This is a genomic window from Streptomyces sp. NRRL F-5126, assembly GCF_000721265.1.
Classification (GTDB): Bacteria; Actinomycetota; Actinomycetes; order Streptomycetales; family Streptomycetaceae; genus Streptomyces.
The window spans coordinates 112817-228159 of sequence record NZ_JOFZ01000012.1 but is presented as its reverse complement, the minus strand read 5'-3'; the positions used below and the strand labels follow the sequence as shown (position 1 = coordinate 228159).

General features: G+C 72.5%; 95 protein-coding genes, 1 tRNA gene and 2 pseudogenes (1 of these 98 cut by a window edge). 73 read left to right on the top strand and 25 right to left on the bottom strand.

Annotated features, from left to right (window positions below):
- Positions 1–107 precede the first annotated feature (107 nt).
- The 6 genes from ftsZ to IH48_RS0125810 all read left to right on the top strand — a co-directional run bounded on the left by ftsZ (position 108) and on the right by IH48_RS0125810 (position 5243).
- Positions 108–1331 (top strand): cell division protein FtsZ, encoded by a 1224-nt coding sequence (gene ftsZ / locus IH48_RS0125835; RefSeq protein WP_030909367.1) that lies wholly within the window; start codon positions 108–110, stop codon positions 1329–1331.
- A complete protein-coding gene (gene pgeF, locus IH48_RS0125830; RefSeq protein ID WP_030909365.1) occupies positions 1331–2062 on the top strand; it encodes a peptidoglycan editing factor PgeF in 732 nt (243 codons plus the stop codon). The genes ftsZ and pgeF overlap by 1 nt, the downstream gene beginning before the upstream one ends.
- Positions 2063–2066: 4 nt before the next feature.
- Positions 2067–2786, top strand: coding sequence for a YggS family pyridoxal phosphate-dependent enzyme (locus tag IH48_RS0125825; protein WP_030909362.1), 720 nt, complete (start codon positions 2067–2069; stop codon positions 2784–2786).
- A 121-nt stretch (positions 2787–2907) separates the two neighbouring features.
- Positions 2908–3522 carry a cell division protein SepF gene (locus IH48_RS0125820; protein ID WP_030909359.1) on the top strand — a complete coding sequence of 205 codons (615 nt, stop codon included), beginning with the start codon at positions 2908–2910 and terminating at the stop codon, positions 3520–3522.
- Positions 3523–3592: 70 nt separating this feature from the next.
- Complete coding sequence (locus IH48_RS0125815; protein ID WP_030909356.1) at positions 3593–3883, top strand: YggT family protein; 291 nt, start codon at positions 3593–3595, stop codon at positions 3881–3883.
- 55 nt (positions 3884–3938) lie between these two features.
- The gene (locus IH48_RS0125810; protein ID WP_030909353.1) at positions 3939–5243 is read left to right on the top strand and encodes a DivIVA domain-containing protein; all 1305 of its coding nucleotides are present in this window, start codon (positions 3939–3941) and stop codon (positions 5241–5243) included.
- A gap of 204 nt (positions 5244–5447) precedes the next feature.
- Here IH48_RS0125810 and ileS read toward each other — a convergent pair whose 3' ends face one another.
- Positions 5448–8612, bottom strand: coding sequence for an isoleucine--tRNA ligase (gene ileS, locus IH48_RS0125805; protein ID WP_030909351.1), 3165 nt, complete (start codon positions 8610–8612; stop codon positions 5448–5450).
- Between the two features lie 574 nt (positions 8613–9186).
- Here ileS and IH48_RS35265 point away from each other — a divergent pair.
- From IH48_RS35265 to IH48_RS0125780, 5 genes are all read left to right on the top strand, one after another.
- Positions 9187–10677 (top strand): histone H1-like repetitive region-containing protein, encoded by a 1491-nt coding sequence (locus tag IH48_RS35265; protein WP_078850030.1) that lies wholly within the window; start codon positions 9187–9189, stop codon positions 10675–10677.
- A gap of 97 nt (positions 10678–10774) precedes the next feature.
- Positions 10775–11338 carry a signal peptidase II gene (gene lspA, locus IH48_RS0125795; RefSeq protein ID WP_030909346.1) on the top strand — a complete coding sequence of 188 codons (564 nt, stop codon included), beginning with the start codon at positions 10775–10777 and terminating at the stop codon, positions 11336–11338.
- Positions 11339–11369: 31 nt separating this feature from the next.
- Positions 11370–12308, top strand: coding sequence for an RluA family pseudouridine synthase (locus IH48_RS0125790; protein ID WP_030909344.1), 939 nt, complete (start codon positions 11370–11372; stop codon positions 12306–12308).
- Positions 12305–12781, top strand: coding sequence for a GNAT family N-acetyltransferase (locus IH48_RS0125785; RefSeq protein ID WP_030909340.1), 477 nt, complete (start codon positions 12305–12307; stop codon positions 12779–12781). The genes IH48_RS0125790 and IH48_RS0125785 overlap by 4 nt, the downstream gene beginning before the upstream one ends.
- Before the next feature lie 182 nt (positions 12782–12963).
- Positions 12964–14550 (top strand): Na+/H+ antiporter, encoded by a 1587-nt coding sequence (locus IH48_RS0125780; protein WP_030909338.1) that lies wholly within the window; start codon positions 12964–12966, stop codon positions 14548–14550.
- 30 nt (positions 14551–14580) lie between these two features.
- Here the strand turns inward: IH48_RS0125780 and IH48_RS0125775 are convergent, their stop codons facing one another.
- The gene (locus tag IH48_RS0125775) at positions 14581–15714 is read right to left on the bottom strand and encodes a mechanosensitive ion channel family protein (protein ID WP_051840578.1); all 1134 of its coding nucleotides are present in this window, start codon (positions 15712–15714) and stop codon (positions 14581–14583) included.
- A 59-nt stretch (positions 15715–15773) separates the two neighbouring features.
- Here IH48_RS0125775 and IH48_RS0125770 point away from each other — a divergent pair, with 59 nt between their 5' ends.
- Positions 15774–16376: a dienelactone hydrolase family protein gene (locus IH48_RS0125770; RefSeq protein WP_051840577.1), complete on the top strand. Its 603-nt coding sequence runs from the start codon at positions 15774–15776 to the stop codon at positions 16374–16376.
- A 35-nt stretch (positions 16377–16411) separates the two neighbouring features.
- Here the strand turns inward: IH48_RS0125770 and IH48_RS0125765 are convergent, their stop codons facing one another.
- From IH48_RS0125765 to IH48_RS36365, 4 genes are all read right to left on the bottom strand, one after another.
- Positions 16412–17227: a thioredoxin domain-containing protein gene (locus IH48_RS0125765; protein WP_030909330.1), complete on the bottom strand. Its 816-nt coding sequence runs from the start codon at positions 17225–17227 to the stop codon at positions 16412–16414.
- Between the two features lie 56 nt (positions 17228–17283).
- Positions 17284–17994 (bottom strand): hypothetical protein, encoded by a 711-nt coding sequence (locus tag IH48_RS0125760; protein WP_030909327.1) that lies wholly within the window; start codon positions 17992–17994, stop codon positions 17284–17286.
- Positions 17995–18063: 69 nt separating this feature from the next.
- Entirely contained in the window at positions 18064–19398 is a 1335-nt protein-coding gene (locus tag IH48_RS0125755; RefSeq protein WP_030909324.1) for a DUF2252 domain-containing protein, read from the bottom strand.
- A 504-nt stretch (positions 19399–19902) separates the two neighbouring features.
- On the bottom strand, positions 19903–20073 hold the full coding sequence (locus IH48_RS36365; RefSeq protein ID WP_158710352.1) for a hypothetical protein: 171 nt from the start codon (positions 20071–20073) through the stop codon (positions 19903–19905).
- A 235-nt stretch (positions 20074–20308) separates the two neighbouring features.
- Here IH48_RS36365 and IH48_RS0125745 point away from each other — a divergent pair, with 235 nt between their 5' ends.
- From IH48_RS0125745 to IH48_RS0125730, 4 genes are all read left to right on the top strand, one after another.
- On the top strand, positions 20309–21550 hold the full coding sequence (locus tag IH48_RS0125745; RefSeq protein WP_030909321.1) for an NYN domain-containing protein: 1242 nt from the start codon (positions 20309–20311) through the stop codon (positions 21548–21550).
- Positions 21551–21625: 75 nt separating this feature from the next.
- Positions 21626–22597 carry an ABC transporter ATP-binding protein gene (locus IH48_RS0125740; RefSeq protein ID WP_030909319.1) on the top strand — a complete coding sequence of 324 codons (972 nt, stop codon included), beginning with the start codon at positions 21626–21628 and terminating at the stop codon, positions 22595–22597.
- A gap of 91 nt (positions 22598–22688) precedes the next feature.
- Positions 22689–23489: an ABC transporter permease gene (locus IH48_RS0125735; protein WP_107059383.1), complete on the top strand. Its 801-nt coding sequence runs from the start codon at positions 22689–22691 to the stop codon at positions 23487–23489.
- A 90-nt stretch (positions 23490–23579) separates the two neighbouring features.
- Complete coding sequence (locus IH48_RS0125730; RefSeq protein ID WP_037843250.1) at positions 23580–24215, top strand: DUF2567 domain-containing protein; 636 nt, start codon at positions 23580–23582, stop codon at positions 24213–24215.
- Between the two features lie 579 nt (positions 24216–24794).
- Here the strand turns inward: IH48_RS0125730 and ybaK are convergent.
- From ybaK to IH48_RS0125715, 3 genes are read right to left on the bottom strand one after another with little or no spacing between them, the layout of a single operon-like run.
- Positions 24795–25292, bottom strand: coding sequence for a Cys-tRNA(Pro) deacylase (gene ybaK, locus IH48_RS0125725; RefSeq protein ID WP_030909311.1), 498 nt, complete (start codon positions 25290–25292; stop codon positions 24795–24797).
- Between the two features lie 21 nt (positions 25293–25313).
- Positions 25314–26054, bottom strand: coding sequence for an LON peptidase substrate-binding domain-containing protein (locus IH48_RS0125720; RefSeq protein WP_030909309.1), 741 nt, complete (start codon positions 26052–26054; stop codon positions 25314–25316).
- A gap of 11 nt (positions 26055–26065) precedes the next feature.
- Positions 26066–27088 (bottom strand): hypothetical protein, encoded by a 1023-nt coding sequence (locus IH48_RS0125715; protein WP_030909306.1) that lies wholly within the window; start codon positions 27086–27088, stop codon positions 26066–26068.
- A 249-nt stretch (positions 27089–27337) separates the two neighbouring features.
- Between IH48_RS0125715 and hisD the strand changes: the two genes are divergently transcribed.
- Genes hisD through hisF form a run of 8 tightly spaced genes read left to right on the top strand, consistent with a single transcriptional unit; the run spans position 27338 to position 33119 of the window.
- Complete coding sequence (hisD, locus tag IH48_RS0125710; RefSeq protein ID WP_030909304.1) at positions 27338–28669, top strand: histidinol dehydrogenase; 1332 nt, start codon at positions 27338–27340, stop codon at positions 28667–28669.
- 38 nt (positions 28670–28707) lie between these two features.
- Positions 28708–29805 (top strand): histidinol-phosphate transaminase, encoded by a 1098-nt coding sequence (locus tag IH48_RS0125705; RefSeq protein WP_030909301.1) that lies wholly within the window; start codon positions 28708–28710, stop codon positions 29803–29805.
- Positions 29802–30395 carry an imidazoleglycerol-phosphate dehydratase HisB gene (gene hisB, locus IH48_RS0125700; protein WP_030909298.1) on the top strand — a complete coding sequence of 198 codons (594 nt, stop codon included), beginning with the start codon at positions 29802–29804 and terminating at the stop codon, positions 30393–30395. The genes IH48_RS0125705 and hisB overlap by 4 nt, the downstream gene beginning before the upstream one ends.
- Position 30396: 1 nt before the next feature.
- Complete coding sequence (locus tag IH48_RS36680; RefSeq protein ID WP_030909295.1) at positions 30397–30564, top strand: hypothetical protein; 168 nt, start codon at positions 30397–30399, stop codon at positions 30562–30564.
- Entirely contained in the window at positions 30561–31196 is a 636-nt protein-coding gene (hisH, locus tag IH48_RS0125690) for an imidazole glycerol phosphate synthase subunit HisH (protein WP_030909292.1), read from the top strand. Before IH48_RS36680 ends, hisH begins: the two co-directional genes overlap by 4 nt.
- The gene (priA, locus tag IH48_RS0125685) at positions 31196–31945 is read left to right on the top strand and encodes a bifunctional 1-(5-phosphoribosyl)-5-((5-phosphoribosylamino)methylideneamino)imidazole-4-carboxamide isomerase/phosphoribosylanthranilate isomerase PriA (RefSeq protein ID WP_030909289.1); all 750 of its coding nucleotides are present in this window, start codon (positions 31196–31198) and stop codon (positions 31943–31945) included. The genes hisH and priA overlap by 1 nt, the downstream gene beginning before the upstream one ends.
- Positions 31942–32367, top strand: a complete 426-nt coding sequence (locus tag IH48_RS0125680; protein WP_030909285.1) for a Rid family hydrolase — start codon at positions 31942–31944, stop codon at positions 32365–32367. Before priA ends, IH48_RS0125680 begins: the two co-directional genes overlap by 4 nt.
- Positions 32364–33119: an imidazole glycerol phosphate synthase subunit HisF gene (hisF, locus tag IH48_RS0125675; protein ID WP_030909282.1), complete on the top strand. Its 756-nt coding sequence runs from the start codon at positions 32364–32366 to the stop codon at positions 33117–33119. The genes IH48_RS0125680 and hisF overlap by 4 nt, the downstream gene beginning before the upstream one ends.
- Before the next feature lie 206 nt (positions 33120–33325).
- On the opposite strand, the gene IH48_RS0125670 is transcribed toward hisF, so the two are convergent.
- A complete protein-coding gene (locus IH48_RS0125670) occupies positions 33326–33958 on the bottom strand; it encodes a TIGR03085 family metal-binding protein (protein WP_030909279.1) in 633 nt (210 codons plus the stop codon).
- Between the two features lie 76 nt (positions 33959–34034).
- Here IH48_RS0125670 and hisI point away from each other — a divergent pair, with 76 nt between their 5' ends.
- The 15 genes and pseudogenes from hisI (at position 34035) to IH48_RS0125600 (ending at position 52140) form a co-directional block, all read left to right on the top strand.
- Complete coding sequence (gene hisI, locus IH48_RS0125665) at positions 34035–34415, top strand: phosphoribosyl-AMP cyclohydrolase (protein ID WP_030909276.1); 381 nt, start codon at positions 34035–34037, stop codon at positions 34413–34415.
- Between the two features lie 11 nt (positions 34416–34426).
- Positions 34427–35950 (top strand): anthranilate synthase component I, encoded by a 1524-nt coding sequence (locus IH48_RS0125660; protein ID WP_030909273.1) that lies wholly within the window; start codon positions 34427–34429, stop codon positions 35948–35950.
- Positions 35951–35983: 33 nt separating this feature from the next.
- A complete protein-coding gene (locus IH48_RS0125655; protein WP_030909270.1) occupies positions 35984–36643 on the top strand; it encodes a TIGR02234 family membrane protein in 660 nt (219 codons plus the stop codon).
- A gap of 182 nt (positions 36644–36825) precedes the next feature.
- Positions 36826–37074: pseudogene (locus IH48_RS0125650) on the top strand (HGxxPAAW family protein); the annotation flags it as partial.
- 185 nt (positions 37075–37259) lie between these two features.
- Positions 37260–37685, top strand: coding sequence for a DUF2752 domain-containing protein (locus IH48_RS0125645; RefSeq protein ID WP_234434384.1), 426 nt, complete (start codon positions 37260–37262; stop codon positions 37683–37685).
- A gap of 130 nt (positions 37686–37815) precedes the next feature.
- On the top strand, positions 37816–38625 hold the full coding sequence (trpC, locus tag IH48_RS0125640) for an indole-3-glycerol phosphate synthase TrpC (RefSeq protein ID WP_030909261.1): 810 nt from the start codon (positions 37816–37818) through the stop codon (positions 38623–38625).
- Positions 38626–38634: 9 nt separating this feature from the next.
- Positions 38635–38874, top strand: coding sequence for a tryptophan biosynthesis modulator TrpM (gene trpM / locus IH48_RS37520; protein WP_078850026.1), 240 nt, complete (start codon positions 38635–38637; stop codon positions 38872–38874).
- A 55-nt stretch (positions 38875–38929) separates the two neighbouring features.
- Positions 38930–40279 (top strand): tryptophan synthase subunit beta, encoded by a 1350-nt coding sequence (gene trpB / locus IH48_RS0125635; protein WP_051840575.1) that lies wholly within the window; start codon positions 38930–38932, stop codon positions 40277–40279.
- Positions 40276–41115, top strand: a complete 840-nt coding sequence (gene trpA, locus IH48_RS0125630) for a tryptophan synthase subunit alpha (RefSeq protein WP_030909257.1) — start codon at positions 40276–40278, stop codon at positions 41113–41115. Before trpB ends, trpA begins: the two co-directional genes overlap by 4 nt.
- A gap of 149 nt (positions 41116–41264) precedes the next feature.
- Positions 41265–42083 carry a DsbA family protein gene (locus IH48_RS0125625; RefSeq protein ID WP_030909254.1) on the top strand — a complete coding sequence of 273 codons (819 nt, stop codon included), beginning with the start codon at positions 41265–41267 and terminating at the stop codon, positions 42081–42083.
- A gap of 111 nt (positions 42084–42194) precedes the next feature.
- The gene (gene lgt / locus IH48_RS0125620; protein WP_030909251.1) at positions 42195–43166 is read left to right on the top strand and encodes a prolipoprotein diacylglyceryl transferase; all 972 of its coding nucleotides are present in this window, start codon (positions 42195–42197) and stop codon (positions 43164–43166) included.
- Between the two features lie 847 nt (positions 43167–44013).
- On the top strand, positions 44014–44742 hold the full coding sequence (locus tag IH48_RS0125615; protein WP_030909248.1) for a VIT1/CCC1 transporter family protein: 729 nt from the start codon (positions 44014–44016) through the stop codon (positions 44740–44742).
- Between the two features lie 402 nt (positions 44743–45144).
- The gene (gene gltB / locus IH48_RS0125610) at positions 45145–49704 is read left to right on the top strand and encodes a glutamate synthase large subunit (RefSeq protein WP_030909246.1); all 4560 of its coding nucleotides are present in this window, start codon (positions 45145–45147) and stop codon (positions 49702–49704) included.
- Positions 49697–51157, top strand: coding sequence for a glutamate synthase subunit beta (locus IH48_RS0125605; RefSeq protein ID WP_030909244.1), 1461 nt, complete (start codon positions 49697–49699; stop codon positions 51155–51157). The genes gltB and IH48_RS0125605 overlap by 8 nt, the downstream gene beginning before the upstream one ends.
- Positions 51158–51393: 236 nt before the next feature.
- On the top strand, positions 51394–52140 hold the full coding sequence (locus IH48_RS0125600; RefSeq protein WP_030909243.1) for a vWA domain-containing protein: 747 nt from the start codon (positions 51394–51396) through the stop codon (positions 52138–52140).
- A gap of 244 nt (positions 52141–52384) precedes the next feature.
- Here the strand turns inward: IH48_RS0125600 and IH48_RS36360 are convergent, their stop codons facing one another.
- The 3 genes from IH48_RS36360 to IH48_RS0125585 are packed head-to-tail and all read right to left on the bottom strand — an operon-like array spanning position 52385 to position 55031.
- Positions 52385–52630, bottom strand: coding sequence for a hypothetical protein (locus tag IH48_RS36360; protein ID WP_158710351.1), 246 nt, complete (start codon positions 52628–52630; stop codon positions 52385–52387).
- A complete protein-coding gene (locus IH48_RS37415; RefSeq protein WP_037843245.1) occupies positions 52627–54111 on the bottom strand; it encodes an ankyrin repeat domain-containing protein in 1485 nt (494 codons plus the stop codon). Before IH48_RS37415 ends, IH48_RS36360 begins: the two co-directional genes overlap by 4 nt.
- A 26-nt stretch (positions 54112–54137) precedes the next feature.
- Positions 54138–55031, bottom strand: coding sequence for a hypothetical protein (locus IH48_RS0125585; protein WP_030909240.1), 894 nt, complete (start codon positions 55029–55031; stop codon positions 54138–54140).
- Between the two features lie 189 nt (positions 55032–55220).
- Here IH48_RS0125585 and pepN point away from each other — a divergent pair, with 189 nt between their 5' ends.
- From pepN to pyk, 4 genes are all read left to right on the top strand, one after another.
- Positions 55221–57728: an aminopeptidase N gene (gene pepN, locus IH48_RS0125580; RefSeq protein ID WP_030909239.1), complete on the top strand. Its 2508-nt coding sequence runs from the start codon at positions 55221–55223 to the stop codon at positions 57726–57728.
- Between the two features lie 209 nt (positions 57729–57937).
- Positions 57938–59392, top strand: coding sequence for a pyridoxal phosphate-dependent decarboxylase family protein (locus IH48_RS0125575; RefSeq protein WP_051840573.1), 1455 nt, complete (start codon positions 57938–57940; stop codon positions 59390–59392).
- Entirely contained in the window at positions 59389–60828 is a 1440-nt protein-coding gene (locus IH48_RS0125570) for a lysine N(6)-hydroxylase/L-ornithine N(5)-oxygenase family protein (protein WP_037843242.1), read from the top strand. The genes IH48_RS0125575 and IH48_RS0125570 overlap by 4 nt, the downstream gene beginning before the upstream one ends.
- A gap of 170 nt (positions 60829–60998) precedes the next feature.
- Complete coding sequence (pyk, locus tag IH48_RS0125565) at positions 60999–62435, top strand: pyruvate kinase (RefSeq protein WP_030909236.1); 1437 nt, start codon at positions 60999–61001, stop codon at positions 62433–62435.
- Between the two features lie 14 nt (positions 62436–62449).
- On the opposite strand, the gene IH48_RS0125560 is transcribed toward pyk, so the two are convergent.
- Positions 62450–63391 (bottom strand): helix-turn-helix domain-containing protein, encoded by a 942-nt coding sequence (locus IH48_RS0125560; protein WP_078850025.1) that lies wholly within the window; start codon positions 63389–63391, stop codon positions 62450–62452.
- A gap of 85 nt (positions 63392–63476) precedes the next feature.
- Positions 63477–63559, bottom strand: a tRNA-Leu gene (locus IH48_RS0125555).
- Positions 63560–63652: 93 nt separating this feature from the next.
- Between IH48_RS0125555 and IH48_RS0125550 the strand changes: the two genes are divergently transcribed.
- Positions 63653–64297, top strand: coding sequence for an ANTAR domain-containing response regulator (locus IH48_RS0125550; protein ID WP_030909234.1), 645 nt, complete (start codon positions 63653–63655; stop codon positions 64295–64297).
- A gap of 41 nt (positions 64298–64338) precedes the next feature.
- On the opposite strand, the gene IH48_RS0125545 is transcribed toward IH48_RS0125550, so the two are convergent.
- Both IH48_RS0125545 and IH48_RS0125540 read right to left on the bottom strand, forming a co-directional pair.
- A complete protein-coding gene (locus tag IH48_RS0125545) occupies positions 64339–64851 on the bottom strand; it encodes a hotdog fold thioesterase (protein WP_051840572.1) in 513 nt (170 codons plus the stop codon).
- A gap of 62 nt (positions 64852–64913) precedes the next feature.
- Entirely contained in the window at positions 64914–67247 is a 2334-nt protein-coding gene (locus tag IH48_RS0125540) for an FdhF/YdeP family oxidoreductase (protein WP_051840570.1), read from the bottom strand.
- A gap of 205 nt (positions 67248–67452) precedes the next feature.
- Here IH48_RS0125540 and polA point away from each other — a divergent pair, with 205 nt between their 5' ends.
- Together polA and IH48_RS0125530 are read left to right on the top strand one after the other, a co-directional pair.
- A complete protein-coding gene (gene polA, locus IH48_RS0125535; protein WP_030909231.1) occupies positions 67453–70164 on the top strand; it encodes a DNA polymerase I in 2712 nt (903 codons plus the stop codon).
- Between the two features lie 195 nt (positions 70165–70359).
- On the top strand, positions 70360–72144 hold the full coding sequence (locus tag IH48_RS0125530) for a lytic transglycosylase domain-containing protein (protein ID WP_030909228.1): 1785 nt from the start codon (positions 70360–70362) through the stop codon (positions 72142–72144).
- A gap of 334 nt (positions 72145–72478) precedes the next feature.
- Here the strand turns inward: IH48_RS0125530 and hrpB are convergent, their stop codons facing one another.
- Entirely contained in the window at positions 72479–75055 is a 2577-nt protein-coding gene (hrpB, locus tag IH48_RS0125525; protein ID WP_030909226.1) for an ATP-dependent helicase HrpB, read from the bottom strand.
- A 3-nt stretch (positions 75056–75058) separates the two neighbouring features.
- A complete protein-coding gene (locus tag IH48_RS0125520) occupies positions 75059–75898 on the bottom strand; it encodes a class I SAM-dependent methyltransferase (protein WP_030909223.1) in 840 nt (279 codons plus the stop codon).
- Positions 75899–76323: 425 nt separating this feature from the next.
- Here IH48_RS0125520 and rpsA point away from each other — a divergent pair, with 425 nt between their 5' ends.
- From rpsA to coaE, 3 genes are all read left to right on the top strand, one after another.
- Positions 76324–77835, top strand: coding sequence for a 30S ribosomal protein S1 (gene rpsA / locus IH48_RS0125515; protein WP_030909219.1), 1512 nt, complete (start codon positions 76324–76326; stop codon positions 77833–77835).
- A 197-nt stretch (positions 77836–78032) separates the two neighbouring features.
- Positions 78033–78977 carry a PAC2 family protein gene (locus IH48_RS0125510; RefSeq protein WP_199810003.1) on the top strand — a complete coding sequence of 315 codons (945 nt, stop codon included), beginning with the start codon at positions 78033–78035 and terminating at the stop codon, positions 78975–78977.
- 51 nt (positions 78978–79028) lie between these two features.
- Positions 79029–79643 (top strand): dephospho-CoA kinase, encoded by a 615-nt coding sequence (coaE, locus tag IH48_RS0125505; RefSeq protein WP_030909213.1) that lies wholly within the window; start codon positions 79029–79031, stop codon positions 79641–79643.
- Positions 79644–79687: 44 nt separating this feature from the next.
- Here coaE and IH48_RS0125500 read toward each other — a convergent pair whose 3' ends face one another.
- Complete coding sequence (locus IH48_RS0125500) at positions 79688–79987, bottom strand: DUF6343 family protein (RefSeq protein WP_030909210.1); 300 nt, start codon at positions 79985–79987, stop codon at positions 79688–79690.
- 89 nt (positions 79988–80076) lie between these two features.
- On the opposite strand from IH48_RS0125500, the gene IH48_RS0125495 reads away from it, so the two are divergent.
- On the top strand, positions 80077–81030 hold the full coding sequence (locus IH48_RS0125495; RefSeq protein ID WP_234434383.1) for an acyltransferase domain-containing protein: 954 nt from the start codon (positions 80077–80079) through the stop codon (positions 81028–81030).
- 22 nt (positions 81031–81052) lie between these two features.
- On the opposite strand, the gene IH48_RS0125490 is transcribed toward IH48_RS0125495, so the two are convergent.
- Positions 81053–81394, bottom strand: a complete 342-nt coding sequence (locus tag IH48_RS0125490; protein WP_030909205.1) for a hypothetical protein — start codon at positions 81392–81394, stop codon at positions 81053–81055.
- Between the two features lie 223 nt (positions 81395–81617).
- Here IH48_RS0125490 and IH48_RS33585 point away from each other — a divergent pair, with 223 nt between their 5' ends.
- From IH48_RS33585 to IH48_RS0125470, 4 genes are all read left to right on the top strand, one after another.
- Positions 81618–82670, top strand: a complete 1053-nt coding sequence (locus IH48_RS33585; protein ID WP_078850023.1) for a slipin family protein — start codon at positions 81618–81620, stop codon at positions 82668–82670.
- Between the two features lie 150 nt (positions 82671–82820).
- Complete coding sequence (locus IH48_RS0125480) at positions 82821–85748, top strand: DEAD/DEAH box helicase (protein WP_030909199.1); 2928 nt, start codon at positions 82821–82823, stop codon at positions 85746–85748.
- Positions 85745–86998 carry an SWIM zinc finger family protein gene (locus tag IH48_RS0125475; RefSeq protein WP_030909196.1) on the top strand — a complete coding sequence of 418 codons (1254 nt, stop codon included), beginning with the start codon at positions 85745–85747 and terminating at the stop codon, positions 86996–86998. The genes IH48_RS0125480 and IH48_RS0125475 overlap by 4 nt, the downstream gene beginning before the upstream one ends.
- A gap of 67 nt (positions 86999–87065) precedes the next feature.
- Entirely contained in the window at positions 87066–87482 is a 417-nt protein-coding gene (locus IH48_RS0125470) for a hypothetical protein (RefSeq protein ID WP_051840568.1), read from the top strand.
- 5 nt (positions 87483–87487) lie between these two features.
- Here IH48_RS0125470 and IH48_RS0125465 read toward each other — a convergent pair whose 3' ends face one another.
- Positions 87488–88696 carry a pyridoxal phosphate-dependent aminotransferase gene (locus IH48_RS0125465; RefSeq protein ID WP_030909188.1) on the bottom strand — a complete coding sequence of 403 codons (1209 nt, stop codon included), beginning with the start codon at positions 88694–88696 and terminating at the stop codon, positions 87488–87490.
- Positions 88697–88781: 85 nt separating this feature from the next.
- Between IH48_RS0125465 and IH48_RS0125460 the strand changes: the two genes are divergently transcribed.
- Positions 88782–89435 (top strand): winged helix-turn-helix transcriptional regulator, encoded by a 654-nt coding sequence (locus IH48_RS0125460; RefSeq protein ID WP_030909186.1) that lies wholly within the window; start codon positions 88782–88784, stop codon positions 89433–89435.
- Between the two features lie 52 nt (positions 89436–89487).
- Positions 89488–90129: a uridine kinase gene (locus IH48_RS0125455; RefSeq protein WP_030909183.1), complete on the top strand. Its 642-nt coding sequence runs from the start codon at positions 89488–89490 to the stop codon at positions 90127–90129.
- A gap of 46 nt (positions 90130–90175) precedes the next feature.
- Here IH48_RS0125455 and fdhA read toward each other — a convergent pair whose 3' ends face one another.
- A complete protein-coding gene (fdhA, locus tag IH48_RS0125450) occupies positions 90176–91405 on the bottom strand; it encodes a formaldehyde dehydrogenase, glutathione-independent (protein WP_030909180.1) in 1230 nt (409 codons plus the stop codon).
- Between the two features lie 423 nt (positions 91406–91828).
- Between fdhA and IH48_RS0125445 the strand changes: the two genes are divergently transcribed.
- The 4 genes from IH48_RS0125445 to IH48_RS0125430 all read left to right on the top strand — a co-directional run bounded on the left by IH48_RS0125445 (position 91829) and on the right by IH48_RS0125430 (position 97022).
- Complete coding sequence (locus IH48_RS0125445) at positions 91829–92734, top strand: MHYT domain-containing protein (RefSeq protein WP_051840566.1); 906 nt, start codon at positions 91829–91831, stop codon at positions 92732–92734.
- An 84-nt stretch (positions 92735–92818) separates the two neighbouring features.
- Positions 92819–94954, top strand: coding sequence for an excinuclease ABC subunit UvrB (gene uvrB / locus IH48_RS0125440; protein ID WP_030909175.1), 2136 nt, complete (start codon positions 92819–92821; stop codon positions 94952–94954).
- A gap of 117 nt (positions 94955–95071) precedes the next feature.
- Positions 95072–95701: a TerD family protein gene (locus tag IH48_RS0125435; RefSeq protein WP_051840564.1), complete on the top strand. Its 630-nt coding sequence runs from the start codon at positions 95072–95074 to the stop codon at positions 95699–95701.
- Between the two features lie 322 nt (positions 95702–96023).
- Positions 96024–97022 carry a TerC family protein gene (locus IH48_RS0125430; RefSeq protein ID WP_030909169.1) on the top strand — a complete coding sequence of 333 codons (999 nt, stop codon included), beginning with the start codon at positions 96024–96026 and terminating at the stop codon, positions 97020–97022.
- Between the two features lie 8 nt (positions 97023–97030).
- Here IH48_RS0125430 and IH48_RS0125425 read toward each other — a convergent pair whose 3' ends face one another.
- Positions 97031–98110, bottom strand: coding sequence for a S66 family peptidase (locus IH48_RS0125425; RefSeq protein WP_051840562.1), 1080 nt, complete (start codon positions 98108–98110; stop codon positions 97031–97033).
- A gap of 89 nt (positions 98111–98199) precedes the next feature.
- Between IH48_RS0125425 and IH48_RS0125420 the strand changes: the two genes are divergently transcribed.
- Positions 98200–99195, top strand: a complete 996-nt coding sequence (locus IH48_RS0125420) for a cytochrome c oxidase assembly protein (protein ID WP_030909163.1) — start codon at positions 98200–98202, stop codon at positions 99193–99195.
- A gap of 341 nt (positions 99196–99536) precedes the next feature.
- On the opposite strand, the gene uvrA is transcribed toward IH48_RS0125420, so the two are convergent.
- On the bottom strand, positions 99537–102566 hold the full coding sequence (uvrA, locus tag IH48_RS0125415) for an excinuclease ABC subunit UvrA (RefSeq protein WP_030909160.1): 3030 nt from the start codon (positions 102564–102566) through the stop codon (positions 99537–99539).
- A 263-nt stretch (positions 102567–102829) separates the two neighbouring features.
- Between uvrA and IH48_RS0125410 the strand changes: the two genes are divergently transcribed.
- The 12 genes and pseudogenes from IH48_RS0125410 to pgi form a co-directional block, all read left to right on the top strand.
- Positions 102830–103486 (top strand): MBL fold metallo-hydrolase, encoded by a 657-nt coding sequence (locus tag IH48_RS0125410; RefSeq protein ID WP_030909157.1) that lies wholly within the window; start codon positions 102830–102832, stop codon positions 103484–103486.
- Positions 103487–103595: 109 nt separating this feature from the next.
- Positions 103596–104018, top strand: a pseudogene (locus tag IH48_RS0125405) (Rieske (2Fe-2S) protein); the annotation flags it as partial.
- A 117-nt stretch (positions 104019–104135) separates the two neighbouring features.
- A complete protein-coding gene (gene uvrC, locus IH48_RS35255; protein WP_078850020.1) occupies positions 104136–106799 on the top strand; it encodes an excinuclease ABC subunit UvrC in 2664 nt (887 codons plus the stop codon).
- On the top strand, positions 106792–107832 hold the full coding sequence (gene rapZ / locus IH48_RS0125395; RefSeq protein WP_199810001.1) for an RNase adapter RapZ: 1041 nt from the start codon (positions 106792–106794) through the stop codon (positions 107830–107832). Before uvrC ends, rapZ begins: the two co-directional genes overlap by 8 nt.
- Positions 107829–108863, top strand: a complete 1035-nt coding sequence (locus IH48_RS0125390; RefSeq protein WP_030909145.1) for a gluconeogenesis factor YvcK family protein — start codon at positions 107829–107831, stop codon at positions 108861–108863. The genes rapZ and IH48_RS0125390 overlap by 4 nt, the downstream gene beginning before the upstream one ends.
- Positions 108854–109843, top strand: a complete 990-nt coding sequence (whiA, locus tag IH48_RS0125385; RefSeq protein WP_030909142.1) for a DNA-binding protein WhiA — start codon at positions 108854–108856, stop codon at positions 109841–109843. The genes IH48_RS0125390 and whiA overlap by 10 nt, the downstream gene beginning before the upstream one ends.
- Positions 109844–110002: 159 nt before the next feature.
- On the top strand, positions 110003–111007 hold the full coding sequence (gene gap, locus IH48_RS0125380) for a type I glyceraldehyde-3-phosphate dehydrogenase (RefSeq protein ID WP_030909139.1): 1005 nt from the start codon (positions 110003–110005) through the stop codon (positions 111005–111007).
- A 98-nt stretch (positions 111008–111105) separates the two neighbouring features.
- Positions 111106–112323, top strand: coding sequence for a phosphoglycerate kinase (locus IH48_RS0125375; protein ID WP_030909136.1), 1218 nt, complete (start codon positions 111106–111108; stop codon positions 112321–112323).
- A gap of 46 nt (positions 112324–112369) precedes the next feature.
- The gene (gene tpiA / locus IH48_RS0125370) at positions 112370–113125 is read left to right on the top strand and encodes a triose-phosphate isomerase (protein WP_030909133.1); all 756 of its coding nucleotides are present in this window, start codon (positions 112370–112372) and stop codon (positions 113123–113125) included.
- A 177-nt stretch (positions 113126–113302) separates the two neighbouring features.
- Positions 113303–113539 (top strand): preprotein translocase subunit SecG, encoded by a 237-nt coding sequence (secG, locus tag IH48_RS0125365; RefSeq protein WP_030909130.1) that lies wholly within the window; start codon positions 113303–113305, stop codon positions 113537–113539.
- Positions 113540–113734: 195 nt separating this feature from the next.
- Positions 113735–114070, top strand: a complete 336-nt coding sequence (locus tag IH48_RS0125360; RefSeq protein WP_003976875.1) for an RNA polymerase-binding protein RbpA — start codon at positions 113735–113737, stop codon at positions 114068–114070.
- Between the two features lie 146 nt (positions 114071–114216).
- Positions 114217–115343, top strand: partial view of a glucose-6-phosphate isomerase gene (pgi, locus tag IH48_RS0125355; RefSeq protein ID WP_030909124.1) — the 5' portion only. 535 nt of this gene lie beyond the right edge of the window; 1127 of the gene's 1662 nt are visible here — the first part of the coding sequence; its start codon is at positions 114217–114219; the stop codon falls past the right edge of the window.

The window sequence follows — 115343 nt, the reverse complement described above, 5'->3', positions numbered from 1 at the left end:
GTTAGGGTTCGGGTCGGCGATTCGGACCGTCCCAATCGGCATCAGTCGTCGCGCGGCGGAAAGGTAGCAGCGCGGCGGCACGCAACCCGAGGCGAGAGGCCTTCGACGTGGCAGCACCGCAGAACTACCTCGCAGTCATCAAGGTCATCGGTGTCGGCGGCGGTGGTGTCAATGCCATCAACCGAATGATCGAGGTCGGTCTCAAGGGTGTCGAGTTCATCGCGATCAACACCGATGCGCAAGCCCTGTTGATGAGCGACGCCGACGTCAAGCTCGACGTCGGCCGCGAACTGACCCGAGGCCTCGGCGCCGGCGCCAACCCGGCGGTCGGCCGCAAGGCGGCCGAGGACCACCGGGAGGAGATCGAGGAGGTCCTCAAGGGGGCCGACATGGTCTTCGTCACGGCCGGCGAAGGCGGTGGCACAGGCACCGGCGGCGCACCGGTCGTCGCCAACATCGCGCGCTCGCTCGGCGCCCTCACGATCGGCGTGGTGACGCGCCCGTTCACGTTCGAGGGACGCCGCCGCGCCAACCAGGCGGAGGACGGCATCGCCGAACTCCGCGAAGAGGTCGACACCCTCATCGTCATCCCCAACGACCGCCTGCTGTCCATCTCGGACCGCCAGGTCAGCGTGCTCGACGCGTTCAAGTCGGCCGACCAGGTCCTGCTCTCCGGTGTCCAGGGGATCACCGACCTGATCACCACGCCCGGCCTGATCAACCTGGACTTCGCCGACGTGAAGTCCGTGATGTCCGAGGCCGGCTCGGCGCTCATGGGCATCGGCTCGGCGCGCGGCGACGACCGGGCGGTGGCCGCGGCGGAGATGGCGATCTCCTCGCCGCTGCTCGAAGCGTCCATCGACGGCGCGCGCGGCGTGCTGCTGTCCATCTCGGGCGGCAGCGACCTCGGCCTGTTCGAGATCAACGAAGCGGCCCAACTCGTCAGCGAGGCCGCGCACCCCGAGGCGAACATCATCTTCGGCGCGGTCATCGACGACGCGCTCGGCGACGAGGTCAGGGTCACCGTCATCGCGGCCGGCTTCGACGGCGGGCAGCCGCCGACGCGGCGCGAGTCGGCGCTCGGCTCGTCGAACGCGAAGCGTGACGAGCAGCCCGGCGCCTCCCGTTCGCTGGACGGCGGCCGTCCGGTCTCGGGCGGACTCGGCACCGTACCGGCCCCCGAGGAGCCCGGCGCGGCCACGGCCGAGCCCGCCGTCCCGGTCGCCGAGAAGCCGCTGCCGCCGGTCTCCACCCCGCACGTTCCGCCGACGCGCCCGCCCTACCAGGACGGCTCGGCCGAGGAACTGGACGTCCCGGACTTCCTGAAGTGATACGGAACGACCTCGCGACAACGGGCGGCGCCCACTTCGCCTTCACCGACCGGTGGGGCGGGGTGAGCGCCGCTCCGTACGAGGAGCGCAACCTCGGCGGCGCGGTCGGCGACCGCGCCGCGGACGTCCTGGCCAACCGGAAGCTGACCGCCGAGGCGCTCGGCATCGACGCGGGCCGCGTGGTCTGGATGAACCAGGTGCACGGCCACGACGTGGCGGTCGTCGCCGCCCCGTGGGAAACGGACGCGGACATCCCGCAGGTGGACGCGCTCGTCACCGCCGAACGCGGGCTCGCGCTCGCCGTGCTCACCGCCGACTGCGTCCCGGTGCTGCTCGCCGATCCGGCGGCCGGGATCGTCGCGGCGGCGCACGCGGGACGCCCCGGCCTCGTCGCCGGTGTGGTACCCGCCGCCGTCGCGGCCATGACCGAACTCGGCGCGGACCCGGCGCGCATCACCGCACGCACCGGGCCCGCCGTCTGCGGGCGGTGCTACGAGGTGCCCGGCGAGATGCGCGAAGAGGTCAGCGCCGCAGTGCCAGAGGCGTACGCGGAGACGAGCTGGTCCACCCCCGCCGTCGACGTCGCCGCCGGCGTCCACGCGCAACTCGCCCGGCTCGGCGTGCGTGACCTGCACCGTTCACCCGTCTGCACCCGGGAGTCGGCGGACCACTTCTCGTACCGCCGCGACCGCACCACCGGTCGGCTCGCCGGCTACGTCTGGCTGGGCTGACCACATGAGCGATCGCAAGGCCGAACTGTCCCGCAATCTCGACGCCGTTCGGGGCCGCATCACCGCCGCGTGCGAGGCCGCGGGGAGGGAGCCCGGCGAGGTCAGCCTCGTCGTGGTCACCAAGACATACCCCGCGCAAGACGTCCGCATGCTCCACGAACTCGGCGTCCGCGACGTGGCGGAGAACCGCGACCAGGAGGCGGGCCCCAAGGCCGCCGCGTGCGCGGACCTGTCACTGAACTGGCACTTCGTGGGACAGTTGCAGACGAACAAGGCGAGATCCGTGCTCGGTTACGCCGACGAGGTCCAGTCGGTCGACCGTACGCGCCTCGCCGCCGCGCTCTCCACGGCCGCGGTGCGCCGCGGCCGCGAGGTCGGCTGCCTCATCCAGGTCGCACTGGACGCGGAGTCCGGCGAGCGCGGCGCGAGGGGCGGCGTCGCCCCCGGCGGCGTCGGCGGGTTGGCCGACGCCGTGGCCGGGGCCGAAGGGCTGCGGCTCGACGGGCTGATGACCGTCGCGCCACTCGCGGGACCGTACGCGGGACGGCAACGGGCGGCGTTCGAGCGGCTGATGGAAATCTCATCCCGCCTGCGCGCCGACCATCCTGCTGCGACCATGGTCTCGGCGGGGATGAGCGCGGACCTCGAAGAGGCTGTACAGGCGGGTGCGACACATGTACGCGTCGGTACGGCGGTACTCGGAGACCGACCCCGGCTCGGGTAACGTCGCGAAGCAAGTCGGACCAGAGTAGAAAATATGGTCATTTCCGCTGAAAGGCGGCTAGGCCGAGTGGATCGCGGACACTTGGTGACGAGGATCCACCACAGAGCGGAGGAACCGGAGCATGGCCGGCGCGATGCGCAAGATGGCGGTGTACCTCGGCCTCGTGGAGGACGATGGGTACGACGGCAGGGGCTTCGACCCCGACGACGACTTCGAACCCGAGCCCGAACCCGAGCGGGAGCACCGGCGCCAGCCCGTGCACCAGATCGAGCGTGAGGAACCCGTGCGGGTCCCGGGCCCGCCCCCGCAGCGTGAGCGGGAACGCGAACCGGTGTCACTGGCGGCGGAAAGCGGACGACCCGCGCGAATCGCCCCCGTGGCATCCATCACACCTGAACGCCCGAGTCTGGAGAAGAACGCACCGGTGATCATGCCCAAGGTCGTGTCGGAGCGGGAGCCCTACCGCATCACCACGCTGCACCCCCGGACCTACAACGAGGCCCGTACCATCGGGGAACACTTCCGTGAAGGCACCCCGGTGATCATGAACTTGACCGAGATGGACGACACCGACGCGAAGCGACTTGTCGACTTTGCCGCGGGTTTGGTCTTCGGTCTCCATGGCAGCATTGAACGTGTGACCCAGAAGGTGTTCCTGCTGTCTCCTGCTAACGTCGATGTCACGGCGGAGGACAAGGCCCGCATCGCAGAGGGCGGATTCTTCAACCAGAGCTGAGAACACGACACCGGGTACGACACCGGCCGCACGGCCGGACCGAGTGAGTCAGGGGAGAGGGACGCGCGGGATGGGCGTTGCGCTGCAGGTGATCTACATCGCTCTGATGTGCTTCCTCATCGTGCTGATCTTCCGGTTGGTCATGGACTACGTCTTCCAGTTCGCACGTTCATGGCAACCCGGGAAGGCGATGGTGGTCGTACTCGAGGCCACTTACACTGTCACCGATCCACCGCTCAAGGTTCTGCGGCGGTTCATTCCGCCGCTGCGTCTGGGGGGCGTGGCACTCGACCTGTCCTTCTTCGTTCTGATGATCATCGTTTACATCCTGATTTCCGTCGTAGGCGGGTTCGCGGGATGAGTGTGGACGATACGGTCTTGCCGACTGCCGACGACTACGTAGAGGTGAAGAAGAGATGCCGCTGACCCCCGAGGACGTGCGGAACAAGCAGTTCACGACCGTCCGCCTCCGAGAAGGCTATGACGAGGACGAGGTCGATGCCTTTCTCGACGAGGTCGAGGCCGAACTGACTCGCCTGCTCCGCGAGAACGAGGATCTGCGCGCCAAGCTGGCCGCCGCCACGCGAGCGGCCGCGCAGAACCAGCAACAGCAGGGCATGCGCAAGGCCCCCGAGCCGCAGGACAGGCAGGGGCAGAACGGCCCGCAGGGCCCAGGCGGACCAGGCGGTCCCGTCCCTGCGGCCATATCCGGACCTCCCGCACAGCAGCAGCCCCCGCAAATGGGGCCACCGCAGCTGCCCGCGGGTCCCAGTGCGCACGGCCCGCAGGGTCCCGGTGGCCCGCAGGGTCCCGGCGGTCCTCAGGGCCCCGGTGGTCCGCAGGGTCACGGCCCGCAGGGTCCCGGCGGGCCGCAGGGCCAGCACGGTCCCGGCCCCATGCAGGGCGGCCCGATGCAGGGTGGCCCTGGCATGCAGGGCGGTCCCATGCAGGGTGGCCCCGGCCAGCTGCAGCAGCAGATGGGTGGCCCCATGGGCGGACCCGGCGGTCCGATGGGCGGCCCCATGGGCGGTCCCGGCCAGATGGGCCCGGGCCCGATGGGCCACGGCCCGCAGCTCGGCCAGCCCGGTGGACCCCACGGTGACGGCGCCGCGCGTGTACTCTCCCTCGCCCAGCAGACCGCCGACCAGGCGATCGCCGAGGCGCGGTCCGAGGCCAACAAGATCGTCGGCGAGGCGCGCAGCCGCGCCGAGGGCCTGGAGCGGGACGCCCGCGCCAAGGCGGACGCGCTTGAGCGGGACGCGCAGGAGAAGCACCGCGTCGCGATGGGCTCGCTCGAGTCGGCCCGCGCCACGCTGGAACGCAAGGTCGAGGACCTTCGAGGCTTCGAACGCGAGTACCGCACGAGGCTGAAGTCGTACCTGGAGAGCCAGCTGCGCCAGCTGGAGACGCAGGCCGACGACTCGCTGGCCCCGCCGCGTACCCCCTCGTCCGCCCCGTCGCTCCCGCCGTCGCCCTCCATGGCGTCGGCAGGCGCGAGCTCGATCGGGCACTCGATGAACGGCAGCCCCTCGATGAACGGCAGCCCCTCGATGGGCGGCGGTCACGGCGGCCCGTCCTCGGGCCCGTCGTACGGCGGCCAGCAGCAGATGTCGCCCGCGATGACACAGCCCATGGCACCGGTGCGGCCGCAGGCTCCGCAGCCGATGCAGCAGGCGCCGTCGCCGATGCGCGGTTTCCTGATCGACGAGGACGACAACTGAGCGGGCGCGCGCCGATGCGGCGCGTGTGAGCGAACGTCCGCCGTCGGCAGGCAGGACGCAGGGCCGGGCCCGGGTCTTACGAGACCCGGGCCCGGCCCTTTCCGCGTGTCCGATCGCCGCGGACGCACTCGCCGTCCGCGGCGAATCAGGGCCGGCCGCCCCCGTCGTCCCACGAGGGGAGCAGGGCGGCGGCCGGCCTTGGTGTCACGCCTTGCGCAGGTGGAACGTGAGGCCGAGGCCCTCGTCCGTGAACGGCGACCCGTACGTGCCGTCCGGGCCGCCCTCCGCGAAGTCCGTCGCCAGCACCTCGTCGGAGATCAGCTTCGCGTGCCTGGTCAGAGCCGCCCGCGCCTCATCCGATGTCGTCACCCAGCGCAGGGCGATACGGTCCGCCACGTCGAGGCCGCTGTTCTTGCGTGCCTCCTGGATCAGCCGGATCGCGTCCCTCGCCAGGCCCGCGAGGCGCAGCTCGGGGCTGATCTCCAGGTCGAGCGCGACGGTGGCACCCGAGTCGGACGCCACCGACCACCCCTCGCGCGGGGTCTCCGTGATGATCACCTCGTCCGGCGCCAGCGAGACGCTCTCGCCCTCGACGTCCACCGACGCCGTGCCCTCGCGCAGCGCGCGCGACAGCTGTGCCGCGTCCGCCGCCGCGACGGCCTTCGCCACCTCCTGGACGCGCTTGCCGAACCGCTTGCCGAGCGCACGGAAGTTCGCCTTCGCGGTCGTCTCCACCAGCGAGCCGCCCACCTCGGAAAGCGACGCGAGCGACGACACGTTCAGCTCGTCCGTGATCTGCTCGCGCAGGCCCTCGGGCAGCGCCTCGAACCCGGCGGCCGCGATCAGCGCGCGCGACAGCGGCTGGCGCGTCTTCACGCCCGACTCGGCGCGCGTCGCACGGCCCAGCTCGACCAGCCGCCGCACCAGCGCCATCTGCCGCGACAACTCCGGGTCGACCGCCGACGGGTCGGCCTCGGGCCAGCTCGCCAGGTGCACCGACTCCGGCGCGTCCGGCGTCACGGGGACGACCAGGTCCTGCCACACCCGCTCGGTGATGAACGGCGTCAGCGGCGCCATCAGGCGCGTCACCGTCTCCAGCACTTCGTGCAGCGTGCGCAGCGCCGCCTTGTCGCCCTGCCAGAAGCGGCGGCGGGAGCGGCGCACGTACCAGTTCGACAGGTCGTCGACGAACGCGGACAGCAACTTGCCCGTGCGCTGCGTGTCGTACGCCTCCATCGCCCGCGTCGCCTCGGCGACCAGCGCGTGCGCCTCGCCCAGCAGCCACCGGTCGAGCAGCGGCCGGTCGGCGGGCAGCGAGTCGGCCGCGGACGGGGCCCACCCCGACGTGCGCGCGTACAGCGCCTGGAAGGCCACCGTGTTCCAGTACGTCAGCAGCGTCTTGCGGACGACTTCCTGGATCGTGTTGTGCCCGACACGGCGCGCGGCCCACGGCGACCCGCCCGCCGCCATGAACCAGCGCACCGCGTCGGCGCCGTGCTGGTCCATCAGCGGGATCGGTTCGAGGATGTTGCCCAGGTGCTTGGACATCTTCCTGCCGTCCTCGGCGAGGATGTGCCCCAGGCAGACCACGTTCTCGTACGACGACTGGTCGAAGACGAGCGTGCCGATGGCCATCAGCGTGTAGAACCACCCGCGCGTCTGGTCGATCGCCTCGCTGATGAACTGCGCCGGGTAGCGCCGCTCGAACAGCTCCTTGTTCTTGTACGGGTAGCCGTACTGGGCGAACGGCATCGAGCCCGAGTCGTACCAGGCGTCGATCACCTCGTCCACGCGCGTCGCCGTCTCACCGCACTGCGGGCAGGCGAAGGTGACCGCGTCGATGAACGGGCGGTGCGGGTCGAGTTCGGACTGGTCGGTGCCCGTGAGCTCGGTGAGCTCCGCGCGCGAGCCGACGCACGTGAGGTGGCCCTCCTCGCCCGCGCAGCGCCAGATCGGCAGCGGGGTGCCCCAGTAGCGCTTGCGGGACAGCGCCCAGTCGACGTTGTTGTCCAGCCAGTCGCCGTACCGGCCGTGCTTGACCGACTCGGGGAACCAGTTGGTCTTCTCGTTCTCCTCGATCAGCCGGTCCTTCACAGCCGTCGTACGGATGTACCAGGACGGCTGCGCGTAGTAGAGCAGCGCGGTGTGGCAGCGCCAGCAGTGCGGGTAGCTGTGCTCGTACGGCAGGTGCCTCAGCAGCAGGCCGCGCGCGCGCAGGTCCTCCGTCAGCGCCTCGTCGGCCTTCTTGAAGAAGACGCCGCCGACGAGCGGCACGTCCGGCGCGAAGGTGCCGTCGGGGCGTACGGGGTTCACCACGGGCAGCCCGTAGGCGCGGCCGACCAGGAGGTCCTCCTCACCGAAGGCGGGGGACTGGTGGACGAGGCCGGTGCCGTCCCCTGTGGTGACGTACTCGGCGTTGACGACGAAGTGCGCGGGGACACCGGCGGGGAACTCCACCAGGTCGAAGGGGCGGTCGTACGTCCACCGCTCCATCTCCTTGCCGGTGAACGACGTGCCCGTGGCCTCCCATCCTTCGCCCAGCGCCTCGGCCAGCAGCGGCTCGGCCACCACCAGCTTCTCGGTCCCGTCCGTCGCGACGACGTACCGCACGTCGGGATGAGCCGCGACGGCCGTGTTCGACACGAGCGTCCAGGGCGTGGTCGTCCACACCAGCATCGACGCCTCGCCGGCGAGCGGCCCCGACGTCAGCGGGAAGCGCACGTAGACGGACGGGTCGACGACCGTCTCGTACCCCTGCGCCAGCTCGTGGTCCGACAGGCCCGTCTCGTCCTTGGGGCACCACGGAGCGACGCGGTAGTCCTGCACGAGCAGGCCCTTGCCGAAGATCTGCTTGAGCGACCACCAGACGGAGTCGACGTACTCGGGACTCATCGTCCAGTACGCGTTGTCCATGTCGAGCCAGTAGCCCATGCGGTTCGTGAGCTCGGCGAAGGCGTCCGTGTGCCGGGTCACCGAGGCGCGGCACCTGTCGTTGAACGCGGCGATGCCGTAGGCCTCGATGTCCTTCTTGCCCTCGAAGCCCAGCTCCTTCTCGACGGCGAGCTCGACCGGCAGGCCGTGGCAGTCCCAGCCCGCCTTGCGCGGCACGTGGTAGCCGCGCATGGTGCGAAAGCGCGGGAAGACGTCCTTGAAGACGCGTGCCTCGATGTGGTGCGCGCCCGGCATGCCGTTGGCGGTCGGCGGGCCCTCGTTGAACACCCACTCGGGGCGGCCCTCGGTCCGCTCCATGGACTTGGCGAAGATCCTGGACTCGCGCCAGAAGTCGAGCACGGCGTGCTCGAGCGCGGGCAGGTCGACCTGCGCCGGCACCTGGTGGTACTGCGGCGAGGGCGGGGTCAATGCGGTCATCGGGCGCTTCCTCCGGCGGACTGCGGCATCTCCGTCCGGAGGGACGAGAGCGCTCGGCTCCCGCGGTACCACCCTCCTTGGCGCCGGGCACGCGCGTGCCCGGGCCCCCTCGTTGGGGTCGCGCTGCCGGGTCTAGTCACCCGCCGCGGTGCCACGGGCTTTCTTCCGGCGGCTCAGGGGTGATCCTTCGCACCGCGCTCTGCCCCCGGGCTCGCACCGTCCCCGGGTCGCTCCTGGCCGCTCTCGGGCTACTCGTCCCCATCCACGCCTCTCGCTGGCCCCAGTGTACGGTCCGCGCCGGCCGGCGCAGTACCGCTTTTGCCTGGCGCCCGGCCACCAGGCGCGTGTGACCCCAATGGCCACATGCGGACGGGCGGGTCCCGTGGCGGCTGCCCGGCGCCTGATGGGCCGGATTACCCGGCGGAGAGCTGGGCACAACGGATGCAGGCGCACGGCGAGAGAGCAGGGGAGAGGGCCGGAGGGGCGGCGTGCCCCGTTGCCGCCGGGCTGGTGTCGATTTATCGTCCCAACACGAGCCCCGGGCAAGATCACGGAATGTGAGGGAGCCGCGGCCATGGCGAAGAAGACGACCAGGGCAGGATCCGCGGCGGCCGGCCAGGGGTCGTCCCCGGAGCGACCGGAGGCCGATCAGCCGGCGGCGGAGCAGCCGCCGGCAGACGGCGCGCCCGCGGCCGGCGCGCCGACCAGGGAGGCACCGGCCAAGGATGCGGTGGCCGGGGAGGCGCCGGCCAAGAAGGCGCGGTCCAGGGAGGCGCTGGAGGTCAGGGAGGCACCGGCCGAGGAGGCACCCGCCAGGGAGGCACCCGCCAGGGAGGCACCCGCCAGGGAGGCGCCCGGCAAGAAGACGGCCGCGAAGAGGACGGCGTCGGCCGTGGAGGCAGTGGCCAAGGAGGTGGCGGCCAGGGAGGCGCCGGCCAAGAAGACGCCGGCCAAGAAGACGGCCGCCAAGAAGACGGCGGCGAAGAAGACGGCCGCGAAGAGGACGGCGTCGGCCGAGGAGGCAGTGGCCAAGGAGGTGGCGGCCAGGGAGGCGCCAGCCAAGAGGGCGCCCGTCAGGGAGGCGCACGCCAAGAAGACGGCCGCGAAGAGGACGGCGCCGGCCAAGGATGCGGTGGCCGGGGAGGCGCCGGAGGCCAGGGAGGCGGTGGCCAAGAAGACGGGGCTCGCCAGGGAGGCACCGGCCAAGGAGGCGGTGGCCAAGAAGACGGCGCCCGCCAGGGAGGCACCGGCCGAGGAGGCGCCCGTCAGGGAGGCGCCCGCCAAGAAGACGCCGGCCAAGAAGACGGCCGCCAAGAAGACGGCGGCGAAGAAGACGGCGCCCGCCAAGCAGGCTGCCGTCAGGAAGGCGGCGCCCGCCAAGAAGGCAGCGGCGAAAAAGGCCGCCGCAAAGAAGGCGCCGGCACGCCGGGCCCCCGGCGAGGAGACGCGGCGCGGCCCCGCCCGTGAGGGCGCGGCGCCCGGCGGGGAAGTACGCACCGGCGGGCACACCGCGGGTGCGGGCAGGGCCGCGGACGCGGCAGCCGACGAGACAGGAGCACATACGGTGGCAGCGAAGAAGACCGCGGGCGGCCGTTCCGGCACGGCCGCAGCAAAGGACCCGGCGGTGCGGGACGGGGCGGCGTCGGGCGTCGCGGCCCCGGTGGCGCCGGGAGAACTGCCGGTACGGCCGGGCGAGGAGCCCTGGAGCGAGGCGGAGGTGACCGAGGCCCGCACGGGCCTCAGGGACGAGACCGCCAGGCTCTCCGCCGAGATCACCTCGTCCGAGCGTGCGCTCGCCGGGCTGATGCGGGACTCGGCCGACGGCGCCGGGGACGACGAGGCCGACACCGGTACGAAGAACATCACGCGCGAGCACGAGATGGCACTGGCGGGCAACGCGCGCGAGATGCTGGAGCAGACCGAGCGCGCCCTGCAGCGGCTCGACGCGGGCACGTACGGCCTGTGCGAGGTGTGCGGCAAGCCGATCGGCAAGGCCAGGATGCAGGCGTTCCCCCGGGCGACCCTCTGCGTGGAGGACAAGCAGAAGCAGGAGCGCAGGGCCTGAGAAGCCGCTCTCGTGCCGTACCCTCGTTTCCACACAGGCACCGGCAGGGCCCGCCAGGGACCCGGCGGGTTCTCACCTAGCTTGTCGAGGAACTCACGTGGCAGAGGCGGAGCGCATCATCGGTACGCCGGACGTTGACGACGACGAGGCCGCGGTACCCGCCGAGCGGCCGAAGGGGAAGCGCAAGATCATCGCGCTCTTCGCCGTCGCCGTGGTGGCCTACCTCCTCGACCTGTGCAGCAAGCTGCTCGTCGTCGCCAAGCTGGAGTACCACGAGCCCGTCAAGGTGCTCGGCAACGCCCTCGAACTGAGGGTGATCAGGAACGCGGGCGCCGCGTTCGGGCTCGGCGCCGCCTACACGGTGATCTTCACCATCATCGCCGCCGCGGTGATCGTGGTGATCGCCCGGCTGGCCCGCAGGCTCTACAGCCTGCCCTGGGCGATCGCGCTAGGCCTGCTGCTCGGCGGCGCCCTCGGCAACCTCACGGACCGCGTCTTCCGGTCGCCCGGTATCTTCGAGGGTGCGGTGGTGGACTTCATCGCCCCCGCGCACTTCGCGGTGTTCAACCTGGCCGACTCGGCCATCACCTGCGGTGGCATCCTTGTCGTGCTGCTGTCGTTCCGCGGACTCGACCCGGACGGGACGGTCCACCGGAACTGACGCGGCCAGGTCACTTCACTACGGGACGGGCATCATTCCGGACATCAGAACACTCCCTGTGCCCGACGGCCTCGAGGGCGAGCGCGTCGACGCCGCCCTCGCACGCGTCTTCGGGTTCAGCCGGACGAAGGCGGCCGAGCTGGCCGCGCAGGGCAAGGTCCAGGTCGACGGCGTGACCGTGGGCAAGTCGGACCGTGTCACCGCCGGCGCGTGGCTGGAGGTGGAGATGCCGGGCGCTCCTGCCCCCGTGCGGGTCGTCGCCGAGCCTGTCGAGGGCATGGACGTCGTGCACGACGACGACGATGTCGTGGTCGTCGTCAAGCCGGTCGGCGTCGCGGCACACCCCAGCCCGGGCTGGCACGGGCCGACCGTGATCGGCGGCCTCGCCGCGGCGGGCTTCCGCGTGTCCACCTCGGGCGCGGCGGAGCGCCAGGGCATCGTGCACCGGCTCGACGTCGGCACGTCGGGCCTCATGGTGGTGGCGAAGTCGGAGCGTGCCTACACGCTGCTCAAGCGGCAGTTCAAGGAGCGGACGGTCGACAAGCGCTACCACGCGCTCGTCCAGGGCCTGCCCGATCCGATGAGCGGCACCATCGACGCCCCGGTCGGCCGCCACCCCACCGCCGACTACAAGTGGGCGGTCACCGTCGACGGGAAGCCCTCCGTCACGCACTACGACCTGATGGAGGCGTTCAGGGCCGCGTCCCTGCTGTCCATCAAGCTGGAGACCGGCCGCACGCACCAGATCAGGGTCCACATGTCCGCGCACCGCCACCCGTGCGTCGGCGACCTGACGTACGGGGCCGACCCGACCCTCGCCAAGCGCCTCGGCCTGACACGGCAGTGGCTGCACGCCGTCAGCCTCGGCTTCGAGCACCCGGCGGACGGCGAATGGGTCGAGTTCACCAGCGACTACCCCGCCGACCTGCAGCACGCGCTCGACACCGTCAGCCGGGAGAGCAACGCGTGAGCGGCCGGGTGGCCGCGTACGCGGTGCGCATCGCCGAGGGTCCCGCGGACCTGGCCGCGTGCTTCGCGGTGCGCAGGGACGTCTTCGTCGCCGAGCAGGGCGTGCCCGAGGAGCTCGAGTACGACGGACGCGACGGCGACGCGCTCCAGGTGCTCGCGGTCGGTGCGGACGGTGGCGCCCTCGGCACCGGGCGGCTGCTGCACGGGCCCGGCGCCGCCGACGTGACCGGCGGCGACCCGGGGACCGGCTCGCTGGGCAGGCTCGCCGTGACGCGCGCGGCGCGCGGGAGCGGCGTCGGCGCGGCGCTCGTGCGCGGTATCGAGGACGCGGCGCGCGCCGCCGGGCTCACCGCGGTGGACCTGCACGCGCAGACGCACGCGACGGGGTTCTACGAGCGGCTCGGATACGCGGCGTACGGCGGGGAGTTCCTCGACGCAGGCATCCCGCACCGCTCGATGCGGCGGGCCCTGTGAGGCGCTGGTCCGCCGGGCTGTGAGGGCCGCGGGGAGTCCGCGGGCCCGGCCCCTGGTGAGGCGCGTCACGGAGGACGTGCGCCCTGCGCGCGCCGCGAGCTGGCAGGCTGGAGCCGCGTGATCACAGCGATCCGATCACAGCCTGATCACAGCGGCCCGAGAACATCGTCGGAGGCATGACCGTGGACCAGTTGGCCCTGCTGCTCCTGCTGTTGGTGGGAGCGGTGGTGACCGTGCCCCTCGGGACGCGCCTCGGGCTGCCGCCGCCGGTGCTGATGACGCTCATCGGGATCGTGTGCGCGCTGCTGCCGTTCGTGCCGAACGTGCACGTGCCGCCCCAGTACATCCTGCCGCTGCTGCTGCCACCCCTGCTGTACGCGGCGGTGCAGCGCACGTCCTGGCGGCAGTTCGCCGCGAACAAGCGTCCTATCTTCCTGCTCGCGGTCGCGCTCGTCTTCATCACCACGGTCGCCGTCGCGACCGTCGCGAACTCCATCGTGCCGGGACTGCCCGTCGCGGCGGCCGTCGCGCTCGGTGCGCTGGTCGCGCCGCCCGACCCGGTCGCGGCGACGGCCGTCGCCGGGTCGCTCGGGCTGCCGAGGCGGCTCGTGTCGATCCTTGAGGGCGAGGGGCTGTTCAACGATGTCGCCGCGATCGTGCTGTACGACGTGGCGATCGCGGCCGTCGTCAGCGGCACGTTCTCCTGGCCGGAGGCCGCCGGGGAGCTGGTCCTTTCCGCGGTGGTCGCCGTGGCCGTGGGCCTGGGGCTCGGCTGGCTGTCCAACAAGCTGATGTCACTGCTGGGCGACGCGACGCTGCAGATCGGCCTCACCCTGCTCGTGCCCTTCGTCAGCTACGTGCTGGCGGACGAACTGCACGGCTCCGGCGTGCTCGCGGTGCTCACCGCGGCGCTCTTCCTCGCCGAACACACGGCGGACGCGGACGACGTCATGGGCCGTCTCGCGGGCAACTCGTTCTGGGAGGTCGTGGACACGCTCGTCACCGGCGTCGCCTTCGGTCTCATCGGCCTGGAACTGCACAACGCGTTCGGCATCGGCGGGGGCCACGTGTGGAGCCTGGTCAGGTGGGGCGCGACGATCGCGGGCGTCGTCGTGGTCGTACGGTTCCTCTACCTGCTGCCGGCGGCCTGGGTCACGAGGAAACTGCACTCGCTGCGCGACCTGGACGAGGAGATCCCGACCAGCTGGCGGGAGAGCGTCGTCATGTGGTGGTCGGGGATGCGGGGGGTGGCCTCGGTCGCGCTGGCGCTCGGTGTGCCGCTGACGACGGACGACGGGCACCCGTTCCCGGGCCGGGACGAGATCGTCTTCATCGCGTTCTCGGTGATCATAGCGACGCTCGTGGTCCAGGGGCTCACCCTCCCGTGGCTCGTGCGGCGCCTCGGCGTGACGTCCGACGCGGACGCGGAGCGCAAGCTCGAACACGGCCTCGCGGTACGCGCGGCGCGCGCGGCACGGCACCGGCTGAAGGAGATCGAGGACGTCGAGAACCTGCCCGACGAGCTCACCGAGCGGCTGACGCGGACGGCGTTCGACATCGGGGCGCGGATCAGCCCGATCGTCGTGGAGGACGAGCGCAAGGAATGGTTCGCGCGCCGCGTGGCCTACGCGAAGACGCTGCGGCGCATCCAGCGGGACATGATGTCGGCCGCGCGGCACGAGGTGCTGTCGGCGAGGAACGAGCCGGGCGCGGACCCGGAGATCGTGGACCGCGTGCTGCGCCACCTGGACATGCGCTCCCTGCGCTGACCTCCGTGTCCTGTGCGGCGTGCGCCCCGGTCAGCCCCGGCCCATGTCGGGGGTCTCGTCGTCGGGCACCGTCCTGCGCGGGCGCGGTGTGTGGACCGTGCCGTCGGCCTTGGTGAACTGCGTGCGCAGCGACGCCGCCTGGGCCGTCGCCACGCGCGGCAGCGCGTACGGGTGGTGGTCGGCGAGCCAGCCGACGAGCTGCTCGCGCACGGTGCACCGCACCGTCCAGATGTCGTCCGCGTCCTTCGCCGTGACGACCGCGCGCACCTCGATGGTGGTGGCCGTGGTGTCCGTCACCACCAGACTCCAGCCTCGGCCGTCCCAGGCCTTGCACGCCTCCAGGATCTCCAGCAGCTTCTCCCGCATCAGCGGGATCGGCGCCGTGTGGTCGAGCTGCAGGTAGACCGTGCCGGTCATCTGCGCGCCGCCGCGCGACCAGTTCTCGAACGGCTTGCTCGTGAAGTACGACACCGGCATCGTGATGCGGCGCTCGTCCCAGGTACGCACGGCCAGGTACGTCAGCGTGACCTCCTCGATCACGCCCCACTCGCCGTCCACCACGACCGTGTCGCCGATGCGCACCATGTCGCCGAACGCGATCTGGAAGCCGGCGAAGAGGTTCCCCAGCGTCGACTGGGCGGCGACACCGGCGACGATGCCGACGATGCCCGCGGACGCCAGCATCGACGTGCCGACGGCCCGCATGTCGGGGAAGGTCAGCAGCATCGCGGCCACCGCCACGATCACCACGACCGCCGTCACGATCCGCATGATCAGCAGCACCTGGGTGCGCACACGGCGCACCCGCATCGGATCGCGCGTGGAGGACGCGTAGCGCGCGTACGACGACTCGACGACCGCCGACGCGATCCGGATCAGCAGCCACGCGCCCGCGGCGATCAGCACCAGCGACAGCAGCTGCCCGATGGCGTCCGCGTGGCGGTGGATGAACGTCCAGTGCGTGGCCCGGTAGCTGCCGCGCAGCAGCGAAGCCAGCAGCACCACCTGGAGCGGGACCCCGGAGCGCCGCAGCAGCCCCCACAGCGGCGTGTCGTGGTGGCGCTCGTCCAGCCGCCGCAGCAGCACGTCGGCCGCCCAGCCGAGCAGCAGCGTGAGCGCGACCGATCCGCCGAGGACGGTCAGTGGTCGCAGTGCTTCGTTCATGATCCCCTCAGGTCCGGTTCGGATGGTTCCGCATGGTCGGGCAATGGCAGGATGGCCGGATGGAGATCGTGCTGTTCCATTCGGCTCTCGGTGTGCGTCAGGCCGTCCGCGACGCGGCCGACCGTTTTCGCGGAGCCGGGCATTCCGTCCGCGTGCCCGACCTCTTCGACGGGCAAACCGCCGGCACGCTGGACGACGGCCTGGCGATCAGGGACGCGATCGGCAAGGACGAGCTGCTGCGGCGCGCCGTGGCCGCCGTCGCGCCGTACTCCGCCGAGGGGCTCCTGTACGCGGGCTTCTCGCTCGGCGGCTCCATCGCGCAGAACCTCGCGCTCGGCGACGAGAACGCGCGCGGGCTCCTCCTGCTGCACGGCACGTCCGACATCGCGCCGGGAGCGACGGCGGACGACCTCCCCGTGCAACTGCACGTGGCCGATCCCGACGTCTTCGAGCCGCACGACTGGCTCACCGCCTGGTACCTGGGCATGCGGCGTGCCGGCGCGGACCCGGAGGTCTTCCGGCACCCGGGCGTCGGCCACCTGTACACGGACGCGGACTTCGAGGACTACGACGAGGCCGCGGCCGAGCAGACCTGGCGCACCGCCCTCGACTTCGCGGCCGACGTGGCGGGCGAGGGCGGACGGGGGCCCGCCGGGGCGTGACGCACGCGCCACGGCCCGGCGGGGCCGCCGCGGTGCTAGGACCCCAGCGCCTTGGAGAGCACCGAGTTGAACTGGTCGACCGTCATCGGCGGGTTCGTCGTGCCCGGCACCGTGAGGGTCTTGCCGTCCATCTTGAACGTCGGGGTACCCTGCACGCCGCTCTTGTCGAACTTCGCGGACATCTTCATCGCCCACGCGTCGTACGTGCCGTTCTTGACGGCCTTCTGGAACGCCGCGTTGCCCTTGAGCTCCGGCACCGTGTCCGCCACCTTGATCAGGTAGCTGTCGTTCTTGAACTTGTCGTCGTTCTCGTCCGGGTGGAACTTCGTGGAGTAGAGGGCGCTCTTGTAGTGCAGGAAGGCGTCCGGGCTCACGTTGAGCGCCGCGCCCAGCGCGGACAGCGCGTTCTTCGAGCCCACGCCGTTGTCGTGGTTGTCGATGAAGGTCGCGCCGACGTACTGGACCTTGAACTTGCCCGCGTCGATGTCCTTCTGCACCGTCGAGCCGACCGTCTGCTCGAACTGCGCGCAGATCGGGCAGCGCGAGTCCTCGAAGACGGTGAGCGTCTTCTTCGCGCTCGACTTGCCGACGACGACGGTGGTGCCGTCCTTGCCCGAGGTGTTCTTCGGCGCGACGACGTTCGTGACCTTCGCCGCCGCCTCCCACCCGGAGGGCTTGTTGGAGTTGTGGACCAGCAGGACGACGCCGGCGGCTATCGCGAGCACGACGACGCCGGAACCGGCCACGATGGACTGCTTGCGGATCTTGTCGCGCTTGGCCTGCTTCTCGCGCTCCGCGCGCAGGCGCTCCCGCGCGGCGGCCTTGTTGGCGCTGTTGTTGCGTGCACTCATGACTGCTCACTCCGTGTGATGACACAAGACGAAAGGGGGACGTGCCGAAGACGCGCTCAGACGGTGCCGAGCGCGCGGACGGGCGGCCCCCGCCGCCCCACGGAGTGCACGAGGAACCGGGTGGCCGGCGGCGGTACGTCGGCGAGTGCCGGGCGCGGCGCCCTGCGGGGCGAACCCTGCGCGCCCCGCGCGCCGCGCGTCAGCGCCCTGACCGCGACGAGCAGCGGCCGGAAGGTGGACGCGGCGACCGTGCCGACGAGCCCGGCGACGGCCGCCTCGCCGCGGCGCAGCCAGGCCGCGGCCAGCAGCCCGACCGACACGTGGACGGCGAGCAGCGCCCACGGCAGCCACGGGTGGTCCGACGAGGTGAGGAACGCCGCGGCGGCCCCCTGCGGCGCGCTCATGGTGCCGACGCCCGGCAGGTGCGTGCCCATCGGGTGGCCGCACAGGACGTCGAAGCCCACGGACCGCAGCGACCCGGTGACGGGCCCGCCGGACGGCCCGTAGCAGACCTGCTGGCCCGCGGTGAACACGGTGTCCGCCGCCAGTTCGAGCGGCACGAGCAGCGCCGCGATCGACCAGAAGCCGCGCTCGCGGCCCGCCGCGGCGTAGGCGGCGGCGAAGACCGCCACGCTCAGCACCGCCAGTACGGACAGCGGCAGCGGGGAGCGGGACAGCAGCACGTGGGAGCCGGCGGACAGCGTCACGACCAGTGCCGTGAAGACTGCCGCCCGCGCCACTCGCAGCCGCGTCCCGGATATGTCCATCGGATCCGAGTGTGCCATGGGACGCTGTGAGGGGGATCTAAAGAAGCCGCAACGGTTACACCCCGGCTCTCAGGCCCGGTCGAGCCGGCCGTTGCGGAACAGGTCGACGAAGATCTGGTGGTCGGCCCTCGCGCGCGCCCCGTAGGCGTGGGCGAAGCCGGTCAGGAGCGGCGCGAACCCGTCCTCGTCGGCCGCGATCGCCGCGTCGATGGCCCGTTCCGTGGAGAACGGCACCAGCGTGTGGCCGCTCTCGTCGTCCGCCGCCGCGTGCATCGTCGCCGTGGCCCTGCCGAGGTCCGCGACGACGCCCGTGATCTCGGCGGGGTCGTCGATGTCCGACCAGTCGAGGTCGACCGCGTACGGCGAGACCTCGGCGACCAGCTGCCCCGCGCCGTCCAGCTCGGTCCAGCCGAGCCACGGGTCCGCGTGCGCCTGCAGCGCCCGCTGCGAGATCACCGTGCGGTGACCCTCGTGCTGGAAGTAGCCGCGCGCCGCGCTGTCCGCGACATGGCGCGAGACCGCGGGCACCTGCGCCTGCTTCAGGTAGATGACGACGTCGTTCTCCAGGGCGTCGCTGTTGCCCTCCAGGAGGATGTTGTACGACGGCAGGCCCGCGGAGCCGATGCCGATGCCGCGGCGGCCCACGACATCCTTGACGCGGTACGAGTCCGGGCGCGCGAGGCTCGCCTCCGGCAGCGTCTCCAGGTAGCCGTCGAACGCGGCGAGGATCTTGTACCGGGTCGCCGCGTCCAGCTCGACGGAGCCGTCGCCCGCGGAGAACCTGCGCTCCCAGTCGCGGATCTCCGTCATCGAGTCGAGCAGCGAGAACCGGGTGCGCGAGCGCGCCGAGCGCAGCGCCTTCAGCAGCGGGCCGCGCGCGGTGTCCAGCGTGAACGGCGGGACCTCGTCGTTCTTGGCGCCCGTCGCGAGGGCGTGGATGCGCTCCCTGTAGGCGGCGGCGAACGTCTCGACCAGGCCGGTGATCTGCGCGTCGCTGAGCGCCTTCGTGTAGCCGACCAGGGCGAGGGACGCGGCGAGCCGCTTGAGGTCCCAGGTGAACGGGCCCACGTACGCCTCGTCGAAGTCGTTCACGTTGAAGACGAGGCGGCCGCCGGCGTCCATGTACGTGCCGAAGTTCTCGGCGTGCAGGTCGCCGTGGATCCACACGCGGCCGGTCCGCTCGTCCAGGAAGGCGCGCTCACCGCCGTCCTTCTCCAGGTCGTGGTAGAAGAGGCAGGCCGTGCCGCGGTAGAACGCGAAGGCGGAGGCGGCCATCTTGCGGAACTTCACCCGGAACGCGGCGGGGTCGGCCGCGAGCAGCTCGCCGAACGCGGTCTCGAACACGCCGAGTATCTCCTCGCCGCGCTGCTCGTCCGCTGGTGTCACGGGTCGGGGAGCCGACATCGTCTGGTGCCTCCTGTTGGCGGGTGCCTGGTCACGGTGGCGCCCCCGCCGGCGGCCGGCGGGGACTCGTCCGCAGCGGCAACGTGCGGGGGCCGCCGCGAGTGCCCGGCCGCGCCGGGCAGAACCCGCGCGACGTGCCCGCGTGCCGACGTGGATGCCGGCATGATCCAGTGCCGCTCCCGGCGCGTTCCGCCCTGCCTGCGGCTCCCGCGCGCACTCTCCGCTCTCCGGCCGTGCGCAACGTCGGCCGGAGTGTGGTGGACCCGGTCATCCGCAGCCGCAAGGCGAAGCGAGGCAAGGCTCGTTCCCCGATCTCCGCGGCAACCGGTGGGCGGGGAGCGGCCCGATCCGGCGCTCTTCCGAGACCTCGACGTGCTGCCCGGCCCGTTCCGCCCGGCGGGCCGGCCGCCTCCGCGCCCGTACGCCCGTGAGGGGCGCGCCCGTCGAGCCGGGCGCGCCCCTCACGCTGCGTTCGTCCCCCGTGCGACGTGCCTGCCCGGCCCGTCAGTTGTGGCCGAAGCGCTTCTGCCGCTTGCTGTGCACCGGGGGGTCCTGGACGGCGAGCGCCCGGTCCTCGGGCTCCGTCGTCTTCTCCGCCGCGGGCGAGTCGGCCGGCTGCGCGCCACGCTCGCCGGTCCCCGGCTTACTCCGGTCACGGTTGCGGTTCTTGGCCATGGTGATGCCTCCTGAAGGGGTTTCGGGGCCAGGGCCGTTGCCAGACTCACATGACGGGAAAAACACCGCATTTTGGATCATCGCCGTGCGTAGTGATGGCTCGTCGCGGCAGGTGAACGGCGATCCGCCACGCCGAAGATCCAGTTCGGGACGTTAAGGCCCGCCCGGTCGGGCAGACTCGAAGCGAACCCGATCCAACCCCCCGATCCCGAGGTTCCGAAAGAAGGTGGAACGCGTGGACCGCTGCGTCGTCCTGGTGGACGCCGGCTACCTGCTGGGCGCCGCCGCGAGCCTCCTCGCCGGAGAACCCTCGCGCTCCCGCATCACCGTCGACCACACCGCCCTCATCAGGGGCCTGCGCGAACGCGCCGAGCAGGAGACGGAACGCCCGCTGCTGCGCATCTACTGGTTCGACGGCGCACCCGACCGCGTACCCCAGCCCGAGCACCGCAGGCTCCGGGTGATGCCCAGGGTGACGGTCAGGCTGGGCGCGCTGACCCGCAGCGACGGCCGGTGGGCCCAGAAGGGCGTGGACGCGGCGATGCACGCCGAGCTCACCGAGCTCGCGAGGAACAGGGCGTGCTCCGACATCGTGCTCGTCACCGGCGACGGCGACCTGCTGCCGGGCCTCATGTCCGCGAAGGAGCACGGCGTCGCCGTCCACCTGTGGGCCGTGCAGGCGGCCGACGGCGACTACAACCAGTCCGAGGACCTGGTCGCGGAGGCCGACGAGCGCCGCGTGCTCGACCGGGCCTGGATCACCCGCGCCATCCGCGCCAAGGACCTCGGCATCTGCCAGCCGTCCGCCGCGACCCGGCCCGACATCGCCGCGATCCTCGCCGCGCCGCTGCCGGAGTCGGCGCCCGCGGAGCGCGGGCACCCGCACCCCCACGACCCGTCGGCGGCGCGGAACGGCGTAGCGGCCCCCGGGGAGCGTGAGGCGCCCGAGCAGGAAGCGTCCTCGACCGCCGGGAAGGCCGGGGTGCCCACGCCCAAGGACCTCGCGGGGCTGCGCCCGCCGCTCGGCCAGCCGCCGCAGCCGCAGCAGGTCGGGGCGACGCTGCGCTGGTCGTCCGACAAGGGCTGGCTCGTACGGTCGGGGCCCGGCGCCGGTGAGCCGCCCGAGACGGCGTCGCTGCCGACGCTCGCCCAGCTCACCAGCGCCGAGCAGCGCTGGGCCGACCGCGAGGAGGACATCACCACCGTCGGGGGAGACCCCTTCGAGGTCGGGCAGGTCTTCGCCCGTCGCTGGATGGAACGGCTGCCCGAGGAGGGGCACGTGGCCACCCTCTCCACGCTCTACCCGCGCATCCCGCACCGCATCGACGGCGAACTGCTGCGCTACGCGGCGCGCTTCGGTCTGCTCGCCCACAAGGACGACCAGATCGACGAGCACGACCGGTACGCGATCCGGGCGGGCTTCTGGCGCGAGATCGACGTGACCGCGGCCGCGGGCAGCCCCCCGGAAGAGGGCTGAAGCCGGGCCGGCGCCCCCGCGGCCCCCGCGCGGGGCTGACAGGGCGACCACGTAACCTCGTACCTCGTGAGTACGGTGTGCGTGGTACGCGATCTGGTGAAGACGTACCCCGCCGCGCGCGGCAGACGCGGCGCCCCCGGAACGCCGGAGGTGCGCGCCACCGACGGGATCAGTCTCGATGTGCGGCGCGGCGAGATCTTCGGGCTGCTCGGCCCGAACGGCGCGGGCAAGTCCACCCTCGTACGGCAGCTCACCGGGCTGATGCGGCCCGACGGCGGCACCGTCGACGTGCTCGGGCACGACCTCGTGCGCCACCCGGAGCGCGCCTCGCGCCTGATCGGCTACCTCGGGCAGGAGTCCAGCGCGCTGGACGAGCTGACCGTCGCGCTCGCCGCCGAGACCACCGGCAGGCTGCGCGGCCTCCCGCTGCGCGAGGCCCGCGCCGAACGTGACGCGGTCATCGCGGAACTCGGCCTCACCGAGCTCGCCGGACGGCCCCTGAAGAAGCTCTCCGGCGGCCAGCGGCGCCTGGCCTGCTTCGCCGCGGCGCTGGTGGGGGAGCGGCCGCTGCTCGTGCTGGACGAGCCCACCACCGGCATGGACCCCGTCGCGCGGCGCGCCGTGTGGGCGGCCGTCGACCGGCGCAGGGCCGAGCACGGAGCGACCGTGCTGCTCGTCACGCACAACGTCATCGAGGCGGAGACCGTGCTCGACCGGGTCGCCGTGCTGGAGCGCGGGCGCGTCATAGCGTGCGACACGCCGGCCGGGCTCAAGCAGCGGGTCGCCGGCGAGGTACGGGTCGAGCTCGTGTGGCGCGAGCGCGCACCGCTCGACGTGCCCGAGGTGGCCGCGCTGCACGGATTCGCGCAGGAGTCCGGGCGCCGATGGGTGCTGCGGCTGGCCCCCGACGAGGCGCGCGCGGCGGTCGGCGCGGTCACCGGCGGCGCCGCGTTCGCCGCGCTGGACGACTTCACACTGGCCACGCCGAGCCTGGAGGACGTGTACCTGGCCCTCGGCGGGCAGACGAAGGGGCTGGTGAAGGCATGAGAGGTGACGCGGCGTGACGAGTGCGGACACGGAGCCCGTTGTCGCGGACACCGCCCACCCGGGCGGGCGCGGCGCGCCCGGCGAATCCCGCGTGCCCGATGTGCCCGGCGTGCCCGGCGTGCCCGGCGTGGCCGAGCCCGCTGAGCTCGCGCCGCGCGCCGGGCTGCTGCCGGCGCTCGCGGCCGTCTACCGTGCGCAGCTGTCCCGCGCCAGGGTGGCCAGGATCCCGCTGCTGTTCGTGGCGACATTCCAGTCCGTCGGGATCATGATCCTCATGCGGGGCGTCGTGGACGGCGGGGACGGCGCGCGCGCCGTGGTCTCCGGGTCGAGCGTGCTCGTCGTGGCGTTCGTCGCGCTCAACCTGCTCGCCCAGTACTTCGGCCACCTGCGCGCGAGCGGTGGCCTCGACCACTACGCGACGCTCCCGGTGCCGCCCGCGGCGGTCGTGCTGGGCGCCGCCGGCGCCTATGCGTCCTTCACGGTGCCCGGCACGGCGGTGACGGCGGTCGTCGGCAGCGCGCTCTTCCAGCTGCCGCTGAGCCATCTGTGGGTGCTCGTCGCGGTGATCCCGCTGGCGGGCGCCGCGCTGGCCGGGCTCGGCGCCGCGTGCGGCCTGCTGGCGCCGCGCCAGGAGATCGCCACGCTGCTCGGCCAGCTCGGCATGTCAGCCGCGCTGCTGCTCGGCGTGCTGCCCGCCGGCCGGCTGCCCGAGCTGATCCGCTGGGCCCGCGACCTGCTGCCCTCCACGTACGGCGTGGAGGCGCTCGCCCGCACGTTCGACGCACGGCCCGACTGGGCGGCGGTCGGGCTCGACCTCGCGGTCTGCGCGGGCGTGGGCGTGGTGTCCCTCGCGGTGGCGACCTGGGCGTACCGGCGGGCCGCTGTCCGCTGAGGACCGGCGGTACGCGTACGACGCGCCCCCGGCCGCCGGGGCGCGCGCCCTGGTGGCGCGGCGCACAGGCATGTTTGGCAGGATGGCACGGTGAACGCACCGTTGACACCGCCCCACCACTCGTCGCCTGATCCCTGGCAGCCGCCGGGGGGCTCAGCGCAGGACGGGCAGGCCTGGCCGGAGCAGCCCCCCGCGCAGCAGGGCCCCGGCATGCGTGCGGAGCTGGCGCAGGCGGGACTCGCCCTCGTCGCGACGGCCGCGTTCGGATTGCTGCTCGGCGCGCTGTGGGTGTGGATCGCGCCGCGCGTGCCCCTGACGTCGGACAGCTCGGCCGTGCTGCTCAAGGACGTCGAGGGCGAGGAGGCGATCGGCGGGGACGGAACGTTCGTGCTGCTGGCGCTGGCGTTCGGTGTGGTCAGCGCGGTGGCCGTCTTCGTGTGGCGAAGGCGGGGCGGCGTGCCGCTGGTGTTCGGCCTGGCGCTCGGCGGGGTCGCGGCCTCGTTGATCGCGTGGAAGTTCGGCGCCGTCCTCGGCCCGACGAGTGACGTCGTGGCGCACGCGAAGCAGGTCGGCAAGGGCGCCACGTTCGACGCGCCGATGGAACTGCACATGAAGGGCGCGTTGCTGGCCTGGCCGTTGGCGGCGATGGTGGTCCACCTCGCGCTGACGGCGATCTTCACCCCGAAGGACCCGGAACCCCCCACGCACTGGGACACCCAGGACTGACCGGGGCAGCCGCCCCCGGGCCGACTCCGGGCATCGGCCGCGCGCCCGCGCCGCGCCGAGGGACCAGCGTTCCGGCCCTCCGACCGACGGCTGCGCCTCTCACACGGGGGCGCCACCGTCTGCCGCCCTCGCACGCCGTGCCGGTGGCCCCGCGTCCCGCGCCCAGCGGGCACACCGCCCCCACGCCCGGTGACCGGGCGTCTCAGGCGTAGGCGTCGGTGCCCGCCGGCTTCGCGCGCGTGCCGCTGGCCCTGTGCAGGGTCTCCGCGTCCCGCGGCCGGCCCGCCGTGGCCTGCGCCCAGGGGGTGCGCCGCCTCCGTGATCGGTGTTCTGGTCCCGCGCCCGGTGACCGGGCGTCTCGGGCGTAGGCGTCGGTGCCCGCCGGCTTCGCGCGCGTGCCGCTGGCCCTGTGCGGGGGCTCCGCGTCCCGCGGCCGGCCCGCCGTGGCCTGCGCCCAGGGGGTGCGCCGCCTCCGTGATCGGTGTTCTGGTCCCGCGCCCGGTGACCGGGCGGGGCCGGGCCGCCGTCCGCAGGGCCCGCGCAGGTGGGCGCCGGGGCGACCGGCCCCGGGACCCCGGCCTACGGCCGGGCGAGCGGGGCCACCGTCGCCGAGGTGAGCTTCGTCAGGACCCCGGGCGCCAGCTCGACCTCCAGGCCCCTGCGGCCCGCCGAGACGTAGATCGTGGCGTGCGGTGACGACGAGGCGTCCAGCACCGTGCGCAGGGCGCGGCGCTGGCCCAGCGGGGAGATGCCGCCCCTGACGTAGCCCGTCGTGCGCTCCGCCGCCGCCGGGTCGGCCATCACCGCGCGCTTGCCGCCCAACGCCGACGCCAGCGCCTTCAGGTCGAGCTGCCCCGTCACCGGCACCACCGCGACCGTGAGCTGCCCGTCCACCTCCGCCACCAGCGTCTTGAAGACCCGCCCCGGCTCCACGCCGAGCGCCTGCGCCGCCTCCTCGCCGTAGCTCGGGGCCGCCGGGTCGTGCTCGTACGCGTGCAGGGTGTACGGCGCACCCGCCGCCGTGAGCGCCGTCGTCGCGGGCGTGCCGCCCGCTGTCTTCCGCTGCTTCTTCGCCATCAGCCGGTCCGCCGGTCTCCGTCAGTTCAGGTTCGTCGGGGCCGTCGTCAGGTCCGTCGCGGGCAGCGACGGCAGCTTCCTGATCACGGCCGTCTCCGCACGCAGCAGCTTGAGTTCCTGCCGCAGCCGTGACGCGGTGTCCGTCGCCTCAAGGAGCTGCTGCTTGGCCGGCACGTCGAGCATCGCCGCCGCGGCGACGAGGTACGACACGACGGGCGGCTCGCCCGGCAGGTCCTCGTTGTCGGGCAGCGACCGCTCGCTCGCGCCGGCCAGCCGCTGCTGGTAGGTGCGAAACGCCCGCAGCACGCCCTCGGCGAGCGCCTCCGCGCCCTCCCCGCCCTCCTCGGGCAGCTCCTCGACGCTTGCCGTGAGGTACGGCCCCGAGGCGTCGACGGACAGCAGCTTCACGCGCGTCGTGCCCGTCGCGACCACCTCGAAGCTCCCGTCGGGGCGCTCCCTGATCGTCGCCGCGTCCGCGACGCAGCCCACCTGGTGGAAGGAGTCGAGCGGGGCTTCGCCGAACCCCGCGGAGGGTCCGCGCTCCGGCACGGACGTCGGGTCGGGCATGCCGGGCGCGGTCACCGCGACCTCGTGCCCGTCGCGGATCGCCACGACGACGAAGCGCCGTGCGTCGGGGTCGTCGTTCTTGAGCAGCTCCCGCATCATCGCGCGGTAACGCTCCTCGAACACGTTGAGCGGCAGCACGAGGCCGGGGAAGAGCACCGCGTTCAGTGGGAACAGGGGGAGGCTTGCCGTGGTCACGACCGTCAAGCCTAATGGTCCCGGGCCCCGCACCGGCCAGGTCTGCGGTACAAAGGCGTGCCAGAGGCCACCTGGAAGCGGACTTCGTCCCTCGTCTCCAGGAACTCGCGCAGCGGATCGCCGCTGACGCGCGACCACGGGAACGAGGTCGCGCACGGCCCGATCAGCCTGAACTGCTCCAGCGCGTCCGCCCACCTGCCCCGCCGCACGAGGACGTACGCGAGGAGGTTGCGCACCTCGGCGGGCCACGGGTCGCCCGCCGCGTACCGCGCCGACACCCCGATCGCGAGGTCCGCGGCCCGGTCGGCCGCTTCCCCCTGGACCGGCGACGGCGCCCGGTCGAGCAGCTGCTGGAAGGCGGCGCGCACGGGCAGCGTCCTGACGAGGGACCCGGGCAGCGCGTCGCGGGCGGCGTCCTCGGCGAAGTCCAGGCACTCGCGGTGCGAGCCGTACCACTGCGCCGACAGGTAGAGCAGCGCGGCGACATGGCAGCCGTAGTGGTGCGGGCTGCGCCGCACCGCCTGTGCCCACAGGGTCTCGAAGGCCTTGTGCGTGGCGTGCGTGCCGCGCGCGTGGTCCAGCGCGATCCGCCACGGCACCGGGTCGCGCGGGTCGCCTTCGGCGGCGGCGTCGACCAGCGGCCCCGCGTCCCGCAGCCGCTCGGAGCGCGCGGGCGACTCCCACCCTCTGCGCACGGCGAGTTCGGCCTTCACGACGAGCGCGTCGGGATCGCGCGGCGCGGCGCGCAGCCAGTCGGTGAGCCAGCCGTCCCGGCGGTGCGCGAAGGCGGCGAGCCTCATCACGTAGCGGTCGCGGCTCTCCCACTCGGCGCCCTCGCGGGTGGTCGCGAGGAGCTTGGCGGCGTCCTCGTACTCGCCGAGTGCCGCCGAGACGAGCGCGGGCGCGAGCCGCTCGTCCGGGGCGTCGAGGAGGACGTCGTCGTCGGGCGGCAGCCCGGCCGCGAGCCGCGGAATGTGCCTGACCATACGCGCGGTGCTGATCAGAGCGCGAAGCAGAGACATGGTGCAGACCATTCAAAACCGCAGGTCGCGGACGCGCCAGGGGGTGACTGTGAAGTTTTCGCACCGGGACGGGGAGTTGTACGAGGGTTGTACGGGCCCGCGTCAAGAGGCGGCAAAGAAAGCGTGACCGGCGCTCACTGTGCGTCGCCGGCACCCGCCGCGAAGGCGGCCGCCGGCCCGGTCCTTCACCGCGCGCGCGTCCCATATCACCCATTGATACGGGCGACCGGCCGCCCGTTCCGGTCTGCGAGAATTGGACCCGTGATCTCACGAATCGACCTGCGCGGTGACACCCTCCCCGAGGGCGGAGCCCTGCGTGCCCTGCTGCCCCGAGCCGAGTTCGACGTGGAAGCCGCCCTGGAGAAGGTGCGGCCCATCTGCGAGGACGTACGCCATCGCGGTGCCGAGGCGGTCCTTTCGTGGGGCGAGAAGTTCGGCGACGGCAGGCCCGCGTCCCTGCGGGTGCCCGCCGAGGCGCTGCACCGCGCGCTCGACGAACTCGACCCGGCGGTGCGCGCAGCCCTCGAGGAGTCGATCCGCCGCGCCAGGCTCGTCCACCGCGACCAGCGGCGCACCGACACCACCACCCAGGTCGTACCCGGCGGCACCGTCACCGAGAAGTGGGTGCCCGTCGGGCGCGTCGGCCTCTACGTGCCCGGCGGCCTCTCGGTGTACCCGTCGTCCGTCGTGATGAACGTCGTCCCGGCGCAGGAGGCCGGCGTCGACGGCATCGCCGTGGCCTCGCCCGCGCAGGCCGCGTTCGGCGGCCTGCCGCACCCGACCATCCTCGCCGCCTGCGCGCTGCTCGGCGTGGACGAGGTGTACGCGGCAGGCGGCGCCCAGGCCGTCGCCATGTTCGCCTACGGCGTCCCAGGTCCTGACGGCTGCCGCTCCGTCGACCTCGTCACGGGCCCCGGCAACATCTACGTGGCCGCCGCCAAGCGGCTGCTGAAGGGTGTCATCGGCATCGACGCGGAGGCGGGCCCCACCGAGATCGCCGTGCTCGCCGACGCCGCCGCCGACCCGGTGCACGTCGCGGCCGACCTGATCAGCCAGGCCGAGCACGACCCGATGGCCGCGGCCGTCCTCGTCACCGACTCCGCCGAGCTCGCCGACGCCGTGGAGCGCGAACTCGCGCCGCAGGTCGACGCCAGCAAGCACGCCGAGGAGCGGATCAGGCCCGCCCTGGCGGGCCGCCAGTCGGCGATCGTCCTCGTGGCCTCCCTCGACGACGGCGTGCGCGTGGTCGACACCTACGCCGCCGAGCACCTGGAGATCCAGACCGCCGACGCCGCGGCCGTCGCCGCGCGCGTGCGCAACGCGGGCGCGATCTTCGTCGGCCCGTACGCGCCGGTCTCCCTCGGCGACTACGCGGCAGGCTCCAACCACGTCCTGCCGACCGGGGGCTGCGCCTGCCACTCGTCGGGCCTCTCCGTCCAGTCCTTCCTGCGCGGCATCCACGTCGTGGACTACACGCGCGACGCCCTCGCGGAGGTCGCCCACCATGTGGTGACGCTCGCGGAGGCGGAGGACCTGCCCGCGCACGGCGCAGCGCTCAAGGCCAGGTTCGGGTGGAAGGTGCCGCAGAAGTGACCGCACGAGAAGCGGGCCCCGCCGCGGGCCCCGTACGCATGGGCGACCTGCCGCTGCGCGACGAGCTGCGCGGCCAGTCGCCGTACGGCGCCCCGCACCCCGACGTACCCGTCCAGCTCAACGTCAACGAGAACCCCTACCCGCTGCCCGAACCCCTCGTCGAGCGCATCGTGCAGCGCGTGCGCGAGGCCGCACGCGGCCTCAACCGCTACCCCGACCGCGACGCCGTCGAGCTGCGCACCGCGCTCGCCGCCTACCTCACGCGCACCGGGCACCACCCGCTGACCGCGGCGAACGTCTGGGCGGCGAACGGCTCCAACGAGGTGCTCCAGCAACTCCTCCAGGCCTTCGGCGGCCCCGGCCGCACCGCCATCGGCTTCGAGCCGTCCTACTCGATGCACAGCCTCATCGCGCGCGGCACGAGCACCGGCTGGATCTCGGGGCCGCGCCACGAGGACTTCACCATCGACCTCGACGCGGCCGTCGACGCGATCACCGCGCACCGGCCGCACGTCGTGTTCGTCACCACCCCCAACAACCCCACGGGGTCCGCCGTCGACGCGGAGACCGTCATCGCGCTGTACGACGCGGCGCAGCGCGCCCGCCCCTCGCTGTTCGTGGTGGACGAGGCGTACACGGAGTTCAGCCACCGCCCGTCGCTGCTGCCGCTGCTCGAAGGCCGGCCGAACCTCGTCGTCTCGCGCACCATGTCCAAGGCGTTCGGCGCGGCCGGGCTGCGCCTCGGCTACCTCGCGGCCGACCCCGCCGTGGTGGACGCCGTGCAGCTCGTGCGCCTGCCGTACCACCTCTCCGCCGTCACGCAGGCCACCGCGCTCGCGGCCCTGGAGCACACCGATACCCTGCTCGGGTACGTCGAGCAGCTGAAGACCGAGCGTGACCGCCTGGTCGAGGAATTGCGGGCACTCGGATTCGAGGTCACGGACTCCGACGCGAACTTCGTGCAGTTCGGCCTCTTCGAGGACGCGCAGGCCGCGTGGCAGCACATCCTCGACCGCGGCGTCATCGTCCGGAACAACGGCGTGCCGGGCAGGCTGCGGGTCACGGCGGGAACCCCCGCGGAGAACGACGCGTTCCTCGACGCGGTACGCGATCTCAAGAAGGAGCAGGGCGCATGAGCCGCATCGGACGGGTCGAACGCAGTACGAAGGAGACGTCCGTCGTCGTGGAGATCGACCTCGACGGCACCGGGCGCGTCGAGGTGGCCACCGGAGTCGGCTTCTTCGACCACATGCTCGACCAGCTCGGCAGGCACGGCCTGTTCGACCTCACGGTCAAGACCGAGGGCGACCTGCACATCGACTCCCACCACACCATCGAGGACACCGCGCTCGCGCTCGGCGCCGCGTTCCGCCAGGCGCTCGGCGACAAGGTGGGCGTCTACCGCTTCGGCAACTGCACCGTCCCGCTCGACGAGTCGCTCGCGCAGGTGACGGTGGACCTGTCGGGACGCCCCTACCTCGTGCACACCGAGCCCGAGAACATGGCGCCGATGATCGGCTCGTACGACACCACCATGACGCGCCACGTCCTGGAGTCGTTCGTCGCACAGGCACGCGTCGCGCTGCACGTCCACGTGCCCTACGGGCGCAACGCGCACCACATCGTGGAGTGCCAGTTCAAGGCGCTCGCCAGAGCGCTGCGGTACGCGTCCGAGCGCGATCCGCGCGCGGTGGGGATCCTCCCCTCCACGAAGGGCGCCCTCTGAGATGACCGGCCTCAACACCCTCCTGATCGTCGTGGGGCTCTTCCTCGCCGGCGGCGTCTACTCCTTCGCGAAGCAGAAGCTGCCCCTCGGCGTGATCGTGCTGCTCGCAATCTCCTCCGCGTTCTGCCTGGCCGCCGGGATACTGCGCATCCAAGGGCTGTGGACATGACCAAGAACGTCGTGGTCTTCGACTACGGGTTCGGCAACGTGCGCTCCGCCGAGCGCGCCGTCGCGCGCGCCGGGGCCGACGTCGAGATCACCCGCGACTTCGACCGCGCCATGAACGCCGACGGGCTGCTCGTGCCGGGCGTCGGCGCGTTCTCCGCCTGCATGGCCGGGCTGAACGCGGCACGCGGCAACTGGATCGTCGGCCGCAGGCTCGCGGGCGGCCGCCCGGTGCTCGGCATCTGCGTCGGCATGCAGATCCTCTTCGAGCGCGGCATCGAGCACGGCGTCAGCGCCGAGGGCCTCGACGAATGGCCCGGCACGGTCGAGCCGCTCAAGGCCGATGTCGTCCCGCACATGGGGTGGAACACCGTACGCGCGCCCGCCGACAGCGAGCTGTTCGCCGGGCTCGACGCGGATGCACGCTTCTACTTCGTCCACTCCTACGCCGTCCGCCACTGGCGCCTCGAAGTGACCAACCCCCGCATCAGGCCCCCGAAGGTCACGTGGGCCACGCACGGCGAGCCGTTCGTCGCCGCCGTCGAGAACGGCGCCCTGTGGGCCACCCAGTTCCACCCCGAGAAGTCCGGCGACGCCGGAGCCCAGCTGCTCACCAACTGGATCGGAACCCTCTGATGCCGCCCTCCTCCGCCCCGCTCCCCTCCCCGCTGGAGCTCCTGCCCGCCGTGGATGTACGCGACGGACAGGCCGTGCGCCTCGTGCACGGCGAGTCGGGCACCGAGACCTCGTACGGCTCCCCGCTGCAGGCCGCGCTCGCCTGGCAGGCGGCGGGCGCCGAGTGGCTGCACCTCGTCGACCTCGACGCCGCGTTCGGCACCGGCGACAACCGGGCCCTGCTCGGCGAGGTCACCGCCACCATGGACATCAAGGTCGAGCTGTCAGGCGGCATCCGCGACGACGACACCCTCGCCGCCGCGCTCGCCACCGGCTGCACGCGCGTCAACCTCGGCACCGCCGCGCTGGAGAACCCCGAGTGGGTCGCGGACGTCATCGCACGGCACGGCGACCGCGTCGCCGTCGGACTCGACGTACGCGGCACGACCCTGCGCGGGCGCGGCTGGACGCGCGACGGCGGCGACCTCTACGAGACGCTGGCGCGCCTCGACTCGGAGGGCTGCGCACGCTACGTCGTCACCGACATCGCCAAGGACGGCACGCTGAAGGGCCCCAACCTGGATCTCCTCAAGAACGTCTGCGCCGCCACGGACAGGCCGGTCGTCGCGTCGGGCGGCGTCTCCTCGCTCGACGACCTGCGCGCGATCGGCGAACTCGTCCCGGAGGGCGTCGAAGGCGCCATCGTCGGGAAGGCCCTCTACGCGAAGGCATTCACGCTCCAGGAGGCGCTAGCGGTGGTGAACCGATGACGGAGATCTCCGAAACGGCCGGCGGCACGAGAAGGCTGTCCACGGACGGCCCCTGGGAGGACGCCTACGGCTACTCCCGCGCCGTCCAGCTCCCCAACGGGCTCGTGCTCGTCGCCGGGTGCACGTCCGTGGTGGACGGCCGCATCGTGGACAGCAGCCCCTACGAGCAGACCAAGGCGGCGTTCGGCGTCGCGATCAGCGCCCTGCGCGAACTCGACCTCGACACGGCCGACGTCGTGCGCACCCGCATGTACATCACCCACTCGCGTGACGCGGACGACGTGGGCCGCGCGCACCGCGAGCTGTTCCACGGGGTGCGGCCCGCCTCCTCGATGATCGTCGTCGCCGGGTTCGTCGACCCGAGCCTCGTCGTCGAGGTCGAGGTCGAGGCGTACCGCGCCCCCGCGGGAGCCGCGCGGTGAGCGTCGCGGTACGCGTGATCCCCTGCCTCGACGTGGACGCGGGCCGGGTCGTCAAGGGCGTCAACTTCCAGAACCTGCGCGACGCGGGCGACCCCGTCGAGATGGCGAAGCTGTACGACGCGGAGGGCGCCGACGAGCTGACGTTCCTCGACATCACCGCCTCATCGGGCGACCGGGAGACGACCTACGACGTCGTGCGGCGCACCGCCGAGCAGGTCTTCATCCCACTCACGGTCGGCGGCGGCGTCCGCACCCCGGACGACGTGGACCGGCTGCTGCGCGCCGGCGCGGACAAGGTCGGCGTCAACACGGCGGCCATCGCCCGCCCCGAACTGATCCGCGAGATCGCCGAGCGGTTCGGCCGCCAGGTCCTCGTCCTGTCCGTCGACGCGCGCCGCACGCCGTCCGGCGCCTTCGAGGTGACGACGCACGGCGGCCGCCGCGGCTCCGGCATCGACGCGGTCGAGTGGGCGGAGCGCGCCGCCGCACTCGGCGCGGGGGAGATCCTGCTCAACTCGATGGACGCGGACGGCACGAAGGACGGCTACGACACGGAGATGATCGCGGCCGTGCGCGCACGCGTCTCGATCCCCGTCATCGCGTCGGGCGGCGCGGGCGCGCTCGGCGACTTCGCCCCCGCGGTCGCCGCGGGCGCGGACGCGGTCCTCGCGGCGTCGGTCTTCCACTTCGGCGACCTGCGCATCGGCCAGGTCAAGGAGGCCCTGCACGGGGCGGGCCACCCGGTTCGCTGACGCCCTCGTGGCGACTACGCCCGTGCCGCCTTGGCCGGCACGGCGTGGGGCCCGGCCGCCTCGGCCGGGTCAGCTCGGTGGCGATCCTCTGCGGCCGTGCCGGGCGGTGCTGAGCATGCCCAGCGCTGCGCCGGCGTCGCTCGGCGGCGGATGACCCGGCCGGCCGGACCGATCCGGCACGGTCGGCCGGGACCGCGCGCGGGGCGTCAGATGCCCAGCTTCGCATCCATCACCTTGGCCACCGCCTCCTTGTCGCCGTCCAGCGACACGTCCGCGGACGACTGGCGGCCCGAAAGGAAGAGTGTCAGCTCGCCCGGCTCGCCCGTCACCGTGACGACCGGCGCGCCCCTGTGGGCGACGGCCGTGCGGCCGTCCGGGCGGCGCAGGACCAGGCCGACCGGGGACTTGCGTCCCATCAGCCGCGCCGTCCTCTCCAGACGCGACCACAGCGAGTCCGCGAACACCGTGTCAAGATCGCGCGCCGTCCAGTCCGGCTGGGCGCGGCGCACGTCCTCCGCGTGGATGTAGAACTCCGTCGTGTTCGCGGCCTCGTCGAACTGCTTCAGGCCGAACGGCGACATCTTCGGCGGGCCCGTGCGGATCAGCTGCAGCAGTTCCTCGTACGGCTTGCCCAGGTACTCCGACTGCACCCGCTCCAGCCTGGTGCGCAGCGCCGGGATCAGCGTGCCGCCCGCCGCGTCGGGGCGACGCTCGCGCACCACCACGTGGGCCGCCAGGTCGCGGGTGAGCCAGCCCTCGCACAGGGTCGGGGCCTCGGGGCCCGCCGCCTCCAACAGATCGGCGAGCAGAAGTCGTTCACGCTTGGCATGGGTCGACATGACGGCAAGCGTACGGCGATCGCGCCGCGTCCGCCCAGTGGACATGCGGACCGGGCGCACCCGGATACGCGGCAGAATGGGCGGCATGACCAGCTCGCTCGCCCCGGAAGTCGCCGCGCGCCTCAAGCGCGACGCCGCCGGCCTCTTCCCCGCCATCGCCCAGCAGTACGACACCGGCGAGGTGCTCATGCTCGGCTGGATGGACGACGAGGCGCTGCGCCGCACCCTGACCACCGGGCGCTGCACGTACTGGTCGCGCAGCCGCCAGGAGTACTGGGTCAAGGGCGACACCTCGGGCCACGCCCAGCACGTGAAGTCGGTCGCCCTCGACTGCGACGGCGACACCGTGCTCGTCAAGGTCGACCAGGTGGGCGCCGCCTGCCACACGGGCGACCGCACCTGCTTCGACGCCGGCGGGCTGCCGCTCGGGGCCGGAAGCGGATCCACGGCCGAGTAGGGTCGGCCGCCATGGATCTCGAGACCTTCCGCAAGCTGGCGGTGGACCGCCGCGTCATCCCCGTCAGCAGGCGCCTGCTCGCGGACGGCGACACGCCCGTCGGCCTCTACCGCAAGCTCGCCGCCGAGCGGCCCGGCACCTTCCTGCTGGAGTCCGCCGAGCAGGGCTCCTGGTCCCGCTACTCCTTCGTCGGCGTCCGCTCGGCCGCCGCGCTCACCGAGCGCGCGGGCGCGGCACTCTGGCTCGGCACCCCGCCCGTCGGCGTCCCCACGGGCGGCGACCCGCTCGACGCGCTGCGCGCCACCCTCGAAGCCCTGCACACGCCGCGCGACCTGACCGCGGGGCTCGGGCTGCCGCCCTTCACCGGCGGCATGGTCGGCCACCTCGGCTTCGACATCGTGCGCCGCCTGGAGAAGAAGACCGGCGACCACGCGCGTGACGACCTGCGCCTGCCCGAGTTGACCATGCTGCTCACCTCGGACCTCGCCGTACTCGACCACCAGACGGGCACCGTCCTGCTGATCGCCAACGCGATCAACCACAACGACCTCGACACCGGCGTCGACGACGCCTACCACGACGCGGTCGCGCGCCTCGACGCCATGGCCGCCGACCTGGCACGTCCGGCCGACACCGTGCCCACCGAGCTGCCCGCCTCCGAGCTTCCCGAGTACACCGCGCGCTGGGGCGGCGCCGACTTCATGGCCGCCGTCGAGGACATCAAGGAGCGCATCAGGGCGGGCGAGGCATTCCAGGTCGTGCCCTCGCAGCGGTTCGAGACGCCGTGCACCGCGAGCGCCCTCGACGTCTACCGCGTCCTGCGCACCACCAACCCCAGCCCGTACATGTACCTCTTCCGCTTCCCCGGCGACGACGGCGAGGTCGCCTTCGACGTCGTCGGATCGTCCCCCGAGGCCCTCGTCAAGGTCGAGGACGGGCGCGCCCTGCTGCACCCCATCGCCGGGACGCGGCCGCGCGGCGCCACGCCACGCGAGGACCAGGAACTCGGCGACGAACTGCTCGCCGACCCCAAGGAGCGCGCCGAGCACCTGATGCTCGTCGACCTCGGACGCAACGACCTCGGCCGGGTCTGCGAACCGGGCAGTGTCGAGGTCGTCGACTTCATGTCCGTCGAGCGGTACTCGCACGTCATGCACATCGTCTCGACGGTCACCGGCACCGTCGCGCCCACCCGCACCGCGTTCGACGTGCTCACCGCCTGCTTCCCCGCGGGCACGCTCTCCGGCGCCCCCAAGCCGCGCGCCCTGCAGATCATCGACGAGCTGGAGCCCAGCAGGCGCGGCGTGTACGGCGGCTGCGTGGGATACCTCGACTTCGCGGGCGACTCCGACACCGCCATCGCCATCCGTACCGCCCTGCTGCGCGACGGCACCGCGTACGTGCAGGCAGGCGCGGGCATCGTCGCCGACTCCGACCCCGTCGCCGAGGACGCCGAGTGCCGGAACAAGGCCGCGGCCGTGCTGCGCGCCGTCCACACGGCGAACAGGCTCGCCCCCGCGCGGACGGCCGACTGAGCCGGCCTTCGGGCCGTAAGGGATAGTGGGAGCGTGACAGCGCTACCCGCCCCCCGAGGGGGCACCCACGACCAGCGACGCGCGAACGGCGCCACGAGCGGCCGCCGCAGCCTCGCAGCAGCACTGCTCCTCGGCGCCGCCGGCGCCGCGGTGGCGCTCATCGCCTCGGGCCAGACCTGGGCGAAGGGGGCGGCCGCCGTCGGCGGCGGAGCCGTCCCCGTGACGGCGGACGGCCGCGACGTCACGGGCGTGCCGGCCGCGCTCGCGGTGGTCGGCCTCGCCGCGCTGGTCGCGGTGTTCGCCGTGCGCCGCTCGGGTCGCCTCGTGGTGTCCCTGATCCTCGCGCTGAGCGGCGCGGGCGCCGCCGTCTCCGCGGTGCTCGGCGGCTCGGGCAGCACGGCGCTCGACGCGAAGGCCGCACAGACCACCGGCGACGCCTCCGCGACCGTCCACGCCCTGAGCCACACCGCGTGGCCGTACGTCACCGCCGGCGCGGGCGTGCTGATCCTGCTCGCGGGGCTGCTCGCCCTGCGGTACGGCAGGTGGTGGCCCGCCATGTCGGGCCGCTACGAGCGCGGCACAGGTGCCGCGGGCGTCAAGGCGGCGGCCCGCCGCAAGCCGGTCGTCGACCCGGACAGGCCCGAGGACCTGTGGAAGGCGCTCGACCGCGGCGAGGACCCCACCGGCAGCTGAGCGGCCGCCCGGGCCCGTCCGTCCGCGAGCGCACCCCCCTCGCGCGTCACCCGCCGTGCATGCGGGAGAATGTGCGGTGAGCACGGGACCCGACGGCACACGCCCCCGGACCCCCGGCTCGACCAGCACCACAGCACACTCAAGCGCCCACTACACAGCGCCACAGCAACGAGGAGCAACTCATGGCGGGCAGCAGCAGCCACGGACACACGCCGGCGGCCTGGACCGGTGTCACCATCTCCTTCATCGGCTTCTGCGCCGGCGGAGGCCTGATGGTGGCGGACAACCCGGTCGGCTTCTGGGTCAGCATGGGCGTCGTGCTCCTCGGCGGTGTCGTCGGCGTGATCATGAAGTTCATGGGGCTCGGCATGCCCAAGGAGTCCGACGAGATGGTCAGGGCGCGTGAAGAGGCCGGACGCGCGCAGATCGCCATGCACACCGGGCAGCACGACACCGCACGCGCCGCCGCCGGCCAGGCGGAGCAGCACGCGAAGGCCTGACGGCCGCGCGCCCGGCCGCCCGCGTGGGCGCGCCGGCGCACCGCATGACCCCGGCCGCCGGGTGCGGCCGGGCCGAGCCGGTGACGAACGACGGGGTGAGAGCCATGGCAGTGCCCATGACACGAATGGCGCAAGGCCCTGGGCCGGGGCAGGCAAGACGGCTGCTCGCACCCGTCGGCGCACTCGCCGGGGTGGGCGCGGCCTTCGCGCTCGTGGCGCTGGTCGACCCCAATCACCCGGGGCACTACCCCGTCTGCCCGCTCTACGGATTCACCGGCATCTACTGCCCGGGCTGCGGCGGCCTGCGCTGCGCCCACGCCGTCGCCTCGGGACACCTCGGCACGGCGCTGCACGACAACGCGATGGCCGTGGTCGGCTTCGCCGCGTTCGCGGCCTTCTGGGTGTACTGGGTGCTGCGCGCGCGCAAGGGCCTGCCAACGGCCGTGCGGCTCGCCCCCAAGTGGTGGTGGGCCATCGGGGTGGCCGCCGCGGTCTTCACCGTGGTGCGCAACCTGCCGTTCGGCGCCTTCATCGCGCCCTGAGCGCGTGCCGGACGGGGCGCACGCGCCGCCGCCACCCGTGATGAGGGGCCTTCCGCCTCTTACGGCTAGCATCGAGTCGGCCGGACCCTGGAACCATGTCGTATCACCTCCCGGAAAGGGGGCCTCTCGCGTGAGTGTGCTCGACGAGATCATCGACGGCGTGCGCGCCGACCTCGCGGAGCGCCAGGCGCGCGTCGGCCTCGACGAGCTGAAGGAGCGCGCGGCGCGCGCCCCCCAGGCGAGGGACGGCGCGGCCGCGCTCGGCGGCGACGGCGTCAGCGTGATCTGCGAGGTCAAGCGGTCCAGCCCGTCCAAGGGCGCCCTCGCGGCGATCGCCGACCCCGCGGCCCTTGCCGCCGACTACGAGAGCGGCGGCGCGGCCGTCATCTCCGTGCTCACCGAGCAGCGCAGGTTCGGCGGATCGCTCGCCGACCTGGAGGCCGTACGCGCCAAGGTCGACATCCCCGTGCTGCGCAAGGACTTCGTCGTCACCTCCTACCAGCTGTGGGAGGCGCGCGCGCACGGCGCCGACGTGGTGCTCCTGATCGTCGCCGCGCTGGAGCAGCCCGCGCTGGTGTCGCTGATCGAGCGCGCCCAGTCCATCGGCCTCACCCCGCTGGTCGAGGTGCACGACGAGGACGAGGCGGAGCGCGCGGTCGACGCGGGCGCCCGCGTCATCGGCGTCAACGCGCGCAACCTGAAGACCCTCAAGGTGGACCGCTCCACCTTCGAGCGGGTCGCCCCCGAGATCCCGGCCGGCATCGTCAAGGTCGCCGAGTCCGGCGTGCGCGGCCCGCACGACCTGATCGCCTACGCGAACGCCGGCGCCGACGCCGTGCTCGTCGGCGAGTCGCTCGTCACCGGACGCGACCCGAAGGCCGCCGTGGCCGACCTCGTCGCCGCGGGTGCCCACCCCGCGCTGCGGCACGGCAGGGACTGACCGCGCGCCATGCCCGCCTCCCGCCCCGCGACCCTCGCGGCCGACGCCGCGGCCCCGGCACGCCACGCGCCCCTGGCGCGCGGTTGCAGGCCGCGTGGCTGCCGCGCGCCCGCGCGCAGGGTGCACGGGCGGCGCGTGCGGTACGTCATCGGCGACGAGCCGGGACAGGTCAACGGAATGCGATGGCGGACGCGGCCGCGCGCGCCGCACCAGGACGCCGCGCGCGCATACGGTGCTGTCGTTACGTAACGGCCCGCTCCACCCTCCACCGTGGACCGGGCCGTGACCTCCGAGGAGTTCTCCGTTGTCCACGAAACCTTCCGCAGAGCCCTCTGCGTTCTTCCTGCCGGACCCCGACGGGAAGATCCCCACAGCCGAGGGGTACTTCGGCGCCTTCGGCGGCAAGTTCATCCCCGAGGCGCTCGTCGCCGCGGCGGACGAGGTCGCCGCCGAGTACGCCAAGGCGAAGTCCGACCCGTCCTTCGCCGCCGAACTCGACCGGCTCATGGCCGACTACACCGGCCGCCCCAGCCCGCTGACCGAAGTGGAGCGCTTCGCCGCGCACGCCGGCGGCGCGCGCGTCTTCCTCAAGCGCGAGGACCTCAACCACACCGGCTCGCACAAGATCAACAACGTGCTCGGCCAGGCACTGCTCACCCGGCGCATGGGCAAGACCCGCGTCGTCGCCGAGACCGGCGCGGGCCAGCACGGCGTGGCCACGGCCACCGCCTGTGCCCTGTTCGGCCTCGAATGCGTCATCTACATGGGCGAGATCGACACCGAGCGCCAGGCGCTCAACGTCGCCCGCATGCGGATGCTGGGCGCCGAGGTCGTCGCCGTGAAGTCCGGCAGCCGCACCCTCAAGGACGCCATCAACGAGGCGTTCCGCGACTGGGTCGCGAGCGTCGACACCACGCACTACCTGTTCGGCACGGTCGCGGGCCCGCACCCGTTCCCCGCGATGGTCCGCGACTTCCACCGCGTGATCGGCGTCGAGGCCAGGCGGCAGATCCTGCACAAGGCCGGCAGGCTGCCCGACGCGGCCGTCGCCTGCGTCGGCGGCGGGTCCAACGCGATCGGCCTGTTCCACGCGTTCATCCCGGACGGCGCCGTCCGCCTCATCGGCTGCGAGGCCGCGGGGCACGGCGTGCCGAGCGGCGAGCACGCCGCCACCCTGACCGTGGGCGAGCCCGGCATCCTGCACGGCTCGCGCAGCTACGTGCTCCAGGACGACGAGGGCCAGATCACCGAGCCGTACTCGATCTCCGCGGGGCTCGACTACCCGGGCATCGGCCCCGAGCACTCGTATCTCAAGGACAGCGGGCGCGGCGAGTACCTCGCCATCACCGACGACGAGGCCATGCAGGCCCTGCGCCTGCTGTCACGCACCGAGGGCATCATCCCGGCCATCGAGAGCGCGCACGCACTCGCCGGGGCCCTCACCGTCGGCCGGGAACTCGGCGAGGACGGCCTGATCGTCGTCAACCTCTCCGGGCGCGGCGACAAGGACATGGACACCGCCGCGCGCTACTTCGGTCTCTACGAGGCGGACGCGGCCGTCGAACCCGACGACACCTCCGGCGCGACGATCCAGGACGGCCAGGACGGCCGCGACGGCCACAACGGCACGGCGAACGAGGGGGCCGCGAAGTGAGCGGGAACATCCAGCTGCTGACGGACGCACTCGCCGCCGCGCGGGCCGAGGACCGTGCCGCGCTGATCGCCTACTACCCGGCCGGCTTCCCCACCGTGGACGGCGGCATCGAGGCCATCGGCGCGATCTTCGACGGCGGTGCCGACATCGTCGAGGTCGGCCTGCCCTACAGCGACCCCGTCATGGACGGGCCCGTCATCCAGACCGCCGACGACATCGCCCTGCGCGGCGGCGTCCGGATCGCCGACGTACTGCGCACGGTGCGCGAGGCGCACGACGCCACCGGTAAGCCTGTGCTGGTGATGACGTACTGGAACCCCATCGACCGCTACGGCCCCGGGCGCTTCGCCGCGGAGCTCGCGGACGCGGGCGGCGCCGGCTGCATCCTGCCCGACCTGCCGGTCCAGGAGTCCGCGGTGTGGCGCGAGCACGCGGCAGAGCACGGCCTCGCCACCGTCTTCGTGGTCGCCCCCAGCAGCGCTGACGCGCGCCTCGCCGAGATCACCGCGGCCGGCAGCGGCTTCGTGTACGCGGCCTCCCTGATGGGCGTCACCGGCACCCGCGAATCCGTCGGCAGGCAGGCCGAGAAGCTGGTGGCCCGCACCCGCGCCACCAGCGGCCTGCCGGTCTGCGTGGGGCTCGGCGTGTCCAATGCGGCGCAGGCCGCTGAGGTCGCGTCGTTCGCCGACGGTGTGATCGTCGGCAGCGCCTTCGTCAAGCGCGTGCTCGACGCGCCGGACGCGGCCGCCGGGGTCGTCGGCGTACGGGAACTGGCGGGCGGCCTCGCGCAGGGCGTACGGGCGTCGGCCCGCACGCCCGCGGGCCGACCGTCCTGACCGTCCGCCCGCCGGGCCGGCCCGCCGGCCCGGCGCCTGCCTGGGCGTTCGAACCCGCTGTTCGCCTCCGTGGGCGGTGACCTCACACGTACGGGTGGACCTGGGACCGGGGAGGTGCGCACGCGCCTCCCCGGTTCGTTGCTGAGGGCGTGAGTGAGAAGACACGTGAGGCAACCAGGAGCGCCCGAGAGCGGCTCCAGCAGGAACGCGCGGCGGAGAAGGCGCGCGAGAAGCGCAAGCGCACCTTCGTCGTCGCGGGCGCCGCCGTCGCCGTGCTCGCCGTGGCGGCCGGCATCGGCGTGGTCGCGGCCGGCGCGGGCAAGGACAAGCCCGCGAAGGGAGCGGCGGGCCCCGTCAGCGCACCCACGGGCGCGGGCGGCAAGGACGGCCTCGCGATCCGCGTCGGCGCGGCGGACGCGCCCGCCACGCTCACGGTGTGGGAGGACTTCCGCTGCCCGATCTGCGGCCAGTTCGAGAACGTCTTCCGCGACACGTTCCACCAGCTGGAGAACAGCGGGCAGATGAAGGTCGAGTACCACCTCGCGACGATCATCGACGGCAACATGGGCGGCACGGGCTCGGTACGCGCGGCGAACGCGGCCGCGTGCGCGCAGGACGCCGGCAAGTTCCCCGAATACCACGACGCGCTGTACGAGAACCAGCCGGAGGAGACCTCCGACGCCTTCGGCAAGAACAGCAAGCTGCTCGACATCGCGGGCAAGGTCGACGGGCTGTCCACGCAGCGCTTCAAGGCCTGCGTCAACGACGGCGACCACGACGCGTGGGTCGGCAAGTCGGCGAAGGCGTTCACCAAGGGCGGCTTCACCGGCACGCCGACGGTGCTGCTGAACGGGAAGTCCGTCTTCCCGAAGAAGGGCGACGAGAACATCACCCCCGCCAACCTGAAGAAGTGGGTCGCCGAGGCCGACAAGGGCAAGCAGCCCGGCAAGGCGGCGACAGGGTCGTGAGCCGGGCGCCGTGCAGGGGCGTGGATGCCCGGAAAATGGGGGCCCCGTTACCCAGAAGTTGCCGGGCGGGTGGCCGGGTCCGGGGTCCGGCAGGGTAGCGTCGGACCTGCCATGGAACTTGCCTACATTCCCAGCCCGTCGACCGGAGTGGTCCACCTCGGCCCCATTCCGCTGCGCGGCTATGCGTTCTGCATCATCATCGGCGTCTTCGTGGCCGTCTGGTACGGCAACAAGCGCTGGGTCGCCCGCGGCGGCAAGTCGGGCACGGTCGCCGACATCGCCATCTGGGCGGTGCCGTTCGGCCTGGTGGGCGGCCGCCTCTACCACGTGGTGACGGACCCCGAGCTCTACTTCGAGAGAGGCGAGGACTGGGTCAACGCCTTCAAGGTCTGGAACGGCGGGCTCGGGATCTGGGGCGCGGTCGCGCTCGGCGCGGTGGGCGCGTGGATCGGCTGCAGACGGCGCGGCATCCCGCTCACGGCCTGGGTGGACGCCCTGGCACCCGCGGTGGCGATCGCGCAGGCCATCGGCCGCTGGGGCAACTGGTTCAACCAGGAGCTGTACGGCAAGGAGACCCACCTGCCGTGGGCCCTGCACATCACGCACCCGTCGGGCGGCGGCACGCCCGGCTACTACCATCCGACGTTCCTGTACGAGTCGATCTGGTGCCTGATCGTGGCGGCGCTCGTGGTCTGGGCCGACCGCAGATGGCAACTCGGCCACGGCCGGGTGTTCGCCCTCTACGTGGCGCTGTACTGCGTGGGGCGCGGCGGCACGGAGTACCTGCGCGTGGACACGGCGAACCACATCCTCGGCCTGCGGCTGAACCTGTGGACCGTCATGATCATGTTCATCCTGGCGGTGCTCTACATCGTGCTGTCGGCGCGGCTGCGGCCGGGCCGCGAGAAGATCGTCGAACCGGACGCGGCCGCCGAGGCCGCAGACGCCGAGGCCACGGACGCCGTGTCCGAGCCGGCCTCGGAGCAGGCGCCCGGCGATGGGGAAGCGCACCCGAAACAGTCGGCCGAGCGCGCCGGTGAGGATACGCGGGACGCCGAGGCGCAGGCGGCCGAGAAGAGCTGACCGGGGGCGTCCGCCCGCCGTAAGCGGGCCGCCGCGGCGAGGCGCGGGGCCCGTGCTCCGGGTCCCGCCCGGCAGCCCACCGTGCGCGCCCGTGGCGCCGCGGGTAGCCCTGCCGACGTGGGCCGTACCGTGCACGACCAAGTCCGCTTCGGCGCTGCCTGGCCCACCCAGCGGCGGGGGCTTGCCCTCCGCTCAGCGCGTGCGCGCGCTTGGCGCTGTTCGGCGCAACGGTTTCCCGGCGGTGCCCTTCGGCCTTTCCCCGGCCGCAGGGTCACAGGGTCGCAGGGCGGCGTGGGCCACGCCCGGCGGACGGGTGCCGTCCCCGGGACGACCTGGCCCCGTTCCCCCCGGCGTCTGAAGCCGTGCCCGTGCCCGCGGGCTCCCGAAGAGCACCTGCCCGGGTCCGCCCCGTCCGACGTGGGGTTCGACTGCGCGGCGCGCGTCGCGCCGGGCCTGTGCGCGGGCCGCGCCCGCCGGGCGGTGTGGGCAACGCCTCGCCGGCCGGGTGCCGTCCCCGGGACGGCACGGTCCCGCTCGTCCTGGCAGCTGAAGCCGTGCCCGCGCCCGTTGACACTGCCCGCGCGCACCGCGCAGCCTGCGGCGCGTCCGGGGCCGATCCCACTACGGCCGTGCGGCCGGGGCCCAGCCGTCCCCGAAGCCGCGTCCCGGCCGCTGCCGCGCGGTGTGCCGGCGGCTCGGCCTGTCCGGCAAGGACCCCTTTGACCTGCGGTAAGTCAGGCCTTCCTTGCTGGCGGCGATCCGATTCCGTGCGTACTTTCGAGCGTGGGAGGGGCCCACAGGCTCCGTACGGAACCGGGCTGCCGCCCATGGGAAGGGGAAGAACGTCATGGCCGTCTTCGAGGCGAACGCGACGCTGCACGACGCGCACCGCGACAACCACACCCACCGGGATGTGACGGGCGGCTGGCTGCGGCCGGCCGTGTTCGGGGCGATGGACGGCCTGGTCTCCAACCTGGCGCTGATGACGGGCGTCGCGGGCGGCGACGTGTCGTCGCACGCCGTCGTCATCACGGGCCTCGCCGGCCTCGCCGCCGGTGCCTTCTCGATGGCCGCGGGCGAGTACACCTCCGTCGCCTCGCAGCGGGAGCTGGTCGAGGCGGAGCTGGCCGTCGAGCGGGCCGAGCTGCGCAAGAACCCGGCCGACGAGCTGGACGAACTCGCCGCGCTCTACGTCTCGCGCGGCGTCGAGCCGGCACTCGCGCACCAGGTGGCCGCCCAGCTGTCCGCCGACCCCGAGCAGGCGCTGGAGATCCACGCCCGCGAGGAGCTGGGCATCGACCCCGACGACCTGCCGTCGCCGACGGTCGCCGCGGTGTCGTCGTTCGGGTCGTTCGCCGTCGGCGCGTTGCTGCCCGTCCTGCCGTTCCTGCTCGGCGCGACCTCGCTGTGGCCCGCGGTGGCGCTCGCGCTCGCGGGGCTGTTCGCCTGCGGCGCGCTGGTGGCACGCGTGACGGCGCGCAGCTGGTGGTTCAGCGGTCTGCGCCAGCTCGCCCTCGGCGGCGTGGCGGCGGCGATCACGTACGGCCTCGGCAGCCTACTCGGAGCATCGCTGTAGGAGTGTGCCCGCGCGGGAGGGCACCCCACCTGCTGTGACGTACGTCCCTGCGCGCGTGCGGCAGTGGGATGCGAGACTGGCGGGGCCCGCCGTACATACCTGTTACACGGCGGTTTCGACCCCGCGATAGCGGGGCATGACCCGTTAGCGCAGCGGGCAACGAAGCCCGCGCCCCCGGACAGGCGCCGTACTGTCCGGCACACCCCGTGTCCGCCGCCAGGAAACCGTCACCTTCGGAAACCTCGCGAGGATGCCCCTAGCTGTCCGCATGCTGGATGGAATCTTCCGCTTTCTGGGCAGAACCCCATCATGTAACCTGCACGAAATTTCTCCGGAGGGCCAACGTCGTCCCTCGGCACACGCATATGCCCCGCATATGCCCCGACGACGACGGGAGAGCCGATGCGTTCCCACGCCTGGTCGCCCATGGACGGTCGCCCTGCCCCGCAGGGGATGTACGACCCCCGCGACGAACACGACGCGTGCGGCGTCGGTTTCGTCGCCACCCTCACCGGCGACGCCAGCCACGCGCTGGTCCAGCAGGCGCTGACCGTCCTGCGCAACCTGGAGCACCGTGGCGCCACCGGCTCCGAGCCCGACTCGGGCGACGGCGCCGGGATCCTCCTACAGGTTCCCGACGCCTTCTTCCGCGAGGCCGCCGGGTTCGCCCTCCCCGCGGCGGGCGAGTACGCCGTCGGCACGGCCTTCCTGCCCGCCGAGGAGGTCGACGAGGGCGTCTCGGCCATCGAGGCGATCGCGGCCGAGGAGGGCCTGACCGTACTCGGCTGGCGCGAGGTGCCCGTCAAGCCGCGGATCCTCGGCCTCACGGCGCGTGCCACCGTGCCGATCTTCCGGCAGCTCTTCGTCACCGACCACCGCTCAAGCGGCATCGCACTGGACCGCAAGGCGTTCGTGCTGCGCAAGCGCGCCGAGCGCGAGGCCGGCGTCTACTTCCCGTCCCTGTCCTCGCGCACCGTCGTCTACAAGGGCATGCTCACCACCGAGCAGCTCGAGCCCTTCTTCACGGACCTCTCGGACCCCAGCTTCGCCACCGCCATCGCGCTCGTGCACTCGCGGTTCTCCACGAACACCTTCCCGAGCTGGCCGCTGGCCCACCCGTACCGCTTCGTCGCGCACAACGGCGAGATCAACACCGTCCAGGGCAACCGCAACTGGATGAAGGCCCGCGAGTCGCAGCTCGCCTCCGGGCTGTTCGGCGACGGCGCCCTCGACCGGATCTTCCCGATCAACACGCCGGGCGCCTCCGACTCCGCGACGTTCGACGAGGTGCTCGAACTGCTGCACCTCGGCGGCCGCTCGCTGCCCCACTCGGTGCTGATGATGGTCCCCGAGGCGTGGGAGAACAACGACGCCATGGACCCGGCACGCCGGGCCTTCTACCAGTACCACTCCACGATGATGGAGCCGTGGGACGGCCCCGCCGTCGTCACCTTCACCGACGGCGCCCAGGTCGGCGCTGTCCTCGACCGCAACGGCCTGCGGCCGGGACGCTACTGGGTCACCGACGACGGCCTCGTCGTCCTCGCCTCCGAGGTCGGCGTACTCGACATCGAACCGGGCAAGGTCGTACGCAAGGGCCGCCTCATGCCCGGCCGCATGTTCCTCGTGGACACCGCCGAGCACCGCATCATCGAGGACGACGAGATCAAGGCGACGCTCGCCGCCGAGCACCCCTACCAGGAGTGGCTCGAAGCCGGCGAGATCGAGCTGTCCGACCTGCCCGAGCGCGAGCACATCGTGCACACGCACGCGTCGGTCACCCGCCGCCAGCAGACCTTCGGCTACACCGAGGAGGAGCTGCGCATCCTCCTCGCGCCGATGGCGCGCACCGCCGCCGAGCCCATCGGCTCCATGGGCACCGACTCGCCCATCGCGGCGCTCTCGGCACGCCCCCGGCTGCTGTTCGACTACTTCACGCAGCTGTTCGCGCAGGTCACCAACCCGCCGCTGGACGCCATCCGCGAGGAGCTCGTCACCTCGCTGCTGTCGTCGCTCGGCCCGCAGGGCAATCTGCTCGAACCCACCGCCGCGTCCTGCCGCAGTGTCACCCTGCCCTTCCCCGTCATCGACAACGACGAGCTCGCCAAGCTCATCCACATCAACGCCGACGGCGACATGCCCGGCATGACGGCCGCCACCCTCTCCGGCCTCTACCGGGTCGCCGGCGGCGGCGAGGCGCTCGCCGCGCGCATCGACGAGATCTGCGCCGAGGCCGACGCGGCGATCGACGGCGGCGCCCGCATCATCGTCCTGTCCGACCGGCACTCCGACGCCGAGCAGGCGCCCATCCCGTCGCTGCTGCTGACGGCGGCCGTGCACCACCACCTCATCCGCACCAAGCAGCGCACCCAGGTGGGCCTGCTGGTCGAGGCCGGCGACGTGCGCGAGGTGCACCACATCGCGCTGCTCATCAGCTACGGCGCCGCCGCGGTCAACCCGTACCTCGCGATGGAATCGGTGGAGGACCTGGTGCGCGCCGGGACCTTCATCCAGGGCCTGGAGCCGGAGCAGGCCATCCGCAACCTGATCCGCGCGCTCGGCAAGGGCGTCCTGAAGGTCATGTCCAAGATGGGCATCTCCACCGTCGCCTCCTACCGCGGCGCGCAGGTCTTCGAGGCCGTCGGCCTCGACCAGGCCTTCGTCGACCGGTACTTCAACGGCACCGCCACCAAGATCGGCGGCGCCGGGCTCGACGTCGTCGCCCAGGAGGTCGCCGCCCGGCACGCCAAGGGCTACCCGGCCTCCGGGATCTCCGCGAGCCACCGCAAGCTGGAGATCGGCGGCGAGTACCAGTGGCGGCGCGAGGGCGAGCCGCACCTGTTCGACCCCGAGACGGTCTTCCGGCTCCAGCACGCCACACGCTCCGGCCGCTACGACATCTTCAAGAAGTACACCGACCGGGTCAACGAGCAGTCCGAGCGGCTCATGACGCTGCGCGGCCTGTTCAACTTCGCCTCAGGACGCGAGCCGATCCCGCTCGACGAGGTCGAGCCGGCCTCCGAGATCGTCAAGCGGTTCTCCACCGGCGCCATGTCGTACGGGTCGATCTCCCGCGAGGCGCACGAGACGCTCGCCATCGCCATGAACCGCCTCGGCGGCAAGTCCAACACCGGCGAGGGCGGCGAGGACACCGACCGGCTCCACGACCCCGCGCGGCGCTCCGCGATCAAGCAGGTCGCGTCCGGCAGGTTCGGCGTCACCAGCGAGTACCTCGTCAACGCCGACGACATCCAGATCAAGATGGCGCAGGGCGCGAAGCCCGGCGAGGGCGGCCAGCTGCCCGGCCACAAGGTCTACCCGTGGGTCGCGAACACCCGGCACTCCACGCCCGGCGTCGGCCTGATCTCGCCGCCGCCGCACCACGACATCTACTCCATCGAGGACCTCGCCCAGCTCATCCACGACCTGAAGAACGCCAACCCGGCGGCCCGCATCCACGTGAAGCTGGTCTCCGAGGTCGGCGTCGGCACGGTCGCGGCCGGCGTCTCCAAGGCACACGCCGACGTCGTGCTGATCTCGGGCCACGACGGCGGCACCGGCGCGTCCCCGCTCACGTCGCTCAAGCACGCGGGCGGCCCCTGGGAGCTCGGCCTCGCCGAGACCCAGCAGACGCTGCTCCTCAACGGGTTGCGCGACCGGATCGTCGTGCAGACCGACGGCCAGCTCAAGACCGGCCGCGACGTCGTCATCGCCGCGCTTCTCGGCGCCGAGGAGTTCGGCTTCGCGACGGCGCCCCTGGTGGTGTCCGGCTGCGTGATGATGCGCGTGTGCCACCTCGACACCTGCCCCGTCGGCATCGCCACCCAGAACCCGGTGCTGCGCGAGCGGTTCTCCGGCAAGGCCGAGTACGTGGTGCGGTTCTTCGAGTACATCGCGCAGGAAGTACGTGAACTCCTCGCCGAACTCGGCTTCCGCACCCTGGAGGAGGCCGTCGGACACGCCGAACTCCTCGACACCGAGCGGGCCGTGGGCCACTGGAAGGCCCAGGGCCTCGACCTGGCGCCGCTGTTCCACGTGCCGGTGCTCGGCAGGGGCGCCGTGCGCCACCGCACGGTCGCCCAGGACCACGGCCTCGACAAGGCGCTCGACAACGAGCTGATCCGCCTCGCCGCGGACGCGCTCGGCGCCGAGAGCGCCGAGGCCGCGCAGCCCGTACGGGCACAGATCGGCATCCGCAACATCAACCGCACGGTCGGCACCATGCTCGGCCACGAGGTCACCAAGCGGTTCGGCGGCGCCGGCCTGCCCGACGACACCATCGACATCACGTTCACCGGGTCCGCGGGCCAGTCCTTCGGCGCGTTCCTGCCGTCCGGCATCACCCTGCGGCTCGAAGGCGACGCCAACGACTACGTCGGCAAGGGCCTCTCCGGCGGACGCGTCGTCGTACGGCCCGACCGCGGCGCCGACCACCTCGCCGAGTACTCCACCATCGCCGGCAACACCATCGCCTACGGCGCCACCGGCGGCGAGCTGTTCCTGCGCGGCCGCAGCGGCGAGCGCACCTGCGTGCGCAACTCCGGCGCGACCGTCGTCACCGAGGGCGTCGGCGACCACGGCTGCGAGTACATGACCGGCGGCCACGCCGTCGTCCTCGGCCCGACGGGGCGCAACTTCGCGGCCGGCATGTCAGGCGGCACCGCGTACGTCATCGACCTCGACCCCGACAACGTCAACGCGGGCAACCTGGCCGCGGTCGGGCCGCTCGACGACGGCGACAAGCTGTGGGTGCACGACGTGGTGCGCCGCCACCACGAGGAGACGGGCTCCACCGTCGCCGCGAAGCTGCTGGCCGAGTGGGACACCGCGGCCGACCGGTTCAGCAAGATCATCCCGGCCGCCTACAAGGCCGTGCTCGCCGCCAAGGACGCCGCCGAGCTGGCCGGGCTCTCCGAGACCGAGACCACCGAGAAGATGATGGAGGCGGCGACCCATGGCTGACCCGAAGGGCTTTCTCACCACCGGCCGCGAAGTCGCCACGAGCCGGCCCGTCGCCGAGCGCGTCAAGGACTGGAACGAGGTCTACGTACCCGGCTCCCTGCTGCCGATCGTCAGCAAGCAGGCCGGCCGCTGCATGGACTGTGGCATCCCGTTCTGCCACAACGGCTGCCCGCTCGGAAACCTCATCCCCGAGTGGAACGACTACGCGTACCGCGAGGACTGGAACGCCGCCATAGAGCGCCTCCACGCCACGAACAACTTCCCGGAGTTCACCGGCAGGCTGTGCCCCGCGCCGTGCGAGTCCGCGTGCGTGCTCGGCATCAACCAGCCCCCCGTCACCATCAAGAACGTCGAGGTCTCCATCATCGACAAGGCGTGGGAGAGCGGCGACGTCACGCCGCAGCCGCCCGAGCGGCTCTCCGGCAAGACCGTCGCCGTGATCGGCTCGGGCCCCTCGGGACTCGCCGCCGCCCAGCAGCTGACCCGGGCGGGACACACCGTCGTGGTCTACGAGCGCGCCGACCGCATCGGCGGGCTGCTGCGCTACGGCATCCCCGAGTTCAAGATGGAGAAGTCCCACATCAACCGCCGCGTCGAGCAGATGCGTGCGGAAGGCACCAAGTTCCGCACCGGGATAGAGATCGGCCGGGACCTCGACGCGGCGAAGCTGCGCCGCAGGTACGACGCGGTCGTCATCGCCGCGGGCGCGACCGTCTCCCGCGACCTGCCCGTGCCGGGCCGCGAGCTGAACGGCGTGCACTACGCGATGGAGTACCTGCCGCTGTCCAACAAGGTGCAGGAGGGCGACCTCACGAACTCCCCGATCACCGCGAAGGACAAGCACGTCGTGGTCATCGGCGGCGGCGACACCGGCGCCGACTGCGTGGGCACCGCACACCGCCAGGGCGCCCTGTCCGTGACCCAGCTGGAGATCATGCCGCGCCCCGGCGACGAGCGCGCCGAGCACCAGCCGTGGCCCACGTTCCCGATGCTCTACAAGGTCACCTCGGCACACGAGGAGGGCGGCGAGCGGCTGTACTCGGTCTCCACCACGCACTTCGAGGGCGACGAGGACGGCAACGTCCAGTCACTGCACCTCGTCGAGGTGGAGTTCAAGGACGGCAAGATCGCCTCGCTCGAAGGCACCGAGCGCGTCATCCCCGCCCAACTGGTCACGCTGGCCATGGGGTTCACCGGCACCGACCAGTCCAACGGCCTCGTCGAGCAGTTCGGCCTCGAACTGGACGCGCGCGGCAACGTCGCACGCGACGCGGACTTCGCCACCAACGTCCCCGGCGTGTACGTGGCGGGCGACGCGGGCCGCGGCCAGTCGCTGATCGTGTGGGCGATCGCGGAGGGCCGCTCGGCGGCCCGCGCCGTCGACGGCCACCTGTCGGGGGCGAGCGACCTGCCCGCCCCGATCCGGCCCACGGACCGCGCCCTCGTGGTCTGATGGCATCCGTTGCCGCGCCGAGCGCGCGGTAACGGCAAGACGTCCCGTACAACGGCGTACGGACGGTCCGGCTGGGGGAGGCGCTTCCCCCGGCCCTCCGCAGGACACGGCGCCCGTCCCGTCCCCGACCGGACACGGCGGGCGCCGTGGCACGTCCCCGGACCGCGCGAACGCGTGTCCGCCGTGCGTGCCCTCCCCGTAGGCTGTGGGCCCAACACCTCGCGAGGAGCGTGCACATGGCCGCAGCGTCCGCCCCGACGGGCCCCGCGATCAGCCTGGAGAAGATGGAGCGGACCGCCCCCGGCCTGGTGAGCCTGTACAAGAGCGCCGCGGTCTCGCTGGAGAAGAGCGGCCTGAGCGGGCAGCGCGCCGCCGTGTACCTGGTGCTCGACCGGTCGGGCTCCATGCGCCGGTACTACCGCGACGGCACCGTGCAGTCGCTCGCCGAACGCGTCCTCGGCCTCTCCGCCAACCTCGACGACGACGGGACCGTCCCGGTCGTGGTCTTCTCCACGGACGTGGACGCGCAGGCCCCCATATCGCTCGACCGCCACGAAGGCCGCATCGGGGACATTGTGGGCTCGCTCGGCCACATGGGCCGGACCAACTACCACGTGGCGATGGACGCCGTCATCGACCACTACCTCGGCAGCGGGGCCACGGACCCCGCCCTCGTCGTCTTCCAGACGGACGGCGGGCCGAGCAACCGCCGCGCCGCCGAGCAGTACGTGTGCAAGGCCGCCTCGCTGCCGATGTTCTGGCAGTTCATCGGGTTCGGCGATCCGCACGGCCACCAGTTCGACTTCCTGCGGAGGCTGGACGAACTCGCCGTCCCCGCACGGCGCGTGGTCGACAACGCGGGCTTCTTCCCGGCCGGCCGCGACCCACGCCGCATGCGGGACACCACACTTTACGACCGGCTGCTGGGGGAGTTCCCGCAGTGGCTCGCAGCGGCACGGGCCCAGGGCATCGTGCCGGGCTGACCCCCCGGGGGGGAGTCTCCCGCCTGGCGTCGGGCCCGTGTCCGCTCGCCGTCCTCCCGCCGCGGCACCGCACGCCGCACCCACGGGGGCAGGCAGCGGGGGCGACTCCCGGCCGCAGGCGTGCGCCGCCGTGGCCGCCTGCCGCCCGACGCCCGACGCCTGGTGGCCGGGCAGAGCCGGGCCGGGCCCTGCGGCCGCGCCGGACACCGGAGGGCCGCGCCCACGGGGCGCCGGGATCGCGCGCTCACGCCTCGTGTCGCGGCGGGATGCGTTCCAGGGTCAGGCGCCGCGCGTCGCGGGGGAGCAGGGCCACCGCGTCCCGTGCCCTTGCCCGTGCCGGGTCGTCCGGGTCCGCCTGTGCCAGCAGCCGGGCCAGCGCCGCCACCGCGCGCTCGTCCCCCGACGCCGCCAGGCCCGCCGCGGGGGACTCCAGGTCTGGGCCGCCCTCGGCCCGGCGGCGGCACCCTGGCCGCCGGTGCTGCGGGCTCACGCCTCGCGTCGCGGCGGGATGCGTTCCAGGGTCAGGCGCCGCGCGTCGCGGGGGAGCAGGGCTACCGCGTCCCGTGCCTTTGCCCGTGCCGGGTCGTCCGGGTCCGCCTGTGCCAGCAGCCGGGCCAGCGCCGCCACCGCGCGCTCGTCCCCCGACGCCGCCAGGCCCGCCGCGGCCTCGGCCGCCACCAGGGCGTCCTCGTCGTCAAGCCCCGCCGCCAGCGCGTCCCGCGCGCGGGGTTCCGCCGCGCCCGTCCCCGCCAGCGCGGCCACCGCCGCCCGCCGCACGCTCGCGGAACGGTCGTGTGCCAGCGCGACCAGTGTCGCGAGCCCCGGCTCGGCCGCCAGTGGGCTCGCGCCCGCGACCACGCGGCGCACCGCCGCGTCCGGATGGCGCGCGTACGCGGCCACGTCGCGTGCGCCGGCGCGGTGCCGGCCGAGCGCCCGCACCACCGCGGCCGCCTCCCGCGCGCTCCCGCCCCCGGGCGGCAGCCCCGCCGCCACCTCCCGCACCACCGCGAGAGCACGCGGCGACACGGCGGCCGGATCCAGCTCCGCCACCACGTCCAACCCGAGCGTCCGTCGCGACTCGTCGGCCGCGCCGCACCACACCACCGCCACCTGAAACGTTTCCTCAGCCGGCAGCGCCACCATGGCGCGCACCGCCTCACGCCAGTCGTCCCGCGCCGGATCCCCGCAGCTCAGCGCGCGCCGCGCCAGCTCCTCGTACCCGACAGGAACGCCGAGCTCACGCTCCAGCACCGTCGCCACCGCCGCGTGCCCCGTCCCCGCCGCACGGCCCGCGACCACCACCCCGTCCCGCACCAGCTCCACCGCCACCGTCTCCGCGCCGCCCGCCACCGACCGCCGCACCACCGCCTCGAAACCCTCGCCGTACGCGGAAAGCAGCCCCTGCCGCAGCTCACGCTCCACGTCGCGGCCCAGCCAGTGCCGCGCCTCCGCAAGCGCCGCCTCCCGCCCGCCCGGATCCCGCACGCCCGCACCGTGCCGCAGCAGCACCCGCACCGCCGCGACCGACCCGCGCCGCGCCGCGAGCACCAGCGGACGCTCACCGCCGGGCCCCGGCAGATCCGGATCGGCGCCGCCCTCGACCAGCGCCTCAAGCGTCCCCGCGAACCCCTGCACCGCAGCCCACGCCACCGCCGTGAAGCCGTACGCCTCCCGCGCGTCCGGCTCGGCACCCGCCGCAAGCAGCGCCCTGACCACCTCCGTGTGCCCGCCGCTCGCCGCCCCGCACAGCGGCAGGTCACCGCCGTCGGGGCCGCACGCCCGCCGCGGATCGGCACCCGCCGCCAGCAGCAGCCGGACGGCGCCGGGCCGGTCGCTCACCGCCGCCGCGTACAGGACGCTCTGCCCCTCGCCGTCCACCGCGCCCGCCACGTCCGCCGCCCCCGCGCGCACCAGCCGCACCAGGGCGTCGTCGGCGCCCGCGTACACCGCCGCGAACAGTTCCTCGTGCATGCCGCCGTCTCAGGATCCTCAGGTGTCTAGGTGTCGCACTCCAGCACCGTGCGGCACAGGCCGCACCGCGCCCTGACCCGCCCCCGCACCGGTACCCGGATGCGCTGGTGGCATGTGGGACACGCGAACGCCACCCGCGGCCCGTCACGCAGCGCCTCGAACACGTACGGCGCCGCCGGGTCCGCGAGGACGCCCGGATGGTCGAGCGCGTACCTGCGCTCCTTGACGTAGCGGTGCCTGCCCAGGCGGCCCGCCGTCGTCAGCGGCGGCTGCCGCTCGTCGCGCAGCGCACGCGCGCTGCCCCGCGTGTACGCCTCGTACGCCTGCGGGCTCGTGAACCAGACGCGCGGGTCCTCACCGAACACCGCCGCCCGCTTCGCCAGCACGTACCCGAACTCCTCAGGCGTCAGATAGCCGAGCTTCTGGCTGGAGTCCCGGTCCTCCCGGTACGCGTCGAGCAGCAGCCACCCGGCGCCCAGGTACGTCGTCGCCGTGTCCGTCAGGATCTCGTTCGCGGGTGTGCCGGGGAACGCCAGATCAAGGCGGTGCAGCAGCACATGCGTGATCTCGTGCGCCAGCGCGGCCCCGATGTCCCTGCGGTGGCTGCGGAACCGGTCGTTCAGCTCGATGAAGTACTCGGGCCCCGCCGTCAGCTCCACGTTCGCCGCGTGCCGCATCTCCCGGAAACTCACGATGATCCGCGCGTCCGGCAGCCGCAGCTGCCGCACCAGCGCCCTCGCCACCCGCTGCGTGCCCAGGTGGAGATCGTCCGCGTCGGCGAAGGCGACGTCCGCCGGGGCCACACTCGGCGTGTACGACCGCACACCGTCCGGCGTGAGCCGCCGGTAGAGCGCCGTGATGGCCGCCCGCGCGGTGTCCAGATGCGGAAAACCGTGTACGACCTCGCCGCCGTTCGCCACGCCCGTACCCCCTACGCCCGTCCCCGGGCCCGCCAGGACCGGCCTCCCGCGCACCGGCCCGGTCGCCTCCACTGTACGGCGGCCCGCGCCACGCGGCGGCGCGCGGCGGGGCGCGCCCCGCCGCCCCGCGGGCAACCAGTGCGACCAACCCCACTGCGCGCGCCCACGCCCATCGGGCAGCATGTCCCCATGTCCGTACTGACGCGCGACGAAGCGCGAACCCGAGCACAACTGATCGACGTACACCGGTACACCGTGGCCCTCGACGTCACCACCGGCAGCGAGACCTTCGACTCCCGCACGGTCATCCACTTCACCGCACACACCGCCGGGGACACCTTCGTCGAGCTCAAGCCCGCCACCCTGCGCGCCATCAGCCTCGACGGCGAGCGGCTCGACCCCGCGGCCCTCACCGAAAACCGCTACCCCCTCACCGGCCTCACCCCCGGCGAACACGAACTGCGCGTCGACGCGGACATGCGCTACTCACACACCGGCGAAGGCATGCACCGCTTCACCGACCCCACGGACGGCGAGAGCTACCTCTACACCCAGCTGTTCATGGAGGACGTCCAGCGCGTCTTCGCCGCCTTCGACCAGCCCGACCTCAAGGCTGTCTTCGACGTGTCCGTCACCGCACCCGAGGCGTGGACCGTCCTCGGCAACGGCGTCGCCACCCACACCGGCGAAGGACACTGGACCCTCGCCAGGACCCCCCTCGTCTCCACCTACCTCGTCGCCGTCGCCATCGGACCCTGGCACTCCGTACGCACCGAACACGCCGGCATCCCCTTCGGCATCCACTGCCGGCGCTCCCTCGCCCCCCACCTCGCCGAGGACGCCGACGAGATCCTCGACATCACCCGCGCCTGCTTCGACCGCTACCACGAGAAGTTCGACGAGCCCTACCCCTTCGACTCCTACGACCAGGCGTTCGTCCCCGAGTTCAACGCCGGCGCCATGGAGAACCCCGGACTCGTCACCTTCCGCGACGAATTCATCTACCGCTCCGCCGTCACCGACACCGAACGCCAGACCCGCGGCATGGTCATCGCCCACGAAATGGCCCACATGTGGTTCGGCGACCTCGTCACCCTCGCCTGGTGGGACGACATCTGGCTCAACGAGTCCTTCGCCGAGTACATGGGCTACCAGACCCTCGCCGAAGCCACCCGCTTCACCGGGACCTGGACCGACTTCGCCATCGGCCGCAAACCCTGGGGCTACGACGCCGACCAGCGCCCCACCACCCATCCCGTCGCCCCCGCACACGACGCCGTCCCCGACACCGCGTCCGCCATGCTCAACTTCGACGGCATCTCCTACGCCAAGGGCGCCTCCGCGCTGCGCCAACTCGTCGCCTGGCTCGGCGAGAAGGACTTCCTCGCCGGCGTCAACCACCACATCACCCGCCACAAGTACGCGAACGCCACCCTCGCCGACTTCGTCGACAACCTCGCACGCGCCACCGACCGCGACGTCCACGCCTGGGCCGACGCCTGGCTGCGCACCACCGGCGTCGACACCCTCACCCCCGACGTCACCCACACGTCCACCGACTGGACACTCACCGTCACCCACCGCGGCAGCCGCCCCCACCACATCGCCGTCGCCACCTACGACCACGACATCGCCGGCACCGAACGCCTCGTCGCACGCGACCGCATCGAACTCGACGTACCCGCCCACGGCGACGCGGCCCCCACCACACTCCCCGGCCGCCGCCCCGCACTCACCGTCCTCAACGACGCCGACCTCTCCTACACCAAGATCCGCCTCGACGCGGGCTCCTGGGACACCGCACTGCGCGCCCTGTCCACCATCCCAGAACCCCTCACCCGCGCCGTCGTGTGGAACGCCGCGCGCGACATGGTCCGCGACGGCGAACTGGCCCCCGCCGCCTACCTCGAAGCCGCACGCACCCACCTCCCGCACGAGAGCGACCTCGCCGTCGTCCAGGGCGTACTGGCCTTCGCCACCGGCCAGATCGCCGGCCGCTACACCAGCCACGAGCAGCGCCCCGCCGCCCTCGCCGGCCTCACCGCCCTGTGCCGCGACCTCATCCGCCGCACCGAGGACGGCACCGACCCCGGCCTGCGCCTCACCGCCGTACGCCACTTCATCGACACCGCCACCCAACCCGACGGCATCCACGACTGGTACACCAGCGGACACGTACCCGGCGGCCCCGAACTCGACCCGGAACTGCGCTGGCGCACCCTCACCCGCCTCACCGTGCTCGGCGCCGCACACGAGAAGGACATCGCCGCCGAACTCGCCCGCGACCCCAGCGCCACAGGACAGGAAGGCGCCGCACGCTGCCGCGCCGCACTGCCCGACCAGGCGGCGAAAGAAGCCGCATGGGCGCGCATGTTCGACCAGGACGACCTCTCCAACTACCTGTTCACCGCCGTCGCCCAGGGCTTCTGGCAGCCCGAACAGGCCGACCTCGTCGCCCCGTTCGTCGAACGCTACTTCCCCGCCGCCGTCGCCCTCGCCCACCGCAGGGGCCCGGCCATCGCCGAAGCCGCCGGACGCCACGCCTTCCCAGGCCACGCCGTCGACGAGGCCACACTCCGCCTCGGCACCGCATGCCTCGGCACCGCCGACATGATCCCCGCGCTGCGCCGCAAACTCGCCGACCAACTCGACGACCTCCGCCGCGCCCTCCACGTCCGCGACACGCACACCGCCTGACAACCTCCACCCCGTACGGCTCCGAGTACCGCACGCACCCCGTCACCCACCGCCGGTGGTGACGCGCGCCCCCGCCGTGGCGCGCGTCACCACCCGCACCCGGCACCGTCCGCGCCGGCCCTCGGAGTCGTACAAAACCCGCCAGGGCAATACCCCATCCGGGTGCCGATCGTTGGAGACGGTGACTCCGTCCACGCAGAAGGGCCAGGATGACCACGCCGCCGCACCCCCCGACCCCCGGCACCGGCCTGCCGCCGCTCGCGGGCGGCAACCACGGCCCCGACGCGCTGCGGCCCCTCGTCGCCACCGTCCTCGACGCGCTCGCCGCGGGCACCGCGGAGCGCCAGGGCAGGCCACTGCCCGCAGGCGGCCCCGAAGCCACCGCCGCCCGGGTACGCGCCGCCGCCACCCCCGTACTGCCCGACGAAGGAGCCGGCGCCGGCGAAGCCCTCACCACCCTCGTCCAGGCACTCGCCGCCGGCGCGGCCGACCCCGCCCACCCCCTGTGCGCCGCCCACCTGCACACCCCGCCCCTCGCCCTGGCCGTCGCCGCCGACCTCGCCGCCTCCGCCCTCAACCAGTCACTCGACTCCTGGGACCAGGCACCCGCCGCCGCGGAACTCGAAGCCCTCGTCACCCGGGCACTCGCCCGCGAGGTCTACCCGCACACCGCGCACGGCACCACGCCCGACGCCGTCGTCACCACCGGCGGCACCGAATCCAACCAGCTCGCACTCCTCCTCGCCCGCGAACGCCATGCCCACGCGGGTGGGCGCCTCCAAGTCGTCACCGGCGCGCACACCCACCACTCCCTCACCCGCGCCGCCTGGCTCCTCGGCCTCCCCGAACCCGTCACCGTCCCCGCACCCCGCGGCACCCTCGACCCCGCCGCCCTCGACGACGCCCTCACGACGCTGCACGGCCCCGTCCTCGTCGCCGCCACCGCCGGTACCACCGACACCGGCGCCATCGACCCGCTCCCCGCCATCGCCGACCTCTGCGCACGCCACGGCGCCGAACTCCACATCGACGCCGCCTACGGCGGCCCCCTCCTGTTCAGCGACCGCCGCGCCCCCCTGCTCGACGGACTCGACCGCGCCCAATCCGTCACCCTCGACCTGCACAAACTCGGCTGGCAACCCGTCGCCGCCGGACTGCTCGCCGTACCCGGCACCGAGCTGCTCGCCCCCCTCGCCCACACCGCGGACTACCTCAACGCCGACGACGACACCGACGCCGGCCTTCCCGACCTCCTCGGCCGCTCCCTGCGCACCACCAGACGCCCCGACATCATCAAGATCGCCGTCACACTCCGCGCACTCGGCCGCGCCGGACTCGGCACCCTCGTCGACCACCTCTGCGACACCGCACAGGAACTCGCCGAGGCCATCGACAAACACCCCAGGCTCGAACTCCACGAACACCCCACCCTCACCACCGTCCTCTTCCGCCCCACCCGCACCAGCGACACCACCGTCGCCACCATCCGCCGCACCCTCCTCACCGAAGGCACCGCCGTCCTCGGCAGAGCCCGCGCGGACGGCCGCCTCTGGCTCAAAACCACCCTGCTCAACCCCCACACCACCCCCGACGACCTCGCCGCACTCCTCACCCGAGTGGAGACACTCGCAGACACCCTCGTGGAAGGCAGCACGCCCCGATGACCGGCACGCCCACCCCGCCGCAGACCACCACCTCCGCCACACCCGCGGCCGAAACCCCCAAAGACCTCGTCGGCATCGGCATCGGCCCCTTCAACCTCTCCCTCGCCGCACTCGCGGACACCATCCCCGGCGGCATCGAAGCAGCCTTCTACGAACAAAGCCCCGGCTTCAGCTGGCACCCAGGACTCCTCATCGACGGCGCCACCCTCCAAGTACCCTTCCTCGCCGACCTCGTCACCCTCGCCCAGCCCGCAAGCCCCTGGTCGTTCCTCTCCTACCTGCGCGCCATCGACCGCCTCTACCCCTTCTACTTCTCCGAGCGCTTCCACATCCACCGCACCGAATACGACGCCTACTGCCGATGGGTCAGCGACTCCCTGCCCACACTCCACTTCGGCCACCAGGTCGACGCCGTCCGCTGGAACCACGAACGAGCCCTGTTCGAAGTCGACTTCACCGGACTCGACGCCGACGGCGAAGCCGAGGCACTCGGCCGCACCTACACCCGCAACATCGCCCTCGGCATCGGCACCGCCCCCCACGTACCCGAACCACTCAAAACACTCGCCGACATCCCCGCTGTCCCCGTCATCCACTCGTCCGACTACCTCCACCACCGCGAACAACTCCTGCGCGCACGGCACATCACCATCATCGGCTCAGGACAGTCCGGCGCGGAGATCTTCCTCGACCTCCTCCGCGCCCGCCCCGCAGGCGCCGAACACCTCCACTGGCTCACCCGCACCGCAGGCTTCGCCCCCATGGAGTACTCCAAACTCGGCCTCGAACACTTCACCCCCGACTACACCCACTACTTCCACCAGCTCCCCGAACACACCAGGAACGACCTCGTCCCCCGCCAGTGGCAACTCCACAAGGGCATCGACCACGACACACTCGCCGCCATCCACGACGAGCTCTACCGCCGCACCCTCGACGGCGGCTGGCCCGAAGCCGTCCTCACCCCCGGCGTCAACGTCCGCACCGCAGGACGCGTCGCCACCACCCAGATCGAACTCCACCTCGAACACACCCAGCAGAACACCCGCTCACGCCTCACCACCGACGCCGTCGTCCTCGCCACCGGCTACCGGCAACGCCCAGCCGACCGCCTCCTCGCCGGCCTCGACGCCTACATCCGCCGCGACTCACGCGAACGCCCCCGCATCGACGAACACCACAGGATCGTCCTCGACCCCGCCGTCGGCGGATCCGTCTACGTGCAGAACGCCCAGCTCCATACCCACGGCGTCGGCACCCCCGACCTCGGTCTCGCCGCGTGGCGCAGCGCCACCATCCTCAACCACCTCACCGGCACCACCCCCTACCCGCAGCCGTCCAGAACCGCCTTCACCACCTTCGGCCTCACCGACCAGGACCGGCACGCGACAGCGCCCCCGCCGCACGGACTCGTCCCCCTGGTCGAACCCGCCTGAACGGACGGCCCGTTTCCGTCAACAGAGAGTGACGAAAACGGCCTGGTTGATGCTCATCAGAGCAGTGCACCGCACACTTCAACACTTAACAACGGGCGTTAACCCAAAGGATGTTGACCCGCAACGCGAGCCTGAACTCCTACCGATCGGTAAGGACTACGCTCGGTTGCATGCGCCGAGCGAAAATCGTCTGCACCCTGGGCCCCGCGACCGACTCGTACGACCAGATCAAAGCACTGGTCGAAGCCGGCATGGACATCGCGCGCCTCAACCTCAGCCACGGCACCTACGCCGAACACGACGACCGCTACCAGCGCGTGCGCAAGGCCGCCGAAGAAGCCGGCCGCAGCGTCGGGATCCTCGCCGACCTTCAAGGCCCGAAGATCCGACTCGGCCGCTTCACCGAAGGCCCCGTACTGCTTGAACGCGGAGACACCTTCACCATCACCGTCGAACCCCACCACGGTGACCGCCACACCTGCTCCACCACCTACGCGGGACTCGCCGCCGACGTCACCACCGGTGAACACATCCTCGTCGACGACGGCAAAGTCAACCTCCGCGTCAACGCCGTCGACGGGCCGCGCGTCCACACCACCGTCGTCGAAGGCGGCATGGTCTCCGACCACAAGGGACTCAACCTCCCCGGCGTCGCCGTCTCCGTCCCCGCCCTCTCCGGCAAGGACGTAGAAGACCTCCGCTGGGCACTGCGCACGGGCGTCGACGCCATCGCCCTCTCCTTCGTCCGCAACGGCCACGACATCGACCCCGTCCACCGGATCATGGCCGAAGAAGGCGTACACCGCCCGGTCATCGCCAAGGTCGAGAAACCCCAGGCCGTCGACGCAATCGAGGACATCGTCGCCGCCTTCGACGGCGTGATGGTCGCCCGCGGCGACCTCGGCGTCGAAATGCCTCTCGAAGACGTCCCCATCGTGCAGAAACGCACCATCAAACTCGCCAAGCGCAACGCCAAACCCGTCATCGTCGCCACCCAGATGCTCGACTCGATGATCGACAATTCCCGCCCCACCCGCGCCGAAGCCTCCGACGTCGCCAACGCCGTCATCGACGGCACCGACGCCGTCATGCTCTCCGGCGAGACCAGCGTCGGCAAACACCCTGTCGAAACCGTCCGCACCATGGCACGCATCGTCGAAGCGGCAGAGGAAGACGTACTCGCCAAGGGCCTCCCGCCCCTGACGGCAACCAACAAACCCCGCACCCAGGGCGGCGCGGTCGCCCGCGCGGCCGCCGAAATGGGCGACTTCCTCGGCGCGAAGGCCCTCGTCGCCTTCACCGAATCAGGCGACACGGTAAAGCGCCTCTCCCGCTACCGCTCGCCCATCCCGCTGCTGGCCTTCACGCCCGACCCCGCGACACAGGCACAGCTCAACATGGTCTGGGGCGTCGAAACCTTCCTCGGCCCGCACGTCGACTCCACGGACGCCATGGTCGAGCAGGTCGACGAGATGCTCCTGCGCCTTGGCCGCTGCCAGAAGGGCGACACGGTGGTCATCACGGCGGGCTCCCCGCCCGGCGTCCCCGGCACGACGAACATGGTCCGGATCCACCACATCGGCGAGGACGACAGCCCGAAGCGGTAGCGAGCCGCGCTCGCTCAGTGCTTCGGGCCGACGTGGGCGTCCATCAACGCGACGGACGCCCGCCGGGCCACGGATATGTTCTGCACGCTGCGGCTGTTGTTGCAGGACTTCCATTCGACACCGACGAGGTCGAGGGCGTCGGTGTAGAGCTGCCTGATGTCGTACGAGACGTTGGCGAAGAAGTACCGCGGATACTCGTATCGCTTCCGAACACCGCCCACGACTCTCTCTGTCCAGTTGGTGACACGGCAGCCGTCGGAGTGGATGAGCCCTCGGATGAAGTCCCACGGGTGCTCGTCGACGATCTCCTGCTGCCAAGTTTCGAGCACGATGCGCCTGTCGTGTTTCTTGCCGGGGCCGTGCTGTGGGAAAAGGCAGAACAGGTGCTTCGAGTACACCTTGACGTTGGTGCACCCGGGTCGTCGCACGCGGCAGGTGGCGTTGTCCGGCAGGACGGCATGCATGGCCGCCTCACACGCCTCGATGAGGCCGGGCCAGTCGTCGCAACACGTGATCATCAGGCTCGGTGCGTGATGCTTGGTGTAGTGGATGATGTGGCCGTCCCCCAGGTAGAGGCCAAGGAGATAGGCGTAGGCGGGCGCATCGAGGGTTCGGCCATCACATCGGGGGCACATCGCGCCTCCTCTACCGGGACTTTCTCCCCGCTTGGCGCGGTCTACGTGCAGCCAGTAGCCGATGGTGCCGTACGGAATGCCGAGGTGGCGTGCGACCTCGGCATTCTTGGCGCCGCCGCGCAGCATGGTCAGTGCCTCCTGCCGCGCCTGCGGCGGATGCACGCTCGCGGGGCGCTCGCCGTGCCTTGTCCGGTTCAGGTGGGCCCAGTGGGTGACCGTGCCGTACGGAATGCCCAGCTCACGTGCTACTGCTGTGCACTTCGCGCCCTCGCGGAGCATTGCCAGCGCCCTCTGTCGCACTTGTGTGCTGTGAGTGCTCATCTGAACACTATGGGCGACAGTCTATTGCGCTGAGTAGCCAAAAGCGGATGTTCACCAGAACGTGAACATCCGCTTGCGACTACTGTGCCGGGTGCGGGATTCGAACCCGCAAGCCCTCACGGGCAGAAGTGTTTGAGACTTCCGTGTATGCCCTTCCACCAACCCGGCTCCACCCAGTCCGCAGTGTACCGGCTGACCGTCTCGCGCCGCAGCTGGGTAGGCTCATGATGAGCAGCACCCCGCCGTGAATCGAGGAGCCCCGTGACCACCCCCGACTCGCCACAGCCCGTCGAGGACGACGACACGTCGCACGTTCCGCCGATGACGACGCGTGTCGTCATCGCCGAGGACGAGGCGCTGATCCGTCTCGATCTGAAGGAGATGCTCGAAGAGGAGGGGTATTCCGTCGTCGGCGAGGCCGGGGACGGGGAGCGGGCCGTGGAGCTGGCGCGGGAGCATCGGCCGGATCTGGTGATCCTCGATGTGAAGATGCCGGTGCTCGACGGGATCTCGGCGGCCGAGCGCATCGCCGCGGAGTCGATCGCCCCGGTGCTGATGCTGACGGCGTTCTCGCAGCGTGATCTGGTGGAGCGGGCGCGGGACGCCGGGGCGATGGCGTATCTGGTGAAGCCGTTCAGCAAGTCGGACGTGGTGCCGGCGATCGAGATGGCGGTGTCGCGGTTCGCGCAGTTGCGTGCGCTTGAGCGTGAGGTCGTGGACCTGACGCAGCGCCTGGAGACCCGGAAGCTGGTGGACCGGGCGAAGTCGGTGCTGCAGACGCAGTACGGGCTGACGGAGCCGGCGGCGTTCCGGTGGATCCAGAAGACGTCGATGGACCGCAGGCTGTCGATGCAGCAGGTGGCCGAGGCGGTCATTCAGGACGCCGAGGAGAAGAAGGCGAAGTAGGACGGCCGGCTTGGCGCGCATCGGCGCGCCAAGCCCGGGGGTCAGGCGCTGGGGGTGTCCTGGCGTGCCGCGGCCGGGGCGTCGCGCAGGAGGCAGGTGAGGCGGGCGGTGCAGACGCGCCGTCCTTGTTCGTCGGTGATGACGATCTCGTGGCTGGTGGTGGTGCGGCCGCGGTGCACGGGGGTGGCGACGCCGGTGACGGTGCCCGTGGAGAGCCCCCTGTGGTGGGTGCAGTTGAGGTCGACGCCGACGGCGATCTTGGTGCTGCGGCCGTGCAGCATGGCTCCGACGGAGCCGAGGGTCTCGGCGAGTACGGCGGACGCGCCGCCGTGCAGGAGCCCGTAGGGCTGGGTGTTGCCTTCGACGGGCATGGTGCCGGTGACGCGGTCGGCGGATGCTTCGGTGATCTCGATGCCCATGCGGGTGCCGAGGTGGCCGGCGGAGAAGAGCGCGGTGAGGTCGATGCCGCCGGCCGCGTATTCGTCGATGATGTCCTGCGGCAGCTTGAGGCCGGGCGGCGTGCCGGGCCGGTCCCGCTCGTGTGTGTCGGCCATGGGTCCGCTCCGTTCCTGTGCGTGCGTGTCCTGTGCGTGCGTGCTGTCGTGATTATCGGAACTTACTGGTCGGGCGTGGCGGCCGGGGTGTCCGGGGCCGGCGGGGCGCCGTCCGCCGGTTCGAAGCGGACGATGACGGATTTGCTGGTGGGGGTGTTGCTGGCGTCGGCTGTGGCGCCGAGCGGCACGAGGACGTTGGTCTCGGGGTAGTAGGCGGCGGCGCAGCCGCGTGCGGTGGGGTAGTGGACGACGCGGAAGCCGGGTGCGCGGCGGTCGACGCCGTCCTTCCATTCGCTGACGATGTCGGTGAGGGAGCCGTCGGCGAGGCCGAGTTCACTCGCGTCCTGCGGGTTGACGAGGACGACGCGGCGGCCGTCGTGGATGCCGCGGTAGCGGTCGTCGAGGCCGTAGATGGTGGTGTTGTACTGGTCGTGCGAGCGCAGCGTCTGGAGCAGTAGCCGGCCTGCGGGTACGCGCGGGTGTTCGACGGGCGCGTCGGTGAAGTTGGCCTTGCCCGTGGTGGTGGGGAAGCGGCGTTCGTCGCGGGGGGCGTGGGGGAGGGCGAATCCGCCGGGGCGTGCCACGCGGGCGTTGTAGTCCTCGAATCCGGGGACGACGCGTGCGATGCGGTCGCGGATGGTGGCGTAGTCCTTTTCGAAGTCCTCCCAGGGTGTGTGGGAGGTGGCGCCGAGGACGGCGCGTGCCATGCGGGCGACGATGGCGGGTTCGGAGAGCAGGTGGGGGGAGGCGGGGGGCAGGTTGCCGCGGGAGGCGTGGACCATGCCCATGGAGTCCTCGACGGTGACGATCTGCTTGCCGCTTTCCTGTTCGTCGCGGTCGGTGCGGCCGAGGGTGGGGAGGATGAGGGCGCGTGCGCCGGTGACGGCGTGGGAGCGGTTGAGTTTGGTGGAGACGTGGACGGTGAGGCGGGTGGTGCGGATGGCGGCTTCGGTCACGTGGGTGTCGGGGGTCGCGGCGACGAAGTTGCCGCCCATGGCGAAGAGGACTTTGGCGTCGCCGTCGCGCATGGCTTCGATGGACCGTACGACGTCGTGGCCGTGGTGGCGTGGTGAGGTGATGGCGAATTCGCGGTCGAGTGCGTCGAGGAATTCGGGTGCGGGGCGTTCGAAGATGCCCATGGTGCGGTCGCCCTGGACGTTGGAGTGGCCGCGTACGGGGCACACGCCGGCACCGGGGCGGCCGATGTTGCCGCGCAGCAGGAGGAAGTTGACGACTTCCTTGATGGTGGGCACGGAGTGCTTGTGTTGCGTGAGGCCCATGGCCCAGCAGACGATGGTGCGCCGGGAGGCGAGGACCATCCGGTGGGCCTCTTCGATGTCTTCGCGGGTGAGGCCGGTGGCGGTGAGGGTTTCGTCCCAGTCGGCTTCGCCGGCGGCTTTGGCGAAGGCGTCGTAGCCATGGGTGTGTTCGTCGATGAAGCCCTGGTCGACGGCGCCCGGGGTGTCGAGGATGAGTTTGTTCAGGAGGCGGAAGAGTGCTTGGTCGCCGCCGATCCTGATCTGGAGGAAGAGGTCGGTGAGTGCGGTGCCTTTGAGTGCTCCGCGCGCTGTCTGGGGGTTCTTGAACCGTTCGAGTCCGGCTTCGGGCAGCGGGTTGACGGAGATGATCCGCGCTCCCGCGGCTTTCGCCTTTTCGAGTGCGGAGAGCATGCGGGGGTGGTTGGTGCCGGGGTTCTGGCCGGCGACGATGATCAGGTCGGCGTGGTGGATGTCTTCCAGTGAGACGCTGCCCTTGCCGATGCCGATGGTTTCGGCGAGGGCGGTGCCGGAGGATTCGTGGCACATGTTGGAGCAGTCGGGCAGGTTGTTGGTGCCGAATTCGCGGGCGAAGAGCTGGAGGAGGAAGGCGGTCTCGTTGGCGGTGCGGCCCGAGGTGTAGAAGAGGGCTTCGTCGGGGGAGTCGAGGGCGCGCAGTTCCTCCGCGATGATCTCGAAGGCCTTTTCCCAGGTGACGGGTTGGTAGTGGCCGTCGCCCCCGGGGGCGTCGCCGCGTTCGAAGAGGACGGGCTGGGTGATGCGTCCCTGCTGGCCGAGCCAGTAGCCGCTGCGGGTGGCGAGGTCGGACAGCGGGTGGCCGGCGAAGAAGGCGGGGGTCACCCGGCGGAGGGTGGCTTCTTCGGCGACGGCTTTGGCGCCGTTCTCGCAGAACTCGGCGATGTGCCGGTGTTCGCCCTCGGGCCAGGCGCAGCCGGGGCAGTCGAAGCCGTTCTTCTGGTTGACCTTGAGGAGGGTGCGTGCGGTGCGCGCGGCGCCCATCTGCCGCTGGGCGATGGTGAGGCTGTGGCGGACGGCGGGGATGCCGGCGGCCGCGTGCTGGGGCGGGTTGGTCGTCGGCGCGTCCTGGGCGGGGTCGTCGGCCGGGGGCTTGCTGGCCATGCTTGCTCTCGCTTCCTGCCGGGTCCTGGTGGGGACCCCTTCCGGACAGGGTCCGGAAGCTGATTGTCTACAGTATCCAATCTTATTCCCCGCCGCCCGGCCCGGCGGTGATCTCGGCACGGATGTGACGCGGCCCACCGTCCGCGCCGCCCACCCGGGAGGCGGGCGGTCGGGATTGTCAGTGGGGCGTGGCAGGATCGGAGCCGTGGCCGAGACAGCATCGAAGAAGACCGCGCAAGACCGTCCTCGCCTGCTCCTCATGGACGGGCACTCCCTGGCGTACCGGGCGTTCTTCGCGCTGCCCGCGGAGAATTTCACGACCGCCTCGGGCCAGCCGACGAACGCCATCTACGGCTTCGCGTCGATGCTGGCGAACACTCTCCGCGACGAGGCGCCCACGCATTTCGCCGTGGCCTTCGACGTGTCGCGCAAGACGTGGCGCTCCGGGGAGTTCCCCGAGTACAAGGCCAACCGCTCGACGACACCGGACGAGTTTAAGGGACAGGTCGAACTCATCGGCGAGTTGCTCGACGCGATGCACGCGGAGCGCTTCGCCGTCGAGGGGTTCGAGGCGGACGACATCATCGCCACGCTCGTCACGCAGGCGGAGGCCGAGGGGTTCGAGGTTCTGATCGTCACCGGCGACCGGGACTCCTTCCAGCTGGTCAGCGAGCACACGACGGTGCTGTACCCCACCAAGGGCGTCTCGGAGCTCACGCGCTACACCCCCTCCAAGGTGCAGGAGAAGTACGGCCTCACGCCCGCCCAGTATCCCGACTTCGCGGCCCTGCGGGGCGACCCGTCGGACAACCTGCCGGGCATCCCCGGCGTGGGCGAGAAGACCGCGGCGAAGTGGATCAACCAGTTCGGGTCGTTCGCCGATCTCGTCGCGCGCGCCGACGAGGTCAAGGGCAAGGCCGGCCAGAACTTCCGCGACCACCTGGAGTCGGTGAAGCTCAACCGCCGCCTGACGGAGATGGTCAGGGACGTGCCGCTGCCCAAGGCCGTTGCCGGGCTGGCGCGCGAGCCCTACGACCGCTCCGCCCTGACGGGCGTGCTGGAGACGCTGGAGATCCGCAACCCGAGCCTGCGCGAGCGGCTGCTCGCCGTCGACCCGGGCGCGGCCGAGGCCGAGCCGCCCGCGCCCGCGCAGGGCGTCGAGCTCGACGGCTCGGTGCTCGCCTCGGGCGAGCTGGCGCCCTGGCTCGCGGAGCACGGCGCGGTGCCGCTCGGCGTCGCCACGGTCGACACGTGGGCGCTCGGCACGGGCAGCATCAGCGAGGTCGCGCTGGCCGCCGCCGACGGCCCCGCCGCCTGGTTCGACACCACGCAGCTCGACGAGGCCGACGAGCGCGCGTTCGCCGGCTGGCTCGCCGACGCAGGCCGCCCCAAGGTCCTGCACAACGCGAAGAACGCGATGCGGGTGCTGCCCGAGCACGGCTGGCGCATCGAGGGCGTCGGCATGGACACCGCGCTCGCCGCCTACCTCGTCAAGCCGGGCCGCCGCTCCTTCGCGCTCGACTCGCTGGCCGTGGAGTACCTCGGCCGCGAGCTCACCCCGCCGGCCGCGGCCGACGGCCAGCTCGCGTTCGGCGCCGACGAGCGCGCCGAGGCGGAGGCGCTGATGGCGCAGGCCCGCGCGGTGCTCGACCTCGGGGACGCGTTCACCGAGAGGCTGGCCGAGGTCGGCGCGTCCCGCCTGCTCGACGAGATCGAGCTGCCGACGTCGGCGATGCTGGCCCGCCTCGAACGGCACGGCATCGCCGCCGACCGCGCTCATCTGGAATCCATGGAGCAGCAGTTCGCGGGCGCCGTGCAGCAGGCGGTCAAGGAGGCGCACGCCGCGGTCGGCCGCGAGTTCAACCTGGGCTCGCCCAAGCAGCTCCAGGAGGTCCTCTTCGGGGAGCTCGGCCTGCCGAAGACGAAGAAGACCAAGACGGGTTGGACGACGGATGCCGACGCGCTCGCCTGGCTCGCCGGGCAGACCGAGCACGAACTGCCCGTGCTCATGCTGCGCCATCGGGAGCAGGCGAAGCTGCGCGTCACCGTCGAGGGGCTGATCAAGACCATCGGCGGGGACGGCCGCATCCACACGACGTTCAACCAGACCGTCGCGGCGACGGGCCGGCTGTCCTCCACCGACCCCAACCTGCAGAACATCCCCGTCCGCACCGACGAGGGCCGGGCCATCCGCCGAGGGTTCGTCGTCGGCGACGGCTACGAGTCGCTGATGACGGCCGACTACAGCCAGATCGAACTGCGCGTGATGGCCCACCTGTCGGAGGACGACGGCCTCATCGAGGCGTTCACCTCCGGCGAGGACCTGCACACCACGGTCGCCTCCCAGGTCTTCTCCGTGTCCAAGCCGGCCGTCGACCCCGAGATGCGCCGCAAGATCAAGGCGATGTCGTACGGCCTCGCCTACGGCCTCTCCGCGTTCGGCCTGTCCCAGCAGCTGGGCATCGAGGCCGCCGAGGCGCGCGTGCTGATGGAGAACTACTTCGAGCGGTTCGGCGGCGTACGCGACTACCTGCGCCGCGTCGTCGAGGAGGCCAGGGCCACCGGCTACACCGAGACGATGCTCGGCCGCCGCCGCTACCTGCCCGACCTCAACAGCGACAACCGCCAGCGCCGCGAGGCCGCGGAGCGCATGGCGCTCAACGCGCCGATCCAGGGCACGGCCGCGGACATCGTCAAGATCGCGATGCTCCGGGTGGAACGCGCCCTGGCCGAGGCGGAGCTCGCCTCCCGCATGCTGCTCCAGGTCCACGACGAGATCGTGCTCGAGGTCGCACCCGGCGAGCGCGACCGCGTCGAGGAGCTGCTGCGCCGTGAGATGTCGGCCGCGGCCCAGCTGCGGGCGCCGCTGGACGTCTCCGTCGGCTCGGGCACCGACTGGGAGTCCGCGGCGCACTGACCGGGCGCGCCCGCCCACCCTTGGTGATTCCTGTGCGCGCGGCCGCCGGCGATCCGCCGGGACGGCCGAAACTCACAGGTGGCGAAGTGGTGAAAAGCGGTCAGGGGGCGCTGTGCTGCGGCCGCGCGGTGTCGTAGGGTCACCTGAGTCAATGCGCGGCAACGCGGACTCCGGTCTGGGGGAGGGTCATTCGTCATGGCAGCGCTATTCGGTCGCAGGCTGCGCAGAGGAGCGACCAGCACGGCGGTCGCCGCCGTCGCCATCGCGGCCCTCTCCGCCTCGCAGGCCCCCGGCGCCACGTCGGCGCTGTCCGGCGGGGCGAACGGCGGAAAGAAGCCCGCGGGCGACGCCCAGGACCGTACGCCCGACACGGCGAGCGGCAACTCGAAGTACTACACGGACCTCCCGCCGCTCGACTCGCCCACCCCGGCCCCCGGTTCCTCCGCCGGCGCCACCGGATCCCCGGAGTCGGGTATCCCGGCGACGGTCCTCGACGCGTACAAGAAGGCCGAAGCGAGCCTCAGGGAGAGCAGCCCGCAGTGCCGCCTGCCGTGGCAACTGCTCGCTGCCATCGGCAAGGTGGAGTCGGGTCAGGCCCGCGGCGGCGAGGTCGACTCCCACGGCACCACGCTGCACCCCATACTCGGGCCCGTCCTCAACGGCGACGGCTTCGCGAACATCCCGGACACCGACAACGGGCTGTACGACCAGGACAAGGTCCACGACCGCGCCGTCGGGCCGATGCAGTTCATCCCCGGGACGTGGCGGACCTGGCAGCGCGACGGCAACAACGACGGCATCAAGGACCCCAACAACATCTACGACGCGGCGCTCGCCACCGGTGCCAAGCTCTGCGCGGGCAACCACGACATGTCCGTCCAGGCCGACATGAACGCCGCGATCCTGAGCTACAACCGCTCGCAGGACTACCTCAACACCGTGCTCTCGTGGTTCGAGTACTACAAGAAGGGCACGCACCAGGTCCCCGACGGCACGGGCGTCCTGCCCACCGGGACCGGGCCCGGGTCCCTCGGCCCCACGTCCCCCGCCACGACCCCGCCGTCCTTCCCGCACGTCGGCACTCACTCGCCGGGCCACTCCCCGTCGCCGTCCCCGTCGCAGGACATTCCGAAGTCCGGGTCCACCACGTCGCCCTCGCCCACGCCAGGCGGCTCTTCGACGAAGCCCGGCGACCCGACCTCACCCCCGAAGGGCGGCTCCACCACGCCGCCGGACAAGCAGACGCTGGCGAAGCTGGCGAAGACGGCGGGGGACTCCCTGTCCGCCATCGCGGGCACCGAGTTCGGCGGCCATGCCGAAGTCCGCGCGCTGGACTCGAAGGGCGAGCCCATGGCCGGCGTCAGGGTCACGTTCCTGATCTCCGGCGACACGGACGCCCGCTTCGACGGCGGCGAGGCCATGGCAACCGCCACCACGGGCAAGGACGGCACGGCGAACGCCCCCGCGGTCAAGGCCGGCGACAAGGTGGGCGACTTCACCGTACGGGCCACCGCGGGCGCCGCCCCGGCCGTCGACTTCAAGGCGACGGTCACGGTACGCACCGCGGACAAGCTCGTGTACGTCGGCAAGGACGGCGACCAGAGCGCGGCGCCCAGCGCCGAGTTCGCCAACCCCATCGAGGTCAAGGCCACCCGCGGCGGCCAGGCGGCGGGCAAGGTCGCCGTGACGGCGACGATCCTCACCGACAAGGGCGCGCCCGCGCCGGCGGGGGCGCCGTCCTTCACGTCGAAGGACCTTGAGCCCGGCACGCAAGAGGTGAAGCTGACCACCGCCGCCGACGGCACGCTCACGCTCCCGAAACTCGTCGCGGGCAAGGACTCCGGCACGTACGAGGTGAAGCTGACGGCCGAGGGCGGCGGCAGCGTGACGGTCAAGGTGACGGTCACCCCGCCGTCCGGCGACTCGTCGGACGCACCGTCCGGCGGTGCCTCGGCGTCCCCCGCCCCCTCGGCGAAGTAGCCCGCCGACCGCACGCGAAGCGCCCGCCGCCGCCCGACCACCCTGCCGGGGGCGGCCGTGGACGTGCACCACGGCGTCCCTCGACGAGATCGGGCCCGTACGCGGCGCGCGGGCAAAGGGGTCGGTGCGCCACCTCGACGGCCGCCGTTCAGGGCGGCGGATGCACCGGCCTCCCCGCGCCCGGCGGCACCACCTCGGTCGTGTCAGGCCGCGGCACGTATCCGAGCCGCGCCGGGCGGCCCCGGTCGTCCGGGCCGCCGTGCGACCCGGGGCATTCCGTGCGAGGCGTCGCGCGCCGGGCCCGCGCTCCGCGCGGTACGTACCGCGGCCCGCGTTACCGTCCGCGGGGCCTTACCCGCCGCGTCGCTTCCGCCGTGGACGGGTCCTCGGGCCACGGGTGGCGCGGATAGCGGCCGCGCAGTTCCGCGCGCACCGCGCGGTAGCCGTCACGCCAGAACGACGCCAGGTCCGCCGTCACCGCCGCCGGGCGCCCCGCCGGGGACAGCAGGTGGACCAGCACCGGCACGCCCGCGACCCGCGGGGTCTCCCGCAGCCCGAACAGCTCCTGCAGCTTCACCGCGAGCACCGGCTGCTCGCCGCCGTACTCCACCCGCACCCGCGACCCGCTCGGCACCTCGATCCGCTCGGGCGCAAGCTCGTCAAGGCGACCCGCCTCGCCCGATGCCCACGGCAGCAGCCGCCGCAGCGCCTGTCCCGCCTCCAGCCGCTCCAGGTCGGCGCGGCGCCGCGCCCGCGACAGCTCGGGTTCCAGCCACTCGCCCGCCCGGTCCCACAGCGCGCTGTCCGACACATCGGGCCAGCCGCCGCCCACCGCGCGGTGCAGGAACGCCAGCCGGTCCCGCAACTGCCGCGCATCGCGCGTCCAGTGCAGCAGGCCGAACCCCTCGCGCCGCACGCCGTCGAGCAGTGCCTCCCTCACCAGCGCGGGAGCCGGGTTCCTGAGCGGCCTGACGGCCAACTCCACGGCCCCGAGCCGCTCCACGCGCCTCGCGAGCACGTCGCCGCCCTCCCAGCGGACCTCCTCCGCCGTCGAGCGCAGCTCGCCCGCGACGTCCAGCGCGGTGGCCTCGTCGATCACCGCGGCCAGCCGGACCCTCGCGACCGCCGCCGTGGCCGGACGGTCCGCGACCGCGACCGCCAGCCACTCCTGCCCGCGCAGCCGCGACCCGTCACCCGGCCCGGCGCCCGTCCCCGACACCATGAGGAACGCGCCGTCACCCTTCGCCCGCGCCACACGCTCGGGAAACGCCAGGCCCGCCACCAGGCCCACCACCGCGTCGTCCCCCACGGCTCCGGTGGCTCCTGTGGCGCCGTCGCACCGCCCGCGCGCGGCGGCGGGCAGCGCGCCCTCCAGGCGCCGCACCTCCTGGCGCCACCGCGCCCCGTACGCGTCGGAGCCCGCGCGGGCAGTGCGCAACGCGGCCGCCAGGTCGTCCCCGTAGCCGCGCGGCGGCTCCTCGCTCAGCAGTGCCACCACCTCGGCCGCGCGCCGCGCGCCGACCCGCTCCGCGCCGTCCAGCAGCGCACGCGCCAGCCGCGGGTGCACGCCCAGGCGAGCGAGGCGGGCGCCGCGCGCCGTGGCGCGGCCGCTGCCGTGCTCGGTCGCGCCGATCGCGGCGAGCACCGCGCGCGCGGCGGCCAGCGCCCCCGCGGGCGGCGGGTCGAGCAGCGCGAGCCCCGACGCGTCCTGATCACCCCAGCAGGCGGCCTGGAGCGCGAAGGCCGTCAGGTCGGCCACGCGGATCTCCGGCGCGGGGAAGCGCGCCAGGCGCCCGTGGTCCGCCTCCGTCCAGCACCGGTACACCACACCGGGTGCCTCGCGCCCCGCGCGTCCGGCGCGCTGCCGCGCCCCTGCCCTCGACACCCGTACCGTCGTCAACGCGCCCAGGCCCCGTGCGTGGTCCGTACGGGGCTCGCGCGCGAGCCCCGCGTCGACGACGACCCGCACGCCGGGAACCGTCAGGCTCGACTCGGCGACCGCCGTCGCCAGCACCACACGCCGCCCGCCCGCGGGACCCGCGAGCACCGCGTCCTGCACGGCCGCGGGCGCGCGCCCGTGCACCCGAAGCACCTCGGCGCCCAGTTCAGCCGCACCGCCCAGTTGCCCGGCGACGCGCTCGATCTCGCCGACGCCCGGCAGGAACACCAGCACGTCGCCCGGGTGCTCGGCGAGCGCCCGGCGCACCACAGAGGCCACGTGAGTCAGCAGCGCCGGGTCGACGCGCGTGCCGTGCGGCGGGCGCACGGGACGGGCAGGCGGCGCCCACACCACGTCCACCGGATGCGTCACGCCCTGTGCCGTCACGACCGGGGCGTCGCCGAGCAGCGCGGACCAGCCGGCGGCGTCGGTCGTCGCGGACGCGGCCACCAGCCGCAGCTCGGGCCGCAGCGCGGCCCGCACGTCGAGCAGGAACGCGGCGGCCGTGTCGGCGTCCAGGTGCCGCTCGTGGCACTCGTCGAGGATCACCACGTCGACGCCGGCGAGCTCCTGGTCGCGCTGGAGGCGCTGGAGCAGCACTCCGGTGGTCACCACCTCCACGACGGTCGAGGGGCCCACGGCGCGCTCACCGCGCACCGTGAAGCCGACGCGCTGCCCGGGCCGCTCGCCCAGCAGCCACGCCATCCGCCGGGCCGCGGCGCGCGCCGCGATCCGCCGCGGCTCCGCCACCAGCACCCGGCGCGCAGGGCCCCGGCGCGTGGGCAGCAGCCCCGCGGGCAGCGATCCCGCGGGCAGCAGCCCCGCGAGGGCGAGCGGCACCAGCGTCGTCTTGCCCGTGCCGGGCGGCGCGCACAGCACCGCGCACCCGGCCGCGTCGAGCGCGCCGGCCAGCTCGGGCAGCGCAGTGCGGACGGGCAGCGCGGCGAGCGCGTCCTCGCGGGCGGCGCCCATCCGTCAGTCCCGCGAGCAGACGAAGACGGCCGTCCCCGGCAGGTGGGCGCCGCGCAGCGGGGACCAGCCGCCCCACTCCTGGGTGTTCCAGGCGGGCCACTCCGGCTCCACCAGGTCGAGCAGCCTGAACCCGGCGGCCGTCAGGTCGCGCACCCGGTCCCCGAGCGTGCTGTGGTGCTCGACGTACACGGCGCGGCCCCGCTCGTCCTGCTCCACGTAGGGCGTGCGGTCGAAGTACGACATGGTCGCCGTCAGGCCCTCGGGACCCGGCTCGTCGGGGAACGCCCAGCGCACCGGGTGCGTGGCCGAGAACACCCAGCGCCCGCCGGGCCGCAGCACCCGGTGGACCTCGGCGAAGACCTTGCGCGGGTCGGCGACGAAGGGGATCGCGCCGTACGCCGAGCACGCCAGATCGAAGGCGCCGTCGCAAAACGGCAGCACCGCCGCGTCGGCCTGGACGAGCGCGACCGAGCCCGAGCGCTCCCCGTCGATGCGGCGTCCGTGCTGCAACTGGCGGTGCGAGAGGTCGAGGGCCACGGGGCGCGCGCCCTGCGCGGCGAGCCAGCGCGAGCACTGGGCCGCGCCCGCGCCGATCTCCAGGACGTCGAGGCCGGCCAGCGACTCCAGCGGACCGAGCAGGCCCGCCTCCATCTCGTCCAGCCCCTCGGGGCACCAGACGAAGCGGTCGTCGCCGAGGAAGGTGCCGTGCTCGCTCTGGTACTCGTCGGCGTTCCTGTCCCACCAGCCCCGGTTGGCACGGGAGCTCTCCGCCTCGCCGGCGGTGCGGCGGGCGGCCTCCGGTTCGTCCGCGGCGTGTTCGTGTGCGTCGTGCTCTTGGATGATCTCGCCCGTCGTCGTAAGGTGCCTGCAGTTCCGGCCGCGCGGGCCGCGGCCCGAGTGTGGCAGTAAGGCGCGCGCCCGCGTGTGCGGGGGTTGCGCGAGGGGCGCGCGGCGCCCGAGCGGTGTCCGGTTCGCGGCGTGTTCGTGACGGCGTGTGCCGGGTATGCGGTGTTGCGCCCCGGGTGTGCGCCTTCGCGCATTGACCATGCCTGGCCACCCCCGTATGCTAAAGGTTGCGCTGCGGGCTTGCGCGCCTCAGACGTAGCAGCCGCGCTCGCATCTGTCGTGAGTCCCCTCGGTCCGTCGAGGCGCCCACCCCGGTTACCGGGTCGGCGCCGACCGGCCTGTCCGGCCCCCGCAGACGCGATATCGGGCTCTCGGCGTAGCAGTACCTACGATCCAATGTCCGTACCGGAGCCCTTTCCCACATGACGAGCAGCACCGAGACCACCGCCACCACCCCGCAGGTTGCGGTCAACGACATCGGTAACGAGGACGCCTTCCTCGCCGCGATCGACGAGACGATCAAGTACTTCAACGACGGCGACATCGTCGACGGCGTCATCGTGAAGGTCGACCGGGACGAGGTCCTGCTCGACATCGGTTACAAGACCGAGGGTGTCATCCCCTCCCGCGAGCTTTCGATCAAGCACGACGTCGACCCCAACGAGGTCGTCGCCGTGGGCGATGAGATCGAGGCCCTGGTTCTCCAGAAGGAGGACAAGGAAGGCCGTCTCATCCTGTCCAAGAAGCGTGCGCAGTACGAGCGCGCCTGGGGCACGATCGAGAAGATCAAGGAAGAGGACGGCATCGTCACCGGTACGGTCATCGAGGTCGTCAAGGGTGGTCTCATCCTCGACATCGGCCTCCGTGGCTTCCTGCCGGCCTCCCTGGTCGAGATGCGCCGCGTGCGCGACCTCCAGCCCTACGTGGGCAAGGAGCTCGAGGCCAAGATCATCGAGCTGGACAAGAACCGCAACAACGTGGTCCTGTCCCGCCGTGCCTGGCTGGAGCAGACGCAGAGCGAGGTCCGCCAGACCTTCCTCACGACCCTGCAGAAGGGCCAGGTCCGCTCCGGCGTCGTCTCCTCGATCGTCAACTTCGGTGCGTTCGTGGACCTCGGCGGCGTCGACGGCCTGGTGCACGTCTCCGAGCTGTCCTGGAAGCACATCGACCACCCGTCCGAGGTCGTCGAGGTCGGCCAGGAGGTCACGGTCGAGGTCCTGGACGTCGACATGGACCGCGAGCGCGTCTCCCTGTCGCTGAAGGCGACGCAGGAAGACCCGTGGCAGCAGTTCGCCAGGACGCACCAGATCGGCCAGGTCGTCCCGGGCAAGGTCACCAAGCTGGTCCCGTTCGGCGCGTTCGTCCGCGTGGACGAGGGCATCGAGGGCCTGGTCCACATCTCCGAGCTGGCCGAGCGCCACGTGGAGATCCCGGAGCAGGTCGTCCAGGTCAACGACGAGATCTTCGTCAAGGTCATCGACATCGACCTGGAGCGCCGCCGCATCAGCCTCTCGCTGAAGCAGGCCAACGAGGCGTTCGGTGGCGACCCGGCCGCGGTCGAGTTCGACCCGACGCTCTACGGCATGGCCGCCTCCTACGACGACCAGGGCAACTACATCTACCCCGAGGGCTTCGACCCCGAGACCAACGACTGGCTCGAGGGCTACGAGACCCAGCGCGAGGCGTGGGAGACGCAGTACGCCGAGGCGCAGGCGCGCTTCGAGCAGCACCAGGCCCAGGTCATCAAGTCCCGCGAGGCGGACGAGGCCGCGGCGGCCGAGGGTGCGGCGGCTCCGGCGGGCGGTGGTGGCGGCAACGCCCCGGCGTCGTCCGGCGGCTCGTACTCCTCGGAGTCCGGCGACAACTCCGGCGCCCTCGCGTCGGACGAGGCGCTGGCGGCGCTGCGCGAGAAGCTGGCCGGCGGCCAGAGCTGACGCGGACCGCGGCGGGCACGGCCGTGCCCGCACCGTAGCGACGAACGGAAGGCCCGCTCCCCCCGGGGAGCGGGCCTTCCGCGCGCCTGGGAGCGGCCCGCGAGGGTACCGGCGGCGGCCCGGGCACGCACGCCGGGGGAATGCCCACGCCCGCCGGGACGTTGACGCCTGGGACAGCACAAGGAGGAGCGGTAACAGTGCTTGATCCGCAGGATTTGTACGAGTGGGACCCGAAGGGCCTCGGCGCCGTCGACATGGCGCTGGCGCAGGAGACCGCGGGCCTCGTCATGCTCTACCACTTCGACGGATACATCGACGCGGGCGAGACCGGCGACCAGATCGTCGAGAACCTGCTGGAAGCCCTGCCGCACCAGGTTGTCGCGCGCTTCGACCACGACAGGCTGGTGGACTACCGGGCCAGGCGGCCGCTGCTGACGTTCAAGCGCGACCGCTTCACCGACTACGAGACGCCGACCCTCGACGTCCGCCTCGTGCAGGACGCCACGGGCGCGCCGTTCCTGCTCCTGTCCGGGCCCGAGCCCGACGTGGAGTGGGAGCGCTTCGCCGCGGCCGTCGACCAGATCGTGGAACGCCTCGGCGTCCGCCTCGTGGTGAACTTCCACGGCATCCCGATGGGCGTCCCGCACACGCGCCCTGTCGGCGTCACGCCGCACGGCAACCGCACGGACCTCACGCCGGGCCACCCGAGCCCGTTCGACGAGGCCCAGATTCCCGGCAGCGCCGAGTCGCTGGTGGAGCTGCGGCTGATGGAGAAGGGCCACGACGTGCTGGGTGTCGCCGCGCACGTGCCGCACTACGTCGCCAGGTCGTCGTACCCGGACGCGGCCCTGACCGTCCTGGAGACGATCACCGCGGCGACGGGTCTGGTACTGCCGGCCGTCGCGCACGCCCTGCGCACCGAGGCCCGGCGCACTCAGACGGAGATCGAGCGCCAGCTCGGCGAGGGCGACGACGACCTCGTCGCGATGGTCCAGGGCCTTGAGCACCAGTACGACGCGGTGCTCGGCGCGGAGACCCGGGGCAACCTGGTGGCCGAGCCCGCCGAGTTGCCGACGGCCGACGAGATCGGCCTGGAGTTCGAGAGGTTCCTCGCCGAGCGCGAAGGGGAGGGCGGCGCCTGAGGAGCCGTGGTGCCGGCGCCGTCCCGGTGACCCGTGAGTAGGGTGAGCCCCATGCTGAGAGTGGGGCTCACCGGCGGTATCGGAGCGGGCAAGAGCGAGGTAGCGCGGCTGCTCGCCTCCTACGGAGCGGTGATCGTCGACGCCGACCTGATCGCCCGGGAGGTCGTCGAGCCGGGCACGCCCGGCCTCGCGGCCGTGGCCGCCGAATTCGGCGAGAAGGTACTGACGCCCGAGGGAGCCCTGAACCGGCCTGCCCTCGGCGTGCTCGTCTTCGCCGACGAGGAGAGCCGCCGCGCGTTGAACGCGATCGTGCATCCACTGGTCAGGGCCAGGTCCGCGGAGCTCGAACGTGCGGCGGGAGACAGCGCCATCGTCGTGCAGGACGTGCCGCTGCTGGTCGAGGGCGCGATGATGGACCAGTTCGACGTCGTGATCGTCGTGGACGCGTCACCGGCGACCCAGCTCGATCGGCTCGTGCGGCTGCGTGGCATGCCCGAGGCGGACGCGCGCGGCCGGATGGCGGCCCAGGCGACCCGCGAGCAGCGCCGCGCCGCCGCCGATGTGATCATCGACAACGACGGGCCGCGCGAGGCGCTCGAACCGCAGGTGCGCGCGGTGTGGAAGCAGCTGGAGGAGCGCGCCGCCGTCGCCACCCGTAAGCCCTGACCGGCCCGGCAGCCCGCATCGCTGACAGGACCTGTCAGGTCCTGTCAGGGTCGGTGCAGGTGCTGGGCGCGTGGATAGCGCCGGAGCGTGCCGCGCACCGGCTCGTACGGCGGGATGTCGCGGCCGGGCTGGAAGTGCGGGCCCTGCCGCATGCGGTGGACGACCAGGGCGATGTCCGCCAGCGCGATCAGGGCGACCGCGGCGCACAGCCCCGCCCACACCTCCACGCCGGCGAATACGAAGATGACGGCTCCGGCCGCCGCCCAGAACAGGCCCCATACACTCAGCCACAACCGCAGGCGCAGCGGACTGCGTGCGGTGACAGGCTCGTTTCCGGTACGCATGGCACTCGCACCTCCCAACGCTCGTCACCCACTCGTTCAAGGGTATGACGGCGTACGACAGAGGGACGCGACGGAAGGGAAGGACGCCGGTGACCGGCAAACCGACCGCGGAACCCGCCGTGCCGGAGACGGACGAGGACCTGGCCGACCTGCTGCTCGACCTGACCGTGCCGCACGAGGACATCGCCGGCATCCTCGCCCTGCGCCGCAGGATCGCAGCGGACCGCGCCCTGCGCGCGACGGCGGACGACGCGGTCGCCGTGCTCGTCGCGGGGATGGGTGCCGGCGGCTCGGGACGCACGGAGGGCGAGCGGCCACATCTGCCCGCACTGCCCGAGGACATCGGCGCTCTCGAGCCCTACCTTCCCGTCTACGTGTACGTCGCCGCGCTGCCGGTCGTACGGGCATACCACCGCGAGCGGGGCGTCCCCGAGGACATCGGCAGGCGGACGCTCGCCGACCTCGGCCGGCAACTGGCGGTGCACCGCAGGCGGCACGGCACCGGCGGGCTCGCCCACCCCGGGTGGCCCGCCCTGCATTTCAGGGGCGAGCTGTACCAGCTCGGGCGGCTCCAGTTCGAGCGGGCCGGGCTCGGCGCGCGCACGGCCGCCGCCGTCTCCGCGGCCGGCGTCGCCGCGTCCGCGGGCGATTCGTGCCTGTCGCTGCACATCCCGGACTTCCTCGGCCCGCTCGCGCCCGGCGCGGTCGACAGGTCGCTGGCCAGGGCGAAGGCGTTCTTCGCCCGCCACTTCCCCGAGGAACGCGCCACGGTCGCCACCTGTCACTCCTGGTTGCTCGACCCGCAGCTCGCCGCCTACCTCCCGCCCGGCTCGAACATCATGCGGTTCCAGTCACGCTTCGCTCCCGCACGTCCCGGTGAAGCGCCGGAGACCGAGGACCGCGACCCGGTCGGCTTCGTCTTCGGGGACCCGCGCCTCGACCACGACCGGCTGCCGCGCCGCACGACGCTGGAGCGTGCGATCGGCGACCACCTGCGGGCCGGCAGGCACTGGCACGCGGGCCACGGCTGGTTCGCGCTGTGACGCGCGGCCCCCGGCGGCGGGGTCAGTGGACGAAGCGGTAGCTGCGCCACGGCGGCGTTCCGGCGGTGACGTCGTTGCTGAGCTCGGTCGCGATGTACGCCGACTGGCCGCCGCCGCAGTTCGGCGAGTGGTAGACGATCAGATCGACGAGGGTGCCGTTCTTGACGGCGCTCGCCCCGGCCGGGCCGAACCGGTGGCAGCCCTTGACGAGCGGACTGTTCACCACGACGACCTGGCCGTCGGTCGAGAGGTGGTCGACAGGGCCGACCGCCGTCCTGCCGAGGCTGGAGCAGCCGGCGAGCCCGGCGGTCAGGAGCGCCGTGCAGGCAGCCGTGGCGACGCGCCGATGCTGATTCACGTACATGGACCGTCCTCATCTCTGCGGTGGACCGTGCGCGGTGCGCCGTACGGTGGCGGGTGATGCCACCCTGCCCGACCGCGGGCGGCCGGGCACGCGGTGTACGGCCGGCCGGGCGAGCCGTGCGGCGCCTGGCACGGCCTGTCCACCCCGCGCCGCGGCCCTCGACCCGCCGCGGCCGCGGGCTTACCTTGGACAGGGGGACCGGGTCCGTCCTCAGGGGGCCGTCATGGTCGATGTTGTGGTCACGGTAGTGGTCGCCGTGGTGTGCGTGGCGTGCGTGTACGCGATGGCCGCCGCGCGGGTCGTCAAGCAGTACGAGCGCGGCGTGGTCTTCCGGTTCGGGCGGCTGCTCCCCGAGGTGCGCGGTCCCGGATTCACCTGGATCGTGCCGTTCGCGGACCGGCTGCACAAAGTGAACATGCAGATCGTGACGATGCCGGTGCCAGGCCAGGACGGCATCACGCGCGACAACGTGACGGTCCGCGTCGAAGCCGTCATCTACTTCAAGGTGGTCGCTCCGGCCGACGCCGTGGTGCGCGTGGAGGACTACCAGTTCGCGGTCCTGCAGATGGCGCAGACATCGCTGCGGTCCATCATCGGCAAGAGTGACCTCGACGACCTGCTGTCCAACCGGGAGAAGCTCAACCAGGGCCTGGAACTGATGATCGACAGCCCGTCCGTGGGATGGGGCGTGCAGATCGACCGGGTGGAGATCAAGGACGTGTCGCTGCCCGAGACCATGAAGCGCTCCATGGCGCGGCAGGCGGAGGCCGACCGGGAGCGGCGCGCACGGATCATCAACGCGGACGCCGAGTTGCAGGCCTCGAAGAAACTGGCCCAGGCGGCCCACGCGATGTCCGGTGAGCCGGCGGCGCTCCAGCTGCGGCTGCTGCAGACCGTGGTCGCGGTGGCCGAGGAGAAGAACTCGACGCTGGTGCTGCCCTTCCCGGTGGAGTTGCTGCGCTTCCTGGAACGCGCGACGCCCGCGCAGGCCGCGCACGCGGTCAAGGCGGTGTCGGACGTGGCCATGGAAACGGCGGGATCGCCGGAGGCGGCGCAGGACGGCTCGGCGGAGGACGGTGCGGCGCAGGACGGTGCGGCGCAGGACGGTGCGGTCGGTCGGTCCGGTACCGGGGACGGCGGGGCCGCGGCCCTGGCCGCCGGTCCCGATGAGCCCGCCGTCGTGCCGCCGCTGCCGGAGCGGGACCTCGCGGAGCCTTCCGTGGAGCCCTCCGAGGTGCCGGGGCCCGCCGCGGGCGACGGGGAGCGCCCGGCCTGAGTGACGTGGGTCCGCGAGCGCACCCGGCCCGGCGTTCTGCCGCCACGTGCCCTGTGACCTGGGCTGACGCTGCTCCCGGAGGCGTTGTCAGACCCCCTGCCTAGACTCGCAGAGGTCGGATGGATCGTGCGGGTGCGGCGGGGAGGTGCGGTGGTGGTCGGTGCGTACGGGGCGGGGCTCGCGCGGTGCGCCGCCGTCTTCCTGCCCGCGGAGCTGCCGCGCGAGGGCCGCGTCGCGTTCTGGGCGCCCGAGGGCGGGCTGCCGCAGGGCGCGTTCCCCGAATCCGCCGCCGGCGAGCTGACGGTGGTGCGGCCCGCGGGGGAGGCGGGAGACGCGGTGGAGGCGGTCACCGTGCCCGCGGTGCTGGCATCGGTGGGCGAGGCGGTCCCGCTGCTGGTGCGGGCCAGGGGCGACAGGGCCGCCCACCCGGCGGCGGCATGCTGGGGAGCTGCCGCGCTGCACGCGCTGCGCCTGGTCGGCCGTGGCAGGCTGCTGCCGGGTCTGACCGCGACGGATCAGGACGCGTGGCGTGCGGGTCCGCTCGACGCGGAGGACATCGCGCAGCTTCGGGCCATCGCCGCCGCCATGCCCCCCGAGGCGCACGCGTGCCCGGTGCCAGGCGCGGGGACCGGTGGCGAACTGCGCGTGCCGGATCAGGAAGCACTCGTGCGTGCGTTCCTCGACGCGGTCGCCGACACGCTGCCGCGCACGCCGGCAGCGGCGTTCGCCGCGGGCGCGCCGTTCGCCGCGCGAGAGCCGCAGCGGCTGCCCGGCGCGCGGGCGTGGGCGGCGGAGGCCGCGGCGGGGATGGACGCGGGCGTGCGGATCTCGCTCAGGCTCGACCTGTCGGCGTACGAGGCGTTCGACCGCGAGCCGGACGACGCGACGGCGGCAGGGGCCAGGCGCGCGGGCGCCGCACTCGTCCAGGTCCACAGCCTCGCCGACCCGACGCTCGTGCTCGACGCGTCCCGGCTGTGGGCGGGGGAGGGCGATGAGGCGTTCGGGCCGCGCGCCCGCGTCGATGCCCTGCTCGCGCTGCGCCGCGCCGCCCGCGTCTGGCCGCCGCTCGGCCGCCTCACCGAGCAGGACGTGCCGGACGTGCTCACCCTCGCCGAGGAGGAGCTCTACGACCTGCTGGGCCCCGCGGCCGGCCGGCTGGCAGCCGCAGGCGTCGCGCTGCACTGGCCCAAGGAAATGGCCCGTACGCTCACCGCGGCCGCCGTCGTACGGCCTGCGCGTGCCGCGCCCGGATCCGCGACGGACGGCACGGTGTTCTTCGACAGCGCCGAACTGCTGTCGTTCGACTGGCAGCTCGCGCTCGACGGCGAAGCGCTGACGCAGGCCGAGATGGACGTGCTCGCCGAGGCGCACCGGCCGGTGGTGCGGCTGCGCGACCGGTGGGTCGTCGTCGATCCGGCGCTCGTGCGCAAGGCGCGCAAGCGGGAGCTCGGCCTGCTCCAGCCGTCTGAGGCGCTGGCCGTCGCGCTCACCGGCACCGCCGAGGTCGACGGCGAGACGGTCGAAGCGGTGCCCGAGGGCGCGCTCGCCGCCCTGCGCGACCGCATCACCGCGGGCCCGGGCGCGCTGCCGCAGCCGCCAGGTCTCGCGGCCACCCTCCGTGACTACCAGCTCAGAGGCCTCGCCTGGCTCGATCTGATGACGTCCCTCGGGCTCGGCGGCTGCCTGGCCGACGACATGGGCCTCGGCAAGACCATCACGCTCATCGCGCTCCACCTGCACCGGGCACGCCGCACCGCCGCCGGCGGCGGGCAGGAGCCGCCCACGCTGGTGGTGTGCCCCGCCTCCCTCCTCGGCAACTGGCAGCGGGAGATCACCCGGTTCGCGCCCGGCGTGCCGGTGCACCGCTTCCACGGCGCGGGCCGCAGCCTCGACGAGGCCGCCGGCGGCTTCGTCCTCACCACGTACGGCACGATGCGTTCGAGCGCGGAGCGGCTGGCCGCGCACCGCTGGGGGATGGTCGTGGCCGACGAGGCACAGCACGTGAAGAACCCCTTCTCCGCGACGGCGAAGGCGTTGCGCACGATCCCGGCGGGCGCGCGCGTCGCCCTCACCGGCACGCCCGTCGAGAACAACCTGTCGGAGCTGTGGGCGCTCCTCGACTGGACGACACCGGGGCTGCTCGGTCCGCTGAAGACGTTCCGCGCGCGCCATGCACGCATCGTGGAGAACGTCGAGAACGCGAAGGCGGCCGGCGTCAAGGACGCGGACAACCAGCAGGCCGTCGACCGGCTCGCCCGCCTCGTGCGGCCCTTCCTGCTGCGCAGGAAGAAGTCCGACCCCGGCATCGTGCCCGAACTGCCGCCCAAGACGGAGAGCGACCACCCCGTGCCGCTCACCCGTGAGCAGGCCTCGCTGTACGAGGCGGTGGTGCGCGAGACGATGGGCGCCATCGAGGAATCGCAGGGCATCGCGCGGCGCGGCCTCGTCATGAAGCTGCTCACGTCCCTCAAGCAGATCTGCAACCACCCCGCGCAGTACCTGAAGGAGGAGGCCGCGGCGGGCAGCGCCGGCCCGCCCCGGCTGACCGGCAGGTCGGGCAAGCTCGCCCTCCTCGAGGAACTGCTCGAAACGATCCTCGCCGAGGACGGCTCCGTGCTGGTCTTCACCCAGTACGTGTCCATGGCGCGGCTGCTGACCGCGCACCTCGCGAGCCGCGCCATCCCCGCGCAACTGCTCCACGGCGGCACGCCCGTGGCGGAGCGCGAGCGGATGGTGGACCGCTTCCAGGAGGGCGGGGTGCCGGTGTTCGTGCTCTCCCTCAAGGCGGCGGGCACGGGTCTCAACCTCACGCGGGCCGGCCATGTCGTGCACTACGACCGGTGGTGGAACCCGGCCGTCGAGGAGCAGGCCACCGACCGCGCCTACCGCATCGGCCAGACCAGGCCCGTGCAGGTGCACCGGCTGATCGCGGAGGGCACCGTCGAGGACAGGATCGCCGAGATGCTCGCCTCCAAGCGGGCGCTCGCCGACGCGGTACTCGGCTCGGGCGAGGCGGCGCTGACCGAGCTCACCGACCGGGAGCTGGCCGACCTCGTGTCCCTGCGCAGGCCGGCGTGAGCGCGCAGGCGGCGCGCAGGCCGCGCCACGACGACCGGCGCGCCACGTTCCCCGCGATGGAGCCGCGGCCCGCGCCCGAGGGCCCGTTCGCCGCCACCTGGTGGGGCAACGCGTGGATCGAGTCGATGGAGGACACGGCGCTCGACGCGGCGAGGCTGGCGCGCGGCCGGCAGTACGCGGGCGGCGGCCACGTCGACGCCGTCACCGTCACGCCCGGCCGTGTCATGGCGTACGTGCACGGCAGCAGGCCCCGCCCGTACCGCACCGAGATCCGGCTGCGCACCCTCTCCGACGACGACTGGGCCGACCTGCTCGGCGCGGCCGCGGCCCGGCCCGACCACATCGCCGCGCTGCTCGACAAGGACATGCCCCACGCCCTGGCGGACCTCAGCGACCTGCTGCCCACCGCGGGCGACCTGGTGCCCGACTGCTCCTGCCCCGACGACGGCTACCCGTGCAAGCACGCCGCGGCGCTCTGCTACCAGACGGCCAGGCTGCTCGACGCGGACCCGTTCGTGCTGCTGCTGATGCGGGGCAGGGCCGAGCACGAGATCCTCGCCGACCTCACGCGCCGTTCGGCCGCCGTGTCCGCCGCGGAGCGCTCGGCGGCCGCCCCCGCGCTGCCCACCGTCGCCGCGGGGGCCGCCCTCGCGCCGCGCACGCTGCCGGCCCTGCCGCCGCCCCTGCCCGTGCCCGACAGGCCCGGGCGCCCGCCTGACTACCCCGAGGCGCCGGGCGCGCCCGACCCGTTCGCCCTCGACCTGCTCGCCACGGAGGCCGCGGCCCGCGCCCACGCCCTGCTCGTCCTCGGCTCGGACCCCGTCGCCGGCCTGACGCCCTGGCAGGACGCGGTCCGCCTCGCCGCCGCCCACCCCGGCTCCGGGCTCACGGCGTCGACCCGCGCGCTCTACCGCGACCTCGCCGCCGCCACGGACCGCACCCCCACCGACCTCGCGCGCGCCGTGGCCGCCTGGCGGCAGGGCGGCCTGGCCGGTCTTGACGTCCTGGAACACGCGTGGGACCCGCCCGCGGGCCCCTTCGACCGGGCGCCGCCCGCCCTGGCCGCGGCCGACCTGCCCGCGCTGCGCCCCTGGCGCAACCGCCTCACGGGCCCCTCCCTGCAACTGCGCCTGGGCCGGGACGGCCTCTGGTACGGCTACGAATCGGACCGCGACCGCGAGGACTGGTGGCCGCGAGGCATACCGGACACCGACCCGGTGGGCGCCGTCATCGCCCTGCTCGGCCGGTGACGGGTACGCTGCGGCCACGGACCGTCAGGCACCGGACACGGCCGCGACGAACCCGAGGGGGCAACTGGTGGACGATGTGGTGGCGATGGCGGCGGCAGCGGTCGTCCAGCGGATGGCGCTCGACGGCTGGAGCGCGGTACGCGACCGGTTCGCGGCGTTCCTCTCGCGAAGGAGCGGCGCGTCCGAGGACACGGTCGGCGCGGAACTCGACACGTCGCGCGCCGAATTGACGGCCGCCCGGGAGGCCGGTGACGAGGAGGCGGCGGGCGAACTCGAATCCGCGTGGCGCGGCCGCTTCCGCCGCGCCGTCCGCGACGACGCGGCAGCGCAGGAGGAACTGGCGGTGCTCGTGCGCCGGTTCACCGCCGAGCAGACGGCGGTGAACGGTGGTGACGTGCACAACACCATCAACGGCGGCACGTACCAGGGCCCCGTCATCCAGGCGGGGTCCGTCGGCCGGATCCGCCTCGACGGCCGCCCCTGACGCTCCTACTGCCGGTACCCGCTGAGGAACCTGCCGATGCGGCTGATCGCCGCGTCGAGGTCGTCCGCGTACGGCAGGGTCAGGATCCGGAAGTGGTCGGGGCGCGGCCAGTTGAAGCCCGTGCCCTGCACGACCTGGATCTTCTCCCGCAGCAGCAGATCGAGGACGAACTTCTCGTCGTCCACGAGCGGGTGGACCTTCGGGTCGATGCGGGGAAAGGCGTACAGCGCCCCCTTCGGCTTGACGCACGAGACGCCCGGGATCTCGTTCAGCTTCTCCCAGGCGCGGTCGCGCTGCTCGTGCAGCCTGCCGCCGGGAGCGGTCAGCTCGCGGATGGACTGGCGTCCGCCGAGCGCCGCCTGGATGGCGTACTGCGCGGGGGCGTTGGGGCACAGCCGCATGGACGCGAGGACGGTGAGGCCTTCGAGGTAGCCCCGTGCGTGCTGCCTCGGCCCCGTGACGACGAGCCAGCCCGAGCGGAAGCCGGCCACCCGGTACGTCTTCGACAGGCCGCTGAAGGTGAGCACGACGAGGTCGGGGGCGAGCGCGGCCGCCGAGTGGTGGACCGCGTCGTCGTAGACGATCTGGTCGTAGATCTCGTCGGCGAACACCATCAGCTGGTGGCGCCTGGCGAGATCCAGAATGCCCTCCACGATCTCGCGCGGATAGACCGCGCCGGTCGGATTGTTGGGGTTGATGATCACCACGGCCTTCGTGCGGTCGGTGATCTTCGACTCCATGTCGGCGAGGTCCGGGTTCCAGTCGGCCGACTCGTCGCAGACGTAGTGGACGGCCTTGCCGCCCGCGAGGGTGGTGACGGCCGTCCACAGCGGGAAGTCGGGCGCCGGGACGAGGACTTCGTCGCCGTCGTCGAGCAGCGCCTGCACGGCCATCGAGACGAGCTCGGACACGCCGTTGCCGAGGAACACGTCGTCCACGCCGACCTCGAGACCGAGCGCCTGGTAGCGCTGGGCGACCGCTCGGCGCGCCGAGAGGATGCCGCGCGAGTCGGTGTAGCCGTGGGCCTGCGGCAGCATCCGGATCATGTCCTGCACGATCTCCTCAGGCGCCTCGAACCCGAAGGCGGCCGGATTGCCCGTGTTCAGGCGCAGGACGCTGTGGCCGGCCTCCTCCAGCGCGTCGGCGTGGGCGATGACCGGACCCCGGATCTCGTAGAGGACGTTGCGAAGCTTGCTCGACTGCTGGAACTCCATGCCGTGGCCTCCCCGACCGATTGCGGTACTTGGTTTTACCAAGCCTGTCCTTGGAAAGTCCAACAACATGTCTAGACTGCGGGCCATGCCACGTCGCCGAAGTTACGACCAGTACTGTGCCGCGGCCCGCGCCCTCGACCGCGTGGGGGACCGCTGGTCCCTGCTGATCGTGCGGGAACTGCTCGCGGGACCCCGCCGCTACACGGACCTGCACGCGGACCTGCCGGGTGTCAGCACGGACGTACTGGCCTCGCGCCTGCGGGACTTGGAGCGCGACGACCTCGTCACGCGCAGGAAGCTGCCGCCGCCCGCCGCCGCGGTCGTCTACGAACTCACCGGGCGCGGCGCCGGGTTGCTGCCGGTGCTCGGCGCGCTCGCCGAGTGGGGCGCCGCCGACCTCGGCGAGCCGCGGCCGACGGACGCCGTGCGGGCGCACTGGTTCGCCCTCCCGCTGCTGCGGGTGCTCGGCGAGCGCGCGGGCGGCGAGGCGGGGACCGTCGAGGTCGTCCTCGACACCGGCACGTTCCACCTGGGACTCGGCCCCGAGCACCGCGCGCCGGAGCCGGCTGCCTACGGCGACGGCCCGGCGGGCGGCGAGCCCGACGCCCGCCTCACGCTCTCCACGGCGGCCTGCCGCGCGCTCGTCGACGGCGGCCTGGCTCTCGCGGACGCCGTGCGCGAGGGCCGCGTCGCCGTCCACGGCGACTCGCCGCTCGCGAAGGTGCTGCGCGGCCGGTGACCCGGGCGCCCGGCGGCGGCACCAGGGCGCGGGGACGCGAGAGGATGGCCGGGTGCGACTCGAAGCGATCACCTGGGAACGCCTGACCGGCGCGCTCGCCGACCGGCTGCTGGAGGGCGGCCCGCACGACGGCGGCTCGCGGCTGCGCGTCGCGTTCGACGGCGCGCCCGCGGCCGGCACGGGGCGCGCGGCCGAGGCGCTCGCGGAGGCGCTGCGGCTGCGCGGCCGTCCCTCGTTCGTGGTCTCCACGCAGGGGTTCCTGCGACCCGCCTCGCTGCGCTACGAGTACGGGCGCGAGGACCCCGACGCGTACTTCGGCCGCTGGTTCGACACGGGCGCGCTGTGGCGCGAGGTGTTCGGCCCGCTGGACCCGGGCGGCTCGGGGCGCGTGCTGCCCGACCTGTGGAACCCGGCGACCGACCGCGCCACGCGCAGCGACCCCGTCGAGCTGCCGCCCGGCGGGGTCCTGCTGCTGCACGGCCCGCTGCTGCTCGGGCACTGGTTCCCGTTCGACCTGACGGTCCACCTGGACCTGTCGTCCGGCGCCCTGCGCAGGCTCACCCCGGCCGAGGACTACTGGACGCTGCCCGCGTTCGAGCGGTACGCGGCCGAGAGCGACCCGCTGGGGACGGCCGACGTGGTCGTACGCGCGGACCGCCCCGGCCATCCGGCGTGGAGCGGACCGCGCACCTGACGCACGCGGTCCGAGCCGTGCGGGCCGTCCGAGCCGCCGGTCCGCGTCAGGCGGCCTTGGCGTGGTCCAGGGCGCCGTTCGGGTTGAGCACGTACTTGCGGCTCGCGCCCTTGTCGAACTCCTCGTACCCGCGCGGGGCGTCGTCCAGCGAGATCACCGTCGCGTTCACGGCCTTCGCGATGTGCACCTTGTCGTGCAGGATCGCCATGGCCAGCTGGCGGTGGTACTTCATGACCGGGCACTGGCCCGTCGTGAAGCGGTGGCTCTTGGCCCAGCCCAGGCCGAGGCGGACCTTCAGCGTGCCGGACTTCGCGTCCGCGTCCACGCCGCCCGGATCGTCCGTGACGTACAGGCCGGGGATGCCGAGCGCGCCGCCCGCGCGCACCGTGGTCATCAGCGAGTTCAGCACCGTGGCGGGGGCCTCGCCCGCGTCCTTGCCGTGGCCGCGCGCCTCGAATCCGACGGCGTCGACCGCCGCGTCCACCTCGGGCACCCCGAGGATCTGCGCGATCTGGTCCTCCAGCGCGCCCTTCGTCAGATCGACCGTCTCGCAGCCGAAACTGCGTGCCTGGGCGAGCCTTTCCGCGTTCAGGTCGCCGACGATCACGACGGCGGCCCCGAGGAGCTGGGCCGCGGCCGCCGCCGCGAGACCCACCGGGCCGGCGCCCGCGACGTACACCGTCGAGCCGACCTCCGTGCCCGCGGTCACCGCGCCGTGGAACCCCGTCGGGAAGATGTCCGACAGCATGGTGAGGTCGAGCAGCTTCTCCAGGGCCGCGTCCCTGTCAGGGAACCGCAGCAGGTTGAAGTCGGCGTACGGCACCATCACGTACTCGGCCTGGCCGCCGACCCAGCCGCCCATGTCGACATATCCGTAGGCGGCGCCCGGTCGCCCGGGGTTGACGTTCTCGCAGATGCCCGTCTGCCGCTCCTTGCAGTTGCGGCACCGCCCGCAGGCGATGTTGAACGGCACGGAGACGACGTCGCCCACGTCGATGAACTCGACATCGGGGCCCTTCTCCACCACCTCGCCCGTGATCTCGTGGCCGAGCACAAGACCCGCGGGCGCCGTCGTCCTGCCGCGCACCATGTGCTGGTCACTGCCGCAGATGTTGGTGGCGAGCACCTTGACGATGACGCCGTGGCGGCACTCGCGTCCGATGTTCGCGGGGGCCACGCCGGGCCCGTCCTTGAGTTCGAGCGTCGGGTAGTCGGTGGTCCTGACCTCCACCACACCCGGCTCGATGTACGCGACCGCCTTGTTTCCTCCAGCCATGCCCGCTCGCCGTCCCTTCGGATCCGCCCGTTCCGGCGGATCGGACATCACGGTTGTGTGCTTGATCTCACACTAGGTCGGTCCTGTGGGTGCGACAACAGGATGGACGCGGCACGGGCGCACGCTCCCGGTATCCGCCGCCATGCCGCGAAGAGGCCGCGGACCAGCACCGCAGGGGGCGATGCCGCGCCCCGGCGGGCGACCCGGACGCGGCAGGCGGGCCGCCGGGGCACGGACCGCACCGGAAGGTTCCCCCAGACGACCGCCCGTTCCGCCGATTCTTCACGATTCATGCAGACCGCCCCGGAAGCCGCCACCCGCGACGGACTTTGCTAACCGGGCGTGCCGTCCTAATCTCGCCCCCGGACCGGCACGTCAGTACAGGCGTACGCACGACACCGAGGGGCTGAGGGGCGCCACGCCATGCAGGGCACAGTCAACGGATTCAGCTACGGGCTCGTCACCCCCGTCGCCGCCTTCCTCGCGGCGGGCCTGGGCGGGGCGCTGGGCCTGCGCTGCGTCGCGCCGGCCCTGCGCGGACGAGGCAGGCGGCGGCCCGCCGCACTGGTCCTCGGCACGCTCACGCTCGGCTGCGGCGTGTGGACCTCGCACACCGTCGCGATGACCGGGTTCGCCGTGGACGGGACCTCCGTCGGCTATGACACGGTGACGATGTTCGCGAGCCTCGCGGTGGGGCTGCTGATGATCGGCGCAGGCCTGTTCGTGGTCGGGCAGCGGGGCGCGAGCAGGATGAACCTCGTCTCCGGCGGCACCCTGACGGGACTCGGTATCGCCAGCACGCACTACCTCGGCATGGCCGGCATGCAGCTGGACGGCATGGTCGAGTACAGCACCCCCACGGTGGTCGGCGCCGTGGCGGTCGGCGTCGCCGCGTCCGTCGCGGCGCTGTACACGACGTCCAGGTACCGGGGCGTTCCCGGAGCCCTCGCCGCCGCCGGCTGCCTGGGCCTTGCCACGACCGCGATGCACTACATCGCCATGGCCGGCGCCACGATCGACCTGACGTCCCCGGCTGCCGCGGGCGGCGGCCGGCCCGACGCCGGTGACCTGCTGCCCATGCTCGCCGGGCCCGCCGCGTTCCTCGTGGTCGCCGCGGCCGTCGCGCTCGGCCGTCCCCGCCTGCTGCCCGGCGCCGCACCGCACCGCGCGACCGCGCCCGAGGCCGTGCGCGGCCCCGTGCCGCGTTCGCGTGAACCGCTCCCCGTGCAGCGCGCGAGGACCCGCAGGCACCACACGGCGGCGGGCGCCGCCCGAGGCCGTGCGCCGCAGCCGGTGCGCGGCGGCTCGACCGACCTCCACGACTGGTGAGCGTGAACCTCCCCTGACCCGGCCCACCGCAGGTCAGCACCTGTGCGGGCCTCGTTGTCAGTGGGGAGTCGTACGGTTGACCCCATGCGGCCCGTAACCCACATCGAACGCTCACTGGCGCCCTTCGAGGTCATCAGCCCCTACCGGCCGAGCGGTGACCAGCCCGCGGCCATCGCCGAGCTGGAACGGCGTGTGCGCGCCGGGGAGAACGACGTCGTCCTGCTCGGCGCCACCGGCACGGGCAAGTCGGCGACCACGGCCTGGATGATCGAGAAGCTCCAGCGGCCGACGCTCGTCATGGCGCCGAACAAGACGCTGGCCGCACAGCTGGCGAACGAGTTCCGCGAGCTGCTGCCGAACAACGCGGTCGAGTACTTCGTGTCGTACTACGACTACTACCAGCCCGAGGCGTACGTGCCGCAGTCGGACACGTACATCGAGAAGGACTCCTCGATCAACGAGGAGGTGGAGCGGCTGCGCCACTCCGCGACGAACTCGCTGCTCACCCGCCGCGATGTGGTGGTCGTCGCCTCCGTCTCCTGCATTTACGGCCTCGGCACGCCGCAGGAGTACGTGGACCGCATGGTGCCGCTGAAGGTCGGCGGCGAGTACGACAGGGACGAACTGCTGCGCCGCTTCGTCGACATCCAGTACACGCGCAACGACGTCGCCTTCCAGCGCGGTACGTTCCGCGTCAGGGGCGACACCATCGAGATCTTCCCGGTCTACGAGGAGCTGGCCGTCCGCATCGAGATGTTCGGCGACGAGATCGAGGCGCTGTCCACGCTGCACCCGCTGACGGGCGAGGTCATCAGCGAGGACCAGGAGCTGTACGTCTTCCCCGCCAGCCACTACGTCGCGGGGCCCGAGCGCATGGAGCGCGCGGTGCGCGACATCGAGCACGAGCTCGAGCAGCGCCTCGCCGAGCTGGACAAGCAGGGCAAGCTCCTCGAGTCGCAGCGGCTGCGCATGCGCACCACGTACGACATCGAGATGATGCGGCAGATCGGCTCGTGCTCCGGCATCGAGAACTACTCGATGCACTTCGACGGCCGCGACTACGGCTCCCCGCCCAACACCCTCCTCGACTACTTTCCCGAGGACTTCCTGCTCGTCATCGACGAGTCGCACAACACGGTCCCGCAGATCGGCGCCATGTACGAGGGCGACGCGTCCCGCAAGCGCACGCTCGTCGACCACGGCTTCCGGCTGCCGTCCGCGCTGGACAACCGCCCGCTGAAGTGGGAGGAGTTCCAAAAGCGCGTCGGCCAGACCGTCTACCTGTCGGCCACGCCGGGCGCCTACGAGCTGTCCCGCGGCGACGGCGTCGTGGAGCAGATCATCCGCCCCACCGGCCTCGTCGACCCGGAGGTCGTCGTCAAGCCCACCCAGGGCCAGATCGACGACCTGGTGCACGAGATCAGGCAGCGCACGGAGAAGGACGAGCGCGTCCTCGTCACCACGCTCACCAAGAAGATGGCCGAGGACCTCACCGACTACTTCCTCGAGCTCGGCATCCAGGTGCGCTACCTGCACAGCGACGTGGACACGCTGCGCCGCGTCGAACTGCTGCGGGAGCTGCGCTCCGGCGAGTTCGACGTCCTCGTGGGCATCAACCTCCTGCGGGAGGGCCTCGACCTGCCCGAGGTGTCGCTCGTCGCGATCCTCGACGCGGACAAGGAGGGCTTCCTCCGCTCGGGCACGTCGCTGATCCAGACGATCGGCCGCGCCGCGCGCAACGTGTCGGGCCAGGTGCACATGTACGCGGACAAGGTGACGCCCGCGATGGAGCGCGCCATCGACGAGACCAACAGGCGCCGCGAGAAGCAGATCGCCTACAACACCGAGCGCGGACTCGACCCGCAGCCGCTGCGCAAGAAGATCAACGACATCGTGGCCACGATCGCGCGCGAGGAGATCGACACGGAGTCCCTGCTCGGCACGGGCTACCGGCAGACGAAGAGCGGCAAGAACAACAAGAACGCCAAGCCCGCCAAGGCGCCGGTGCCGTCCCTCGGCGGCGCGGCGGCCAAGGGCGGCGCGGGCGACGGCCCGACGGACCGCCCGGCCACCGAGCTGGCGGGGATGATCGAGGAGATGACCGACCGGATGCGTGCCGCCGCCGCGGACCTCCAGTTCGAGGTGGCCGCGCGCCTGCGCGACGAGGTCGGGGAGCTGAAGAAGGAGCTGCGGCAGATGAGGGAGGCGGGGCTGGCCTGACGCGCGCGGCCGCGGTGTGTCGCAGGTCCGACACAACCGGCGTGAGCGCGGCGGACGCGGGCAGGGTCGTGCGTAGGGTGCTCCACAACCGCACACGGAAGGTTGGGCGGGGGGACCATGCGGAAAGGGGACCAGGACGTGGTGGACACGACCAAGGGCGGTTCGTCCGGCGGCGTCAGCCTGAGCAAGGGCCAGGCGATCAGCCTGGAGAAGAGGGGCGGTGGAACGCTCACCGCCGTGCGCATGGGGCTCGGCTGGCAGTCGGCCAAGCGCCGCGGGCTGTTCGGCATGCGGACCCGTGAGATCGACCTGGACGCATCGGCGGTCCTCTTCGCCGAGAAGAAGCCTGTCGACGTGGTGTTCTTCCGCCACCTCGTCAGCGACGACGGCTCCGTGCGGCACACCGGGGACAACCTCGTGGGCGGCGCGGGGCAGGGCGAGGACGACGAGTCGATCCTCGTGGACCTGGGGAGCGTGCCCGGCCACATCGACCAGATCGTCTTCACGGTGAACTCGTTCACGGGGCAGACGTTCCAGGAGGTGCGCAACGCCTTCTGCCGCCTCGTCGACGAGACGACCGGCGAGGAACTCGCCCGCTACACGCTCGACGGGGGCGGCCAGTACACCGCGCAGATCATGGCGAAGGTGCACCGCTCCGGAAGCGGCTGGCAGATGACGGCACTGGGCAACGCGGCCAACGGCCGCACGTTCCAGGACCTCATGCCGGCGATCCTGCCGCAGCTCTGACCGCCCGCCGGCCGGGCGCGCCCCTGCGCGCGCTCGGCCGGCGCGACGGTGCGCCAGGAATAATCCCTCCTTCAGCTACCTCCCTGACCTGGGAATTTAATTGCTCTTTGGCTATCGCTTTACCTTTTCATGGGCGTTCCTGTACCGTTTCTTGTAGCGGAGGGGAGTACTCCCGTATCGCGACGTACCCGTCAATACGGACCGCCATCGGTCCCGGGGCGTCGGCCCGGGGATTGGCGAAGACCCCCCAGGTGGAAGAGACCTCCGGCAGGCGGGCCGATCCGATCGGCGCCGCTCGTAGTCGCAAGACGCCGGAGGCACGATGGACATCTCGTTGACCACGTGGCTGCTGACCGTCCTCGGTCTGGTGGTCCTGATCGCGATCGACTTCCTCATCGGGCGCAAGCCCCATGAGGTGTCGGTCAGGGAAGCAGGCGTCTGGACGGCCGTCTGGGTCGTCCTCGCCGGCCTCTTCGGCGTCGGCCTGCTGCTGTTCGCGGGCGGAAAGGCGGGCGGCGAGTTCTTCGCCGGCTACGTCACGGAGAAGTCGCTCAGCGTCGACAACCTCTTCGTCTTCATCGTCATCATGGCGAAGTTCGCGGTGCCGCTCCGCCTCCAGCAGCGGGTGCTGCTGTTCGGCGTGCTGATCGCGCTGGTCCTGCGCGCCGCGTTCATCGCCGCCGGCGCCGCCGTCCTCGCGTCCTTCTCATGGGTGTTCTTCCTGTTCGGCGCCTTCCTGATCTACACCGCGTGGAAGCTGATCCAGGAGGCGCGCTCCCACGGCGGACAGGACGAGGAATGGGAGGAGAACCGGCTGCTCAAGACCGTGGAGCGCCGCTTCGGCGTCGCGGACAAGTACCACGACACGAAGCTCTTCCTCCGCGTGAACGGCAAGCGCGTCCTCACGCCCCTCATGGTGGTCATGCTGGCCATCGGCACCACGGACGTGATGTTCGCCCTCGACTCCATCCCGGCGATCTTCGGCCTGACGCAGGACCCGTACATCGTCTTCACGGCCAACGCGTTCGCGCTGATGGGCCTGCGGCAGCTGTACTTCCTCATCGGCGGGCTGATGAAGAAGCTGGTCCACCTCAGCTACGGCCTGTCGGTGATCCTCGGCTTCATCGGCGTGAAGCTCGTCCTGCACGCGCTGCACGAGACCGGGGTGCACGTGCCCGAGATCAGCACCACGCTCTCCCTCTCCGTGATCGGCGGCGTCCTGCTCGTCACGACGGTCACCAGCCTCGTCGCCGCCCGCAGGAGCGGCCGGGACGCCGAGGCCGCCGAGCGGCGGGGCGACGAGGACCGCGTGGACGCCTGAGCCGTCCGTCAGTACGTCACGGTGATCCGCCGCGCGGGACCGTCCACCCGGACCGTCCCGCCGTACGGGACCACCAGCTGCGGGTCCGTGTGCCCGAGGTCCACGTCGAAGACGGCCATCGTCTCCGGCGCGTACTGCGCCAGCGCACGCTCCACAGCCGCCCGCTGCTCGCAGGCGTAGCGGCCGGCCTCGTCCGGCGTGTTGGGCCGGCCGAACGACCAGGTCTTCGGCCGGCCCATCAGCAGCGCGGGGAACCGGACGAGCAGCCCGCGCTCGCCCATGGCGCGCAGGATCCCGTACACCTCCGACGCGGACGGCAGGTCCTCCGACGTCTCGAGCACCAGCACGCAGCCGTCGTAGACGGAGGGGTCCGCGCCGATCTCCCGGTCCGCCATCAGCAGCCAGGACAGGATCTCGACGTTGCCGCCCCAGCTGATCCCCTCCACGACCCGCTCGGGCCCGGCCCAGGACCAGCCGCGCCCGGGCCGGGTCGCCGGCTCCTCGTCGAAGGTCGCCGGGTCGGCCCAGTCCCTGTCGATGTCCCCGAACCGGTCGGCGGGCCGCAGCTCGTGGGGGCCCTGTGTGAACAGCGCCGCCCGCAGCGACTCCTCGGTCAGCGGGTGCATCCGCCCCGGGCGGCCGAGCTGCACCATCACGCTGCCGCCGTGGTACGCCGCGATCCCGGTCTGCCACAGGTACGCCAGCAGGCACGTGTTGTCGCTGTACCCGAAGAACGGCTTCGGGTGGGCGGCGATCAGCCCACGGTCCAGGTGGGGCAGCACGGTGATCTGGTCGTCGCCGCCGATGCTCGCGATGACCGCCGTCACGGAAGGGTCGGCGAACGCGGCATGGATGTCGGCGGCGCGCTGCCGCGGCGTCGCGCCCATCGTCCGGGTCGCCGGATACTCCACGGGCCGCAGGCCGAAGTCGTCCGCGAGGCGCCGCAGCCCCAGTTCGTACGGGAGCGGCAGGGCTCCCGGCAGCCCGGAGGAGGGGGAGATCACGGCGATCCGGTCGCCCGGCCGGGGCTTCGGCGGGCGGACCGGGTGCGGGCCGCCGCTGGGGAGGCCGGTACGGGGTGTCGGCATGGCGGGAGGATATGCGTGCGGGCACCCGACGCACGAGCGAGCAAGGCGCCGGTCTAGCGTGGTCGCCGAATACGGAAAGAAGGTGCGGCGTGCTGCCGGAACTCACGGTGGGCAGGGGCTTCACGTCCTGGACGCTCGACCCGGTGGCGCTGGTCGCCGTGGTCCTGCTCGGCGCCCTGTACGCGGCCGGCGTGGCGCGGCGCCTCCGGTCGGGCGGGCGCTGGTCCGTCCTGCGGACTGCGCTGTTCGCGGTGGTCGGCCTCGGCATGATCGTCGTCGCCACGATGTCGTCGCTCGCGGTCTACGACCGGGTGCTGTTCTGGCCGGCCGCCGTGCAGAACATCCTGCTCGACCTGCTCGCCCCGCTCGGCCTCGCGCTCGGCGACCCGCTGGGGCTCGCCTCGCCCGAAGGGCGGCTGCGGCGGGCGGTGGCCTCGCGGCCCGTCCGGCTGCTGACCTTCCCGCTCGTCAGCTCCCTGTTCGTGCTCGTCTCCGAGCTGACCATCTACTTCACGCCGTACTTCCCCACGGCGCTCCACAACGACCTCGTCCGCCAGCTGATGCACGCGCAACTGCTGTTCACCGGCTGCCTGTTCGTCCTGCCGATGCTCTCCAAGCAGGAGATGCTGCCGCGCTGGTGCAGCTACCCGGTCAGGGCCGTCCTCGTCTTCCTCGACGGGCTGTTCGACTCGCTGCCCGGCCTGGTCGTGATGACCAGCAGCACGCTCGTCGCCGGCGACTGGTACCGGGCGCACCCGCGCACCTGGGGGCCCACGCTCCAGTTCGACCAGACGCTCGGCGGCGGCCTGATGCTGACGCTCGCGGAGATCGTCGCCCTGCCGTTCCTGATCGCCGTGTTCTTCCAGTGGTGGCAGTCGGAGCGCGTCCGCACGGCCGAGCTGGACGCCCGCCTCGACGCGGAGCTGACCCCGGTCCCCGCGCCCGCGCCCGCGGCCTCCGCGCCCGCGGGCCCGGCGGACGGTGCACCGGCCGCGGCGCCCGCGGCGGCGGTCCCCGAGCGCGTGCGGCCCTGGTGGGAGACCGACGGCGGCGAGGTGGGCCAACGCATGCGCAGGGGGCGCTGACCGGTTGGCGACGCCGCCCGGACCACCGGCCGGGAGCGGCGGCCGTCCGCGCGGGGAGGTGACCTGGCGCCGGCGGAGCGGTGGCCGCGGGCCGCTCGCGCGCCCGGACGGACGCCCGTGGGCGACGCACGCGCCAGCGCATGCGCAGGGGGCGCTGACCGGTTGGCGACGCCGCCCGGACTACCGGCCGGGAGCGGCGGCCGTCCGCGCGGGGAGGTGACCTGGCGCCGGCGGAGCGGTGGCCGTGGGCCGCTCGCGCGCCCGGACGGACGCCCGTGGGCGACGCACGCGACGAGCCGGCGGCGGGGCCTGCCCGGAGCCGGCCGCCGACGCCGCCGCGGCTACTTCGCGCGCTGCTTGCGGGGCGCCGCCGCGGACTTCCGGGTCGCGGCCTTCTTGGCGGCCGTCTTCTTCGCGGCGGTCTTCTTCTGCTCTGCGTCCGCCTCGACCGCCTTCGCCGCGGCCCCGGACCTGCGCGCCGCGGTCTTCCGCGGCTTCCGCGGCGACACCGCCGCGTCGCTGACGCTGTCGGCGTCCAGGATGTCCCGCAGGAACTTGCCCGTGTGGCTCGTCGCCACGCCCGCGACCGCCTCGGGCGTGCCCTCCGCGACCACGAGACCGCCGCCGTTGCCGCCCTCGGGACCCATGTCGATCACCCAGTCCGCCGTCTTGATGACGTCCAGGTTGTGCTCGATCACGATCACCGTGTTGCCCTTGTCGACCAGACCGGACAGCACGTTGATCAGCTTGCTGATGTCCTCGAAGTGCAGACCCGTGGTCGGCTCGTCCAGCACGTAGACCGTGCGGCCCGTCGAGCGCTTCTGCAGCTCGCTGGAGAGCTTCACGCGCTGCGCCTCGCCGCCGGACAGGGTCGGCGCCGACTGGCCCAGCCTGACGTAGCCCAGGCCCACCTCGTTGAGCGTCCTGAGGTGGCGCGAGATCGTCGGCACGGCCTCGAAGAAGTCCAGCGCCTCCTCGATCGGCATGTCCAGGACCTCGGCGATGTTCTTGCCCTTGTAGTGGACCTCCAGCGTCTCCCGGTTGTACCGGGCGCCGTGGCAGACCTCGCACGGCACGTAGACGTCCGGCAGGAAGTTCATCTCGATCCTGATCGTGCCGTCGCCCGCGCAGTTCTCGCAGCGGCCGCCCTTCACGTTGAACGAGAACCGGCCTTGCAGGTAGCCGCGTACCTTCGCCTCGGTCGTCTCGGCGAACAGCTTCCGCACGTGGTCGAACACGCCCGTGTACGTGGCCGGGTTGGACCGCGGCGTCCTGCCGATGGGGGACTGGTCGACATGCACGACCTTGTCCACCAGGTCGTCGCCGTCGACGCGCGTGTGGCGCCCGGGCACCGACTTCGCGCCGTTCAGCTCGCGCGCCAGATGCGTGTACAGGATGTCGTTGACCAGCGTCGACTTGCCGGAACCCGACACGCCCGTGACGGCCGTGAGCACCCCGAGCGGGAACGACACGTCGATGTCCCGCAGGTTGTTCTCGCGCGCCCCGTGCACCGTGAGCCTGCGCGACGGGTCGGTGGGCCTGCGGAGCGCGGGCGTCGCGATGGACCGCTTGCCCACCAGGTACTGACCGGTCAGCGACTCGTCGTTGGTGAGCAGCTCCTTCAACGGGCCCGAGTGGACGACCTTGCCGCCGTGCTCGCCCGCGCCGGGGCCGATGTCCACGATCCAGTCGGCGACCTTGATGGTGTCCTCGTCGTGCTCCACGACGATCAGCGTGTTGCCCATGTTCCGCAGCCGGACCAGCGTCTCGATCAGCCGGTGGTTGTCCCGCTGGTGCAGCCCGATGGACGGCTCGTCCAGGACGTAGAGCACGCCGACGAGCCCGGAGCCGATCTGCGTGGCGAGCCGGATGCGCTGCGCCTCGCCGCCGGAGAGCGTGCCGGCCGCGCGGTTCAGCGACAGGTAGTCGAGGCCCACGTCGACAAGGAACCGCAGCCGCTCGTTGACCTCCTTGAGCACCCGCTCCGCGATCTTCTTGTCGCGCGCGCCCAGCGTGAGCTCGCCGAGGAACTGCGCGCAGTCGCTGATCGACATGGCCGAGACCTCGGCGATGGACCTGCCCATCACCGTCACCGCCAGCACGATCGGCTTGAGGCGCGTGCCCTCGCACGTCGGGCAGGGCACCTCGCGCATGTAGCCCTCGAAGCGCTCCCTGCTCGTGTCGCTCTCGGCCTCCTGGTGTCGCCGCTTGACGTACGACACGGCGCCCTCGAAGGACGGCGTCACATAGGCGCGCTCGCGTCCGTACCGGTTGCGGTAGCGGACCTCGACCTGCGTCTTGTGCCCGTACAGCAGCGCCTTCTTGGCACGCTGTGGCAGCCCGGCCCAGGGGATGTCCGTACGGAAGCCGAGCGCGTCCGCGAGACCGTTGATCATGCGGCCGAAGTACTCGCGCGTGTGCCCGTGCGACCAGGGGTGGATCGCGCCCTCGTCCAGCGACTTCTCCTCGTCGGGGACGATCAGCTCCGCGTCCACCTCCATGCGCGTGCCGATGCCGGTGCAGTCCGGGCAGGCGCCGAAGGGCGAGTTGAACGAGAAGGAGCGCGGCTCGAGCTCTTCGAACGACAGGTCGTCGTACGGGCAGTAGAGGTGCTCCGAGTACATGCGCTCGCGCTCGGGGTCGTCCGCGGGGAGGTCGACGAAGTCGAGGACGACCATCCCGCCGGACAGCCCGAGTGCCGTCTCCACGGAGTCCGTCAGCCGGCGCTTCGCCGAGTCCTTGACGGTCAGGCGGTCGACGACCACCTCGATCGTGTGCTTCTCCTGCTTCTTCAGCTTCGGCGGCTCCGCCAGCTGGATCGTGGCCCCGTCGACGCGCGCGCGGCTGTAGCCCTTGGTCTGGAGGTCCGAGAAGAGGTCGACGAACTCGCCCTTGCGCTCGCGCACGAGCGGCGAGAGGACCTGGAACCTGCTGCCCTCGGGCAGTTCGAGCACCTTGTCCACGATCGCCTGCGGCGACTGGCGCGTGATCGGGCGGCCGCACTCCGGGCAGTGCGGCTTGCCGATGCGGGCGAACAGCAGCCGCAGGTAGTCGTAGACCTCGGTGATCGTGCCGACCGTCGAGCGAGGGTTGCGCGACGTGGACTTCTGGTCGATCGAGACGGCGGGGGAGAGGCCCTCGATGAAGTCGACGTCCGGCTTGTCCATCTGCCCGAGGAACTGCCGGGCGTACGAGGACAGCGACTCGACGTAGCGGCGCTGGCCCTCGGCGAAGATCGTGTCGAAGGCCAGCGAGGACTTGCCGGAGCCGGACAGCCCGGTGAAGACGATGAGCGAATCGCGGGGCAGGTCCAGCGAGACGTTGCGCAGGTTGTGCTCGCGTGCGCCGCGGACGATGAGACGGTCGGCCACTGCCGGTCCGCACCTTTCGTTGGAAGAAGCAGGGGCGGTGCCCCCTCGCCGGGAACGCCGGGGGTCGCCAGAGCGATGGACTGCTGGGGTGTGCTGGTTGTACACGCTGTACGCGCCTGTGCATGAGTGCACCGGCGCGCATCCCAGGATGCCTCTTCCGGTGCCCTCGCCGAGCCTATAGCACGCGCATTCGATTTTGGGGGGACCTGCGTCCTCTTCACCCGAACGGGTGGCGGCCCCGGATGCGATCTAGAGTTGCGGCCATGACCTACAGCGGAGCGGTGCACGTCGGCGGGCCCGCCGACGTGCACGAGTTGACCGACCTGGTGATCTCGAAGATCGCCGTCGGGCCGATGAACAACAACGCCTACCTCCTGAGGTGCCGGGCCACGGGCGCCCAGCTGCTCGTCGACGCGGCCGCCGAGCCGGACAAGCTGCTCGCGCTCATCGGCGAGGACGGCATCGCCGGCGTGGTCACCACCCACCGCCACGGCGACCACTGGGGCGCGCTCTCCGAGATCGTCGACGCCACCGGCGCGCGCACCTACGCGGGACGCTACGACGCCGAGGGCATCCCCGTCCCCACCGACACCCCCGTGGGGGACGGCGACACCATCGGCTTCGGCGAGATCGCGCTCACCGTGCGCCACCTCGTGGGCCACACGCCCGGCTCCGTCGTCCTCGTCTACGACGACCGCCACGGTCACCCGCACGTGTTCACCGGGGACTGCCTGTTCCCCGGCGGCGTGGGCAACACGTTCCACGACTCCGAGGCCTTCGCGAGCCTGCTGCACGACGTCGAGACCAAGATCTTCGACCGGCTCCCCGACGAGACGTGGGTCTACCCCGGCCACGGCGACGACACCACCCTCGGCGACGAGCGGCCGCACCTGGGGGAGTGGCGCGAACGCGGCTGGTGACGCGTGCGGCGCCGGGGGCCGGTGGCCGGGCGTCTGGTACGTCCCGGTATCGTCTGGAGGCGCCCGCCGCGTGCTACCGCGTACCACACCCCCCGCCCGTGGAGCCCCCATGTCCGGCCTGCCCGCCCGCCTCGCCAGCCGCCGCACCGCGCTGAAGGGCGCCGCGCTCGCTGGAGCCGCCGCGCTCGGCGCCGCCGCCTGCGGGCCCGGCCGCAAGGCCGCGGCGAGCCCCACGCCCACCGCTCCCGTCGACCTCGGGGCCGAATCGGCGGTCCCCGTCGGCGGAGCCAAGCTCTACCGGAACGCGAAGGTCGTCGTGTACTGCCCCGCCAAGGGCGAGTACAAGGGGTTCAGCGCCGTCTGCACCCACCAGGGCTGCGTGCTCACGGAGATCGTCAAGACGACGGGCGAGTGCCCCTGCCACGGCAGCCGCTTCGACGTCACCACGGGCAAGGTCGTCCAGGGCCCGGCCCAGCAGCCGCTGCCGCCCGTGCCGGTGCGTGCCGAGGGCGGCAAGCTCGTCGCGGGGCCCGGAGGCCCGTCCTCCGCCGCGACGGGCTCGGCGTCCGCGTCCTCCGCCGCGACCGGCGCCGCGTCCCCGGCCTGAACGCGCGCCGGAGCGCCGGTCGCCGCAAGTAGGGTTGGGCCCATGGCCGACCCGTCCAGCTACCGCCCCAAGCCGGGGGAGATCCCCGACTCGCCGGGCGTCTACAAGTTCCGCGACGACCACCGCCGGGTGATCTACGTCGGCAAGGCGAAGAGCCTGCGCCAGCGGCTCGCCAACTACTTCCAGGACCTGTCGGGCCTGCACCCGCGTACCCGGACGATGGTGACCACGGCCTCGTCCGTGGAGTGGACGGTCGTCTCCACCGAGGTCGAGGCGCTCCAGCTCGAGTACTCGTGGATCAAGGAGTTCGATCCGCGCTTCAACGTCAAGTACCGCGACGACAAGAGCTACCCGTACCTCGCGGTCACCCTGAACGAGCAGTTCCCGCGCGTCCAGGTGATGCGCGGCGCCAAGCGCAAGGGCGTGCGCTACTTCGGCCCCTACGGCCACGCCTGGGCGATCCGCGAGACCGTCGACCTGATGCTGCGCGTCTTCCCCGTGCGCACCTGCTCCGCCGGGGTGTTCAAGAACGCGGCCCGCACCGGCCGCCCCTGCCTCCTCGGCTACATCGGCAAGTGCTCGGCCCCCTGCGTCGGCCGCATCTCGCCCGAGGACCACCACGAACTGGCCGAGGAGTTCTGCGACTTCGTGGCGGGCCGCACCGGCACCTACCTGCGCCGCCTCGAACGGCAGATGGCCCAGGCCGCCGAGGACATGGAGTACGAGCGCGCCGCGCGTCTGCGCGACGACATAGGCGCGCTGCGCCGCGCCATGGAGAAGAACGCGGTCGTGCTCACCGACGCCACGGACGCCGACCTGATCGCCGTCGCCGAGGACGAGCTGGAGGCGGCCGTCCAGATCTTCCACGTGCGCGGCGGACGCGTGCGCGGGCAGCGCGGCTGGGTCACCGACAAGGTCGAGGCGGTCGGCACGGGCGAGCTCGTCGGGCACGCGCTCCAGCAGCTCTACGGCGAGGAGCGCGGCGACGCGGTGCCCAAGGAGGTCCTGGTGCCCGCGCTGCCGGGTGACGAGGAGGAGACGGCAGCGGTCACGCAGTGGCTCAGCGAACGCCGCGGCTCGCACGTCTCGCTGCGGGTTCCGCAGCGAGGCGACAAGAAGGACCTGATGGCGACGGTCGGGCGCAACGCCCAGCAGGCCCTCGCCCTGCACAAGACCAAGCGGGCGAGCGACCTCACCACGCGCTCGCGGGCCCTGGAGGAGATCGCGCAGGCGCTCGGCCTCGACAGTGCGCCGCTGCGCATCGAGTGCTTCGACATCTCGCACTTCCAGGGCGACGACGTCGTGGCGTCGATGGTCGTCTTCGAGGACGGTCTCGCGCGCAAGAGCGAGTACCGCAGGTTCCAGATCAAGGGCTTCGAGGGCCAGGACGACGTCCGGTCCATGCACGAGGTGATCACGCGGCGCTTCCGCCGCTACCTGGTGGAGAAGGAGAAGACGGGCGAGTGGCCCGCGGCGGAGCCCGCGGCCGCCCCGGACGCCTCCGCTCCCGCCCCGGCCGGGCTCCCCGGACCACCGGACACGGCCGTCGCGGGCCGGGACGTCGGTGCCGGCACGGCCACGCACACGGACACGGCCGGTGCCGGGGCGCCCGCCGAACCCGCGCCGGAGTCGTACGCCGCCCGGCGGGGTCCCGGCACGGCCGCAGGGGCGCACGCGGCGCTGCCCGATGCACCCGACGCGGCCCCTGCCGCGCTGCCAGGGCCGCCGGAGGCGGCCGGTGCCGGGGCCCTGGCCGAAGGCTCCCCGGGCAGGCAGGCGCCCGCCGAGCCTGCGCCGGACTCGTACGCCGCCGAGCGGGGCGCCGGTCCGGCCGACGACGGCTCGGCGGCCGGGGTGCCATCGGATCCGGCGGTATCCGGCGGGAACGACGCGTCACCGATCGCCCAGGGCGGGGGCGACGCGCGCGGCCGGGAGGCCGTCGCGTGCAGGGACGCCGCTGCCGGCACGGCCGCACACGCGGACACGGCCGTGCCCCAGGACGCGGCAGCGCTGCCCGAAGCGCCGGATGCGGCTCCTGCCGCGCTGCCCGGGCCGCCGGCGGAAGGCGGCCCGGCGGCTCCCGGCGGGGAGGTGCCGGCCGGCCGGCGCGTGGCGGACGCCCCCGCGGACGGCGCGGACGCGGACGTGCGGGCGTTCACCGACGACGACGGGCGCCCCAAGCGGTTCGCGTACCCGCCGCAGCTCCTCGTCGTCGACGGCGGCCAACCGCAGGTGGCCGCCGCCAAGCGGGCCCTCGACGAGCTGGGCGTCGACGACGCCGCCGTCTGCGGCCTCGCCAAGCGTCTCGAAGAGGTCTGGCTGCCCGGCGACGACGACCCCGTCGTCCTGCCGCGCTCCAGCGAGGGCCTCTACCTGCTCCAGCGGGTACGCGACGAGGCGCACCGCTTCGCCATCACCTACCAGCGCGCCAAGCGCGCCAAGCGGATGAAGTCGGGACCGCTGGACGACGTGCCGGGACTCGGCGACGCGCGCAAGCGGATACTCATCAAGCACTTCGGCTCCGTGAAGAGGCTGCGGCAGGCCACGATCGAGCAGATCTGCGAGGTGCCGGGCTTTGGACGGAAGACGGCCGAGTCCGTCGCGGTGGCCCTCGCCAGGACGGCTCCGGCCGCACCCGCCGTGAACACGGCCACAGGAGAGATCATCGAAGACGACCGGGACGGCGGGAACGGCGGGAATGACTGAGAACGACCGGGACGACCGGCGCAGCGAGCACGAAGGCGGCGGGCCAGACGTGAGCGGGCCAGACGTGAGCGGGCCAGACGTGAGCACGGGCAGCGGGCAGGCAGGCGGCGGGAACGGCGCGGGGGCCCCGCGCGAGCCGGACGGGCACGACCCTGGCGGCGGCGCCGAGCCCGGCACGCCCGAGCTCGTGATCATCTCGGGCATGTCGGGCGCGGGACGCAGCACGGCCGCCAAGTGCCTTGAGGACCTCGGCTGGTTCGTCGTGGACAACCTGCCGCCCGCGCTGATCCCCACGATGGTCGAGCTCGGCGCGCGCTCCCAGGGCAACGTGGCGCGCATCGCCGTGGTGGTCGACGTGCGCGGCCGCCGCTTCTTCGACAACCTCCGCGAGTCCCTCGCCGACCTCGACGCCAAGGGCGTCACGCGCAGGATCGTCTTCCTCGAGTCGTCGGACGAGGCGCTGGTGCGCCGGTTCGAGTCCGTGCGCAGGCCGCACCCGCTGCAGGGCGACGGCCGCACGCTCGACGGCATCGTCGCCGAGCGCGACCTGCTGCGCGAGCTGCGCGGCGACGCCGACCTCGTGATCGACACGTCCAGCCTGAACGTGCACGAGCTGCGCGCCAAGCTCGGCGCCGGGTTCGCCGGCGAGGAGGAGCCCGAGCTGCGGGCCACCGTCATGTCCTTCGGCTACAAGTACGGCCTCCCGGTCGACGCCGACCTCGTGGCGGACTGCCGCTTCCTGCCCAACCCGCACTGGGTGCCCGAGCTGCGGCCGTACACCGGCCTCAACGACGAGGTCGCCAACTACGTCTTCCACCAGCCGGGCGCCAAGGAGTTCCTCGACCGCTACACCGAGCTGCTGGAACTGGTCGCCTCGGGCTACCGCCGGGAGGGCAAGCGCTACGTGACCATCGCCATCGGCTGCACGGGCGGCAAGCACCGCTCCGTCGCCATGTCGGAACGCCTCGCCGCGCGCCTCGCCGACGCCGGCATCGAGACGGTCACCGTCCACCGAGACCTGGGGCGCGAGTGACCGGCCGCACGTTCAGGATGCGCCGCCTGCGCACCGGCGGCCCCGCCCCCGCCGCGCGCGGCCGCGGCACCCAGCCCAAGGTCGTCGCCCTCGGCGGCGGCCACGGCCTGTCCGCCTCGCTCGCCTCGCTGCGCCGGATCACGGGCGACCTCACCGCCGTCGTCACCGTCGCCGACGACGGCGGTTCGAGCGGCAGGCTCCGCGAGGAGCTCGGCGTGCTGCCACCCGGCGACCTGCGCAAGGCGCTCGCCGCGCTGTGCGGCGACGACGACTGGGGCCAGACCTGGTCCCGAGTCATCCAGCACCGCTTCCAGTCCCAGGGCGACCTGCACGACCACGCGGTCGGCAACCTGCTGATCGTCGCCCTGTGGGAGCAGCTCGGCGACCACGTCGCCGCGCTCGACCTCGTCGGCAAGCTGCTCGGCGCGCACGGCCGCGTCCTGCCCATGTCGGCGGTGCCGCTCGAACTGCAGGCCCTCGTCAAGGGGCACGAGCCGACGCGCCCGGACGACGTCGAGACCGTAAGAGGCCAGGCGACCGTCGCGCTGACGCGCGGCGAGGTGCAGTCCGTGCACCTCGTACCGGCCGATCCGCCGGCCGTTCCCGAGGCCGTGCAGGCCGTCCTGGACGCCGACTGGGTGGTTCTGGGCCCCGGATCCTGGTTCTCCTCGGTCATACCCCACCTCCTCGTGCCCGAGCTGCTGACTGCCCTGGTGGAGACCAGGGCGAGACGGGTCCTCTCGCTGAACCTCGCCCCCCAGCCGGGCGAAACAGAGGGGTTCTCCCCGCAGCGTCATTTGGAGGTTTTGGCGCGACACGCCCCTAAACTCGCCCTCGACGTGGTGCTGGCCGACCGTGCCGCCGTGCCCGACAGCGACTCACTCGCCGATGCCGCGAAACGCTTCGGCGCCGCCGTCGAGCTGGCCCCGGTCGCCGCGCGCGACAGTTCCGCGACGCACGACCCGGAGCTGCTGGCCGCCGCGTACGACCGTATTTTTCGCATGCACGGAAGGATCGGCCCATGGCGATGACGCCAGCGGTGAAGGACGAGATCGCCCGGCTGCCCGTCACCCGCACGTGCTGCAGGAAGGCCGAGGTCTCGGCGATCCTGCGGTTCGCGGGCGGGCTGCACCTGGTCAGCGGCCGCATCGTGATCGAGGCGGAGCTCGACACCAGCATCGCGGCACGGCGCCTGCGCAAGGACATCCTGGAGATCTTCGGCCACAACTCCGAGCTGATCGTGATGGCGCCGGGCGGCCTGCGCCGCGGCAGCCGCTACGTCGTACGGGTGATCACGGGCGGCGATCAGCTGGCCCGCCAGACCGGCCTCGTCGACGGCAGGGGCCGCCCCATCCGCGGCCTTCCGCCGCAGGTCGTCTCGGGGGCGACGTGCGACGCGGAGGCGGCATGGCGCGGAGCGTTCCTCGCGCACGGCTCGCTGACCGAGCCGGGCCGCTCCTCCTCGCTGGAGGTCACCTGCCCGGGGCCCGAGGCCGCGCTCGCCCTGGTCGGCGCGGCGCGCAGGCTCCAGATCCCGTCGAAGGCGCGCGAGGTGCGCGGCGTCGACCGGGTGGTCGTGCGCGACGGTGACGCGATTGGCGCGCTGCTGACGCGCCTGGGCGCGCACGAGTCCGTGCTGGCCTGGGAGGAGCGGCGGATGCGCCGCGAGGTACGCGCCACGGCGAACCGCCTCGCCAACTTCGACGACGCCAACCTGCGCCGCTCGGCGCGTGCGGCCGTCGCCGCCGGCGCCCGGGTCCAGCGCGCGCTGGAGATCCTCGCCGAGGACGTGCCCGAGCACCTGGCGGCAGCGGGCCGCCTGCGCATGGAGCACAAGCAGGCGTCGCTGGAGGAGCTGGGCGCGCTGGCCGACCCGCCGCTGACGAAGGACGCGGTCGCGGGCCGCATCAGGCGGCTGCTCGCGATGGCGGACAAGCGGGCGCAGGACCTCGGGATCCCCGGCACGGAGTCCACGCTGAGCGACGAGATGGCGGACGGCCTGGCGGTCTGAGCGGCGCGCGGGGGCCGGTCGGGGGCCCGGCCCGCCCCCGACCCCCTCTGATGTCACGGCCAGGAGCACGGGGCGGTAGGGTCGTACGTGGTCGGGGACATCCCAAATACAGCTCGCCGGGCGTCACGGCGCACGGCGTACCAACGAGGAGATCGGTTCGTGACGATCCGCGTAGGCATCAACGGCTTTGGCCGTATCGGCCGCAACTACTTCCGCGCGCTGCTCGAGCAGGGTGCGGACATCGAGATCGTGGCTGTCAACGACCTGGGCGACACCGCGACCACGGCCCACCTGCTGAAGTACGACACCATCCTCGGCCGTCTCAAGGCCGAGGTGAGCCACACCGCCGACACGATCACCGTCGACGGGCACACCATCAAGGTGCTGGCCGAGCGCAACCCCGCCGACATCCCGTGGGGCGACCTCGGCGTCGACATCGTCGTCGAGTCGACGGGCATCTTCACGAAGAAGGCCGACGCCGAGAAGCACATCGCCGGCGGCGCCAAGAAGGTCCTCATCTCGGCTCCGGCCAAGGACGAGGACATCACCATCGTGATGGGCGTCAACCAGGACAAGTACGACGCGGCCAAGCACCACGTCATCTCCAACGCCTCCTGCACCACCAACTGCGTGGCGCCGATGGCGAAGGTGCTCCTGGAGAACTTCGGCATCGTCAAGGGCCTGATGACGACGGTGCACGCGTACACGAACGACCAGCGCATCCAGGACTTCCCGCACAAGGACCTGCGCAGGGCCCGTGCCGCCGCCGAGAACATCATCCCGACCACCACCGGTGCCGCCAAGGCCACCGCGCTGGTCATCCCCGAGCTGCAGGGCAAGCTCGACGGCATCGCCATGCGCGTGCCGGTGCCCACGGGCTCCGTCACCGACCTCGTGGTCGAGCTGGAGCGCGAGGTCACCAAGGAAGAGGTCAACGCCGCCTTCCAGAAGGCCGCCGAGGGCGAGCTCAAGGGCTACGTCTCGTACACCGAGGACCCGATCGTCTCCTCGGACATCGTGAACTGGCCGGCCTCCTGCACCTTCGACTCGTCCCTGACGATGACCCAGGGCAAGAGCGTGAAGGTCATCGGCTGGTACGACAACGAGTGGGGCTACTCCAACCGCCTCGTCGACCTGACCGTCTTCGTCGGCAACCAGCTCTGATCTCAGCGGCATGAGTCCAGGGCCCGGCCCGCGCGTCGTCGCGGTGCCCGGGCCCTGCGGCCTGTCGGCTGCCTGCTGCTTCTAGGAGTCCAGTACTGATGAAGACGATCGACGAACTACTGGCCGACGGCGACGGCGTGCGCGGCAAGCGCGTATTCGTCCGTGCCGACCTCAACGTGCCGCTGTCCGGCACCACCATCACCGACGACGGACGCATCCGCGCCGTCCAGCCGACGATCGCCCGCCTCGCCCAGGCCGGCGCGCGCGTGATCGTCGCCTCGCACCTGGGCCGCCCCAAGGGGGCCCCGGAGCCCGCGTTCTCACTCGCGCCCGCCGCCGCACGCCTCGGTGAACTCCTGGGGCAGAAGGTGGCGTTCGCGACCGACACCGTCGGCGAGTCCGCGCGGTCCGTCGTCGGCGCGCTCGGGGACGGCGACGTCGCCGTACTGGAGAACCTGCGCTTCAACCCGGGCGAGACCGCCAAGGACGACGCCGAGCGCGGCGCCTTCGCCGACCGGCTCGCCGAACTCGCGGACGTGTACGTCGGCGACGGCTTCGGCGCCGTGCACCGCAAGCACGCCTCCGTCTACGACCTGCCGGCCCGCCTGCCGCACGCCGCTGGCGGCCTCATCGCCACCGAGGTCGGCGTCCTGAAGAAGCTCACCGAGGACGTCAGCCGCCCCTACGTCGTCGTGCTCGGCGGGGCGAAGGTCTCCGACAAGCTCGGCGTCATCGACCACCTGCTGGAGAAGGCCGACCGCATCCTCATCGGCGGCGGCATGGCCTTCACCTTCCTCAAGGCCAAGGGGTACGAGGTCGGCTCGTCCCTCCTCCAGGAGGACCAGATCCCCGTGGTGCGGGAGTACCTCAGGCGGGCCGACGAGCGCGGCGTGGAGTTCGTACTCCCCGTCGACCTCAAGGTGGCCGCCGAGTTCCCCGACCTGAAGGCCAAGGCGCCCACGCACCCCGAGACGGTCCCCGCCGACGCCATGCCCGCAGGGAAGATGGGCCTGGACAACGGCCCGGAGACCTGCGCGCTGTACGCGGCCAAGCTGGCCGACGCGGCAACCGTCTTCTGGAACGGCCCGATGGGCGTCTTCGAACACCCCGACTTCGCCGAGGGCACCAGGGCCGTCGCCCAGGGCCTGATCGACTCGTCCGCCTTCACCGTCGTCGGCGGCGGCGACTCCGCGGCCGCCGTGCGCACCCTGGGGTTCGACGAGTCGGCGTTCGGCCACATCTCGACCGGCGGCGGCGCGAGCCTCGAATACCTCGAGGGCAAGACGCTGCCCGGCCTCGCCGCACTGGAGGACTGACCCACCCATGACCGCAACACCCGAAAACGCCGGCCGCACCCCGCTCATGGCGGGCAACTGGAAGATGAACCTCAACCACCTGGAGGCCATCGGCCAGGTGCAGAAGCTCGCCTTCGGCCTGAACGACAAGGACTTCGCCGCCGTCGAGGTCGCCGTGCTGCCGCCGTTCACCGACCTGAGGTCCGTGCAGACCCTCATCGACGGCGACAAGCTGAAGATCAGGTACGGGGCCCAGGACATCTCCGCGCACGACTCCGGCGCCTACACGGGCGAGATCTCCGGGCCCATGCTCGCCAAGCTCAAGTGCACGTACGTGGTCGTCGGCCACTCCGAGCGCCGCCAGTACCACGGCGAGAGCGACGAGACGTGCAACGCCAAGGTCAAGGCCGCGTACCGGCACGGCCTGACGCCGATCCTGTGCGTCGGTGAACCCGAGCCCGTGCGCGACGAGGGCCGTCACGTCGCCCACACGCTCGCCCAGGTCGAGGGCGGCCTGAAGGACATCACGGCCGAGCAGGCCGAGACGCTCGTCATCGCCTACGAGCCGGTCTGGGCCATCGGCACGGGCAAGACGTGCGGCGCCGACGACGCCCAGGAGGTGTGCGGCGCGATCCGCGGCAAGATCGCGGAGCTGTACACGCAGGACGTCGCCGACAAGGTGCGCATCCAGTACGGCGGCTCCGTGAAGTCCGGGAACGTCGCCGGGATCATGGCGAAGCCCGACATCGACGGCGCGCTCGTCGGCGGCGCTTCGCTCGACACGGACGAGTACGTCAAGATCGTGCGCTTCCGCGACCAGTGAGTGTGCGGTAGCACGGATCCGTCGTACCCTTGCGGGGGCCGGCCAGGGCGCGGAGCGCCACGGCGGGCCCCCGCAGTACGTCGCGCGTGACGCGCTCGTCGCCTTCCGTGACGATCGCGCCGCCCGCACCTTTGCCAGTCCCGTCAATTCCGCCGGTCCGAGGAAGTTGGTTCAGCCGTGGTTCTGGGGTTCTCGATCGCCCTCATCGTCTTCAGCCTGCTGCTGATGCTGCTGGTGCTGATGCACAAGGGCAAGGGCGGCGGCCTCTCCGACATGTTCGGTGGCGGCATGCAGTCGTCCGTGGGCGGCTCCTCGGTCGCCGAGCGCAACCTCGACCGCATCACCGTGCTCGTGGCCTTGCTGTGGCTCGCCTGCATCATCACGCTCGGCCTGGTCATCAAGCTGAAAGGCTGATCCGGGGCGGGTCCCCACTCCCGGACGCGGCCTATCATGAGGATCCGCGCCCGGAACAGGGGGTAACTCCCGTAACCGGACGCGCGTTGGGCCTTCCGTAGACTGGGGCGCCCCGTGGCGCCCGGTCACCGGGGCGCTCGGCGGCGGCGCTGCCGTTCGATGCTTTGCGGCACCATCACGCAGGGAGTTACGACCGTGGCAAGTGGCAACGCGATCCGGGGGAGCCGGGTCGGAGCGGGGCCGATGGGCGAGGCCGAGCGCGGCGAGTCCGCGCCCCGCCTGCGCATCTCCTTCTGGTGCTCCAACGGGCACGAGACGCAGCCGAGCTTCGCCAGTGACGCGCAGGTTCCGGAGACGTGGGACTGCCCGCGCTGCGGCTTCCCCGCGGGCCAGGACCGGGACAACCCGCCGGACCCGCCGCGCACCGAGCCGTACAAGACGCACCTCGCGTACGTGCGTGAGCGGCGCAGCGACGCGGACGGCGAGGCGATCCTCGCCGAGGCCCTGGCGAAGCTGCGCGGCGAGATCTGAGCCCGCGAGGCCACCGGACCGGCCGGCCGCCCCCACCGGGTGGCCGGCCGCTCGCGTACGTGCCCGCCGGTCCCTCGGCCGCAGCCCTGATCAATTAGGTTGGGGTGCGAGCAGGGACAGATACAGGCACGGGAAGAAGTGGGCTGATGTCCGACAACAACGCAACCGGCCGCACGAGGCTCGACAAGCTGCCCGAGTGGGCCGCGCTCGGCAAGCACCGCGAACAGCTCGACGGCACCCATCTGCGTGATCTGTTCGCGGCGCAGCCGGACCGCGGCACGCGGTACACCGCGCGCGTGGGCGATCTCCACCTCGACTACTCCAAGCACGTGGTGACCGACGAGACGCTCGTGCTGTTGCGCGACCTCGCCAGGGCCACCGGCGTCGCAGAACTGCGTGACGCGATGTTCCGCGGCGAGAAGATCAACACCACCGAGGACCGCGCCGTCCTGCACGTCGCGCTGCGCGCCCCGCGCGACGCGGTCATCGAGGTCGACGGGGAGAACGTCGTGCCGGGCGTGCACGCGGTCCTCGACAAGATGGCCGACTTCTCCGAGCGCGTCAGGTCCGGCGCGTGGACGGGCCACACCGGCCGCCCCATCAAGAACATCGTCAACATCGGCATCGGCGGCTCCGACCTCGGCCCCGCCATGGCCTACGAGGTCCTGAAGACCTTCGCGCGGCGCGACCTGACCGTGCGCTTCGTGTCCAACGTCGACGGCGCCGACCTGTACGAGGCCGTGCGCGACCTGGACGCCGCCGAGACGCTGTTCATCATCGCCTCCAAGACGTTCACCACCGTCGAGACGATCACCAACGCCACGTCGGCGCGCGAGTGGCTGCTCGGCGAGCTCGGCGCGGGCCAGGAGGCGGTGGCCAAGCACTTCGTGGCGCTGTCCACCAACGCGGAGAAGGTCTCCGGCTTCGGCATCGACACCGCCAACATGTTCGAGTTCTGGGACTGGGTCGGCGGCCGCTACTCGTACGACTCGGCCATCGGCCTCTCGCTGATGATCGCGATCGGCCCCGACGCCTTCCGCGAGATGCTGGACGGCTTCCACACGGTCGACGAGCACTTCAGGACCGCGCCGCCCGAGTCCAACGTGCCGCTGCTGCTCGGCCTGCTCGGCATCTGGTACGGCTCCTTCTTCGACGCCCAGTCGCACGCCGTCCTGCCCTACAGCCACTATCTGTCGAAGTTCACCGCATACCTCCAGCAGCTGGAGATGGAGTCCAACGGCAAGTCCGTGGGACGCGACGGCAAGCCCGTCGA

Excerpts from the sequence above, each read along its gene's own strand:
- hisB (WP_030909298.1), top strand. The coding sequence starts at position 29,802 with ATGAGCCGCATCGGACGGGTCGAACGCAGTACGAAGGAGACGTCCGTC.
- IH48_RS0125500 (WP_030909210.1), bottom strand. The coding sequence starts at position 79,987 with ATGCGTACCGGAAACGAGCCTGTCACCGCACGCAGTCCGCTGCGCCTG.
- IH48_RS37415 (WP_037843245.1), bottom strand. The coding sequence starts at position 54,111 with ATGCACGAGGAACTGTTCGCGGCGGTGTACGCGGGCGCCGACGACGCC.
- uvrC (WP_078850020.1), top strand. The coding sequence starts at position 104,136 with ATGGCCGACCCGTCCAGCTACCGCCCCAAGCCGGGGGAGATCCCCGAC.
- IH48_RS0125705 (WP_030909301.1), top strand. The coding sequence starts at position 28,708 with ATGGGCGACCTGCCGCTGCGCGACGAGCTGCGCGGCCAGTCGCCGTAC.
- IH48_RS0125445 (WP_051840566.1), top strand. The coding sequence starts at position 91,829 with ATGCAGGGCACAGTCAACGGATTCAGCTACGGGCTCGTCACCCCCGTC.
- IH48_RS0125410 (WP_030909157.1), top strand. The coding sequence starts at position 102,830 with ATGACCTACAGCGGAGCGGTGCACGTCGGCGGGCCCGCCGACGTGCAC.
- priA (WP_030909289.1), top strand. The coding sequence starts at position 31,196 with ATGCCGCCCTCCTCCGCCCCGCTCCCCTCCCCGCTGGAGCTCCTGCCC.
- IH48_RS0125570 (WP_037843242.1), top strand. The coding sequence starts at position 59,389 with ATGACCGGCACGCCCACCCCGCCGCAGACCACCACCTCCGCCACACCC.
- IH48_RS0125465 (WP_030909188.1), bottom strand. The coding sequence starts at position 88,696 with ATGGAGTTCCAGCAGTCGAGCAAGCTTCGCAACGTCCTCTACGAGATC.
- IH48_RS36680 (WP_030909295.1), top strand. The coding sequence starts at position 30,397 with ATGACCGGCCTCAACACCCTCCTGATCGTCGTGGGGCTCTTCCTCGCC.
- IH48_RS0125810 (WP_030909353.1), top strand. The coding sequence starts at position 3,939 with ATGCCGCTGACCCCCGAGGACGTGCGGAACAAGCAGTTCACGACCGTC.
- IH48_RS0125560 (WP_078850025.1), bottom strand. The coding sequence starts at position 63,391 with ATGAGCACTCACAGCACACAAGTGCGACAGAGGGCGCTGGCAATGCTC.
- IH48_RS0125430 (WP_030909169.1), top strand. The coding sequence starts at position 96,024 with ATGGACATCTCGTTGACCACGTGGCTGCTGACCGTCCTCGGTCTGGTG.
- IH48_RS0125490 (WP_030909205.1), bottom strand. The coding sequence starts at position 81,394 with ATGTACGTGAATCAGCATCGGCGCGTCGCCACGGCTGCCTGCACGGCG.
- IH48_RS0125760 (WP_030909327.1), bottom strand. The coding sequence starts at position 17,994 with ATGGACATATCCGGGACGCGGCTGCGAGTGGCGCGGGCGGCAGTCTTC.
- gltB (WP_030909246.1), top strand. The coding sequence starts at position 45,145 with ATGCGTTCCCACGCCTGGTCGCCCATGGACGGTCGCCCTGCCCCGCAG.
- ybaK (WP_030909311.1), bottom strand. The coding sequence starts at position 25,292 with ATGGCGAAGAAGCAGCGGAAGACAGCGGGCGGCACGCCCGCGACGACG.
- IH48_RS0125825 (WP_030909362.1), top strand. The coding sequence starts at position 2,067 with ATGAGCGATCGCAAGGCCGAACTGTCCCGCAATCTCGACGCCGTTCGG.
- tpiA (WP_030909133.1), top strand. The coding sequence starts at position 112,370 with ATGGCGGGCAACTGGAAGATGAACCTCAACCACCTGGAGGCCATCGGC.
- IH48_RS0125460 (WP_030909186.1), top strand. The coding sequence starts at position 88,782 with ATGCCACGTCGCCGAAGTTACGACCAGTACTGTGCCGCGGCCCGCGCC.
- IH48_RS0125715 (WP_030909306.1), bottom strand. The coding sequence starts at position 27,088 with ATGGTCTGCACCATGTCTCTGCTTCGCGCTCTGATCAGCACCGCGCGT.
- hisI (WP_030909276.1), top strand. The coding sequence starts at position 34,035 with ATGGGCGGCATGACCAGCTCGCTCGCCCCGGAAGTCGCCGCGCGCCTC.
- coaE (WP_030909213.1), top strand. The coding sequence starts at position 79,029 with ATGCTGAGAGTGGGGCTCACCGGCGGTATCGGAGCGGGCAAGAGCGAG.
- IH48_RS0125680 (WP_030909285.1), top strand. The coding sequence starts at position 31,942 with ATGACGGAGATCTCCGAAACGGCCGGCGGCACGAGAAGGCTGTCCACG.
- IH48_RS0125545 (WP_051840572.1), bottom strand. The coding sequence starts at position 64,851 with ATGGCCGACACACACGAGCGGGACCGGCCCGGCACGCCGCCCGGCCTC.
- trpM (WP_078850026.1), top strand. The coding sequence starts at position 38,635 with ATGCCCGCCTCCCGCCCCGCGACCCTCGCGGCCGACGCCGCGGCCCCG.
- ileS (WP_030909351.1), bottom strand. The coding sequence starts at position 8,612 with ATGACCGCATTGACCCCGCCCTCGCCGCAGTACCACCAGGTGCCGGCG.
- IH48_RS0125755 (WP_030909324.1), bottom strand. The coding sequence starts at position 19,398 with ATGTCGGCTCCCCGACCCGTGACACCAGCGGACGAGCAGCGCGGCGAG.
- uvrB (WP_030909175.1), top strand. The coding sequence starts at position 92,819 with ATGCGGCCCGTAACCCACATCGAACGCTCACTGGCGCCCTTCGAGGTC.
- IH48_RS0125605 (WP_030909244.1), top strand. The coding sequence starts at position 49,697 with ATGGCTGACCCGAAGGGCTTTCTCACCACCGGCCGCGAAGTCGCCACG.
- pyk (WP_030909236.1), top strand. The coding sequence starts at position 60,999 with ATGCGCCGAGCGAAAATCGTCTGCACCCTGGGCCCCGCGACCGACTCG.
- IH48_RS36365 (WP_158710352.1), bottom strand. The coding sequence starts at position 20,073 with ATGGCCAAGAACCGCAACCGTGACCGGAGTAAGCCGGGGACCGGCGAG.
- IH48_RS0125615 (WP_030909248.1), top strand. The coding sequence starts at position 44,014 with ATGGCCGTCTTCGAGGCGAACGCGACGCTGCACGACGCGCACCGCGAC.
- IH48_RS35265 (WP_078850030.1), top strand. The coding sequence starts at position 9,187 with ATGGCGAAGAAGACGACCAGGGCAGGATCCGCGGCGGCCGGCCAGGGG.
- IH48_RS0125375 (WP_030909136.1), top strand. The coding sequence starts at position 111,106 with ATGAAGACGATCGACGAACTACTGGCCGACGGCGACGGCGTGCGCGGC.
- IH48_RS0125660 (WP_030909273.1), top strand. The coding sequence starts at position 34,427 with ATGGATCTCGAGACCTTCCGCAAGCTGGCGGTGGACCGCCGCGTCATC.
- IH48_RS33585 (WP_078850023.1), top strand. The coding sequence starts at position 81,618 with ATGGTCGATGTTGTGGTCACGGTAGTGGTCGCCGTGGTGTGCGTGGCG.
- IH48_RS0125820 (WP_030909359.1), top strand. The coding sequence starts at position 2,908 with ATGGCCGGCGCGATGCGCAAGATGGCGGTGTACCTCGGCCTCGTGGAG.
- IH48_RS0125775 (WP_051840578.1), bottom strand. The coding sequence starts at position 15,714 with ATGAACGAAGCACTGCGACCACTGACCGTCCTCGGCGGATCGGTCGCG.
- whiA (WP_030909142.1), top strand. The coding sequence starts at position 108,854 with ATGGCGATGACGCCAGCGGTGAAGGACGAGATCGCCCGGCTGCCCGTC.
- pepN (WP_030909239.1), top strand. The coding sequence starts at position 55,221 with ATGTCCGTACTGACGCGCGACGAAGCGCGAACCCGAGCACAACTGATC.
- fdhA (WP_030909180.1), bottom strand. The coding sequence starts at position 91,405 with ATGGCTGGAGGAAACAAGGCGGTCGCGTACATCGAGCCGGGTGTGGTG.
- IH48_RS0125670 (WP_030909279.1), bottom strand. The coding sequence starts at position 33,958 with ATGTCGACCCATGCCAAGCGTGAACGACTTCTGCTCGCCGATCTGTTG.
- lgt (WP_030909251.1), top strand. The coding sequence starts at position 42,195 with ATGGAACTTGCCTACATTCCCAGCCCGTCGACCGGAGTGGTCCACCTC.
- IH48_RS0125765 (WP_030909330.1), bottom strand. The coding sequence starts at position 17,227 with ATGAGTGCACGCAACAACAGCGCCAACAAGGCCGCCGCGCGGGAGCGC.
- IH48_RS0125575 (WP_051840573.1), top strand. The coding sequence starts at position 57,938 with ATGACCACGCCGCCGCACCCCCCGACCCCCGGCACCGGCCTGCCGCCG.
- IH48_RS0125425 (WP_051840562.1), bottom strand. The coding sequence starts at position 98,110 with ATGCCGACACCCCGTACCGGCCTCCCCAGCGGCGGCCCGCACCCGGTC.
- IH48_RS0125645 (WP_234434384.1), top strand. The coding sequence starts at position 37,260 with ATGACACGAATGGCGCAAGGCCCTGGGCCGGGGCAGGCAAGACGGCTG.
- hisH (WP_030909292.1), top strand. The coding sequence starts at position 30,561 with ATGACCAAGAACGTCGTGGTCTTCGACTACGGGTTCGGCAACGTGCGC.
- rapZ (WP_199810001.1), top strand. The coding sequence starts at position 106,792 with ATGACTGAGAACGACCGGGACGACCGGCGCAGCGAGCACGAAGGCGGC.
- rpsA (WP_030909219.1), top strand. The coding sequence starts at position 76,324 with ATGACGAGCAGCACCGAGACCACCGCCACCACCCCGCAGGTTGCGGTC.
- IH48_RS0125770 (WP_051840577.1), top strand. The coding sequence starts at position 15,774 with ATGGAGATCGTGCTGTTCCATTCGGCTCTCGGTGTGCGTCAGGCCGTC.
- IH48_RS0125530 (WP_030909228.1), top strand. The coding sequence starts at position 70,360 with ATGGCAGCGCTATTCGGTCGCAGGCTGCGCAGAGGAGCGACCAGCACG.
- IH48_RS0125435 (WP_051840564.1), top strand. The coding sequence starts at position 95,072 with ATGCGGAAAGGGGACCAGGACGTGGTGGACACGACCAAGGGCGGTTCG.
- hrpB (WP_030909226.1), bottom strand. The coding sequence starts at position 75,055 with ATGGGCGCCGCCCGCGAGGACGCGCTCGCCGCGCTGCCCGTCCGCACT.
- IH48_RS0125540 (WP_051840570.1), bottom strand. The coding sequence starts at position 67,247 with ATGGCCAGCAAGCCCCCGGCCGACGACCCCGCCCAGGACGCGCCGACG.
- IH48_RS0125815 (WP_030909356.1), top strand. The coding sequence starts at position 3,593 with ATGGGCGTTGCGCTGCAGGTGATCTACATCGCTCTGATGTGCTTCCTC.
- IH48_RS0125600 (WP_030909243.1), top strand. The coding sequence starts at position 51,394 with ATGGCCGCAGCGTCCGCCCCGACGGGCCCCGCGATCAGCCTGGAGAAG.